This window comes from Serratia sp. Je.1.23.a (assembly GCF_051129805.1).
Lineage (GTDB): Bacteria > Pseudomonadota > Gammaproteobacteria > Enterobacterales > Enterobacteriaceae > Serratia > Serratia liquefaciens.
This window is the reverse complement of the sequence record NZ_JBCPSR010000001.1, coordinates 285,965-399,476: the sequence shown is the minus strand read 5'-3', so window position 1 is coordinate 399,476 and position 113,512 is coordinate 285,965. Positions and strand designations below refer to the sequence as shown.

108 protein-coding genes, 7 tRNA genes, 1 pseudogene and 1 riboswitch (1 of these 117 only partly in view) are annotated in these 113,512 nt (G+C 55.3%); of the genes and pseudogenes, 81 read left to right on the top strand and 35 right to left on the bottom strand.

Translation table 11 applies throughout. The features are described from left to right. The 4 genes from AAZT04_RS01975 to seqA form a co-directional block, all read right to left on the bottom strand. Nucleotides 1–14, bottom strand: partial view of a DUF3861 domain-containing protein gene (locus AAZT04_RS01975; RefSeq protein WP_020825652.1) — the 5' end (the start) only. 286 nt of this gene lie to the left of the window's left edge; 14 of the gene's 300 nt are visible here — the first part of the coding sequence; its start codon is at nt 12–14; its stop codon lies beyond the left edge, outside the window. Then, entirely contained in the window at nt 14–676 is a 663-nt protein-coding gene (locus AAZT04_RS01970; protein WP_048759473.1) for a PadR family transcriptional regulator, read from the bottom strand. The genes AAZT04_RS01975 and AAZT04_RS01970 overlap by 1 nt, the downstream gene beginning before the upstream one ends. Before the next feature lie 187 nt (nt 677–863). Next, nucleotides 864–2,507, bottom strand: coding sequence for a phosphoglucomutase (alpha-D-glucose-1,6-bisphosphate-dependent) (gene pgm / locus AAZT04_RS01965; protein WP_046375073.1), 1,644 nt, complete (start codon nt 2,505–2,507; stop codon nt 864–866). A gap of 77 nt (nt 2,508–2,584) precedes the next feature. Continuing rightward, a complete protein-coding gene (seqA, locus tag AAZT04_RS01960) occupies nt 2,585–3,124 on the bottom strand; it encodes a replication initiation negative regulator SeqA (protein ID WP_046374276.1) in 540 nt (179 codons plus the stop codon). A 309-nt stretch (nt 3,125–3,433) separates the two neighbouring features. Between seqA and ybfF the strand changes: the two genes are divergently transcribed. The 4 genes from ybfF (at nt 3,434) to fur (ending at nt 6,321) form a co-directional block, all read left to right on the top strand. Continuing rightward, on the top strand, nt 3,434–4,207 hold the full coding sequence (gene ybfF, locus AAZT04_RS01955) for an esterase (protein WP_115059629.1): 774 nt from the start codon (nt 3,434–3,436) through the stop codon (nt 4,205–4,207). Between the two features lie 291 nt (nt 4,208–4,498). After that, nucleotides 4,499–4,786, top strand: coding sequence for a LexA regulated protein (ybfE, locus tag AAZT04_RS01950; protein ID WP_004949692.1), 288 nt, complete (start codon nt 4,499–4,501; stop codon nt 4,784–4,786). Nucleotides 4,787–5,015: 229 nt separating this feature from the next. Next, the gene (gene fldA / locus AAZT04_RS01945; RefSeq protein WP_048759474.1) at nt 5,016–5,555 is read left to right on the top strand and encodes a flavodoxin FldA; all 540 of its coding nucleotides are present in this window, start codon (nt 5,016–5,018) and stop codon (nt 5,553–5,555) included. A gap of 319 nt (nt 5,556–5,874) precedes the next feature. Then, complete coding sequence (gene fur, locus AAZT04_RS01940) at nt 5,875–6,321, top strand: ferric iron uptake transcriptional regulator (RefSeq protein WP_020825646.1); 447 nt, start codon at nt 5,875–5,877, stop codon at nt 6,319–6,321. 339 nt (nt 6,322–6,660) lie between these two features. On the opposite strand, the gene AAZT04_RS01935 is transcribed toward fur, so the two are convergent. The 5 genes from AAZT04_RS01935 to nagE all read right to left on the bottom strand — a co-directional run bounded on the left by AAZT04_RS01935 (nt 6,661) and on the right by nagE (nt 15,617). Continuing rightward, a complete protein-coding gene (locus tag AAZT04_RS01935; protein ID WP_434678810.1) occupies nt 6,661–9,318 on the bottom strand; it encodes a beta-N-acetylhexosaminidase in 2,658 nt (885 codons plus the stop codon). Nucleotides 9,319–9,332: 14 nt separating this feature from the next. Then, nucleotides 9,333–9,659, bottom strand: a complete 327-nt coding sequence (chiQ, locus tag AAZT04_RS01930; RefSeq protein WP_020825644.1) for a ChiQ/YbfN family lipoprotein — start codon at nt 9,657–9,659, stop codon at nt 9,333–9,335. Nucleotides 9,660–9,772: 113 nt separating this feature from the next. Next, on the bottom strand, nt 9,773–11,176 hold the full coding sequence (gene chiP / locus AAZT04_RS01925) for a chitoporin ChiP (RefSeq protein WP_420283116.1): 1,404 nt from the start codon (nt 11,174–11,176) through the stop codon (nt 9,773–9,775). Nucleotides 11,177–11,754: 578 nt separating this feature from the next. Further along, nucleotides 11,755–13,419: a glutamine--tRNA ligase gene (glnS, locus tag AAZT04_RS01920; RefSeq protein ID WP_046374279.1), complete on the bottom strand. Its 1,665-nt coding sequence runs from the start codon at nt 13,417–13,419 to the stop codon at nt 11,755–11,757. Between the two features lie 251 nt (nt 13,420–13,670). Next, nucleotides 13,671–15,617 (bottom strand): PTS N-acetyl glucosamine transporter subunit IIABC, encoded by a 1,947-nt coding sequence (gene nagE, locus AAZT04_RS01915; protein WP_041414298.1) that lies wholly within the window; start codon nt 15,615–15,617, stop codon nt 13,671–13,673. 335 nt (nt 15,618–15,952) lie between these two features. Here nagE and nagB point away from each other — a divergent pair, with 335 nt between their 5' ends. From nagB to AAZT04_RS01855, 12 genes are all read left to right on the top strand, one after another. Continuing rightward, complete coding sequence (gene nagB / locus AAZT04_RS01910) at nt 15,953–16,753, top strand: glucosamine-6-phosphate deaminase (RefSeq protein ID WP_020825640.1); 801 nt, start codon at nt 15,953–15,955, stop codon at nt 16,751–16,753. A gap of 18 nt (nt 16,754–16,771) precedes the next feature. Then, on the top strand, nt 16,772–17,911 hold the full coding sequence (gene nagA / locus AAZT04_RS01905; protein ID WP_020825639.1) for an N-acetylglucosamine-6-phosphate deacetylase: 1,140 nt from the start codon (nt 16,772–16,774) through the stop codon (nt 17,909–17,911). Between the two features lie 27 nt (nt 17,912–17,938). Further along, nucleotides 17,939–19,159 carry a DNA-binding transcriptional regulator NagC gene (gene nagC, locus AAZT04_RS01900; protein WP_420283115.1) on the top strand — a complete coding sequence of 407 codons (1,221 nt, stop codon included), beginning with the start codon at nt 17,939–17,941 and terminating at the stop codon, nt 19,157–19,159. A gap of 67 nt (nt 19,160–19,226) precedes the next feature. Then, nucleotides 19,227–19,979 carry an HAD-IIA family hydrolase gene (locus tag AAZT04_RS01895; RefSeq protein WP_020825637.1) on the top strand — a complete coding sequence of 251 codons (753 nt, stop codon included), beginning with the start codon at nt 19,227–19,229 and terminating at the stop codon, nt 19,977–19,979. Between the two features lie 179 nt (nt 19,980–20,158). Then, nucleotides 20,159–21,613, top strand: a complete 1,455-nt coding sequence (locus tag AAZT04_RS01890; RefSeq protein ID WP_434678805.1) for a carbohydrate-binding protein — start codon at nt 20,159–20,161, stop codon at nt 21,611–21,613. A 404-nt stretch (nt 21,614–22,017) separates the two neighbouring features. Then, nucleotides 22,018–23,682: an asparagine synthase B gene (gene asnB / locus AAZT04_RS01885; protein ID WP_020825635.1), complete on the top strand. Its 1,665-nt coding sequence runs from the start codon at nt 22,018–22,020 to the stop codon at nt 23,680–23,682. A 221-nt stretch (nt 23,683–23,903) separates the two neighbouring features. Further along, nucleotides 23,904–23,980: transfer RNA gene (locus tag AAZT04_RS01880), tRNA-Met, on the top strand. A gap of 8 nt (nt 23,981–23,988) precedes the next feature. Then, nucleotides 23,989–24,073 (top strand) — tRNA-Leu (locus AAZT04_RS01875). Nucleotides 24,074–24,102: 29 nt separating this feature from the next. Beyond that, a tRNA-Gln gene (locus AAZT04_RS01870) sits at nt 24,103–24,177 on the top strand. 45 nt (nt 24,178–24,222) lie between these two features. Next, nucleotides 24,223–24,297, top strand: a tRNA-Gln gene (locus AAZT04_RS01865). Nucleotides 24,298–24,337: 40 nt separating this feature from the next. Next, a tRNA-Met gene (locus tag AAZT04_RS01860) sits at nt 24,338–24,414 on the top strand. Nucleotides 24,415–24,433: 19 nt separating this feature from the next. Beyond that, nucleotides 24,434–24,508, top strand: a tRNA-Gln gene (locus AAZT04_RS01855). Nucleotides 24,509–24,614: 106 nt separating this feature from the next. Here AAZT04_RS01855 and ubiF read toward each other — a convergent pair. Continuing rightward, the gene (gene ubiF / locus AAZT04_RS01850; RefSeq protein WP_434678803.1) at nt 24,615–25,796 is read right to left on the bottom strand and encodes a 3-demethoxyubiquinol 3-hydroxylase; all 1,182 of its coding nucleotides are present in this window, start codon (nt 25,794–25,796) and stop codon (nt 24,615–24,617) included. A 196-nt stretch (nt 25,797–25,992) separates the two neighbouring features. On the opposite strand from ubiF, the gene miaB reads away from it, so the two are divergent. From miaB to AAZT04_RS01790, 12 genes are all read left to right on the top strand, one after another. After that, on the top strand, nt 25,993–27,417 hold the full coding sequence (miaB, locus tag AAZT04_RS01845) for a tRNA (N6-isopentenyl adenosine(37)-C2)-methylthiotransferase MiaB (RefSeq protein WP_046374284.1): 1,425 nt from the start codon (nt 25,993–25,995) through the stop codon (nt 27,415–27,417). Nucleotides 27,418–27,549: 132 nt separating this feature from the next. Further along, nucleotides 27,550–27,885: a zinc ribbon domain-containing protein YjdM gene (locus AAZT04_RS01840; RefSeq protein WP_020825632.1), complete on the top strand. Its 336-nt coding sequence runs from the start codon at nt 27,550–27,552 to the stop codon at nt 27,883–27,885. Between the two features lie 215 nt (nt 27,886–28,100). Next, nucleotides 28,101–29,156 (top strand): PhoH family protein, encoded by a 1,056-nt coding sequence (locus tag AAZT04_RS01835; protein ID WP_046374285.1) that lies wholly within the window; start codon nt 28,101–28,103, stop codon nt 29,154–29,156. After that, a complete protein-coding gene (gene ybeY / locus AAZT04_RS01830; RefSeq protein WP_020825630.1) occupies nt 29,153–29,626 on the top strand; it encodes an rRNA maturation RNase YbeY in 474 nt (157 codons plus the stop codon). Before AAZT04_RS01835 ends, ybeY begins: the two co-directional genes overlap by 4 nt. Before the next feature lie 84 nt (nt 29,627–29,710). Then, nucleotides 29,711–30,589 (top strand): CNNM family magnesium/cobalt transport protein CorC, encoded by an 879-nt coding sequence (gene corC / locus AAZT04_RS01825; RefSeq protein ID WP_012005653.1) that lies wholly within the window; start codon nt 29,711–29,713, stop codon nt 30,587–30,589. A gap of 7 nt (nt 30,590–30,596) precedes the next feature. After that, nucleotides 30,597–32,126, top strand: a complete 1,530-nt coding sequence (gene lnt, locus AAZT04_RS01820) for an apolipoprotein N-acyltransferase (protein ID WP_434678800.1) — start codon at nt 30,597–30,599, stop codon at nt 32,124–32,126. Nucleotides 32,127–32,541: 415 nt separating this feature from the next. After that, nucleotides 32,542–33,438 (top strand): amino acid ABC transporter substrate-binding protein, encoded by an 897-nt coding sequence (locus AAZT04_RS01815; RefSeq protein ID WP_020825628.1) that lies wholly within the window; start codon nt 32,542–32,544, stop codon nt 33,436–33,438. Between the two features lie 211 nt (nt 33,439–33,649). Beyond that, entirely contained in the window at nt 33,650–34,390 is a 741-nt protein-coding gene (locus AAZT04_RS01810; RefSeq protein WP_017891917.1) for an amino acid ABC transporter permease, read from the top strand. After that, nucleotides 34,390–35,064, top strand: a complete 675-nt coding sequence (gltK, locus tag AAZT04_RS01805; RefSeq protein WP_020825627.1) for a glutamate/aspartate ABC transporter permease GltK — start codon at nt 34,390–34,392, stop codon at nt 35,062–35,064. Before AAZT04_RS01810 ends, gltK begins: the two co-directional genes overlap by 1 nt. After that, complete coding sequence (locus tag AAZT04_RS01800) at nt 35,064–35,789, top strand: amino acid ABC transporter ATP-binding protein (RefSeq protein WP_020825626.1); 726 nt, start codon at nt 35,064–35,066, stop codon at nt 35,787–35,789. Before gltK ends, AAZT04_RS01800 begins: the two co-directional genes overlap by 1 nt. 117 nt (nt 35,790–35,906) lie before the next feature. Beyond that, complete coding sequence (gene rihA, locus AAZT04_RS01795; RefSeq protein ID WP_129983900.1) at nt 35,907–36,839, top strand: pyrimidine-specific ribonucleoside hydrolase RihA; 933 nt, start codon at nt 35,907–35,909, stop codon at nt 36,837–36,839. A 146-nt stretch (nt 36,840–36,985) separates the two neighbouring features. Beyond that, nucleotides 36,986–37,678 (top strand): FMN-dependent NADH-azoreductase, encoded by a 693-nt coding sequence (locus AAZT04_RS01790; RefSeq protein ID WP_020825624.1) that lies wholly within the window; start codon nt 36,986–36,988, stop codon nt 37,676–37,678. Nucleotides 37,679–37,732: 54 nt separating this feature from the next. Here AAZT04_RS01790 and AAZT04_RS01785 read toward each other — a convergent pair whose 3' ends face one another. Continuing rightward, nucleotides 37,733–38,215 (bottom strand): zinc ribbon-containing protein, encoded by a 483-nt coding sequence (locus AAZT04_RS01785; RefSeq protein ID WP_020825623.1) that lies wholly within the window; start codon nt 38,213–38,215, stop codon nt 37,733–37,735. Nucleotides 38,216–38,680: 465 nt separating this feature from the next. On the opposite strand from AAZT04_RS01785, the gene leuS reads away from it, so the two are divergent. From leuS to lipA, 13 genes are all read left to right on the top strand, one after another. After that, complete coding sequence (gene leuS / locus AAZT04_RS01780) at nt 38,681–41,263, top strand: leucine--tRNA ligase (RefSeq protein ID WP_048759487.1); 2,583 nt, start codon at nt 38,681–38,683, stop codon at nt 41,261–41,263. 14 nt (nt 41,264–41,277) lie between these two features. Then, nucleotides 41,278–41,838 (top strand): LPS assembly lipoprotein LptE, encoded by a 561-nt coding sequence (gene lptE, locus AAZT04_RS01775; protein ID WP_046374290.1) that lies wholly within the window; start codon nt 41,278–41,280, stop codon nt 41,836–41,838. Further along, nucleotides 41,835–42,869 (top strand): DNA polymerase III subunit delta, encoded by a 1,035-nt coding sequence (holA, locus tag AAZT04_RS01770; RefSeq protein WP_020825620.1) that lies wholly within the window; start codon nt 41,835–41,837, stop codon nt 42,867–42,869. The genes lptE and holA overlap by 4 nt, the downstream gene beginning before the upstream one ends. Beyond that, a complete protein-coding gene (gene nadD / locus AAZT04_RS01765) occupies nt 42,859–43,521 on the top strand; it encodes a nicotinate-nucleotide adenylyltransferase (protein ID WP_046374291.1) in 663 nt (220 codons plus the stop codon). Before holA ends, nadD begins: the two co-directional genes overlap by 11 nt. Before the next feature lie 189 nt (nt 43,522–43,710). Beyond that, nucleotides 43,711–44,028 (top strand): ribosome silencing factor, encoded by a 318-nt coding sequence (rsfS, locus tag AAZT04_RS01760; RefSeq protein ID WP_020825618.1) that lies wholly within the window; start codon nt 43,711–43,713, stop codon nt 44,026–44,028. Nucleotides 44,029–44,031: 3 nt separating this feature from the next. Further along, nucleotides 44,032–44,502 (top strand): 23S rRNA (pseudouridine(1915)-N(3))-methyltransferase RlmH, encoded by a 471-nt coding sequence (rlmH, locus tag AAZT04_RS01755; protein WP_004949595.1) that lies wholly within the window; start codon nt 44,032–44,034, stop codon nt 44,500–44,502. 38 nt (nt 44,503–44,540) lie between these two features. Continuing rightward, complete coding sequence (mrdA, locus tag AAZT04_RS01750; protein ID WP_115059646.1) at nt 44,541–46,436, top strand: peptidoglycan DD-transpeptidase MrdA; 1,896 nt, start codon at nt 44,541–44,543, stop codon at nt 46,434–46,436. Nucleotides 46,437–46,444: 8 nt separating this feature from the next. Continuing rightward, nucleotides 46,445–47,557: a peptidoglycan glycosyltransferase MrdB gene (gene mrdB, locus AAZT04_RS01745; protein ID WP_020825616.1), complete on the top strand. Its 1,113-nt coding sequence runs from the start codon at nt 46,445–46,447 to the stop codon at nt 47,555–47,557. Between the two features lie 10 nt (nt 47,558–47,567). Continuing rightward, complete coding sequence (gene rlpA, locus AAZT04_RS01740) at nt 47,568–48,644, top strand: endolytic peptidoglycan transglycosylase RlpA (RefSeq protein ID WP_046374292.1); 1,077 nt, start codon at nt 47,568–47,570, stop codon at nt 48,642–48,644. Between the two features lie 177 nt (nt 48,645–48,821). Then, nucleotides 48,822–50,033 carry a D-alanyl-D-alanine carboxypeptidase DacA gene (gene dacA / locus AAZT04_RS01735; protein WP_020825614.1) on the top strand — a complete coding sequence of 404 codons (1,212 nt, stop codon included), beginning with the start codon at nt 48,822–48,824 and terminating at the stop codon, nt 50,031–50,033. A 111-nt stretch (nt 50,034–50,144) separates the two neighbouring features. Then, the gene (ybeD, locus tag AAZT04_RS01730; RefSeq protein ID WP_020825613.1) at nt 50,145–50,408 is read left to right on the top strand and encodes a DUF493 family protein YbeD; all 264 of its coding nucleotides are present in this window, start codon (nt 50,145–50,147) and stop codon (nt 50,406–50,408) included. 258 nt (nt 50,409–50,666) lie between these two features. Continuing rightward, complete coding sequence (gene lipB, locus AAZT04_RS01725) at nt 50,667–51,335, top strand: lipoyl(octanoyl) transferase LipB (RefSeq protein WP_020825612.1); 669 nt, start codon at nt 50,667–50,669, stop codon at nt 51,333–51,335. Then, nucleotides 51,328–52,293: a lipoyl synthase gene (lipA, locus tag AAZT04_RS01720; RefSeq protein ID WP_020825611.1), complete on the top strand. Its 966-nt coding sequence runs from the start codon at nt 51,328–51,330 to the stop codon at nt 52,291–52,293. The genes lipB and lipA overlap by 8 nt, the downstream gene beginning before the upstream one ends. A gap of 95 nt (nt 52,294–52,388) precedes the next feature. Here lipA and tatA read toward each other — a convergent pair whose 3' ends face one another. Further along, a complete protein-coding gene (gene tatA / locus AAZT04_RS01715) occupies nt 52,389–52,598 on the bottom strand; it encodes a Sec-independent protein translocase subunit TatA (RefSeq protein WP_020825610.1) in 210 nt (69 codons plus the stop codon). A 218-nt stretch (nt 52,599–52,816) separates the two neighbouring features. Between tatA and AAZT04_RS01710 the strand changes: the two genes are divergently transcribed. The 4 genes from AAZT04_RS01710 to AAZT04_RS01695 all read left to right on the top strand — a co-directional run bounded on the left by AAZT04_RS01710 (nt 52,817) and on the right by AAZT04_RS01695 (nt 56,591). Continuing rightward, complete coding sequence (locus AAZT04_RS01710; protein ID WP_115059648.1) at nt 52,817–53,878, top strand: diguanylate cyclase; 1,062 nt, start codon at nt 52,817–52,819, stop codon at nt 53,876–53,878. A 98-nt stretch (nt 53,879–53,976) separates the two neighbouring features. Then, a riboswitch (Fluoride riboswitch) is annotated at nt 53,977–54,039 on the top strand. Nucleotides 54,040–54,115: 76 nt separating this feature from the next. Beyond that, complete coding sequence (gene crcB, locus AAZT04_RS01705; protein WP_048759503.1) at nt 54,116–54,499, top strand: fluoride efflux transporter CrcB; 384 nt, start codon at nt 54,116–54,118, stop codon at nt 54,497–54,499. Between the two features lie 299 nt (nt 54,500–54,798). Beyond that, on the top strand, nt 54,799–55,395 hold the full coding sequence (locus AAZT04_RS01700; RefSeq protein WP_020825607.1) for a TetR/AcrR family transcriptional regulator: 597 nt from the start codon (nt 54,799–54,801) through the stop codon (nt 55,393–55,395). A 5-nt stretch (nt 55,396–55,400) separates the two neighbouring features. Next, nucleotides 55,401–56,591 (top strand): multidrug effflux MFS transporter, encoded by a 1,191-nt coding sequence (locus AAZT04_RS01695; protein ID WP_401525874.1) that lies wholly within the window; start codon nt 55,401–55,403, stop codon nt 56,589–56,591. A gap of 67 nt (nt 56,592–56,658) precedes the next feature. Here AAZT04_RS01695 and cspE read toward each other — a convergent pair whose 3' ends face one another. Then, nucleotides 56,659–56,868 carry a transcription antiterminator/RNA stability regulator CspE gene (gene cspE, locus AAZT04_RS01690; RefSeq protein ID WP_002210315.1) on the bottom strand — a complete coding sequence of 70 codons (210 nt, stop codon included), beginning with the start codon at nt 56,866–56,868 and terminating at the stop codon, nt 56,659–56,661. Nucleotides 56,869–57,214: 346 nt separating this feature from the next. Between cspE and AAZT04_RS01685 the strand changes: the two genes are divergently transcribed. The 6 genes from AAZT04_RS01685 (at nt 57,215) to AAZT04_RS01660 (ending at nt 63,162) form a co-directional block, all read left to right on the top strand. Further along, the gene (locus AAZT04_RS01685; protein WP_115059652.1) at nt 57,215–58,378 is read left to right on the top strand and encodes a M20 peptidase aminoacylase family protein; all 1,164 of its coding nucleotides are present in this window, start codon (nt 57,215–57,217) and stop codon (nt 58,376–58,378) included. A gap of 184 nt (nt 58,379–58,562) precedes the next feature. Continuing rightward, a complete protein-coding gene (locus AAZT04_RS01680) occupies nt 58,563–59,888 on the top strand; it encodes an LLM class flavin-dependent oxidoreductase (protein WP_020825604.1) in 1,326 nt (441 codons plus the stop codon). A gap of 29 nt (nt 59,889–59,917) precedes the next feature. Beyond that, the gene (locus AAZT04_RS01675; RefSeq protein WP_115059655.1) at nt 59,918–60,850 is read left to right on the top strand and encodes an ABC transporter substrate-binding protein; all 933 of its coding nucleotides are present in this window, start codon (nt 59,918–59,920) and stop codon (nt 60,848–60,850) included. Nucleotides 60,851–60,860: 10 nt separating this feature from the next. Then, nucleotides 60,861–61,388 (top strand): GNAT family N-acetyltransferase, encoded by a 528-nt coding sequence (locus tag AAZT04_RS01670; protein ID WP_129940040.1) that lies wholly within the window; start codon nt 60,861–60,863, stop codon nt 61,386–61,388. Nucleotides 61,389–61,437: 49 nt separating this feature from the next. Beyond that, on the top strand, nt 61,438–62,325 hold the full coding sequence (locus AAZT04_RS01665) for an amino acid ABC transporter permease (RefSeq protein WP_020825601.1): 888 nt from the start codon (nt 61,438–61,440) through the stop codon (nt 62,323–62,325). 9 nt (nt 62,326–62,334) lie between these two features. Then, entirely contained in the window at nt 62,335–63,162 is an 828-nt protein-coding gene (locus AAZT04_RS01660; protein ID WP_115059657.1) for an amino acid ABC transporter ATP-binding protein, read from the top strand. Between the two features lie 30 nt (nt 63,163–63,192). Here the strand turns inward: AAZT04_RS01660 and AAZT04_RS01655 are convergent, their stop codons facing one another. After that, nucleotides 63,193–63,702: a VOC family protein gene (locus tag AAZT04_RS01655; RefSeq protein ID WP_115059659.1), complete on the bottom strand. Its 510-nt coding sequence runs from the start codon at nt 63,700–63,702 to the stop codon at nt 63,193–63,195. A 166-nt stretch (nt 63,703–63,868) separates the two neighbouring features. Here AAZT04_RS01655 and AAZT04_RS01650 point away from each other — a divergent pair, with 166 nt between their 5' ends. Continuing rightward, complete coding sequence (locus tag AAZT04_RS01650) at nt 63,869–64,348, top strand: cold-shock protein (protein ID WP_041415242.1); 480 nt, start codon at nt 63,869–63,871, stop codon at nt 64,346–64,348. A gap of 87 nt (nt 64,349–64,435) precedes the next feature. After that, nucleotides 64,436–64,597, top strand: a complete 162-nt coding sequence (locus tag AAZT04_RS01645; protein ID WP_334648052.1) for a YnfU family zinc-binding protein — start codon at nt 64,436–64,438, stop codon at nt 64,595–64,597. A gap of 5 nt (nt 64,598–64,602) precedes the next feature. On the opposite strand, the gene AAZT04_RS01640 is transcribed toward AAZT04_RS01645, so the two are convergent. The 3 genes from AAZT04_RS01640 to AAZT04_RS01630 form a co-directional block, all read right to left on the bottom strand. After that, nucleotides 64,603–66,051: a GGDEF domain-containing protein gene (locus AAZT04_RS01640; protein WP_020825596.1), complete on the bottom strand. Its 1,449-nt coding sequence runs from the start codon at nt 66,049–66,051 to the stop codon at nt 64,603–64,605. Between the two features lie 661 nt (nt 66,052–66,712). Next, on the bottom strand, nt 66,713–67,264 hold the full coding sequence (locus tag AAZT04_RS01635) for a flavodoxin family protein (protein ID WP_020825595.1): 552 nt from the start codon (nt 67,262–67,264) through the stop codon (nt 66,713–66,715). Nucleotides 67,265–67,412: 148 nt separating this feature from the next. Continuing rightward, nucleotides 67,413–68,306, bottom strand: coding sequence for a LysR family transcriptional regulator (locus AAZT04_RS01630; protein ID WP_129940037.1), 894 nt, complete (start codon nt 68,304–68,306; stop codon nt 67,413–67,415). A 96-nt stretch (nt 68,307–68,402) separates the two neighbouring features. On the opposite strand from AAZT04_RS01630, the gene AAZT04_RS01625 reads away from it, so the two are divergent. Further along, a complete protein-coding gene (locus tag AAZT04_RS01625) occupies nt 68,403–69,464 on the top strand; it encodes an aldo/keto reductase (RefSeq protein ID WP_337047124.1) in 1,062 nt (353 codons plus the stop codon). A 315-nt stretch (nt 69,465–69,779) separates the two neighbouring features. Continuing rightward, nucleotides 69,780–69,941 carry a YnfU family zinc-binding protein gene (locus AAZT04_RS01620; RefSeq protein ID WP_216641657.1) on the top strand — a complete coding sequence of 54 codons (162 nt, stop codon included), beginning with the start codon at nt 69,780–69,782 and terminating at the stop codon, nt 69,939–69,941. Nucleotides 69,942–69,991: 50 nt separating this feature from the next. Here the strand turns inward: AAZT04_RS01620 and AAZT04_RS01615 are convergent, their stop codons facing one another. The 3 genes from AAZT04_RS01615 to AAZT04_RS01605 form a co-directional block, all read right to left on the bottom strand. Then, complete coding sequence (locus AAZT04_RS01615; RefSeq protein ID WP_129983892.1) at nt 69,992–71,356, bottom strand: MFS transporter; 1,365 nt, start codon at nt 71,354–71,356, stop codon at nt 69,992–69,994. Between the two features lie 72 nt (nt 71,357–71,428). Further along, on the bottom strand, nt 71,429–72,901 hold the full coding sequence (locus AAZT04_RS01610) for a 2-hydroxymuconic semialdehyde dehydrogenase (RefSeq protein ID WP_242507274.1): 1,473 nt from the start codon (nt 72,899–72,901) through the stop codon (nt 71,429–71,431). 150 nt (nt 72,902–73,051) lie between these two features. Continuing rightward, nucleotides 73,052–74,041 carry a LysR substrate-binding domain-containing protein gene (locus tag AAZT04_RS01605; protein ID WP_020825590.1) on the bottom strand — a complete coding sequence of 330 codons (990 nt, stop codon included), beginning with the start codon at nt 74,039–74,041 and terminating at the stop codon, nt 73,052–73,054. Nucleotides 74,042–74,338: 297 nt separating this feature from the next. Here AAZT04_RS01605 and AAZT04_RS01600 point away from each other — a divergent pair, with 297 nt between their 5' ends. Genes AAZT04_RS01600 through AAZT04_RS01570 form a run of 7 tightly spaced genes read left to right on the top strand, consistent with a single transcriptional unit; the run spans nt 74,339 to nt 79,886 of the window. Then, complete coding sequence (locus AAZT04_RS01600) at nt 74,339–75,109, top strand: 2-keto-4-pentenoate hydratase (RefSeq protein ID WP_129940960.1); 771 nt, start codon at nt 74,339–74,341, stop codon at nt 75,107–75,109. Next, complete coding sequence (locus AAZT04_RS01595) at nt 75,106–76,053, top strand: acetaldehyde dehydrogenase (acetylating) (RefSeq protein WP_149573880.1); 948 nt, start codon at nt 75,106–75,108, stop codon at nt 76,051–76,053. The genes AAZT04_RS01600 and AAZT04_RS01595 overlap by 4 nt, the downstream gene beginning before the upstream one ends. Beyond that, a complete protein-coding gene (dmpG, locus tag AAZT04_RS01590; RefSeq protein ID WP_046374306.1) occupies nt 76,050–77,087 on the top strand; it encodes a 4-hydroxy-2-oxovalerate aldolase in 1,038 nt (345 codons plus the stop codon). Before AAZT04_RS01595 ends, dmpG begins: the two co-directional genes overlap by 4 nt. Further along, nucleotides 77,084–77,866, top strand: coding sequence for a 2-keto-4-pentenoate hydratase (locus AAZT04_RS01585; RefSeq protein ID WP_115059672.1), 783 nt, complete (start codon nt 77,084–77,086; stop codon nt 77,864–77,866). The genes dmpG and AAZT04_RS01585 overlap by 4 nt, the downstream gene beginning before the upstream one ends. Beyond that, on the top strand, nt 77,863–78,282 hold the full coding sequence (locus AAZT04_RS01580) for a RidA family protein (protein ID WP_020825585.1): 420 nt from the start codon (nt 77,863–77,865) through the stop codon (nt 78,280–78,282). The genes AAZT04_RS01585 and AAZT04_RS01580 overlap by 4 nt, the downstream gene beginning before the upstream one ends. 39 nt (nt 78,283–78,321) lie before the next feature. Continuing rightward, nucleotides 78,322–78,894 (top strand): 3-hydroxyanthranilate 3,4-dioxygenase, encoded by a 573-nt coding sequence (locus AAZT04_RS01575; RefSeq protein ID WP_020825584.1) that lies wholly within the window; start codon nt 78,322–78,324, stop codon nt 78,892–78,894. After that, the gene (locus AAZT04_RS01570; RefSeq protein WP_020825583.1) at nt 78,891–79,886 is read left to right on the top strand and encodes an amidohydrolase family protein; all 996 of its coding nucleotides are present in this window, start codon (nt 78,891–78,893) and stop codon (nt 79,884–79,886) included. Before AAZT04_RS01575 ends, AAZT04_RS01570 begins: the two co-directional genes overlap by 4 nt. 62 nt (nt 79,887–79,948) lie before the next feature. Here the strand turns inward: AAZT04_RS01570 and AAZT04_RS01565 are convergent, their stop codons facing one another. Both AAZT04_RS01565 and AAZT04_RS01560 read right to left on the bottom strand, forming a co-directional pair. Further along, nucleotides 79,949–80,275 carry a gamma-glutamylcyclotransferase family protein gene (locus tag AAZT04_RS01565; protein WP_041414293.1) on the bottom strand — a complete coding sequence of 109 codons (327 nt, stop codon included), beginning with the start codon at nt 80,273–80,275 and terminating at the stop codon, nt 79,949–79,951. Between the two features lie 205 nt (nt 80,276–80,480). Next, a complete protein-coding gene (locus AAZT04_RS01560; protein WP_434678777.1) occupies nt 80,481–81,368 on the bottom strand; it encodes a LysR family transcriptional regulator in 888 nt (295 codons plus the stop codon). 96 nt (nt 81,369–81,464) lie between these two features. Between AAZT04_RS01560 and AAZT04_RS01555 the strand changes: the two genes are divergently transcribed. The 4 genes from AAZT04_RS01555 to AAZT04_RS01540 all read left to right on the top strand — a co-directional run bounded on the left by AAZT04_RS01555 (nt 81,465) and on the right by AAZT04_RS01540 (nt 85,008). Next, the gene (locus AAZT04_RS01555; RefSeq protein WP_149573877.1) at nt 81,465–82,400 is read left to right on the top strand and encodes an NADP-dependent oxidoreductase; all 936 of its coding nucleotides are present in this window, start codon (nt 81,465–81,467) and stop codon (nt 82,398–82,400) included. A 92-nt stretch (nt 82,401–82,492) separates the two neighbouring features. Further along, nucleotides 82,493–83,482, top strand: coding sequence for a zinc-dependent alcohol dehydrogenase family protein (locus AAZT04_RS01550; protein ID WP_434678774.1), 990 nt, complete (start codon nt 82,493–82,495; stop codon nt 83,480–83,482). 41 nt (nt 83,483–83,523) lie between these two features. Then, complete coding sequence (locus tag AAZT04_RS01545; RefSeq protein ID WP_149573875.1) at nt 83,524–84,387, top strand: SDR family NAD(P)-dependent oxidoreductase; 864 nt, start codon at nt 83,524–83,526, stop codon at nt 84,385–84,387. Between the two features lie 201 nt (nt 84,388–84,588). Then, complete coding sequence (locus tag AAZT04_RS01540; RefSeq protein ID WP_020825577.1) at nt 84,589–85,008, top strand: DoxX family protein; 420 nt, start codon at nt 84,589–84,591, stop codon at nt 85,006–85,008. Nucleotides 85,009–86,886: 1,878 nt separating this feature from the next. Here AAZT04_RS01540 and AAZT04_RS01535 read toward each other — a convergent pair. Then, on the bottom strand, nt 86,887–87,045 hold the full coding sequence (locus AAZT04_RS01535; protein WP_020825576.1) for a hypothetical protein: 159 nt from the start codon (nt 87,043–87,045) through the stop codon (nt 86,887–86,889). Between the two features lie 160 nt (nt 87,046–87,205). Here AAZT04_RS01535 and AAZT04_RS01530 point away from each other — a divergent pair. Next, nucleotides 87,206–87,639: pseudogene (locus tag AAZT04_RS01530) on the top strand (tyrosine-type recombinase/integrase); the annotation flags it as partial. Between the two features lie 24 nt (nt 87,640–87,663). On the opposite strand, the gene AAZT04_RS01525 reads toward AAZT04_RS01530, so the two are convergent. The 3 genes from AAZT04_RS01525 to AAZT04_RS01515 all read right to left on the bottom strand — a co-directional run bounded on the left by AAZT04_RS01525 (nt 87,664) and on the right by AAZT04_RS01515 (nt 88,388). Further along, nucleotides 87,664–87,740 (bottom strand) — tRNA-Arg (locus tag AAZT04_RS01525). Between the two features lie 145 nt (nt 87,741–87,885). Beyond that, entirely contained in the window at nt 87,886–88,182 is a 297-nt protein-coding gene (locus tag AAZT04_RS01520) for a hypothetical protein (protein WP_048759533.1), read from the bottom strand. Then, the gene (locus tag AAZT04_RS01515; protein ID WP_071888875.1) at nt 88,179–88,388 is read right to left on the bottom strand and encodes a hypothetical protein; all 210 of its coding nucleotides are present in this window, start codon (nt 88,386–88,388) and stop codon (nt 88,179–88,181) included. Before AAZT04_RS01515 ends, AAZT04_RS01520 begins: the two co-directional genes overlap by 4 nt. A 208-nt stretch (nt 88,389–88,596) precedes the next feature. On the opposite strand from AAZT04_RS01515, the gene folD reads away from it, so the two are divergent. Then, nucleotides 88,597–89,463: a bifunctional methylenetetrahydrofolate dehydrogenase/methenyltetrahydrofolate cyclohydrolase FolD gene (gene folD / locus AAZT04_RS01510; protein WP_020825565.1), complete on the top strand. Its 867-nt coding sequence runs from the start codon at nt 88,597–88,599 to the stop codon at nt 89,461–89,463. Nucleotides 89,464–89,473: 10 nt separating this feature from the next. Next, nucleotides 89,474–89,686, top strand: a complete 213-nt coding sequence (gene ybcJ, locus AAZT04_RS01505; protein ID WP_012005606.1) for a ribosome-associated protein YbcJ — start codon at nt 89,474–89,476, stop codon at nt 89,684–89,686. Nucleotides 89,687–89,754: 68 nt separating this feature from the next. On the opposite strand, the gene cysS is transcribed toward ybcJ, so the two are convergent. Next, entirely contained in the window at nt 89,755–91,140 is a 1,386-nt protein-coding gene (gene cysS / locus AAZT04_RS01500) for a cysteine--tRNA ligase (RefSeq protein ID WP_046374321.1), read from the bottom strand. Nucleotides 91,141–91,449: 309 nt separating this feature from the next. Here cysS and ppiB point away from each other — a divergent pair, with 309 nt between their 5' ends. The 4 genes from ppiB to purK all read left to right on the top strand — a co-directional run bounded on the left by ppiB (nt 91,450) and on the right by purK (nt 94,432). Continuing rightward, entirely contained in the window at nt 91,450–91,944 is a 495-nt protein-coding gene (gene ppiB, locus AAZT04_RS01495) for a peptidylprolyl isomerase B (RefSeq protein ID WP_434678770.1), read from the top strand. Nucleotides 91,945–91,954: 10 nt separating this feature from the next. Then, the gene (gene lpxH / locus AAZT04_RS01490) at nt 91,955–92,677 is read left to right on the top strand and encodes a UDP-2,3-diacylglucosamine diphosphatase (protein WP_020825562.1); all 723 of its coding nucleotides are present in this window, start codon (nt 91,955–91,957) and stop codon (nt 92,675–92,677) included. Nucleotides 92,678–92,843: 166 nt separating this feature from the next. After that, nucleotides 92,844–93,368, top strand: coding sequence for a 5-(carboxyamino)imidazole ribonucleotide mutase (gene purE / locus AAZT04_RS01485; protein ID WP_020825561.1), 525 nt, complete (start codon nt 92,844–92,846; stop codon nt 93,366–93,368). Next, on the top strand, nt 93,365–94,432 hold the full coding sequence (purK, locus tag AAZT04_RS01480) for a 5-(carboxyamino)imidazole ribonucleotide synthase (protein WP_261103691.1): 1,068 nt from the start codon (nt 93,365–93,367) through the stop codon (nt 94,430–94,432). Before purE ends, purK begins: the two co-directional genes overlap by 4 nt. A 65-nt stretch (nt 94,433–94,497) precedes the next feature. On the opposite strand, the gene galE is transcribed toward purK, so the two are convergent. The 4 genes from galE to ybbA form a co-directional block, all read right to left on the bottom strand. Next, nucleotides 94,498–95,514 (bottom strand): UDP-glucose 4-epimerase GalE, encoded by a 1,017-nt coding sequence (gene galE / locus AAZT04_RS01475; protein ID WP_046374324.1) that lies wholly within the window; start codon nt 95,512–95,514, stop codon nt 94,498–94,500. Between the two features lie 73 nt (nt 95,515–95,587). Then, nucleotides 95,588–96,994 (bottom strand): sugar porter family MFS transporter, encoded by a 1,407-nt coding sequence (locus AAZT04_RS01470; protein WP_020825558.1) that lies wholly within the window; start codon nt 96,992–96,994, stop codon nt 95,588–95,590. Between the two features lie 406 nt (nt 96,995–97,400). Next, nucleotides 97,401–99,833 (bottom strand): putative ABC transporter permease subunit YbbP, encoded by a 2,433-nt coding sequence (gene ybbP, locus AAZT04_RS01465; RefSeq protein WP_046374325.1) that lies wholly within the window; start codon nt 99,831–99,833, stop codon nt 97,401–97,403. Then, nucleotides 99,830–100,516: a putative ABC transporter ATP-binding protein YbbA gene (ybbA, locus tag AAZT04_RS01460; RefSeq protein WP_116691039.1), complete on the bottom strand. Its 687-nt coding sequence runs from the start codon at nt 100,514–100,516 to the stop codon at nt 99,830–99,832. The genes ybbP and ybbA overlap by 4 nt, the downstream gene beginning before the upstream one ends. Here ybbA and tesA point away from each other — a divergent pair. The 3 genes from tesA (at nt 100,487) to AAZT04_RS01445 (ending at nt 102,860) form a co-directional block, all read left to right on the top strand. Then, nucleotides 100,487–101,125, top strand: coding sequence for a multifunctional acyl-CoA thioesterase I/protease I/lysophospholipase L1 (gene tesA / locus AAZT04_RS01455; RefSeq protein WP_044548763.1), 639 nt, complete (start codon nt 100,487–100,489; stop codon nt 101,123–101,125). The genes ybbA and tesA overlap by 30 nt on opposite strands. 25 nt (nt 101,126–101,150) lie before the next feature. Continuing rightward, nucleotides 101,151–101,927 (top strand): SDR family oxidoreductase, encoded by a 777-nt coding sequence (locus AAZT04_RS01450; protein WP_046374326.1) that lies wholly within the window; start codon nt 101,151–101,153, stop codon nt 101,925–101,927. A gap of 78 nt (nt 101,928–102,005) precedes the next feature. Beyond that, nucleotides 102,006–102,860, top strand: a complete 855-nt coding sequence (locus AAZT04_RS01445; protein WP_041414284.1) for a co-chaperone YbbN — start codon at nt 102,006–102,008, stop codon at nt 102,858–102,860. Between the two features lie 271 nt (nt 102,861–103,131). Here AAZT04_RS01445 and cfa read toward each other — a convergent pair whose 3' ends face one another. Then, complete coding sequence (gene cfa / locus AAZT04_RS01440) at nt 103,132–104,283, bottom strand: cyclopropane fatty acyl phospholipid synthase (protein WP_262033194.1); 1,152 nt, start codon at nt 104,281–104,283, stop codon at nt 103,132–103,134. Between the two features lie 242 nt (nt 104,284–104,525). On the opposite strand from cfa, the gene AAZT04_RS01435 reads away from it, so the two are divergent. Further along, on the top strand, nt 104,526–105,431 hold the full coding sequence (locus AAZT04_RS01435; protein WP_020825551.1) for an SPFH domain-containing protein: 906 nt from the start codon (nt 104,526–104,528) through the stop codon (nt 105,429–105,431). Nucleotides 105,432–105,433: 2 nt separating this feature from the next. Further along, nucleotides 105,434–105,895 carry an NfeD family protein gene (locus AAZT04_RS01430; protein ID WP_020825550.1) on the top strand — a complete coding sequence of 154 codons (462 nt, stop codon included), beginning with the start codon at nt 105,434–105,436 and terminating at the stop codon, nt 105,893–105,895. Here AAZT04_RS01430 and cueR read toward each other — a convergent pair. Continuing rightward, nucleotides 105,892–106,293 (bottom strand): Cu(I)-responsive transcriptional regulator, encoded by a 402-nt coding sequence (gene cueR, locus AAZT04_RS01425; protein WP_020825549.1) that lies wholly within the window; start codon nt 106,291–106,293, stop codon nt 105,892–105,894. The genes AAZT04_RS01430 and cueR overlap by 4 nt on opposite strands. 107 nt (nt 106,294–106,400) lie before the next feature. On the opposite strand from cueR, the gene copA reads away from it, so the two are divergent. From copA to ybaK, 3 genes are all read left to right on the top strand, one after another. Then, nucleotides 106,401–109,121, top strand: a complete 2,721-nt coding sequence (gene copA / locus AAZT04_RS01420; protein WP_334648018.1) for a copper-exporting P-type ATPase CopA — start codon at nt 106,401–106,403, stop codon at nt 109,119–109,121. Between the two features lie 149 nt (nt 109,122–109,270). Next, nucleotides 109,271–110,074, top strand: coding sequence for a TraB/GumN family protein (locus tag AAZT04_RS01415; protein WP_115059820.1), 804 nt, complete (start codon nt 109,271–109,273; stop codon nt 110,072–110,074). A 225-nt stretch (nt 110,075–110,299) separates the two neighbouring features. Further along, on the top strand, nt 110,300–110,779 hold the full coding sequence (gene ybaK / locus AAZT04_RS01410) for a Cys-tRNA(Pro)/Cys-tRNA(Cys) deacylase YbaK (RefSeq protein WP_020825546.1): 480 nt from the start codon (nt 110,300–110,302) through the stop codon (nt 110,777–110,779). A gap of 47 nt (nt 110,780–110,826) precedes the next feature. Here the strand turns inward: ybaK and AAZT04_RS01405 are convergent, their stop codons facing one another. Together AAZT04_RS01405 and ushA are read right to left on the bottom strand one after the other, a co-directional pair. Further along, nucleotides 110,827–111,567, bottom strand: coding sequence for a methyltransferase family protein (locus tag AAZT04_RS01405; protein ID WP_197820167.1), 741 nt, complete (start codon nt 111,565–111,567; stop codon nt 110,827–110,829). Nucleotides 111,568–111,803: 236 nt separating this feature from the next. Further along, complete coding sequence (ushA, locus tag AAZT04_RS01400) at nt 111,804–113,456, bottom strand: bifunctional UDP-sugar hydrolase/5'-nucleotidase UshA (protein ID WP_020825544.1); 1,653 nt, start codon at nt 113,454–113,456, stop codon at nt 111,804–111,806. Between the last annotated feature and the right edge of the window lie 56 nt (nt 113,457–113,512).

Here is a 113,512-nt window from a genome sequence, read left to right as displayed (position 1 = left end):
CGGTGGCCAGGCATCAGTTGTTTTCCTTATCTGTATCTGTTGGAGCAATGTTCATTTCACTTTCAATTGCCGCCACCGCGGTGAGCAGCGCCGCATTGATGCGTTCGACCTGCTGTGGCGAAAGATCGGCGCGCATCACATTGCCACGCAACAAACTGCGCAGGCGGTTCATGGCGTCGGAGATGCCTTCCGCCAGATTGCCATGATGATGGTGGCCGCGACCGGCACCGGCCAAACGGGCCAGGATCACATCGACGACGGCCTGGTGTTTTTGTAATTCACTCTGGCCCAGCTCGGTGATCTGATAGCTTTTACGGCCGTTGCCGCTGGTGATCGGCTCGAGGAAATCCTGCTCTTCCAGCAGCGTCAGGGTCGGGTAAATCACCCCTGGGCTTGGCACATAGAGACCGGAAGACGCCTCGTCGATCGCCTTGATCAGTTCGTAACCGTGGCTCGGTTTACGCGCCACCAGCGCCAGCAGCACCAGCCGCAGATCGCCGTGTTCAAACATGCGGTGACGGCCGCCACGACCGCCGCGCCCTCCCCGACCATGCTCTTCACCATGGTCGCCGCCAAAATGATGGCGACCGCCACGACGACGATGGTGATGTTCGTGCCCTTCTTCGCTGTCATGGCGGCAGCCGTGACGACGGTGTAAATCTAAACGGTGAAACATAGTCTGTACCTCGCATTGGATAATCAGTTTACGAGGTGATTTAGATATATCTAAGTCACTTCGATATATCTAATCTAGATCGATATATCTAAATGCGCAAGAGGGGAAGAATGAAAAAGATATATCTAAATTGCAGGCATAAAAAAAGCGCTGTTTTTACAGCGCTTTTTTTCAAAGGAGAGAGGCCTTACTTGGCAGAAGCCAGCACTTCGCTGACGATTTCTACCGCTTCGTGCTCGATCTTTTCACGGTGCTCAGCACCGAGGAAGCTCTCACAGTAAATCTTGTAGGCTTCTTCGGTACCAGAAGGACGTGCCGCGAACCAGCCGTTGTCGGTCATCACTTTCAGGCCACCTATCGATGCGCCGTTGCCCGGTGCCGCCGTCAAACGTGCGGTAATAGGATCACCCGCCAGAGTATCGGCCTTGACCATTTCCGGTGACAGCTTGGACAACGCCGCTTTCTGCGCAGAAGTTGCCGGTGCCTGAATGCGGTTGTAGCTCGGGGCACCAAAACGCTTGGCCAGGTCTTCGTAGTGATGCTGCGGATTTTCTCCGGTCACTGCGGTGATTTCCGCCGCCAACAGGCACATGATGATACCGTCTTTATCAGTAGACCACGGGGTAGCATTGAAACGCAGGAACGAAGCCCCTGCGCTCTCTTCGCCGCCAAAGCCCAGGCTACCGTCATGCAGGCCATCAACGAACCATTTGAAGCCCACCGGCACTTCCACCAGCTTGCGGCCCAAATCAGCTACCACGCGGTCAATCATCGCGCTGGAAACCAGCGTCTTGCCTACCGCTACGTTAGCACTCCACTGTGGACGATGCTGGAACAGGTAGTTGATGGCAACCGCCAGATAATGGTTCGGGTTCATCAGCCCCGCAGGCGTAACTATGCCGTGGCGGTCGTAATCCGGATCGTTGGCAAACGCCAGGTCGAACTTGTCGCGCAGCGCTAGCAGGCCACCCATCGCCGGTTCTGAAGAGCAGTCCATACGGATCACACCGTCGTGGTCCAGGTGCATAAAGCGGAAAGTCTGATCGATAGCATCGTTCACCAGCGTCAGATCCAGCTTGTAATGCTCGGCGATACGCTGCCAGTAGGCGATGCCGGAACCGCCGAGCGGATCGACACCCAGCTTCAGGCCGGCACGCTGAATCGCAGGCATATCAACCACGTCCACCAGCCCTTCAACATATGGCTGCACCAGGTCCTGTGCATGCACACGGCCGCTGGCCCAGGCCTTATCCAGCGATTGACGCTGAACGCCTTTCAGCTGCAGAGACAGCAGTTCATTGGCGCGCTTTTCAATCACCGAGGTCAGGTTGGTGTCCGCCGGGCCGCCGTTGGTCGGGTTATATTTGATGCCGCCATCTTCAGGCGGATTGTGGGACGGGGTGATCACGATGCCGTCGGCCAATGCCCCACCGTTACGGTTGTGGCACAGGATGGCATGGGAGACCGCAGGCGTTGGCGTGAAGCCGTTATTTTCCTGCACGATCACATCAACGCCGTTGGCGCTCAGCACTTCCAGCACTGAAATGAAGGCAGGCTCCGACAGCGCATGGGTGTCTTTGCCCACGTAGCATGGACCGGTCACACCCTGCTGATGACGCACTTCGGCAATCGCCTGCGCGATAGCGAGAATGTGGGCTTCGTTAAAGCTGTGGCGCAGCGCACTGCCGCGATGGCCTGAAGTCCCGAACTTGACCGCGTGTGCGGCGTTGCCCGCTTCCGGTTGCAGTACGTAGTACTGCGACGTCAGCTGGGCTACGTTGATCAAATCGCTTTGCTGAGCCGGCTGCCCGGCACGTGGGTTATTCGCCATCGACATATCTCCCTAATCCCTGTCCTGCGGCCTGGCAATATGTCGCTCACGGCCACCATGACGGGCTGTTCGCTAAATTAGATAGTGCCGCAAACTTTTTCAGTCAGTTCCGTCGGGAACTGCATAGCCTGCATGATGTGTTCAACCATGCTGCGTTTGCGACCGGTATTGGTATTGGTGATCACCCAGTAAGGCGTGCCCGGAACGTGCTTTGGCTTGGTGTGCGTTCCGTTCGCCAACAGGGTTTGCTGATCGCCGGCAAAATAGGTACGGGTACGGCCATGCAACGCATCGGTGGCGCTGGCAAAGCCGGCCGCATCGAGGGTATACAGGGTGGAAAGTACCAGCATAAAACGGTTCACCGCTTTGCTCTGCTCGGCGTACTCATCCGACAACAACAGCTCACGCACGGCACGTACGCGATCGCGCGGACGCGACACGGCGACGATCTTATCCTGTTCGGCGCTCTGAGCGCTGGCAGCCGGTACGGCCCGCAATGGCTGGCCTGCGGTAAATTTCAACATACGGCGCAAAATATCGGACGCGCTCTCACCAATATGTTGCGTGTGGCTGGCAATATAGCGGTAGAGCTCTTCGTCGACTTCAATAGTTTTCATCTTTATCCAGTACTGTTTTTTTCTACTTAGAACCTGAAGCCAGATCCGGCATTCAAGCCATGGGATTATAAGGTTAAAAGCGCAGAGGCGAACATAACAATGTGCCCCAATGCGGCAAAAGCAGACTATTACCTATAGCCCACCGGACACCGGCGCTGCCAAACCTGCACCTTATCATGAAAAATCCACGTTTTATCCTATGGATTTTAAGTTGCAGCAAGTACAGCGAACAACGCTGCCGCTTGAAAGGCGACGGGTTTATTCATCGAGTGTTTTAATCATGATAACCTAATCTGAATCTCTCTCAGTATGAACTTCGCCATGAAATTACATTATCAACTGCTGGCCACCGAGTCCGATGCGCTGCCGGTGATCCTGATCCACGGGCTGTTTGGCAATTTGGACAACCTGGGCGTGCTGGCGCGCGACCTGAACCAGCAGCACAGCGTAGTTAAAGTCGATCTGCGCAACCACGGCCTGTCACCGCGTTCTGAGGTTATGACCTACCCAGAAATGGCGCAGGATCTGCTGACGTTGCTGAACGATTTGCAGTTGGAGAAGGTCATTGTCATTGGCCACTCGATGGGCGGCAAAGCGGCCATGGCGCTGACGGCAATCGCCCCGCAGCGCGTGGAGAAGCTGATCATCATTGACGTTGCGCCGGTAGACTATCAAACGCGCCGCCACGACGAAATTTTTGTCGCGTTGCAGGCGGTGAGCGCCGCGGGTATTACCCAACGCCAGCAGGCGGCGGAATTGATGCGCGGCTACCTGAAAGAGGAAGGCGTGATCCAGTTCCTGCTGAAATCTTTCCACCAGGGCGAATGGCGTTTCAATCTGCCGGTGCTGATCGAAGAGTACGAGAACATCACCGGCTGGCAGGAAGTGCCGGCCTGGCCTCACCCGACGCTATTTATCCGCGGCGGCCTGTCGCCTTACGTGCAAGACAGCTATCGCGAAGATATTGCCCGTCAATTCCCGCAGGCTCGCGCTCACGTCGTTGCCGGTACCGGACACTGGGTTCATGCGGAAAAACCGGAGGCGGTGTTGCGCGCCATTCACCGCTTTCTCGGTGAAGCCTGAGTCACGCCAGGCCCGACAAATGGGCCGTTTCTCTCCCAAAGTCACCATCTGATGAAAAAACGCGCTAAAGATAACGGCTTAGCGCGTTTTCGGCTCAGTTAAGCATTGTCGTCGCTCTACCTGCTGGGGTAATATGGCGCGCTATAATTTTGCCGCCGTGCCGAGCGTGTTCGCTAACGTCAGGCTGGGGTGAATTTGGGTTAGGGTTTATTGGCCCGAAGTGTGTTAACCGAACCGTCCGGAAGCGTGTAAGCGCTTTTTGATGCAAACTCCCTTGCAGTACCGCTACCTATGGCAAAAGAACAAACGGATCGCACGACGCTGGATCTGTTCGCAGATGAACGCCGTCCGGGGCGCCCGAAAACCAACCCGCTATCCCGAGATGAACAGCTTAGAATCAATAAGCGTAATCAGCTTCGACGCGATAAAGTCCGTGGCTTACGGCGTGTGGAACTGAAGATCAATGCGGATGCGGTGGACGCCCTGAACAAACTGGCGGAACAGCGTAATATCAGCCGCAGCGAGCTTATTGAGCAAATGCTGCTGGCACAACTGGCGGACGAGCAGCCAGAACATTGATCATTGCAGCCGCACATGCGGCGCGGCGTTAAGGATGACGCCCGATCAACACCGCTTTATTCCACCCGGCATCGCATTAAAGTGATAAATACCCGGGGTAAATTTCTGGCATGATACGCACTTACCGGTAAGAGATAACCTCTTGCCATGGCATCATTTTAATCGGTGTTATCGTAGTCAACGCTAACATCGTGAATGCAATTTATTGAATTTAAAGGTTATACGCGATATGGCTAATGTAGGCATTTTCTTTGGCAGCGACACTGGCAATACCGAAAACATTGCCAAGATGATCCAGAAAATTCTTCAGCAGCAGTTTGGTAAAGAGGTGGCTGAAATTCATGACATCGCCAAAAGCAGCAAAGAAGATCTGGAAGCTTTCGATATCCTGCTGCTCGGTATCCCAACCTGGTACTACGGCGAAGCGCAGTGCGACTGGGATGACTTCTTCCCAACGCTGGAAGAAATTGACTTCAACGGCAAGCTGGTTGCGCTGTTCGGCTGTGGCGATCAGGAAGACTACGCAGAGTATTTCTGTGATGCGATGGGTACCATTCGCGACATCATTGAACCGCGTGGCGCCGCGATCGTAGGCCACTGGCCAACCAAGGGTTACCACTTTGAAGCCTCCAAAGGCTTGGCTAACGACAGCCATTTCATCGGCCTGGCCATTGACGAAGATCGCCAACCTGAGCTGACCAACGAACGTGTTGAAGGCTGGGTAAAACAAATCGTCGAAGAGCTGAGCCTGGCCGAAATCGTCGGGTAACGCCAAAGGTTGAACAAAAGCCCTGCAAAGTGCATAGTGTGCCGGCAGGGCCATCATTGGCAGTACAAATTACTGCAATAGAAGCTACAGATTTGTAACTTCCCACACCATCAAGGTAGACTGAGTTTTCGGTTTATCCCATTCATCAAGACGTTGCATGTATAACATGCAATTGTGCAATTATAGCTTTGTTAACAACCGGCGGTTTCCATTTAGAGCAACCGGTTCTATAATGAGACGCAATTAACTCTTTGTGCCGACCGATGCCAAAGGCGAGAACGCCTCAACTTGATTAGCATAGTAACAGGACTGAATCCGCATGACTGACAACAACACCGCATTGAAGAAGGCCGGCTTAAAAGTCACGCTTCCGCGACTCAAAATCCTGGAAGTACTGCAAAATCCGGAATGCCATCACGTCAGTGCGGAAGATCTGTACAAAAAACTGATAGATATGGGCGAAGAAATTGGCCTGGCTACGGTTTACCGCGTACTGAACCAATTTGATGATGCCGGCATTGTGACCCGTCACAACTTCGAAGGCGGCAAGTCCGTGTTCGAATTGACCCAGCAACATCACCACGATCACCTGATTTGCCTGGATTGCGGCAAAGTGATCGAATTCAGCGATGAGTCTATCGAAGTGCGTCAGCGTGATATCGCCAAACAACACGGCATCAAGCTCACCAACCACAGCCTGTACCTGTACGGCCACTGTGAAACAGGTGACTGCCGCGAAGACGACACCCTGCACGACAAAAAATAATGTCCTAACCGGCATTGAGAACCGCCTTAACGGCGGTTTTTTTGTGCCTGCGATAATAGGATAAAAAATCCCCGGACAGGCCGGGGAAAGTTCACAGCGTTAAATACAACAATTGCAGCGGCACTTCTCTACAGCACTTCTCTCGCTTCCCACTTACACTCTCAGCACTACCCCACCCGCCGACACGCGGATGAGCAACAGAGTTTGGTTCGGTATTAACAGGTACCGGCAATCCCGGAAAAAACGCAACCGATAGTCGAATTCATGTCCGATTACGCCGGACGCTGCCCTGGTCGAGTAACAACGGCCCGCCTGCGAACAGGGGGCCGAGTTTCAGGTTTACACTTTCTCAGCGCGGCTATAACGCTTGCCGTCCGGGCTCACCGCGCGAATATGCACTTCGCCGCTAACCCCAGGCTTGGCCTTGGCATCGTAACGTTGCCATTGCTTGCCGCCGTCGGTGGAATATTCAATGCCCAGACCCGGCAGCGAAATATTGGCTTCCAGCTTGCCTCCCACCACTCGGGCGCCTGGCACCGGCAACCGGTAGTTCACACCACCTTTGTCCAGTTTTGCCAGCTCACGCTGACCGAGCAGGTTGGCAAAGCGCAGCCAATCGCGGTCCAGCTTCTTGGTATCGATGAAGTGGGTTTCGCCGCCTTTATACTCCCGGCCCGCCCGGTAATCCTGCTCCCACTCTGCCCGGTGCCATGCGCGCTCGGCCACCGACAGCGAACGAGGGAAGATCATGTACTCCATTTGCTCGTCGGTACGCTGGGTTTCGCTCCACATCTGCGCGGAAATACCGTAAGCCCCCGGCCAGGGCTTGTCGCTCTTGGCGGTAAAGTGATTACCATCGCGATCAACCGAGGTTTCGGCGTTTTGCGGCAGGTTGTTTGGCGCAAAGCTGAACATTTTCTGTTCATCGCTGAAACGCGTTCCCCAGTAGTAACCACGCTCGTCCGGGTTCACCTCATACGGGAAGTCCATGTAGACATAATCCGGGTTTGAAAGGATCAGTTCGTAGCCCTTGTTCGCCCAGTCGTTGGCACTGTCGAACCCGCCCCAATACAGCGTATCCCAGAAGTTAACCCCGACACGCTGGGTAGCAAAGGCCTTGGCGTTTTTGGCATCTTTCAGGCCATCCTGCCAGGCTTGCATTCTGTCGATCCCATGCGCTTTCACCAATTGGCTGACTTCTACTCCGAAGTAGCTTGGCAGGTGCTCCATATCGGCGACCTTGCCATCTTTGATCATCGCCTGGCAGACCTGAGATTTTGCCCATGGCTTGTCTTCTTTGCTCTGATCGATGATGCCTTTGCCGGCTTCCGGCTTGTTCACATCGGTATAACCAGCACCTAACCGGATGTTTTTCGCCTCGTCACCGCCAAAGTGCCAGGTACTCAGCGGCTGCCCGGCCTCTTTATGCATCTGGGCAATCTCGCCGATCACCTTGTCGACAAAACGTTTGGATGAATCCAGGCAAGGGTTGAGATAGCTTTGGCGGTTGAAGTACTGCACCGAGGTGGTGTTAGAGGTATCGGTTGGATCCACTAAACGGAACTCGTTGGCCTCTTGTTCTTTACCGGCGGCATGCAGTTTCTTATAGCGCGCTTCCATTGAGACCACCGCCGCACGGGCATGCGCCGGCATATCGATTTCCGGGATCACTTCAATCTGGCGCGCCTTGGCGTATTTGATAATGTCGATGTAATCCTGGCGAGAGAAGAAGCCGCCATAAACCTCCGGACCCTGGCCATACTGCGGCAACAGGCAGGTGGTTTCGCTCAAGTCGTGGCAACGCTGCCCACCGACTTCGGTCAGTTCCGGCAAGCCCGGTATGGCGATGCGCCAACCTTCGTCATCACTCAGATGGAAGTGGAATTTATTGAGCTTGTACGCCGCCATTTGGTCCAGCAAGCGCAACACCGCATCCTTCTGGTGGAAGTTACGTGCGACATCCAGGAAGATGCCACGATACTGGAAGCGTGGCGCATCTTTGGCCTCCAGCGTAGCAATTTTGGCGCTGCCTTCGGTAGGCACTAATGACAAGATGGACTGCAGGCCATAGAACACCCCGGTCTGATCGAAACCAATGACTCGCGCTTCCTGCTTGCCGATGATCAATTCATAAGCGCCTGGTACCGCCAACTCGCCTTTGAATTTTCCCGGTTGGATATCGGTTTTGATCGGATAACCGGCTGCGTTACTGGTTATTCCCAACAGCGCGAAACGCTGGGCTACGGCGTCCGCCGCCGGTTTGGACAATGCGCTCAGCTCCAATGCAACGCCTTTGCTCAGATCAACATCCTGCGCATGCACTTTAACCTGCAACGGCGTTGGCACTATCTGACCGCGTAACGACGCGGTGGGTAAGGTTTTTAGCTCGGCGTTTTTCGTAAAACGCGAGGCCGGCGTCATCAGGATGTTATTGTCGTCTTTGGTACGCTTCCACTGGTCGCCGGTAAAGGGCGCAACGAACTGGTTCAGGTCTTCGGTATCGGTATTGACCAGAATTTTAGGCTTGGCATCGCCCGAGGTGGCGTACCAGCGTGGCACGAAGTCGGTTTTAAACAGTTGCCAATATTCAGTGATAATCGGGATCTCTACCGTTTTCCCCGCAGGGAAGCCGGTAAATTTGTCGGTAGGTTCCAGCTTGTACAGATCACCGGTCAGGTGAGATATCTTGAACTGGTCGTTATCCACACGCAGGGTCTGACGGGCGCTATGGAAGTAAATCGCCCAGTCCTGACCTTTGATCTCCTGATTGTCGTTGGTCAGGCCGATCAGCACCTTGTTGCAAGCCGCCCAGTCGGCACCCAGCTTGCCGCAATCCAGACCGTTTTCGGCTGCCAGGTTATCGACCATTTTCAAATTCAGTTTCAACTGGCTCAGTTGATCCACCAGCGGCTGATTGGCCATCGCGTTCCCCACGCTGCCAAATAACCCAATGGTTGCCGTCAGTGCGGCAAGCGCGCTCAATTTGAATTTATTCATTTTTATCATCGTCCTTAATTGTTGTTATCGCGGATCTCTTTCCAAATCTGGCCACATTTGGCGTCATAGGCCTGGCCGTTACCGCTATGAACTGCCTGAATGCAGTTTTGATAATCCATCACCCGCACCGTTTCTTTCTCGGCGAACTGTTGATGCTGTTTCTCTTGTTTCAGTACGTTCAGCACTGCCTGGCATGACTGCAATTTTTCCGGTGAGCCCTCCGCGGTGTTGATACAGGCGCTGTAGGCCTGTTTCAATTTGGCATCTTCCGGCGGTGCCGCAGGCTGTACACAGGCGCTCAACGTGGCTACCGCAGCCAACATCATCATGATTTTTTTCATCGTGTTATTCCCGTTAAATGACCCCGGCGCTGCCGCCGGGGAATATACCCGCCATCTTTCAAGCCGCAGCGTCGTTATCTGCACCAGCTGCAACTCGAAAGCTCTAGGTATGTTTAGAAAATGGTGAATGGCGCGATAACCATGAATTTGACGTCTTTCTCGTCCTGGAAGATGTTGCCGTAACCCCCGCCCCAGCTTGGGATATTGGTGTGGTTGTCGTATTGGGTGTAGTGCAGTTTCAGCAGCGTGCCTTTGGCGCGGCCTTCCTGAATGGTGTACATGGCGTCCAGGCTCCAGGCGCTCTCTTTCAGACGCTGGCTCTGATCGTACATAGGGTTGGTGCTCGGTTTGGCGTCCCAGGCATAAACGTAAGAACCGCCCACCGCCATGCCCGGCAGGTTCCAGTTGCTCAGGTCATACATCACCCCGGCATAAACCGCTTTTTCGCCGTTGGCGTTAAAGTCGGAACGGTTATCCCACCACACGTCGAGACGGCCGTTAGAAGAAGCATAGGTTGGCGTCATACGCTGCAGGAAGTAGCCCTGGTTGCCTTCGGCCTTGACCATGGTCCCTTCCAGGCGCCAGTTGAACTGGCCAGTGGTGTAACCAAAGGTCAGCGCCTGCAGCCAGGCCAGGCCGTCGTAAATACTGTTCGGGTCGTTCTTGTCGTTAATGCGGTCTTCGGTGCCATAGAATTGGTAACTGGTGGTCAGCGGGTTGCCTACCAGATCGAATTTATAAGATGCCTTGGTGAAGTACTGATTCACATAGCCCTGGGCTTGGCCGAATGCCGCCTCCAGCACCAAATCGTTTTTGAAGTCGTATTTGGCACCCAGCGAGTGCAGATAGGAGACACCGGTTTTTTTATCGTTCTGGCGGAAGTCGTCCATCTCGATATGCCATGGCGCTTTATATTTATTGGTCCACATATAAGAGAAGCTCAACTCACCGGCATCGCCGTAGTCAAACTTGGCACCGGCCTCTGCCCCCTGATAGGTGCCGGGCATAAAGCTCCAATGCGGCGCCAACAGAGTTTGGCCACTTGGCTGGATATAACCGCCACGTGCCCAGACGGGACCATATTTGAATTTACCGGCGGCTTTATACAGGCTGATGCCGCCTTTGTCGCCGGAGTAGTCTTCATCGTAGGTACGGTTTTTGGAAGAGAACGCGATTTCATTCGGGTGGCCGCTGGCGCTGGATTCAGCCAGCTCGATGGCGGTAAAGGCGCCGACGTCCAGGCCGAACATGTCCCAGGCATAGCCCGAGGCAAAATCCAGGCTCAGGTTGGCCGTCGAATGCGACAAGTTGGTGGTGTATTTATTGTAATCGTCACTGGTCGGATTGAGATCTTTACGGTCACGCTCACGTTGCCAGTAATATACGCCGCCGGTCATCGTGGAATCATCGATAAATCCTGCGGCTTTCGCCTCAGGGGCCATGGCAACCCCTGTTCCCAACAGCGCACCCGCGACTGCGAGCGCCAGCGTTTTACGCTGAGCACCGTGCGTACCCATAATGAAATTCCTCTTTGACTTAACTTTAAAAGTTGCAGCCGCCCGTGTTCACCACTGCCCTGCACGACTGCCAATAAAAACCCAATCGGGTAAAAAAAATTGCTGACAGGGCTAAAACCCCACAGCACTTATTGCTACAGACAGACTATTTTTCGCGACGCGAATTATCAAATGAAATATCAGAGAAATTTGTCAAAGTATGACAAAGAGCACATATCGATGAGATTTTGTTACGCAGCTATGCAAGGAGATTGTCGAATAAAAAATTCAATAAAATCAGAATAAATAATGATATGAGGTCAATATAAGACGATTAATGGTTTCAGCCGAATCAAAAAAGTCAGCCAGAGGAAAAAATATGAGAGCGCTCTCCAGATGACATTAATTCGCATCACGAATATATAAGACAATGTTATATGATTGATGATTTATATCAAGAAATTACGGATACAACGGCCAGATAAAAATTTAAACATTGATTGAGCGAACTACATCGCAACAGGAAAGGTAAATAACGGCGACAGACATAAAAAAAGCGCAACCGAAGTTGCGCTCTTATTGCGTTAACCACTTATCACTCAGGCACCGATTTTAGCCCAGGTGTCGCGCAAACCAACGGTGCGGTTAAACACCAGATGCTCTGCCGAGGAGTAACGATTATCGGCGCAGAAATAGCCCTCACGCTCGAACTGATAGGCTTTTTCCGGCTGTGCAGTTGCCAGGCTTGGCTCCACAAAGCCGTGCTTGATTACCAGCGACTCAGGGTTAATGGTGGCAAGGAAGTCCTCTGCCGCTGCCGGATTTGGCACGTTGAACAGACGATCGTACACGCGAATTTCCGCCGGCAACGCGTGCTCGGCAGACACCCAGTGGATCACGCCTTTCACCTTACGGCCATCGGCAGGATCTTTGCTCAAGGTATCCGGATCGTAGCTGCAGAAGATAGTGGTGATCTCGCCTTCTGCGTCTTTCTCCACGCGTTCCGCTTTGATCACGTAGGCATTACGCAAACGCACTTCTTTCCCCAGCACCAGACGCTTGTATTGCTTGTTGGCTTCTTCGCGGAAGTCAGCACGGTCGATATAAACCTCGCGGCTGAACGGCACTTCACGGCTGCCCATTTCCGGCTTGTTCGGGTGATTAGGCATCGTCACCATTTCCACGCCGGAAGTCATATTTTCAATGACAATCTTAACCGGATCCAGCACCGCCATCGCACGCGGTGCGTTGTCGTTCAGCTCTTCACGGATGCAAGCTTCGAGCGCCACCATTTCAACGTTGTTATCCTGCTTGGTCACGCCGATACGCTGGCAGAATTCGCGGATGGATGCGGCGGTATAGCCACGACGACGCAGGCCGGAAACGGTCGGCATACGCGGGTCATCCCAACCTTCAACGATTTTCTCGGTCACCAACTGGTTCAGCTTACGCTTAGACATGATGGCGTATTCGAGATTAAGGCGTGAGAATTCGTACTGACGCGGATGACAAGGGATGGTGATGTTGTCCAATACCCAGTCATACAGACGACGGTTGTCCTGGAATTCCAGCGTACACAGCGAATGGGTGATCCCTTCCAACGCATCGGAAATGCAGTGGGTGAAATCGTACATCGGGTAGATGCACCATTTGTTGCCGGTCTGGTGGTGTTCCGCGAACTTGATGCGGTACAGCACAGGATCGCGCATCACGATAAACGGTGACGCCATGTCGATCTTGGCACGCAGGCAGGCGCTACCTTCGGCAAATTCGCCGTTGCGCATTTTTTCGAACAGCGCCAGGTTTTCTTCCACGCTGCGACCGCGGTACGGGCTGTCTTTGCCCGGCGAGGTCAGGCTGCCGCGATATTCGCGGATTTGCTCAGGCGACAGCTCGTCGACGTAGGCCAGCCCTTTGTTAATCAGCTCTACCGCATAGTGGTGCAGCTGATCGAAGTAATCTGAGGAGTAGCGGACGTTGCCGCTCCACTCAAAGCCCAGCCACTCCACGTCGTGTTTGATCGACTCAACGAACTCGATATCTTCTTTTACCGGGTTGGTGTCATCGAAACGCAGGTTGCACTGGCCCTGGTAATCTTTGGCGATGCCAAAGTTCAGGCAAATGGATTTAGCATGGCCGATATGCAGATAACCATTCGGCTCCGGCGGGAAACGGGTATGTACCGACGTATGTTTCCCTGAAGCCAGATCTTCATCGACGATCTGACGGATAAAATTGGTTGGGCGGGCTTCAGCCTCACTCATTTCACTATTCCTCAATGCAAAGCGCTACACATAACCGCCTATGATCCAACAAGCCACGCCCGGAAACAACCGTTTGTTTCACGAAAAATGCGGGGCGTTGCACCACGACAGATCACCGCACCACATCGGGGCAGCTTTCGTCACCTATCGCCCATAAAAAAGCGGGAAGAGATTGCTCTCTTCCCGCCAAAGGTAGGGTGCGTTCCGTCATGACTCGTTAAACACCCCGGGTACTACTCAGTTAAATCGGTTTACTTTTGGATCTCGAACAGTTTGGTCTGGCCTGCGACCACAGAACCGGTCGCCAGCGCCGACAGACCGGCGTAATCGTCAGCGTTGCTGACCACTACCGGGCTTATCATCGAGCGTGCGTTGGCGTTCAGGAAGTCCAGATCCAGTTCAAGGATTGGCTGGCCGGCTTTCACCTCAGCGCCCTCTTCAACCAGACGCTTGAAGCCCTGACCGTTCAATGCCACGGTGTCGATACCCATGTGCACCACAATCTCCGCACCCTTGTCCGTTTCCAGGCAGAAGGCGTGGTTGGTGTTGAAGATTTTCACGATGGTGCCGTCAGCCGGCGCCACGACGGTTTTATCGGTTGGGCGAATCGCCAGACCGTCACCTACCGCTTTGCTGGCAAAGGCTTCATCAGGAACCTGATCCAGCGCCACCACTTCACCGGTGACCGGAGCCACCAGCGACTCGAAGGCCACTTTCACCGCATTAGGCACCGCCTGTGCTTTTACTGCGGTCACACCGGCTGCCGGTGCCACTTCTGCCGCAGGAACCGGACCGGCTGCGATAACCGCACGCATACCGTCGGCAATGGCTTCCGCTTTAGAACCCACGATGACCTGAACGGTTTGCTTGTTCAGTTTCACCACGCCGGAGGCACCCAGACGTTTGCAGCTTGCATCAAGCACTTTCGAAGAATCTTTCACGCTCAGACGCAGACGGGTGATGCAAGCATCAATGCCGGTCAGGTTGTCTGAACCGCCGATGGCACCGATATAGCTGCGAGACAGCGCGCGCAAGCCTTCGTCGGTATTGCTGTTGGCTTCCGGTGCAACGATATCGTCAGACGCATCTTCACGACCCGGAGTTTTCAAGTTGAATGCACGGATAATGATGGAGAACAGTACGAAGTACACCGCGAAGGCGACCAGACCCATCACGACCAGCATCCAGACGTTTTTACTGGCGGCCGGCAGGTTGTACATCAACACATAGTCGATGGCGCCTGCAGAGAAGGAGAAGCCAGCGTGAATGCCCAGCAGGGTGGCTACAAACAGGCTGATACCGGTCAAAATAGCATGGACCAGATACAGCAGCGGAGCCAGGAACATGAACAGGAATTCAAGCGGCTCAGTCACACCGGTCAGGAACGCGGTCAGTGCCACAGACAGCAACATACCGCCAACCATTGGGCGACGCTCTTTCGGCGCAGCGAAATACATGGCCAGTGCCGCACCTGGCAAACCGAACATCATGATTGGGAAGAAGCCGGACATGAACATCCCGGCAGTGCCGTCGCCCGCGTAGAAGCGGTTGATGTCACCGTGGAAGATGGTGCCCGCGGCATTGGTGAATTCACCAATCTGGAACCAGGCGATGGTGTTCAATACCTGATGCAAGCCGGTTGGGATCAGCAGACGGTTAACGAAACCGAAGATGCCGGAACCCACAGCGCCCATGGACACAATCCATTCACCGCCAGCGTGGATGGCATTCTGAACCGGTGGCCAGATATAACCAAAGATCGCCGCAAGGATTAAACAGAAAAAGCCGGTTGCGATAGGAACGAAGCGTTTACCGCCGAAGAAGGAAAGGAACTCAGGCAGTTTGATGCCGGACCAGCGGTTATAAACCGCCCCGCCCACCAGACCGGTAATAATACCGGCCAGCACGCCCATATTGATCGCCGGGTTGATGGTGACCATCGCTTTGGTCAGGATGAAGTAACCTACCGCACCCGCCAGTGCCGCTGAACCAGCATTGTCTTTCGACCAGGTTGCTGCCACACCGATAGCGAAGATCAACGCCAAATTATCAAAGATTGATCCACCGGCCTGTGCGATGAACGAAATATTGAGTAAGTCGGGCTGGCCGAAGCGGAGCAAAAGCGCCGCCACGGGCAGTACTGCGATTGGCAGTTGCAACGACCTGCCCAATCTTTGGAAAAAGCCGAGTATGTTCACCTTAATATTCCCCCTAATGCCCTTTTATGGGCTTTATCATATTTTACGCTAGCGCCATCACACACTGCGATTAACTCTGGACGAACGACAACAAAGTGGAGTGTAAAAAAATTATTTCGTATCGCAAATTAAAACCTCCTTTTTTGTGATTTATATCACCAAAAAGCAGTCTTAAGCTGCCACATTGCTAGCCATCACACAAAACTTATTTTATCATTAAAAAAATCATCGAACCTGACGCATCACGTGAGAATCATAAACCTGGGTTAGGCTTAAGACTCTCGTTCAGGCACGAACCAGTATAGCTTTAGTTTACTTACCCCAAGAGGTGTTAGATGAGACTTATCCCACTGAAAGATACTGCACAAGTCGGCAAATGGGCCGCACGCCATATCGTCCAGCGCATCAACGCATTCAAGCCTACTGCGGAGCGTCCGTTTGTGCTCGGCCTGCCAACCGGCGGTACTCCGCTGGAAGCGTACAAACATCTGATTGCGATGCACAAAGCAGGTGAAGTAAGCTTTAAGCATGTGGTGACTTTCAACATGGATGAATACGTTGGCCTGCCGCAGGAACACCCGGAAAGCTATCATACCTTCATGTACCGTAATTTCTTTGATCACGTTGATATCCCACGCGAAAATATCAACCTACTGAATGGTAATGCACCGGACGTTGACGCCGAGTGCCGCCAGTACGAAGCGAAAATCAAATCCTACGGCAAGATCAACCTGTTCATGGGTGGCGTTGGCATCGACGGTCATATCGCGTTTAACGAGCCGGCTTCATCTCTGGCCTCGCGCACTCGCATCAAAACCCTGACCGAAGATACCCGCATCGCCAACTCCCGCTTCTTTGGCGGCGACGTTAGCCTGGTACCGAAGTTTGCACTGACCGTGGGCGTGGGCACGCTGCTCGACGCTGAGGAAGTGATGATTCTGGTGACCGGCCACGCCAAGGCTCAGGCGCTGGAAGCCGCTGTGGAAGGCAACATCAACCACATGTGGACCATCAGTTGCCTGCAGTTGCATGCCAAAGCCGTTGTGGTGTGCGATGAGCCATCCACCATGGAGCTGAAAGTCAAAACCGTTAAGTATTTCCGCGAATTAGAAGCGGAAAGCGTGAAGAGTCTTTAATTCCTGCAGGGGGCTACGATGTTCGCTTTAACCCACGGCCGTATTTTTACCGGCCACGACGTACTTGACGACCATGCAGTGGTAATCGCTGATGGGCTGATTGAACGAGTTTGCCCGCTGGCTGAACTGCCGGCCGGCATTGAAACGCGCGATCTGGGTGGCGCTATCCTGGCCCCCGGTTTGATCGACGTGCAGCTTAACGGCTGCGGCGGCGTGCAATTTAACGATTCGCTGGACGCCATTTCGGAAGAGACGCTGGAAATTATGCAGCGTGCCAACGAAAAATCCGGCTGCACCAGCTATCTGCCGACGCTGATCACCAGCAGCGACGAATTTATGAAGCACAGCATCGAAGTGATGCGCGCTTATCTGAAAAAACACCAGAATCAGGCGTTGGGTCTGCACCTTGAAGGGCCGTACCTTAGCCCGTTGAAAAAAGGCACCCATAACCCGGCGTTTATCCGCAAGCCAACCAGCGAGATGATCGACTACCTGTGCGCGAATGCCGATGTGATCACCAAGGTGACGCTGGCACCGGAAATGGTAGAGCCGCACTTTATCAAGCAACTGACCGACGCCGGCATCGTGGTGTCCGCCGGTCACTCGAATGCGACTTACGAACAGGCCCGCACCGGTTTTGCTGCCGGCATCACTTTCGCCACGCACCTGTATAACGCCATGCCGTATATCACCGGGCGCGAACCGGGGCTGATGGGGGCAATTTTCGACACGCCTGAAGTCTACACCGGCATTATCGCCGACGGCCATCACGTGGCCTGGGCGAGTATCCGTAACGCCAAACGCATGAAAGGTGATAAATTGGTGCTGGTCACTGACGCCACCGCCCCGGCGGGTGCCGATATTGACCAATTTATTTTTGCCGGTAAAACAATATACTATCGCGATGGGCTGTGCGTGGACGAGAACGGCACCCTGAGCGGCTCTGCGCTGACCATGATTGACGCGTTGAAAAACAGCGTTGAACACGTCGGCATCGCGTTGGATGAAGCGCTGCGTATGGCGACACTCTATCCGGCGCGTGCTATCGGCGTGGACGATCGTTTAGGCACGATCGAAGCCGGTAAGGTGGCAAACCTGACCGCGTTTACCCGCGACTTTAGCATCACCAAAACGCTCGTTAACGGTAACGAGGTTTAATTTCATGAACAGCGAGTAAAATTATTGATGAGTACTGGCGGACAGGCACAGATAGGGAACGTTGACTTAGTCAAACAACTCAACGGCGCGGCAGTTTACCGCCTGATCGACCAACAGGGTCCGATCTCGCGCATTCAAATAGCCGAACTGAGCCAGCTAGCGCCCGCCAGCGTCACTAAAATTACTCGCCAGCTGTTGGAGCGCGGGCTGATCAAAGAAGTCGATCAGCAAGCCTCCACCGGCGGCCGCCGCGCCATTTCCATTGTCTCCGAAACCCGGCATTTCCACACCGTGGCCGTTCGCCTCGGGCGTCACGATGCCACCATCACCCTGTACGACATGAGCGGAAAATCGCTCGGTGAAGAGCACTATCCGCTGCCGGAAAGGACCCAGGAAACACTGGAAAATGCGTTGTTCACCGCCATTGCGCAATTTATCGAAGACTACCAGCGCAAGCTGCGCGAACTGATCGCCATCTCGGTGATCCTGCCAGGTCTGGTTGACCCGGCGCTCGGTGTGGTGCGCTATATGCCGCACATCAGCGTCAGCAACTGGCCGCTGGTAGACAACCTGCAGCAACGTTTTAACGTCACCAGCTTTGTCGGCCATGACATCCGCAGCCTGGCTTTGGCCGAGCACTATTTTGGCGCCACACGCGACTGCGAAGACTCCATTCTGGTGCGTCTGCACCGCGGCACCGGTGCCGGCATTATCGTCAACGGTCAGATTTTCCTGGGTAATAACGGCAACGTCGGCGAAATCGGCCATATTCAAATCGACCCGCTGGGCGAACGCTGCCACTGCGGCAACTTCGGCTGTCTGGAAACCGTCGCTGCCAATGCCGCGATTGAACACCGCGTACGCCAGTTACTGACTCAGGGCTACCCGAGCAAACTGACACTCGACGACTGCAGCATCTCCGCCATCTGCAAGGCCGCCAACCGCGGCGATCTGCTGGCCAGCGAAGTGATCGAACACGTCGGCCGCTACCTCGGCAAAGCCGTGGCCATTGCCATTAACCTGTTTAATCCGCAGAAAGTGGTGATCGCCGGTGAAATTACCGAGGCGGAAAAAGTGCTGCTGCCGGCAATCCAAAGCTGCATCAATACTCAGGTGCTGAAGGACTTCCGCAAGAACCTGCCGGTGGTCACCTCCGAACTCAATCATCGCTCGGCGATCGGGGCTTTCGCCCTGGCCAAGCGAGCAATGCTCAACGGCGTGCTATTGCAGCGATTGCTGGAAAGCTGATCCGCCGCCTAAGGCAGGTGTGTTATCTTCGCGTTTTGCCTGCCGCCAATCATGAGAAACAGCAACAATGACAATCAAAAACGTTATATGTGATATCGACGGCGTGCTGCTGCATGACAACACGCCAGTTCCCGGCGCCGATCTTTTCCTGGCGCGGATTCAGGAACAGGGCATGCCGCTGGTGGTGCTGACCAACTACCCGTCGCAGACGGCGCAGGATCTGGCGAACCGCTTCTCCGCCGCCGGGCTTGAAGTCCCGGAAAGCGCGTTTTATACCTCCGCCATGGCCACCGCCGATTTCCTGCGCCGTCAGGAAGGCAAAAAGGCCTACGTGGTGGGCGAAGGCGCGCTGATCCATGAATTGTATAAAGCCGGTTTCACCATTACCGACATCAACCCGGACTTCGTGATTGTCGGGGAAACCCGCTCCTACAACTGGGACATGATGCATAAGGCCGCCTACTTCGTGAATAACGGCGCGCGCTTTATCGCGACCAACCCGGATACTCACGGCCATGGCTTTGTGCCTGCCTGCGGCGCGCTGTGCGCCCCGATCGAGAAAATCACCGGCCGCAAGCCATTCTACGTCGGCAAACCCAGCCCGTGGATCATCCGCGCCGCGCTCAACAAAATGCAGGCGCATTCGGAAGAAACGGTGATCGTCGGCGACAACCTGCGTACCGATATCCTGGCGGGCTTCCAGGCCGGTCTGGAAACCGTGCTGGTGTTGTCCGGCGTCTCGACGTTGAACGACGTGGAAACCATGCCGTTCCGCCCGAGCTACATCTTCCCTTCCGTTGCCGATATCAATATTTTCTAATCGCTGAGGTGGCCATCGCGGCCACCCTTATTTTCGCGCCAATTTGAATTTAATTTATTATTGTCGCGAAAAGGTTTCACCCCGCCCTCGTTAAAAATCCGCACTATGTATTTACGCCCCGTCAATAACCCCAATTGACGGCGTGTGGAATTAATCTTACCTAAAATAACGAGGTTACTATGAGCTCCGATAACATTATCAATGCACAAGTTGCAGATGACGCAGCCGCCATGCCGGATATGTCCAATAAAAAAATCATGATGGGTTTTTGGCACAACTGGGCCGCCGGCGCCAGTGACGGTTATCAGCAGGGCCAATTCGCCAATATGAACCTGACCGACATCCCGGCCGAATATAACGTGGTGGCCGTAGCCTTTATGAAGGGCGTAGGTATCCCAACCTTCAAACCTTACAACCTGTCCGATGCCGAGTTCCGTCGCCAGGTCGGCGTATTGAACAGCCAGGGCCGCGCGGTACTGATTTCTCTGGGCGGCGCCGACGCGCATATCGAATTGAAAACCGGCGACGAAGACAAACTGAGCAATGAAATTATCCGCCTGGTGGAAACCTACGGTTTTGACGGTCTGGATATCGATCTGGAACAGGCGGCTATCGGTGCAGCCAATAATAAAACCGTTTTGCCTGCCGCACTGAAAAAAGTAAAAGCGCATTATGCCTCCGAAGGTAAAAACTTTATTGTCAGCATGGCGCCAGAATTCCCTTATTTGCGGACTAATGGGACTTACCTGGATTATATTACCGCTCTCGAAGGGTTTTATGACTTTATTGCACCGCAATATTATAACCAGGGCGGTGACGGTATTTGGGTCGATGAAGCCAATGGCGGCAAAGGCGCCTGGATCACCCAGAATAATGACGCGATGAAAGAAGACTTTCTGTATTACCTGACCGAAAGCCTGGTTACCGGCACCCGCGGCTACACCAAAATCCCGGCATCCAAATTTGTGATCGGTTTACCTACCAACAATGATGCCGCCGCCACCGGTTATGTGGTCGACAAACAGGCGGTCTATAACGCTTTCGCGCGCCTTGACGCCAAAAACTTGTCGATCAAGGGCCTGATGACCTGGTCGGTGAACTGGGACAATGGCAAGAGTAAGGCTGGCGTGGCCTATAACTGGGAATTCAAAACTCGTTATGCCGCGCTTATTCAGGGAGGAGTCACCCCGCCGCCGGGAAAGCCTGAAGCGCCTACCGCGCTGAACGCCAGTGCGATTACCGCAACGTCGCTGACGTTGAACTGGGCTGCGGCAAGCAGCGTCAAACCGATTAGCCATTATACGGTTTACCGTAACGGCAGCGCCATTGGCCAAACCGGTGGCCTGTCGCTGCAAGACAGCGGCCTGACGGCTGCCACACAGTACAGCTATTTTGTCACCGCCACCGACAACCAAGGCAATACGTCGCTGCCAAGCAGTGCGCTGGCAGTTAAAACCTCGGACGGCGGTACGCCTCCCGATCCGGGCGTGGCCGAGTGGCAGAACAACCACAGCTATAAGGCCGGTGACGTGGTGACGTATAAAGGCAAGAAATACACCTGCCTGCAGGCGCACACCTCCAATGCGGGATGGACGCCGGATGTGGCCTTCACCCTGTGGCAGTTGATCGCCTGATAGTCGGCAATGAGTTGCCGGTAAAATTACCCGGCAACTCATCCATTGATTGAAAAAATGAATATTCATCAATTTTTATATCATTTAACTGAAAATCCGCTAATTTTCGACCTCCCCCAAACAACTATTTTTCGGCGCAGCGCTAAAACGCTTGCATCCCCTGCCGGTTTTGACGCATTTTCATAAACACAACGCAGCAAAACCGCGCCATCGTTGATGCAGCGGCCATGCTGCCTATAACAGCAAATACAACATCACAGTCTATGCCCAAAATAATTCGAGTTGCTTGTCGGCGGCAACTGAGCGAAGCCCCAGGAGCTTACTCAAGGGGTGAGTGAAGGCAGCCAACACCCAAGCCACTTGAAGTATGACAGGTATAAAAAAGTCGTTAGGAGAGTCGGTATATGTGTTCTATTTTCGGTGTGCTCGATCTAAAGTCCGATCCCGTTGAATTGCGTAAGAAAGCGCTGGAGCTGTCCCGTCTGATGCGCCACCGCGGCCCAGATTGGTCCGGTGTTTACGCCAGCGATAAAGCCATCCTGGTGCATGAGCGCCTGTCGATTGTCGACGTCAACAATGGTGCCCAACCGCTGTACAACGCTGCGCACACCCACGTTCTGGCCGTTAACGGCGAGATCTACAACCATCAGGCGCTGCGCCAGCAGTTTAGCGATCGCTACCAATTCCAGACCGGCTCCGACTGTGAAGTGATTCTGGCGCTGTACCAGGAGAAAGGCCCTGACTTCCTCGACGAACTGCAAGGGATGTTCGCCTTCGCGCTGTACGATTCAGAGAAAGACGCTTACCTGATTGGCCGCGACCATCTGGGCATTATCCCGCTGTACATGGGCCATGACGAATTCGGCAACCTGTATGTCGCCTCTGAAATGAAAGCGTTGGTGCCGGTTTGCCGCACCATTAAAGAATTCCCGGCGGGCAGCTACCTGTGGAGCCAGGACGGCGAGATCCGCGAATATTATCAACGTGACTGGTTCGATTACGACAACGTTAAAGACAACGTGACCGACGCCAATGCCCTGCGCAACGCGCTGGAAGACTCGGTGAAAAGCCACCTGATGTCCGACGTACCCTATGGCGTCCTGCTGTCCGGCGGCCTGGATTCCTCGGTGATCTCCGCCATTACCAAAAAGTACGCGGCACGCCGTGTCGAAGATCAAGAGCGCAGCGAAGCCTGGTGGCCACAGCTGCACTCCTTCGCCGTGGGTCTGGAGGGTTCACCGGATCTGCGCGCCGCGCAGGAAGTGGCAAATCACCTGGGCACCGTGCACCATGAGATCCACTTCACCGTACAGGAAGGTCTGGACGCCATTCGCGACGTGATTTATCACATCGAAACCTATGACGTTACCACCATTCGCGCTTCCACCCCGATGTACCTGATGTCACGCAAGATCAAGGCGATGGGCATCAAGATGGTGCTGTCTGGCGAAGGCGCGGACGAAGTGTTCGGCGGCTACCTGTACTTCCATAAAGCGCCGGATGCCCGTGAGTTCCACGACGAAACCGTACGTAAACTGTTAGCACTGCATATGTTTGACTGCGCGCGCGCCAACAAGGCGATGTCCGCCTGGGGTGTGGAAGCCCGTGTGCCCTTCCTGGATAAAAAATTCCTCGACGTGGCTATGCGCATCAACCCTAAGGACAAAATGTGCGGCAATGGCAAAATGGAAAAACATATCCTGCGCGAATGTTTTGAATCCTATCTGCCGGCCAGCGTCGCCTGGCGCCAGAAAGAGCAGTTCTCCGACGGTGTGGGTTACAGCTGGATTGACACGCTGAAAGAGGTCGCTGCCAAGCAGATCAGCGATCAACAGCTCGAAACCGCACGTTTCCGTTTCCCGTACAACACGCCGAGCTCCAAAGAAGGCTACCTGTATCGCGAAATTTTCGAAGAGCTGTTCCCGCTGCCAAGCGCGGCAGAATGCGTGCCTGGCGGCCCGTCAGTGGCCTGCTCCTCAGCCAAAGCCATCGAATGGGACGAGTCATTCAAGAAAATGGACGATCCTTCTGGTCGTGCAGTCGGCGTTCACCAGTCCGCCTACAAATAATCACGCCGGGTTTTTCTCCCCAAGGCGGGCCTCCGGGCCCGCCTTTTTGCTGATGTTTTCAACCATTAATTGCCTGAACTGATGCTTTTATCGCCATACTGTTCACAACCCAGACAAACGACACATCCAGCCGCTTTTTCGGGAAAAAACTTGTTGACGCAAAACGGCCATATACGCATAATGCGCCCCGCAACGCCGATGAAGGTTGCGCGAAAAAAGATGGCTACGTAGCTCAGCTGGTTAGAGCACATCACTCATAATGATGGGGTCACAGGTTCAAATCCCGTCGTAGCCACCATCTTTTTTGCGGGAGTGGCGAAATTGGTAGACGCACTAGATTTAGGTTCTAGCGCCGCAAGGTGTGCGAGTTCAAGTCTCGCCTCCCGCACCATTTCTTTTCATCGAGTTGCAGGCAACAGGTGGGGTATCGCCAAGCGGTAAGGCACCGGTTTTTGATACCGGCATTCCCTGGTTCGAATCCAGGTACCCCAGCCATCTTTTTTAGGATGGGGATGTTGCAAAAAAAGTTAAACGTGTTGATGGGGTATCGCCAAGCGGTAAGGCACTGGTTTTTGATACCAGCATTCCCTGGTTCGAATCCAGGTACCCCAGCCATACCAATGCTGTTGACTTTTAAAGTAAAATATCGAAAAATGGCTACGTAGCTCAGCTGGTTAGAGCACATCACTCATAATGATGGGGTCACAGGTTCAAATCCCGTCGTAGCCACCATATTTTACTGTTACACCATTGGGGTGTCGCCAAGCGGTAAGGCTCTGGTTTCTGATACCAGCATACCCAGGTTCGAATCCTGGCACCCCAGCCACATTTAGAAAAGCCCGCTTCGGCGGGCTTTTTGCTATCTGAAATTTGGCGAGACCGAATGAATAAGGGCGCGACATTGAACTGCGCCCTTGCAGGATAAGGGCTGCCTACAGCCCCAGCGCGTATTTCAGCGCATGTTCCTTCAACTTGCCCGCCCGCTGGGCCGCCATCAACGCAATATTGCGCGCCACGCAAAGCGGCGACAAATTATTGCTGAAAGCGGTATAAAACAGATCCATACCACTTTGCATCAGCAAGTTATCGGTGCGACGGCGACGCTGATAACGCATCAGCACCGCTTCGCTGCTCCAGTCTTCACCCAACTCGCGTGCATCACACAAAACCGCCAGCAAAGCTTCTACGTCACGATACCCCAGGTTTACTCCCTGCCCGGCTAACGGGTTGATGGTATGTGCCGCGTCACCGAGCAACACCAACCCCGGCAACACATAGCGTTGCGCATGGCGGCGCGCTAACGGGAAAGATCCGGCCGCATGCACCTTCACTTCCCCTAAGCGGGCAGGAAAGGCTTTGGCGATCTCTTTCTCAAGCTGCGCTGGCGGCATCGCCTGCAGCTGGCGGATGCGCTGCGGGCTGTCGTACCACACCAGCGAGGCCCATTGATCATACAACGGCAGGAAAGCCCGGGGACCGGAAGGGAAAAACTGCTGCCAGGTCGTATCTTGCTGCGGCTCGCCGGTATCGACGGTGATCAGCATGCAGGACTGGCGGTACTGCCAGCCGCTGGTGCCGATAGCGGCCAAATTGCGCACCTGCGAGTTGGCTCCATCGGCCCCCACGACCAAACGCGCTTGTAGCGTCTGTGAAGAGTCCAGCGTCACTTGCCAGTGTTCGTCATTCCGCTGCAGCGAACGCAGCCTGGCGGGGCAATAGAGCGTCAGATTTTCGCACTGCTCCAGCTGTTGCCAGAGCGCCAGTTGCAAAATACGGTTTTCTACCATAAAACCCAGCTCCGGCAGGCCGAGCGAGGCGGCGTCAAACGCTACCCGTGAAGAGGCCCACTCCCAGGTTTCCAATCGGCGGTAAGGCGCCGAGCGCATCGCTTGCACCGCCGGCCAGGCGCCGAGTTGTTTCAGCAACCCCACCGAGGTGCAGCCGATGGCGGAAATACGCAGTTCCGGCGGGCTTTGCGCATCGAACGCCTGCGGCGCCTGATGTTCCAGCAAGGCCACCGACCAACCGGCCTGCGCCAGCCCCAATGCGGCGGCCGCGCCGACCATCCCGCCGCCTACCACCACGGCGTCATACCGTTTTTGAGATACGTTCATATTGGCTATGTTTTCTTAGTGAATTATCGCCATTCCCACCGGCATGGCGTTTGGCTCCAGTGTAACGGATTTTTAATTTGGCTTCAGGTCGCATGGTGTTTTCCCCGCGCTGGTCACAACGGCGTCAAATGTTTACAATAAGCGCCCTGCATGTCGCGTATCGCAACTTTCGTCCGCACTGAGTAATGGCAAGTCAATGACCAAAAAACTACATATCAAAACCTGGGGCTGCCAGATGAATGAATATGATTCATCGAAAATGGCGGACTTACTGGGAAGCACACACGGTTACCAATGGACCGACAACGCTGAAGAAGCGGACGTGCTGCTGCTGAATACCTGCTCGATCCGCGAGAAAGCGCAGGAAAAAGTTTTCGCCATGTTAGGGCGTTGGAAACTGCTGAAAGAAAAGAACCCGGCGCTGATCATCGGCGTCGGTGGCTGCGTGGCCTCACAGGAAGGCGAACACATTCGCAGCCGCGCGCCCTGCGTCGACGTCGTGTTCGGGCCGCAGACCCTGCACCGCCTGCCGGAAATGCTCAACCACGTGCAGGGCACCCGCAGCCCCATCGTCGACATCAGCTTTCCGGAAATCGAAAAATTCGATCGTCTGCCGGAACCGCGTGCCGAAGGCCCTACCGCCTTCGTCTCCATCATGGAAGGCTGCAACAAGTACTGTACCTTCTGCGTGGTGCCTTATACCCGCGGTGAAGAAGTCAGCCGCCCAAGCGATGACGTCCTGTTTGAAGTCGCCCAACTGGCGGCGCAGGGCGTACGCGAAGTCAACCTGCTCGGCCAGAACGTCAACGCCTATCGCGGCGCGACTTACGACGGCGAAATTTGCTCGTTTGCCGAACTGCTGCGCCTGGTGGCGGCCATCGACGGTATCGACCGCATCCGTTTCACCACCAGCCATCCGATTGAATTCACCGACGATATCATCGCGGTTTATGAAGACACGCCGGAGCTGGTGAGCTTCCTGCATCTGCCGGTACAAAGCGGCTCAGACCGTATACTGACCATGATGAAGCGCGCGCATACCGCGTTGGAATACAAAGCGATCATTCGCAAGCTGCGCAAGGCGCGGCCGGACATCCAGCTCAGCTCCGATTTTATTATCGGCTTCCCGGGTGAAACCCAGGCCGATTTCGAACAGACCATGAATCTGATTGCCGAGATCAACTTTGATACCAGCTTCAGCTTTATCTACTCGTCTCGCCCTGGCACACCGGCGGCCGATATGGTCGATGACGTCAGCGAAGACGAAAAGAAACAGCGTCTGTATATCCTGCAGGATCGCATCAACCAGCAGGTGCTGCAGTTCAGCCGCCGGATGCTCGGAACCGTACAGCGTATTTTGGTGGAAGGCACTTCCCGCAAAAGCGTGATGGAGCTGGCGGGCCGGACAGCCTGCAACCGCGTGGTGAACTTTGAAGGCACGCCGGATATGATCGGTCAGTTCGTTGATGTGGAAATCACCGAGGTTTTGACCAACACACTGCGTGGCGCAGTGGTACGTACCGAACAGCAGATGGACCTGCGCGTGCATGAATCCCCGCAGTCAGTCATCGCCCGAACCCGAAAAGAGAACGCGCTGGGCGTCGGCATTTATCAGCCCTGACGCCCTCTCCGCAGTGCTGTAAGCCGTGGCGCCCGACGCCACGTCAGCGATTATCCTTATGACTTATCAGCCGGGTCTTCATGCCCGGCCATTTTCTTTTTTTTTATTTTTTTGATTAAGAGGCGACATAACATGCAACTCCCACACTGCCCAAAGTGCAACTCTGAATACACCTACCAGGATAACAACCTGTTTATCTGCCCTGAGTGCGCCCACGAGTGGAGCGACAGCGCGCCGGCGGACGACAGCGATACGCTGATTGTCAAAGACGCCAACGGCAACCTGCTGGCCGACGGCGACGCCGTGACCGTAGTGAAAGACCTCAAGGTCAAAGGCAGCTCTTCCATGCTGAAAATCGGCACCAAAGTGAAGAACATCCGCCTGGTGGAAGGCGACCACAACATCGACTGCAAGATCGATGGCTTTGGCCCGATGAAGCTGAAATCCGAATTCGTGAAAAAGAACTGATCGCCAGCCCTGAATCTCCCAAGCATTACGCGGCTGTTTTGGCCGCGTTTTTCCTCCTTCGGCCCTTGAATTTTGCCGCCGACGCACAGATAGATCATGGGTAAACTTGCGCCAGTGCGGCGCACCATGAATAATTCAAGGTAGAGAGTTCAGGCTTGGCCCTGGACGCGCGTACCGAAAACCAACCAGGCCCGATATGAGCCTTGAGGAATAGTTTGAACGTCGCAACACAAGAAATTTTGTTAGAGCCGGCAGACAATAAGCGATTGCTCAGCCTGTGCGGCCCGTTTGATGACAATATCAAACAACTCGAACGCCGGTTGGGCATTGAGATCAACCGCCGTGACAACCGTTTCAAGCTGGTCGGCAAGAACCCGTGCGTGGTTGCCGCCGCCGATATCTTGCGCCATCTGTATGTGGACACCGCCCCCATTCGCGGCGTGATCCCGGATATCGACCCGGAGCAGATCCATTTAGCGATCAAAGAAAGCCGGGTACTGGAACAGGTTGCCGACAGCGTGCCGGATTACGGCAAGGCGGTGACCATCAAAACCAAACGCGGCATGGTGAAACCGCGCACGCCGAATCAGGCGCAATACATTGCCAATATTCTCGATCACGACATCACCTTCGGCATCGGCCCGGCCGGTACCGGCAAGACCTATCTGGCGGTCGCCGCTGCGGTGGACGCATTGGAACGCCAGGAGATCCGCCGCATTCTGCTGACCCGTCCAGCGGTTGAAGCCGGTGAAAAACTGGGCTTCCTGCCGGGGGACCTGAGCCAGAAGGTCGATCCTTACCTGCGCCCGCTGTATGACGCCCTGTTCGAAATGCTGGGCTTTGAGCGCGTGGAGAAGCTGATCGAACGTAACGTGATAGAAGTCGCTCCGCTGGCCTATATGCGCGGCCGTACGTTGAACGACGCGTTTATCATCCTCGACGAGAGCCAGAACACCACCATCGAACAGATGAAGATGTTCCTGACGCGTATTGGCTTCAACTCCAAGGCGGTCATCACCGGTGACGTGACGCAGATAGACCTGCCGCGCAACCAAAAATCCGGCCTGCGCCACGCGGTGGAAGTGCTGTCTGACGTCGAAGAACTGAGCTTCAATTTCTTCCATAGCGAAGACGTGGTACGCCATCCGGTGGTGGCCCGCGTGGTCATCGCTTATGAAGCCTGGGAAGCCGCCGAACAAAAACGCAAAGATGCGATTGCCGAACAACGTAAACGCGAGGCGAGCATCGCCTCCGAGCAGGAGACACCATGAGTCAGGTGATTTTGGATCTGCAGATTGCCTGTGCAGACAGCAACGGCCTGCCGGATGAAGCCACCTTCCAGCGCTGGCTGGAAGGCGTGCTGCCGCAGTTTCAGGAGGAGGCCGAGGTCACCATTCGCCTGGTGGATGAAGCGGAAAGTAACGAGTTGAACCTGACCTATCGCGGCAAGGACAAACCGACCAACGTGCTGTCTTTCCCGTTCGAAGCTCCCCCGGGTATCGAGCTACCGCTGCTGGGCGATCTGATCATCTGCCGTCAGGTGGTTGAACAGGAAGCCGTCGAGCAAGAGAAGGCGCTGGAGGCCCACTGGGCGCATATGGTTGTCCATGGCAGCCTTCATCTGCTAGGGTATGACCACATCGAAGACGATGAAGCCGAAGAAATGGAGTCTTTGGAAACCGAAATCATGCACGGACTGGGTTACCCGGACCCGTACCTGGCGGAAAAAGACCCCCTCTGACGTCAGCTGATTTCCCCGCAGCCCCCGTATGGGGCTGCCGCTGACTCCCCTAACTCTGACATGAGTGATATTAACTAAAACGCCATGAGCGACGACCATTCACAAAGCAATGACAGCCCCAGTCCCAAGAAGGGGTTCTTTACTCTTATCCTTAACCAGCTGTTCCACGGCGAACCCAAAAACCGTGGCGATCTGGTAGAGCTGATCCGTGATTCCGAGCAAAACGACCTGATCGATCCCGATACCCGAGACATGCTGGAAGGCGTGATGGATATCGCCGAGCAGCGCGTGCGCGATATCATGATCCCGCGCTCCCAGATGGTGACGCTCAAGCGTAACCAAACGCTGGAAGAGTGCCTGGACGTGATCATTGAATCCGCCCACTCGCGCTTCCCGGTGATCAGCGAAGATAAAGATCACATCGAAGGCATTCTGATGGCCAAGGATCTGCTGCCGTTTATGCGCGCGGAATCCGAGGAATTCAGCATCGACAAGGTGCTGCGCACCGCCGTGGTGGTGCCTGAAAGCAAGCGAGTAGACCGGATGCTGAAGGAGTTCCGCTCCCAGCGTTATCACATGGCGATTGTCATTGACGAGTTCGGTGGCGTGTCCGGCCTGGTCACCATCGAAGATATTCTGGAACTGATTGTCGGCGAAATCGAAGACGAATATGACGACGAAGACGATCTGGATATCCGCCAGCTCAGCCGCCATATGTATACCGTGCGAGCGCTGGCGCCGATTGAAGACTTCAACGAAGCCTTCGGCACCCACTTCAGCGACGACGAGGTCGACACCATCGGCGGCCTGGTGATGCAGGCCTTCGGTCACCTGCCTGCACGCGGGGAAACCATTGAAATCGAAGGTTACCTATTTAAAGTTGCGATGGCGGACAGTCGACGTATCATCCAGGTTCATGTAAAAATTCCGGACGATTCTCCGCAACCGAAACTGGAAGAATAAATCAAACATGGCTAAAGCCTCTTTCCTTGAACGCCAGTGGGTTCGCGCCCTGCAGGCGCTGTTGACCGGCGCCAGCGGCACGCTGGCGTTTTCTCCTTACGATATCTGGCCGGCGGCCCTTGTCTCTCTGTTCGGCCTGTTGGCCGTAACCCTGAACCGCACCACCAAACAGTCTGCCTTGCTCGGTTTTTGCTGGGGTTTCGGTCTGTTCGGGACGGGAATCAACTGGGTTTACGTCAGCATTGCCGACTTCGGCGGCATGCCTTTCTCCATCAACATTTTCCTGGTCGTGCTGCTGGCGGCTTACCTGTCGCTGTATACCGGGCTGTTCGCCGGGTTACTGGCACGTCTGTGGCCGACCACCAGTTGGTACCGTTTAGCGATTGCCGCGCCCGTATTGTGGCAAGTCACCGAGTTTTTACGTGGCTGGGTGCTGACCGGTTTCCCCTGGCTGCAATTTGGCTACAGCCAGATTAACGGCCCGCTGAAAGGCGTGGCGCCGTTGCTCGGGGTAGATACCATCACCTTTGTGCTGATGGCGATCGCCGGGCTGTTGGTGTACGCCGTGAATCAACGCCGGATCGCCGCGGCAGGGGTTGCCATCGCACTGCTGTTGCTGCCGTGGCCGTTGCGCCAGCTGCACTGGTTTACCCCGCAACCGGACAAGGCGGTCAACGTCGCGATGGTGCAGGGCAATATCGCTCAGTCGATGAAGTGGGATCCGAAAGCGTTGGTCAGCACCTTGCAAACCTATTTGGACGAAACGCGTCCTTATATGGGCAAAACGCCGATCATCATCTGGCCGGAGTCTGCCATTCCGGATTACGAAGCCAGCCAGAACGGCTTCCTGACCATGATGGATGACCTGATGCGCGCCAAAAACAGCAGCCTGATCACCGGTATTGTTGATGTGCGTGCTACGCCGCAGGGCCAGCAAATCTACAACAGCGCCATCGTGCTGGGCGAGCCGACGCCGTACGTTTATCCGGCCAAGGACCGCTATAACAAGCACCATCTGGTGCCGTTTGGCGAGTTTGTACCGCTGGAAACGCTGCTGCGCCCGCTGGCACCGTTCTTCGATTTACCGATGTCTTCATTCAGTCGTGGCGACTACGTCCAGCCACAGCTCAGCGTGAAAGGCTATAACCTGACGGCGGCGATCTGTTATGAGATTGTTCTCGGCCAGCAGGTTCGCGACAACTTCCGGCCGGACACCAACTTCCTGCTGACCATCTCCAACGATGCCTGGTTCGGCCATTCCATCGGCCCATGGCAGCACTTCCAGATGGCACGCATGCGTGCTCTGGAGCTGGGTCGCCCTCTGTTGCGCAGCACCAATAACGGCGTCACCGCCGCGGTAGACGCCAACGGTGAGGTGATCGCAGAGATCCCTCAGTTCACCCGCAAGGTGCTGGAGGTGAAAGTCACACCAACCACCGGCATAACGCCTTATGCCCGTTTTGGCGCCACGCCATTGTGGATAATCACCCTGCTGCTTGGCGGCCTGGCGTTGATCCTCGGCCTGCGCCGTAAATAAGCCCCCGGGGCGCTGCCCGTCAGCGCCCCGTTTCCCTCATCCACCTTGCAGCTTTCCACGCCGTACTCTCCCACGCGGCTAGCATAAAGCATCGCCAAATCAATGCTTCTGGCACACTCCTTGCTTTAATTACGCTGTTATAGAGAGCCGATTTACTTTTACTGACGTTTTGTCGCACCTGTGCACAACTCAAGAGCATGACCGGCACCACAAAGGTGCATTGGGGTTTTGTTGCATTAATTTGGTGCGCGTGGCGTCTCAAAAAAAGAAACATTTTAGTTTCAATCCATTCACAATCGGCTATTTTCTAACGGTTATGTGTTCTAAGACTATCTTTATACTTGAGCAATAAATCTCCATTTAGAATCTGATGCTCTTTGAATTTGAGCCACCACAACAGCAAAGGAGTTGGACCATGCAAATGCGTAAATTGGCGTTATCGTTACTGCTGATCGGTATGGCAGGTAACGTAGCCCATGCGGAAGAACTGACCGGTACGCTGAAGAAAATCAAAGACAACGGCGTGATCGTTGTCGGCCACCGCGAATCGTCAGTGCCGTTCTCCTACTACGACAACCAGCAAAAAGTTGTGGGTTACTCCCAGGACTACTCCAACCAAATCGTTGAAGCGGTTAAGAAAAAATTGAACGCTCCTGATCTGCAGGTCAAAATGCTGCCGATCACCTCACAGAACCGTATCCCGCTGCTGCAAAACGGCACCTTTGACTTCGAATGCGGCTCGACCACCAACAACCTCGAACGCCAAAAACAGGCGGCCTTCTCCGATACCATCTTCGTGGTCGGTACCCGTCTGCTGGTGAAAAAAGGCTCTGACGTCAAAGACTTCAAGGATCTGGCGGGCAAACCTGTCGTGGTGACCTCAGGCACCACCTCTGAAGTGCTGCTCAATAAACTGAACGACAGCGGCAAGATGAACATGCGCATCATCAGCGCCAAAGACCACGGCGACTCCTTCCGTACCCTGGAAAGCGGTCGTGCAGTAGCCTTTATGATGGATGACGCCCTGCTGGCGGGTGAACGCGCGAAAGCGAAGAAGCCGGACCAATGGGAAATTCTGGGCACACCGCAGTCGAAAGAAGCCTACGGCTGTATGCTGCGTAAAGACGATCCTGAGTTCAAGAAACTGGTCGATGACACCATCGCTCAGGCTCAAACTTCAGGCGAAGCAACAAAATGGTTTGATAAGTGGTTCAAACAGCCTATTCCACCGAAGAACCTCAACATGAACTTCGAACTGTCCGACGACATGAAGCAACTGTTCAAAGAGCCTAACGATAAAGCATTGAACTAATAGAACAAGAGCTGGGGCGGCCGCCAGGCCAAACCAGCCCTGTTGATGGCTGGGACAGACAGGAATACGGGAGGCCGTTCCCCTCCCGTATTTTTCCCATAACGCATTACCGATGCCCGCACACATAAGTCAGCCCGACTGGCCGCGGCGCCCTCGGCGTTGAATAGTCATCAATCTTTAGGCGCTCTGCGCCCGCTTAACGGAGTTTGTTATGTCAATAGATTGGAACTGGGGTATCTTCCTGCAGCAGGCCCCGTTTGGGAATACCACCTACCTCGGCTGGATTTGGTCCGGCTTTCAGGTCACGGTAGCCCTCTCCGTCTGTGCATGGATTATCGCTTTCTTTGTCGGTTCGCTATTCGGTATTTTGCGTACCGTGCCCAACCGCTTTCTTTCCACCCTCGGTACCTGTTACGTCGAACTGTTCCGTAATGTGCCGCTGATCGTCCAATTCTTTACCTGGTATCTGGTGATCCCGGAACTGCTGCCGGCGAATATCGGCATGTGGTTCAAAACCGAACTCGATCCTAACGTGCAATTCTTTGTTTCCTCGATGCTGTGCCTCGGGCTGTTTACCGCCGCTCGCGTCTGCGAGCAGGTACGTGCTGCCATTCAGTCACTGCCGCGCGGTCAAAGAGCGGCCGGGTTGGCGATGGGCCTGACGCTGCCGCAAACCTACCGCTACGTGCTGTTGCCGAATGCCTACCGGGTGATTGTGCCGCCGATGACCTCGGAAATGCTCAACCTGGTCAAAAACTCCGCCATCGCTTCCACTATCGGGTTGGTCGACATGGCTGCCCAGGCCGGCAAACTGCTGGACTACTCTGCGCACGCCTATGAATCCTTTACCGCGATTACGCTGGCCTATATCGCCATCAACGCCGTGATCATGCTGTTTATGCGGTTGGTAGAGAGAAAAGTGCAGTTGCCCGGCAACTTGGGGAGTAAATAATGTACGAATTTGACTGGGCATCGATTGTCCCAAGTTTCCCTTATCTGCTGCAGGGCCTGTTGATCACGCTGAAGATCACCGTGACCGCCATCGTCGTCGGTATTCTGTGGGGAACCGTTCTGGCGGTAATGCGCTTGTCGCCCATCAAACCGATCAGCTGGTTCGCTGCCGTTTACGTCAACCTGTTCCGCTCCGTCCCGCTGGTGATGGTGCTGCTGTGGTTCTATCTGGTGGTTCCAAGCTTATTACAACAGGTTCTAGGGCTGTCGCCGAAAACCGATATTCGCCTGATCTCGGCTATGGTAGCCTTTTCCCTGTTTGAAGCGGCTTATTACTCGGAAATTATCCGCGCCGGTATCATCAGCATCTCCCGCGGCCAGTCCTCCGCCGCGCTGGCACTGGGCATGACCCAATGGCAGTCAATGAAGCTGGTGATCCTGCCGCAGGCGTTCCGCGCCATGGTGCCGCTGCTGCTGACCCAGGGCATCGTACTGTTCCAGGATACCTCCCTGGTGTACGTACTGAGCCTGGCTGACTTCTTCCGTACCGCCTCGACCATTGGCGAGCGCGACGGCACCCAGGTTGAAATGATCCTGTTTGCCGGCTTTGTCTACTTTGTTATCAGTCTCGCCGCCTCGGCGCTGGTAAGCTATTTGAAGAAAAGGACTGTTTGATGATATCCCTGAAAAATGTTTCTAAGTGGTACGGTCACTTTCAGGTTCTGACCGATTGCACCACCGAAGTAAAAAAAGGCGAGGTGGTGGTGGTCTGCGGTCCTTCAGGCTCGGGCAAGTCTACCCTGATCAAAACCGTCAACGGTCTGGAGCCGATCCAGCAGGGCAATATCCTGGTGAACGGTACTCCGGTCAACGACAAGAAAACCAATCTGGCGCAGCTGCGTTCCAAGGTCGGTATGGTATTCCAGCACTTCGAGCTTTTCCCGCACCTGTCGATCATCGATAACCTGACGCTGGCGCAGGTGAAAGTGCTCAAACGCGACAAAGACGCCTCGCGCGAGAAAGGCCTGAAACTGCTGGAGCGCGTCGGCCTGACCGCACACGCCAACAAGTTCCCCGGCCAGCTTTCCGGCGGCCAGCAGCAACGCGTGGCTATCGCCCGAGCGCTGTGCATGGATCCTATCGCCATGCTGTTCGATGAGCCCACTTCGGCGCTCGATCCGGAAATGATCAACGAAGTGCTGGACGTTATGGTCGAACTGGCCAATGAAGGCATGACCATGATGGTGGTAACCCACGAGATGGGCTTTGCCCGTAAAGTGGCGAACCGGGTGATCTTTATGGATGAAGGCAAAATCGTCGAAGACCGTAATAAAGACGACTTCTTCAACAATCCGGAGTCCGAACGGGCGAAGGACTTCCTGGCGAAAATCCTGCACTGATGCCTCGCCTGCGCCCCGCCCGGGGCGCAGTTTCATTCCCTCTTTCCGGCACTAAAAGCACTTGTTTCTCTCCGATTTTGATCCGATGCTCATTGGATAACAAATAAGGAGATAAACATGCCCCGCCCTATCATTATCGATTGCGACCCTGGTCTGGACGATGCCATTGCCCTTGCCATGGCGCTGAGTTCACCAGAATTGGACGTAAAGGCCATTACCACCTCCGCCGGTAACCAGACGCCGGAAAAAACCCTGCACAATGCGCTGGGTCTGTTGACGTTGATGAAGCGTGAAGACATTCCCGTCGCTGCCGGTGCTGCCGCGCCGTTGATGCGAGACCTGGTGATTGCCGACTACGTTCACGGCAAAACCGGCATGGGCAATACCCATCTGCCAACGCCCGCCATCCAGCCGGTGGCGCAAACTGCCGTAGAGCTGATCGCCAGCCTGCTACGCAGCAGTCCGCAGCCGATCACGCTGGTGGTCACCGGCCCCATGACCAATATCGCCCTGCTGCTGGCCCAACACCCAGAGCTGAAAGGCAACATTGAACGCATCGTGTTTATGGGGGGAGGTATGAATGCCGGCAACACCACCCCGGTGGCAGAGTTCAACATCTATGTCGATCCCGAAGCCGCCGAAATGGTGCTGAAATCCGGCGTACCGCTGACCATGGCCGGGCTGAACGTGACTCACCAGGCGCTGGTGCTGCCACAGGATATCGAACGCATCCGTCAGATAAACAACCCGGTGGCGCAGGCGGTGGCCGAAATGCTCGACTTCTACCTGCCGCTGTACCTTAGCCATCCGCGTGGGCTGCCCGGTGCCGCGATGCACGACCCCTGCACCATCGCCTGGCTGCTGGCACCACAGCTGTTTGACAGTATCGAACGCTGGGTCGGCGTGGAAACCAAAGGGGAATATACCCTCGGCATGACCGTGGTGGATACCTTCGGCCAGAACAGCAAGCCGGCCAACGTTGAAGTGCTGACCGATATCGATCGCGAAGGCTTTATCGATCTGTTGGCCGAGCGCGTAGCCCGCTATTGACCACCGGGCGGGAAACTGCCCTAATATTCAATATTTTTGATTTAACTCAGCGAATTTTTACGCTATCACTGGGCCAGGCTTGCCTCTAAGATGCTGTTAAACGCACAGCATCGCTGATACCTTAGACCAAGCCTGGAGATAGCCCAATGAGTCGTATACTGGTCCTGAAATCAAGTATCCTGGGTGATTACTCCCAGTCTGGAAAATTAGTCGATTTTTTTGTTCAACAGTGGCATGAAGCACACCCCAATGACAGCTTTACGGTTCGCGATTTAGCCAACCCGACACTGCCGGAGCTGGATGGTGAAGTGATTGGCGGGTTTAGCGCCGGTGACAAACCTTTAACACCGCATCAGCAAAAGACGCTGGCACTTTCCGATGAGCTGATCGCCGAGCTGAAATCGCACGACACCATTATCATCAGCGCGCCGATGTACAACTTCAACATCCCGACGCAGTTGAAAATCTATTTCGACCTGGTGGCGCGCGCTGGCCAAACCTTCCGCTACACCTCTGAAGGCTCTGAAGGTCTGGTCACCGGCAAGAAAGCGATTGTGATCTCCAGCCGCGGCGGTATCCACGCGGATACGCCAACCGATCTGATCACGCCGTACCTGAAGCTGTTCCTGGCGTTTATCGGCATTACCGACGTCGAGTTCGTGCTGGCGGAAGGCTTTGCTTACGGCCCTGAAGCAGCAGAAAAAGCCGCTCAGGAAAGCCGGGTTGCGGTGGCACAGAAAGTGCCGGCCAAAATCGACACAGCCCCGCAGGCTGAAGTGGCTACGGCCTCGGCTGGCGGAAGCTTTCTTGGCAACCTGATGAAAAAACTGTTTGGCTAAGAGCAGCGCCTGCCCTGACCTTTTCCAGCGGAGAGGCCAGGGCGCGTAGCAAGCTTAAGGTTCGAAAGGCCGACGCTGGAACTGGTCATGACCGCATTTCGGGCACAGCGGCAGCACTTCCGGCGTGTAAAACGCCAAATGATGGTGGCATTTTTCGCACACCAGATTACCCAGCCCGACAACCTCACCGCTGTGGTAAACGCCATGGTGGCTGACGTCCTTGAACACCTCGCGCCATTCCAACTGAGTTTTGTCGGTAATATCCGCCAGCTCCTGCCACAGGCTTTCCTTGATAACCCGCATGAAAACGCTGTCGGTGAACTCGTCCCGGCTCTCCTGATAACTGCGAGCGAACTCTTCCAGATCGCGCCGTACCGCCTGTGTAACCTGCTCAACTTCGTCGCGCGTCAGTTCACCCGCTTCGTTTAGCCGTTTTTCTGCGCTCGCGACCAGCGAGTCAATATCACGCTCGCCATTTTTCAGGCGTTCTGTCAGAGATGCCACCAATTCGCGGTAGTACTGAGCAACCTTGTTCATAATCTCTCCTCGATGAACTTACGTGACTGGGCCTACCTCCCATACCCTATAGCTTTCGAGTTGCAGCTAAGCGCCCAGCTCGCTCATGCCCAGGCGCTTACTTTAGTAAGTCACTGGGGTGAGCGACAAATCTGTCGGGAACAGATTTGAACGCTGCTTGCAGCGGCCCTGAAAGGGCAAGGACCCATGGATGGGTCTTGTAAGCAGGTAACAACGCTGCAGCTTGAAAGATGACGGGTATAAACTATCCCTTATCATTTTAGCCGTAAATTGCTGATGTCACTTGGCAAGACATGGTTTCCTCAAGATGTGAGTCTTGTCATGGCCGGTATTTTTTAAATACGTCGAGTCGGGCGCTTGGTGTTGTTGCCGGGAGGTCTTATCAGCTATGCTATGCGGATCTATAAGTACTCAACAGAATGCTACGGATGTAGCTGTTTTACACCTACAGGACCACCAGCCGCCATGCAAGAGCAATACCGTCCAGAAGACATAGAATCGAACGTACAGCTTCACTGGGAAGAGAAGCAAACTTTCAAAGTTACCGAAGATGCGAGCAAGGAAAAGTATTACTGCCTATCCATGCTGCCGTACCCATCAGGCCGTCTGCACATGGGGCACGTTCGTAACTACACTATCGGCGACGTGATCTCGCGCTACCAGCGCATGCTAGGTAAAAACGTGCTACAGCCCATCGGCTGGGATGCGTTCGGCCTGCCGGCGGAAGGCGCTGCGGTTAAAAACAACACCGCACCGGCTCCGTGGACCTACGACAATATCGAATACATGAAGAACCAGCTGAAACTGCTGGGCTTCGGCTATGACTGGGATCGCGAGATCGCCACCTGCGATCCGGACTACTACCGTTGGGAACAGTGGTTCTTCACCAAGCTGTACGAAAAAGGCCTGGTCTACAAGAAGACTTCCGCGGTGAACTGGTGCCCACACGATCTGACCGTGCTGGCCAACGAGCAGGTGATCGACGGCTGCTGCTGGCGCTGCGACACCAAGGTTGAGCGTAAAGAGATCCCACAGTGGTTTATCAAAATCACCGACTACGCCGATCAGCTGCTCAACGATCTGGACACGCTGGAAAGCTGGCCAGAACAGGTGAAAACCATGCAGCGCAACTGGATTGGCCGTTCCGAAGGGGTGGATATCACCTTTGACGTAGCGGGCAGCGACGAAAAGCTGACGGTTTACACCACCCGTCCTGACACCTTTATGGGCGCGACCTACGTGGCCGTAGCCGCAGGTCACCCATTGGCGCAGCAAGGCGCGGTGAACAACCCGGCGCTGGCTGAATTTATCGAAGAGTGCCGTAACACCAAAGTAGCCGAAGCCGAAATGGCGACGATGGAGAAAAAGGGCATGCCGACCGGCCTGTTCGCCATCCATCCGCTGTCCGGCGAGCAAGTGCCAATTTGGGTCGCCAACTTTGTGCTGATGGAATACGGTACCGGCGCGGTGATGGCGGTTCCGGCTCACGATCAGCGCGACTGGGAATTCGCCACCAAATACGGCCTGCCAATCAAACCGGTCGTTCTGGCCCTCGACGGCAGCCAACCGGATGTACAAGCCGAAGCGATGACCGAGAAAGGCACGCTGTTCAACTCCGGCGAGTTTGACGGCCTGGATCACCAAGACGGTTTCAACGCCATTGCCGACAAACTGGTCGCCAAAGGCGTTGGTCAGCGCAAGGTTAACTACCGTCTGCGCGACTGGGGCGTTTCCCGCCAACGTTATTGGGGCGCACCAATCCCGATGGTCACGCTGGAAGACGGTACCGTGATGCCAACTCCAGAAGACCAGCTGCCGGTGATCCTGCCGGAAGACGTGGTGATGGATGGCATTACCAGCCCGATCAAAGCCGATCCTGAGTGGGCGAAAACCACCGTTAACGGCCAACCGGCGCTGCGCGAAACCGACACCTTCGACACCTTTATGGAGTCGTCCTGGTACTACGCGCGCTATACCTGCCCGCAGTACGACCAGGGGATGCTGGATCCAGCCGCTGCCAACTACTGGCTGCCGGTCGATCAGTATGTCGGCGGCATCGAACACGCCATCATGCACCTGATGTATTTCCGCTTCTTCCACAAGCTGCTGCGTGACGCTGGCCTGGTCGACTCCGACGAGCCGGCAAAACGCCTGCTGTGCCAGGGCATGGTGCTGGCAGACGCCTTCTATTACACCGGCAACAGCGGCGAACGCGTCTGGGTTTCCCCGGTCGACGCCAACGTTGAACGTGATGACAAAGGCCGCATTATCAAAGCCACCGATCCACAAGGTCGTGAACTGGTCTATGCTGGCATGAGCAAAATGTCGAAGTCGAAAAACAACGGCATCGACCCGCAGGTGATGGTTGAGAAATACGGCGCAGATACCGTCCGTCTGTTCATGATGTTTGCTTCACCGGCAGAAATGACGCTGGAATGGCAGGAATCCGGCGTAGAAGGGGCAAACCGCTTCCTGAAACGCGTGTGGAAACTGGCCTACGAACACCTGGAAAAAGGCGCCGTTCAGCCGCTGAACGTGGCAACGCTGAGCGAAGATCAGAAAGCGCTGCGCCGCGATCTGCACAAAACCATTGCCAAAGTGACCGACGATATCGGCCGTCGTCAGACCTTCAACACCGCGATTGCCGCCGTGATGGAACTGATGAACAAGCTGGCCCGTGCACCGCAAGAGAGCGAGCAAGATCGCGCCCTGCTGCAGGAAGCGCTGTTGGCAGTCGTTCGCATGCTGTATCCGTTCACTCCGCACGTGTGCTTCTCACTGTGGCAGGCGCTGGGCGGTGAAGGCGATGTGGATACCGCAGCCTGGCCGCAAGCCGACGAGCAGGCTATGGTCGAAGACTCCAAGCTGGTGGTGGTGCAGGTCAACGGTAAGGTTCGCGCTAAAATCACCGTGGCTGCCGATGCAACCGAAGAGCAGGTACGTGCGCGTGCCGCTGAGGAGCATCTGGTCGCTAAATATCTGGACGGGGTCACGGTTCGTAAAGTGATCTATGTTCCGGGCAAATTGCTTAACCTGGTTGTGGGTTAACACAAGGAGGCGTTGTGCGACATCGTATTCTGACGTTGTTGCTGGGGTTGGCGGTGCTGGTCACCGCCGGCTGCGGTTTTCACCTGCGTGGTACCACGCAGGTCCCTTCGGAAATGAAGACACTGCTGCTGGACAGCTCGGACCCTTATGGTCCGCTGACCCGCGCGGTGCGTGAGCAGTTACGTCTCAGCGACGTGACCATCGTCAAGGATGCCAAGCGTAAGGATCTCCCTTCCCTGCGCATCATTGGCGCCACGGAGAGCCAGGATACCGCCTCTATCTTCCAGGACGGTAAAACCGCTGAGTACCAAATGGTACTAACCGTTCAGGCACAGGTGCTGATCCCGGGTCACGATCTGTATCCGCTAAACGTAAAAGTTTTCCGTTCGTTCTTCGATAACCCGTTGACCGCACTGGCAAAAGATTCCGAACAGGAAATTATTCGCCAGGAAATGCGCGAGCAGGCCGCCCAACAGCTGGTACGTAAGCTGCTGACGGTGCACGCTGCGGAAGAAGAAACCCAACAGAAAGCCGCTGCCGCCGGTGAAAAAGCGGCCAGTCGCGTAGATCAATGATTCGTATTTACCCTGAACAACTTGCCGCGCAGCTCCGAGAGGGGCTGCGCGCTTGTTATTTATTGACTGGCAACGAGCCGCTGCTGCTGCAGGAAAGCCAGGATCTGATCCGCCACGCGGCCCAAGAGCAGCAGTTCACCGAGCATTACAGCATTTCGCTCGACGCCCATACCGATTGGGATGCCATCTTCAGCATCTGTCAGGCCATGAGCCTGTTCGCCAGCCGTCAGACGCTGCTGCTGATCTTCCCTGAGAACGGGCCGACGGCACCGATCGGCGAACAGCTGATCAAACTGGCCGCACTGCTGCATGACGACATTTTGCTGATGCTGCGTGGGCCACGCCTGACCAAAGCGCAAGAAAACAGTGCCTGGTTCAAGGCGCTCAGCCCGCACGGCGCTTACGTCAGTTGCCAGACGCCGGAACAGGCGCAGCTCCCCCGCTGGGTCGCCCAACGTGCCAAAACCCTGAAGCTGGAACTGGACGACGCAGCAAATCAATTGCTGTGTTACTGCTACGAAGGCAACCTGCTGGCGCTGTCGCAGGCGCTGGAGCGACTGTCGTTGCTGCATCCGGATGGCAAACTCACGCTGCCGCGCGTTGAACTGGCCGTGAACGATGCCGCCCACTTCACGCCATTCCACTGGCTGGACGCCCTGTTGGCCGGAAAAAGCAAACGCGCCTGGCATATCCTGCAGCAGATGCAGCAGGAAGATGTCGAGCCGGTGATCCTGCTGCGAACCCTGCAACGGGAACTGCTGCAGTTGCTCAACCTGCAACGCCGCATGGCGACAGTGCCTTTGCGTACGCTATTCGATCAATACAAGGTTTGGCAAAACCGCCGTAACCTGGTAACCCAGGCACTGCAACGGCTGTCCGGCACCCAGCTGCGGCAAGCGGTTCATCTGCTCGCGCAGATAGAAATCACCCTAAAGCAGGATTACGGCCAGTCGGTCTGGTCTGAATTGGAAACCCTGTCGATGCTGCTGTGCGGCAAACCTCTGGCCACGAGTTTTTCAGATGTCCACTAATCCGCAAGGCACTCCCGTTCTGCACGCCCTGTTTGGCGGCACCTTCGACCCTATCCATTACGGCCATCTGCGGCCGGTGGAAGCGCTGGCCGCAGAGGTTGGTCTGAACCGGGTCACGCTGCTGCCGAACCATGTTCCGCCGCACCGCCCTCAGCCCGAAGCGAACGCTCAGCAACGGTTGAAAATGGTGGAATTGGCCATTGCCGATAACCCGCTGTTTGCGGTTGACGATCGTGAACTGCATCGCACCACCCCTTCCTATACCATCGAGACGCTGGAAGCCATTCGTAAAGAACGTGGCGCCGCCTTGCCTCTGGCGTTTATCATTGGCCAGGACTCGCTGTTGACGCTGCACAAATGGCACCGCTGGCAGTCGCTGCTGGATACCTGTCATCTGCTGGTGCTCGCTCGCCCTGGTTACAACGATTTCATGGATACGCCTGAGCTACAGCAGTGGCTGGAGCAACATCAGGTGAGCGATCCCGCCCAGCTCAGCCGGCATCCTCACGGATTTATTTATCTGGCCGATACGCCACAGCTGGAGATTTCGGCCACGGAAATTCGTCAGCGTCGCCATCAGGGACTCAACTGTGACGACCTGTTGCCGCGTTCAGTACAGCGCTATATCGAGTTACAGGGTTTATATCGCTAGCAACAGCCGCGTGATATACTGCGCCGCTATTTTTCAGGTATTCGCTGAAAACCCCGGAATCCTTAGCTGGCCGGGCAGTCACCAGCTGGCTTTCAGCGGCATCCTGCCGACTTATCATTGATTCAGGCCGCAAAACGGGCAAGTTGCCCGCCGCAGTCGAATGAACAGAACACACCCGAGGGGGAACCTTTGCAAGGTAAAGCGCTCCAAGATTTCGTCATCGATAAAATTGATGACCTGAAAGGCCAAGACATTATCGCTCTGGATGTACAAGACAAATCCAGCATCACCGATTGCATGATCATCTGCACCGGGACCTCTACCCGTCACGTGATGTCGATCGCCAACCACCTGGTGCAGGAAGCCCGCACCGCCGGTATGGAACTGTTCGGCATGAAAGGCCAGGAAGCCTCCGACTGGATCGTTGTCGACCTGGGTGACGTGATCGTTCACGTGATGCAGGAAGAGAGCCGTCAGTTGTACGAGCTGGAAAAACTCTGGAGCTAAGCGGTGAAACTGCAACTGGTAGCCGTCGGCACTAAAATGCCAGACTGGGTGCAGACCGGCTTTATGGATTATCTGCACCGCTTTCCGAAAGATATGCCGTTTGAGCTGACCGAAATCCCGGCGGGCAAGCGCGGCAAGAATGCCGATATCAAACGCATTCTGGAAAAGGAAGGCGAGCAGATGCTGGCTGCGGTAGGCAAAGGCAATCGCATTGTCACGCTGGATATTCCCGGTACGCCGTGGGAAACGCCGCAGTTGGCGCAACAACTCGAACGCTGGAAGCAGGACGGCCGCAACGTCAGCCTGCTGATTGGCGGCCCGGAAGGGCTGGCCCCGGCGTGTAAGGCCGCCGCCGAACAGAGTTGGTCGCTCTCACCGTTGACATTACCGCATCCTTTAGTGCGCGTGCTGGTGGCCGAAAGCCTCTATCGCGCCTGGAGCATTACAACAAATCATCCTTACCACCGGGAATAACCGGTGGTAATAGTGACAGAGTGAAATAAAGCAGCGGGATGAAAATAGAACGTAACCCTTTTCGCGACTATACGGCCGAATCCGCCCTGTTTGTACGCCGCGCCCTGGTGGCGTTCTTGGTCATCCTGGTGCTGACCGGCACCCTCATCGCCAATCTGTATAACCTGCAAATCGTCCGCTTTGAGGATTACCGCACCCGCTCCAACGAAAACCGCATCAAACTGGTGCCGATCGCGCCCAGCCGCGGCATTATTTACGATCGCAACGGCACTCCGCTGGCGCTCAACCGCACCATCTACCAACTGGAGTTGATGCCGGAAAAGGTCGATGACCTGAAAGCCACGCTACAGGCGCTGCGTTCGGTGGTCGATTTGACCGATGATGACATCACCAACTTCGAAAAAGAGCGCAAGCGCTCGCGCCGTTTCGTCTCTATCCCGGTGAAAACCGCCCTGAGTGAAGTGCAGGTGGCGCGTTTTGCGGTTAACCAGTTCCGCTTCCCCGGCGTAGAGGTCAAAGGCTACCAGCGTCGCTATTACCCTTATGGTTCCGCCCTGACCCATGTGATCGGCTACGTGTCGAAGATCAACGACCGTGACGTCGAACGCCTGGATAAAGACGGCAAGCTGGCCAACTACGCTGCGACGCACGACATCGGCAAGCTGGGCATCGAACGCTATTACGAAGAAACCCTGCATGGCAAAACCGGCTACGAAGAGGTTGAAGTCAACAACCGTGGCCGGGTGATCCGCCAATTGCATGAGCAACCGCCTTCCGCCGGCAAAGACGTCTATCTGACGCTGGATCTCAACCTGCAGCGCTATATCGAGCAGTTGCTGGTGGGCAGCCGTGCGGCAGTGGTGGTGAGCGATCCGCGCACCGGCGGCATTCTGGCTATGGTGTCCAACCCCAGCTATGACCCGAACCTGTTCGTCGACGGCATCTCCAGCAAGGATTACCAAGGGCTGCTCAACGATCCGAACCGGCCGCTGATCAACCGTGCCACGCAAGGGCTCTACCCACCCGCCTCCACGGTGAAGCCGTATATTTCCGTTTCGGCGCTCAGCGCCGGGGTGATCACCAAGAACACCGTCGTCTTCGATCCCGGCTGGTGGCAATTGCCCGGCTCGGAAAAACGCTTCCGCGACTGGAAAAAATGGGGCCACGGCCGCCTGAACGTCACCAAAGCGTTGGAAGAGTCCGCGGATACCTTCTTCTATCAGGTCGCTTACGACATGGGCATCGATCGCCTGTCAACCTGGCTGACCAAGTTCGGTTACGGCGAATATACCGGCATCGATCTGTCAGAAGAGCGTTCCGGCCTGATGCCGACTCGTGACTGGAAATTCAAGCGCTATAAAAAACCCTGGTATCAGGGGGACACCATTCCGGTAGGTATCGGCCAGGGTTATTGGACGGCGACGCCGATCCAGATGGCCAAGGCGCTGACCACCCTGATTAACGACGGCAACGTCAAAACGCCGCACCTGCTGCAGAGCACCCGTATCAATGGCGTGCTGGTGCCTTTCCAGCAGGAAGAGAGCACGCAGATCGGCGATATTCATTCCGGCTTCTGGGAAATTGCCAAAGACGGCATGTATGGCGTGGCCAACCGCCCAAATGGGACGGCACGCAAGTACTTTGCAGGTACGCCATACAAAGCCGCGGCGAAATCGGGGACCGCACAGGTATTCGGTTACGAAACCTATAACGCCCACAAACTCGCAGAGCACCTGCGTGACCACAAACTGATGACGGCCTTCGCTCCCTTCGATAATCCGACGGTTTCGGTCGCCATCATTCTGGAAAACGGCGGTGCCGGTCCAGCGGTCGGGACGATCACTCGTCAGATCCTCGACCATATCTTGCTGGGCGACAACAATACGCAATTACCGGACGCGGCTCCGCTGCCGCCTGGTGTAGAAGGTGATTAAGGTAGAACATGACTGAAAGCCAACAAAAAGCGTCGATCTGGACCAAAATCCATATCGATCCCACATTCCTGCTGTTAATTCTGGCCCTGCTGGTCTACAGCGCTTTCGTGATGTGGAGCGCCAGCGGCCAGGACATCGGCATGATGGAGCGAAAGATCGGCCAGATTGTCATGGGGTTGATCGTCATGGCCGTCATGGCGCAAATCCCGCCGCGGGTCTATGAAAGCTGGGCACCGTATCTGTATATTTTCTGCGTGATACTGCTGATTTTGGTGGATGCTTTCGGCCAGATCAGTAAAGGCGCCCAGCGCTGGCTGGATCTCGGCTTCGTGCGTTTCCAGCCGTCCGAGATCGCCAAGATCGCGGTACCGCTGATGGTAGCCCGCTTTATGAACCGCGACGTCTGCCCCCCTTCGCTGAAGAATACGGCGATTGCGCTGGTACTGATTTTCCTGCCTACGCTGCTGGTTGCAGCACAGCCGGATTTGGGCACCTCGATTCTGATCGCCGCCTCCGGCCTGTTCGTGCTATTCCTGTCCGGCATGAGCTGGAAGCTGATCGCCGTAGCCGCCGTGCTGCTGGCGGCCTTTATCCCGGTGCTGTGGTTCTTCCTGATGCACGGCTATCAGCGCGACCGCGTTATGATGCTGCTCGATCCGGAAACCGACCCCCTTGGCGCCGGCTACCATATTATTCAGTCGAAAATTGCCATCGGCTCAGGCGGTCTGTCCGGTAAAGGCTGGCTGCATGGCACTCAGTCACAACTGGAATTTCTGCCGGAACGCCACACCGACTTTATCTTTGCGGTGCTGGCCGAGGAGCTGGGGCTGGTCGGAGTACTGGTGCTGCTGGCGCTATACCTGCTGGTGATCATCCGCGGTTTGATGATCGCCGCCAAGGCGCAAACCACCTTCGGCCGAGTGATGGTCGGTGGGCTGATGCTGATTTTGTTCGTTTATGTGTTTGTTAACATTGGTATGGTCAGTGGTATTTTACCGGTAGTTGGCGTACCTTTGCCTCTGGTCAGTTACGGGGGTTCGGCGCTGATTGTGCTTATGGCTGGGTTCGGCATTATCATGTCGATCCACACGCATCGGAAAATGATGTCTAAAAGTTTATAAGAGGTGAGTAATGCGTAAGGAATGGCTTTGGGTCGGCGTAGTCGCGGTATTGCTTTCCGCCTGTACCGCCCCGACCACGGAACAGCAAGCGCCGCCGCAGCAGCCGTATAACGGACCGGTGGTGGAAATCGGTGGCGTAGAGCCTCAATATGAACCCTATAACCCTAATAACCTGCAGGATTATAAGGTTAATGGCGACACTTACCGCATTGTAAAAGATCCTCAGAACTTCTCGCAGACCGGTCTGGCCAGTTCCTATGGCGAAGAAGCCAGGGGGAATACCACCGCGCTGGGGGAACAGTTTGATCCTAACGGCCTGACCGCCGCACACCCGACGCTGCCGATCCCAAGCTACGTACGCGTGACCAACCTGGCCAACGGTCGCCAACTGGTAGTGCGTGTTAACGATCGCGGGCCTTACACCAAAGGTCGCATCATTGATTTGTCGCGAGCCGTCGCCGATCGTCTGAACCTGTCCAACAACACCAAGGTCAAGGTTGATTTCATCAACGTTGCCCCGGATGGCACCCTCAGTGGCCCTGGCACCATCGGCACTACCGTCGCCAAACAAAGCTATGCCCTGCCCGCTCGCCCGGATCTGGGCTCCAGCAGCATGGGAACTCCCATCCAACAGGACGTCCCAGTAGCCAGCGGTGCCGCCGTGCGCCCGATTGACAACAGCAGCCTGAACACCGGCGACGCGGCTCCGGCAAGCAGCGCCGGCAATAGCCGCAGCGGCTTCCTCGGCGCGCCAAGCGCCGTACCGGCAGGCGTGTTGGAAGGCTCAGAGCCTGAACCCGCCGCCATTGCCGCACCGGTCGCCGCGACCGCAGCCGTTGCAGCAAGCAGTGCCTCTTCAACAGGCGGCTATGTGGTGCAGGTCGGCGCGCTGAGCAGTGCCGAGCGCGCGCAAAGCTGGCAGCAAAGCCTGAGCCAAAAATTCGGCGTACCGGGTAAAGTTGCCGCCAACGGCAGCGTCTACCGCGTACAGCTCGGCCCGTTCAGCGATCGTCAGCAAGCAGCTCAGCTGCAGCAGCGCCTGGCCACTGAAGCGCAGCAACAATCTTTTGTCACTGCCGCACCCTAAACATAGACCGGCGGGCAATCGCGACCGATAAGCTGATTTTTAGCTGAAACATTTTCTTTCAGCAAAAGCTTGTAAAGCGTGATAAGTCAGAGGATTGACTAATGCCTGCCAGGATCTCATCTGTTATAGTGTGGCTCGTTTTTTAACTTTACCCTCATGGATGTTGTAGTCTCGATCATGAAACAAGTAACTTCTTTTCGCTTAATCAAGAGCATAGCGCTCGGCACCGTTATCGCGATGAGTGCAACCACCGTTGCGCATGCCGATGACGTTAATATCAAGACCATGATCCCAGGCGTGCCGCAGATCGATGCGGAATCCTACGTCCTGATTGATTACAATTCCGGTAAAGTTTTGGCGGAAATGAACGCCGATGCGCGCCGTGACCCTGCCAGCCTGACAAAAATGATGACCAGCTACGTCATCGGTCAAGCGCTGAAAGCAGGCAAAATCGGCCAGGAAGATCTGGTGACCGTAGGTCAAGACGCCTGGGCAACCGGCAACCCGGTATTCAAAGGCTCTTCCCTGATGTTCCTCAAGCCTGGCGACCGCGTACCGGTCTCCAAGCTGACCCGCGGCATCAACCTGCAGTCAGGTAACGACGCCTGTGTGGCCATGGCCGACTACGTGGCCGGCAGCCAGGACGCATTCGTTAACCTGATGAACACCTACGTCAGCAAGCTGGGCCTGCAGAACACCCACTTCCAAACGGTACACGGCCTGGACGCACAGGGTCAGTACAGCTCCGCACGCGATATGGCGTTGATCGGCCAGGCGCTGATCCGCGACGTGCCGGACGAATACGCGATTTATAAAGAAAAAGAGTTCACCTTCAACAATATCCGCCAGATGAACCGTAACGGTCTGCTGTGGGATACCAGCCTGAACGTGGACGGCATCAAAACCGGCCATACCGACGCCGCGGGTTATAACCTGGTGGCTTCTGCGACCGAAGGCCAGATGCGTCTGATCTCCGCAGTGCTGGGCGGTCGTACTTACAAGGGCCGCGAAACCGAGAGCAAGAAACTGCTGACCTGGGGCTTCCGCTTCTTCGAAACCGTTGCGCCACTGAAAGTAGGCAAAGAGTTTGCGTCTGAGCCAGTCTGGTTCGGTGATGCAGATCGCGTTGAGTTGGGCGTAGACAAAGACGTTTACCTGACCATCCCACGCGGCCGCATGAAAGATCTTAAAGCCAGCTACGTGCTGAACACCCCGGAAATTCATGCGCCACTGGCTAAAAACCAGGTTGTCGGCAGCATCAACTTCCAGCTGGACGGTAAAACCATCGACCAGCGTCCGCTGGTAGTGATGAACGAAGTGAAAGAAGGCGGTTTCTTCAGCCGTATCGTCGATTACATCAAACTGATGTTCCACCACTGGTTCGGTTAACAGTTGAAATGGGCAAAATTGCCCCCATATACTGATTAACATTAACTCCCGCTCCGGCGGGAGTTATAATTTATAGACTCGCTATATCGATAGCCGCACTCTGGAGCGCACATGAAAACTAAACTGAACGAACTGCTCGAATTCCCTTGCTCATTTACCTACAAGGTAATGGGCCTGGCACAACCCGAGCTGGTAGACCAGGTGGTTGAAGTGGTGCAGCGCCACGCTCCTGGGGACTATAACCCGCAGGTTAAACCTAGCAGCAAAGGCAATTACCACTCCGTGTCCATCACCATCAATGCCACCCATATTGACCAGGTGGAAACATTATATGATGAGTTGGGCAACCTTGAAATTGTCCGCATGGTGCTGTAATTCCAGCACAATCCTCTGCTTTTCAACCCGGGCCAGAGCATCCTCTGCCCGGGTTGCGTATTTTGGGTCAGCTATCCCAAAATGATTGGAGCTGCATCAAGGCGGCAAGCGGCCGAATCCCGCTGAGCTTACTTAAGTAAGTGATTCGGGTGAGAAAGCGTGGCCAACACAGAGGCAGCTTCAAGCATGAAGGGTATAAATGCTGGTCGCGGGCCAGAGCGCCCGGTATAATGGCTTTACCACTTCTGTAACCTGACGATGACTCTTTTGCAACCAGACAAGATCATTTTGCGTCAGCTGGGGTTGCAGCCCTACGAGCCTGTATCCCAAGCCATGCACAACTTCACCGATCGCCGAACCGAAGCCACGCCCGATGAGCTGTGGTTGGTTCAGCATCAGCCCGTATTTACTCAGGGCCAGGCCGGTAAAGCGGAGCATCTGTTAATGCCGGGTGACATTCCGGTGATCCAGAGCGATCGCGGTGGCCAGGTAACCTACCACGGGCCGGGGCAACAGGTGATGTACGTGATGGTCGATCTGAAACGCAGCAAGGTTGGCGTTCGCCAACTGGTCACGGCTATCGAAGATACCGTTATTAATACCCTCGCCCACTTTCACATTGAATCGCGTGCCCGTCCGGATGCGCCCGGTGTTTACGTGGGAGAGCAAAAGATCTGTTCGTTGGGTTTGCGGATCCGCAAAGGCAGTTCATTCCACGGCCTGGCCCTGAATGTGGCCATGGATCTCACCCCTTTCCAGCGTATCAACCCTTGCGGTTACGCCGGCATGCAGATGGCGCAGGTCAGCGCGCTGGCGCCCGGCGTCGGCATAGAAGACGTACACCCCGTCCTGGTACAGGAATTTGTTCATTTACTCGGCTACCCGAAGGTCGAGCTTCGTAACTGGAACCTGCACGATTATGAGTAAACCAATTCAGATGGAACGCGGCGTCAAATACCGCGATGCAGACAAAATGGCGTTGATCCCGATTAAAACGGTGGTCACCGAACGGCAGGAGCTGTTGCGTAAACCCGAGTGGATGAAAATCAAACTCCCTGCCGACTCTACGCGCATTCAGGGCATTAAAGCCGCAATGCGTAAAAACGGTCTGCATTCGGTGTGCGAAGAAGCTTCCTGCCCGAACCTGTCTGAGTGTTTCAACCACGGCACCGCGACCTTTATGATCCTGGGCGCAATCTGTACTCGTCGTTGCCCGTTCTGCGACGTAGCCCACGGTCGTCCGGTAGCCCCGGATGCCAACGAGCCGGAGAAACTGGCTCAGACCATCGCCGATATGGGCCTGCGCTATGTGGTGATCACCTCGGTTGACCGCGACGACCTGCGTGACGGCGGTGCCCAGCACTTTGCCGACTGCATCGCTGCCATCCGCGCGAAAAACCCGACCATCAAGATTGAAACCCTGGTGCCTGACTTCCGCGGCCGTATGGATCGCGCACTGGAAATTCTGACCGAAACGCCGCCGGATGTGTTTAACCACAATCTGGAAAACGTGCCACGTGTTTATCGCCAGGTGCGTCCGGGCGCTAACTACGAGTGGTCACTGAAGCTGCTGGAGCGGTTCAAGGAAGCGCATCCGCATATCCCAACCAAGTCTGGCCTGATGGTCGGCCTGGGGGAAACCAATGCGGAAATCGTTGAGGTAATGCGCGATCTGCGTCGCCATGGCGTCACCATGTTGACCTTGGGCCAGTATTTGCAGCCAAGCCGTCATCACCTGCCGGTACAGCGTTACGTCAGCCCGGCCGAATTCGATGAAATGAAAGAAGAAGCGATGGCAATGGGCTTTACCCATGCAGCCTGCGGTCCGTTTGTTCGTTCCTCCTACCATGCCGATTTGCAGGCAAAAGGGATGGAAGTGAAGTAATCGCAGCAATGATTTGTTACGTTTCCCCCTGCGGAAACGGCAAAAAACGGATGTCCTCGCGGCATCCGTTTTTTATTGCCTGGCAGAAAGCGTGATTAAACGTCTTTCTTTTCGACGCTCTGCGGGTTGGCCTGGCTTTCTGCCGTGTTGGCCGGCGGTGGGGTGGTATCGTCGCCCACGGCCTTTTTAAAGCCCTTCAGCGCCGCACCTAAATCCGCGCCCAACGTGCGCAGTTTGCTGGTACCGAACAGCAAGATGATCAACACCGCAATCACCAGAAGTTTGGTAATACTGATCCCTTCCATACTCACCTTCTTATTCATATAGCGCTGCGAATGCAGCGAGAAAACAAACCTTGCCTGCGGGTATTTACCTACTTTCTCCGGAGCAAGACAACAGCAACATGTAACAGAGTGAGATCCCCACCACGGCTCAATTTTATCCGCACCGGGCATTAATCAGACTATTCTGAGTTTAGAAGCCGCGTGGTACGCTGTCACCCTGCTCATCATGGAGTTGCCGGATGTACAAGCCATCAGTCATAGATACCCGAAAATCCGGCCTTAGCTTTGCCAGACGCACCTATCTGCCGCGCATCGTCGGCCTGGGCATAGGTTCTCTGTGCGTATTTTCAGTTTTCTACACCCAAAACACCGCCCCATTGTTGTGGGTCCTGCTGATTTTGCACGGCTTTATCTGGCCACACCTCGCCTATCAATGGGCACGACGTTCCTCCCAGCCGTTCAAGGCCGAAATCCGTAACCTGCTGATCGATTCGTTTTTCGGCGGCCTGTGGGTGGCGATGATGGCCTTCAACGCCTTGCCGTCGGTGGTAATCTTATCGATGATGGGAATGAACAACATAGCCGCTGCGGGTAAGCCGCTGTTCTTCAAAGGCCTGGCGGCACAGTTGGCCGGCGCTCTGACGATCGGCGCCCTGATGGGCTTTCCCTTTCAACCGGAAAGTACGGCGTCGCAGGTCTACCTGTGCCTGCCAATGATCTACCTCTATCCGATCCTGCTGGGGTTAGTCACCTACCGCACCGCCAAACGGCTGGCGGAAAAGAAACAGGAGCTGCTGCGCATCAGCATGCGTGACGGCCTTACCGGGTTGTACAACCGCCGCCACTGGGAGCATTTGCTGCATCATCAATTTGACAGCTGTCGCCGTTATCAGCACACCGCAACCCTGATTCTGATGGATATCGATCGCTTTAAAACCATCAACGACACCTTCGGCCATGCGTTGGGGGACGAAGCGCTGGCGGTGCTGGCGGAAGAACTGTTAATTGGTCTGCGCGCCGTAGATATTGTCGGACGCTACGGCGGCGACGAATTTGGCGCAGTGCTGCCCAACACCAGCGCCGAGCAGGCCAGCATTGCGTTATTGCGCATTCAGGAACGGCTCAATGAGGTCATTTTTCGCGAAGCCCCGCAACTGCGGCTCAACATCAGCGCCGGCATTGCGGATTATCACGGCGAGATGAGCGGCTATCTGGACTGGTTGAAAGCCGCAGACAATGCGTTGTACCGCGCCAAGAACAACGGCCGCAATCGCCTGGAGCTGGCCGTACCCGGCCATTGACGCCCAGAGTGACGACTTCCGCTTTTTCTGTCACTTTTGCTACTACAAAACGGGCTGCGCTGGGTGTAACATCCCCTATGCACAGCCAAACAGCCGTGCCGAACAACGGAGATGACATTCCTCCATAACCGCCCTCACAGGCTGATGATGTCTACGTAACCTCTCAGAGGGGTGCGTAGCGTTACGCCTGAACCTTTCTGAGTTTTATTTCCCCTTGAATGAAAGGTAGTTTCGACCATGTTGAGTTCTTTACTGGCAGTTTTTATTGGCGGCGGTCTCGGCAGCGTGCTGCGCTGGGCCATAAGCATGAAGATGAACCCGCTAAACGCACACATCCCGCTGGGTACGCTGGCGGTGAACCTGCTGGGCGGTTTTATCATCGGCCTGGCTATGGCGATATTCACCCGGATGACACACCTGGATCCGACCTGGAAACTGCTGATCACCACCGGTTTTTGCGGCGGCCTGACCACCTTTTCCACCTTTTCTCTGGAAGTGGTGTATTTGCTGCAGGATGGTCGTTTCGCCTGGGCGTTGGGCAATATGCTGCTCAACCTGGCGGGATCGCTGGCGATGACCCTGTTGGCGTTTATGCTGGTCATCTGGGTCAACGGGCAATAAGTGATTTCGTTGCCTTAATGTTTCCTTAATCTCCCGTGCGCATAATCTCATCCAGTCACCCCAACTGGATGAGAAACTCAGATGCCAAGCCTGCCAAGAACCGTCACTGAAGTTGCCGCAACCCTGCTGTGCCTGCTGGTTGTTGTCGCCTTTATCAAGGTTTATCTGTTCGCCTAAACCGCAGCGCTTCCCCACCTTTACCCTTGCCCTATTGCCTATTGCCGTTGTTGCATTACAATTGAGAATGAACGTTCACACCCAGAAGGTGAACAACACATTTCTTGGCAAAGGATCGGGACATGATATCCACCAGCGACAGCAAGCAGGCTAAAGTGCAGGCCCGCCGCGATCAGATTGTCGACGCCGCAAAACTCTGCTTTCGCCAGCACGGTTTCCACGCCGCCAGCATGGCGGAAATCGCGCATGCCTCGCAGTTGAGCGTTGGCCAGATCTACCGCTACTTCGACAATAAAGACGCCATCATCGAAGAGATCGTCAACCGCATCATCGCCAGTAAAATGCGCCGCCTGGAAGATCTCGGCGACCATATCAACCTGATCGCCGGCACTCTGGCGGCACGCAGCCTGTTTCAGCAGCCGGGCGAAACTGAAACCGATCACATGCTGATGCTGGAAGTGACCGCTGAAGCCACCCGTAACCCGACGGTGGCGAAAATGCTCAGCGATGCGGAAACGCGCTTGTTTCATCATGTTTGCCAAAGCCTGCGTCGGCTCTACCCATATTTCAGCGAGCAGGAAATTGCCGCCAGGGTGGAATTTATTGCCGTATTAAGCGAAGGCACCGGCTATCGCATACTCACCACACAAAAAGCCGACGTCAGCTTGCTGAACGGCTTATACCAACAAGCTATCTCTCACCTGTTCAGGAAACCTTAATCCTTATGACCAGACCATTAGCCAGACAACGTCTGGTGTACGCGCTCGTGCTTGGCCTGCTCGCCTCACTGGGGCCGCTGTGCATCGATCTCTACCTGCCCGCCCTGCCGGAGATGGCCGGAGAGCTGAATACCTCTACCGCCACGGCACAGCTCAGCCTGACCGCCGGCCTGCTGGGGTTAGGCGTCGGCCAGCTGATTTTCGGCCCTTACAGCGACAAGCTCGGCCGCATGCGTCCGCTGCTGGTATCGTTAGCGCTGCTGCTGTTCGCGTCACTGTGGTGCGCGTTGGTGCCGAATATCGACCAGTTGCTGATTGCCCGCCTGTTGCAAGGGCTGGCCGGTGCCGGTGGTGCAGTCATTTCGCGCGCTATAGCCCGCGATCTCTATTCCGGGCATGAACTGACACGCTTCTTCGCCCTGCTGATGTTGGTTAACGGCCTGGCACCGATCGTTGCGCCAGTGCTGGGGGGAGCCATGCTGCAGTTCATGGACTGGCGAGGAATTTTCGGCGTGCTGGCAGGTATCGCCGTGCTGCTGTTTACGCTAGCCAGTTTGAAGCTCAGCGAGTCACTGCCCGCGGAACGTCGCAGCCAGGGCGGGATTTTGGCGATGTTGCAGTCGCTGGGCGGCTTGCTGACCCAACGCCAATTTATGGGCCTGTGCCTGACGCAAGGTTTCGTCATGGCCGGGATGTTCGCCTACATCGGCGCCTCTCCTTTCGTGCTGCAACAGATTTACGGCCTCAGCCCGCAGATGTTCAGCCTGTGCTTCGCCATCAACGGCGTCGGGCTGATTATTTCGGCGCAAATCTCCAGTCGCCTGAGCATACATTGGGGAGAAAGAAAGGTGCTGAAAGGCGGCTTAACGCTGGCTGCGATTTCCTCGCTGCTGCTGTTGCTGGCTGCCAGCCTGCACGCCCCGCTGGTGCTATTGCTGGTGCCGCTGTTCTTCTCGGTAGCGGTGATCGGCATCGTGGGCCCTACGGCGTCATCTTTGGCGATGCAAAGCCAAGGGGACAAAGCCGGCAGCGCCTCCGCATTGATTGGCGTGAGCATGTTTGCTCTGGGTGCCTGCAGCGTACCGCTTACCGGCCTGGGCGGCACCTCCAGCGTGTCGATGGCGCTAACCATCGTCGGCTGTTATGCCATCGCCATCCTGCTGTTTAAGCTGCTGGTACGTAAACCGCAGGGGTAAATCGTCGTAAAAAGGCAATAAAAAACCCGCTCTGAGAGCGGGTTTTAAGAATTTCGGCTACTGTAGCTTAGATAGCGATAACGTTAGCAGCAGATGGCCCTTTGGCACCGTTCGTGATTTCAAATTCTACACGCTGGCCTTCAGCAAGAGTTTTGAAACCATTGCTAGCGATGGCAGAGAAGTGAACGAAAACGTCCTTGCTACCATCTTCCGGAGTAATGAAGCCGAAGCCTTTGGATTCATTAAACCACTTAACGCTACCTTTAATCTTAGACATCAAACTTACCTTTAACGTGAATGTAAGACACAAAACGTGTGTCCAGTACAGTACAGCAATTAGACGGGATTTTGTCCACAACCTGGATCACATAAAAACGATAAAAAGTGAAAAAATCCGTCTCCGCCGCTGTAAACCGCCTACCCCCTTGGCCATTGCCGCCACGGGCAGTCCAATCCTCTCTAAACCCCAGCGAACAGCGGTCGAACGCCTGTTTGATGGGACGTCAACGCGTATTGACGGCGTGATGCAGACACAATCGCTATGAAATATAACCATATAGTCTTTTTGCTTCCGGCCGCGCTGCACTAGGGTTAAAACTTGTTAACCACTGTGAGCCAAGACTATGACCAGCCAACTGGCCGAAAAAATCATCGCCTATCGCCGTGAACTGCATCAGAACCCTGAGCTGTCCAACCATGAGTTTGCCACGACCGCCCGCCTCACCCGTTGGCTGGAAGAGGCCGGCATCCGTATTTTGCCGCTCGGGCTGAAGACTGGCGTAGTGGCCGAAATCGGCAGTGGCAAGGGGCCGATCATTGCGCTGCGTGGCGATATAGACGCCTTGCCAATCGAAGAAATTTCCGGCGTGCCGTTCAGCTCGCAAAACAGCGGCGTGATGCACGCCTGCGGACATGATTTTCACACGTCGGTCATGCTCGGCGCCGCGCACTTGTTGAAAGCGCGTGAGGCGACTCTGCCCGGTACGGTGCGTATTTTCTTCCAGCCAGCAGAAGAAACCTTTAACGGTGCCCAACACCTGATCGACGCCGGTGCGCTGGATAACGTGGCGGCAGTGTTCGGTTTGCACAATGCCCCCGAATTGCCGACCGGCACCTTTGCCACTCGAGCAGGCCCGTTTTACGCCAACGTCGATCGTTTCCAAATTCTGATCACCGGCAAGGGCGCGCACGCTGCCAAGCCGGAGCAAGGGGTCGACACCATCGTCACCGCCAGCCAGATCGTTACCGCATTGCAAACCCTGCCAAGCCGCAGCTTCAGTTCGCTGGAATCCCTGGTGGTAAGCGTCACGCGTATCGAGGGCGGCAATACCTGGAACGTTCTGCCGCAGACCGTAGAGCTGGAGGGCACGGTGCGCACCCACAGTGATGCGGTTCGCCGTCAGGTACCGGATAAAATCCGCCAGGTGATTAACGGCGTGGCCGCATCGCTTGGCGCAGAAGCAGAATTGCGCTGGCAGGCCGGGCCACCGGCGGTCATCAACGACCCACGCTGGGCAGCGTTCAGCAAAACCGTCGCGGCCGAAGCGGGTTACCGGGTGGAAGAAGCCGAGTTACAAATGGGTGGCGAAGACTTCGCGCTTTATCTGCATCATGTCCCGGGCGTGTTCGTCAGCATCGGTTCGGCAAGCGAGTTCGGCCTGCACCATCCACGTTTCAATCCGGATGAACAGGCGATTTTCCCCGCTTCGCAATATTTCGAACTGTTGGCGGAGCGCACGCTGCAACAATTAACCACGGTGCCGGAAAAAGCCACCAGCAACGTGTAAACCTGTCTGGTTATTATTTCGCGGCGTAGAGTATTCTGCGCTGCGATTTATTATTTCCCTCACCGTTATATTTGCTATTTTCAACATTTGAATATGCTGTTTTGTTGTTTTACATCCTGATGACGCTAATCAATAGTGGAGCTCTAAAGAGAGCGCCACACCGGCATTTAACAGGGTGAAAGCAATGAGCAACAGTGCGAATAATCAACGGCAATTGCGTCTTGGCGCCATTTTGCATGGCGCGTCGGGAAATATGTCTGCCTGGCGGCATCCGGATGCCACCGCCGACGCCAGTATTAATCTCGATTTTAATATTGCCACGGCGAAAAAAGCCGAACAGGGTAAATTGGATTTCGTGTTTGTTGCCGACGGCTTATATATCAATGAGAAGTCCATCCCGCACTTTCTCAATCGTTTTGAACCGCTAACCCTGCTTGCCGCCCTGTCCGCAGCGACCGACAAAATCGGCCTGGTGGGCACATTATCCACCTCCTACAGCGATCCCTTTACCGTGGCTCGCCAGTTCGCCAGCCTCGATCACCTGAGCAAAGGCCGGGCGGGCTGGAACGTTGTCACCTCGCCACTGGAAGGATCCGCGAAAAATTTCTCGCGCGCCGAACATCCGGAACACAGCCTGCGTTACCGCATTGCCAGCGAATACCTCGACGTAACCAAAGGGCTGTGGGACTCGTGGGAAGCCGACGCCTTCGTGCGCAACAAGCAGAGCGGCGAATTTTTCAGTGCCGGAAAACTGCATACCCTAAACCATCAGGGAGAGTTCTTCTCTGTTCAGGGGCCACTGAATATTGGCCGTACGCCGCAGGGCCGTCCGATCCTGTTCCAGGCGGGCGCTTCGGAAGACGGCAAGCAATTGGCGGCCAAACACGCCGATGCCATCTTCACTCATCATGAATCGCAACAACAGGCGCAAGCATTTTATCAGGACGTCAAAAAACAGTTGGTGGAACAAGGGCGCGAACCGGATGACCTGCGGATCTTCCAGGGCGTCAGCGTGATCGTCGGTGACGATAATGAAGACGTGGAGCGTCAGTATTGGGAAACCGCGCGCCTGGTCAGCATCGAAAATGCGCTCAATTATCTGGGCCGCTACTTTGAGCATTATGACTTTTCGCGTCACCCGCTGGATGAACCCTTCCCAGACATTGGCGACCTGGGGCAAAACAGCTTTCGCAGCACCACCGACGCCATCAAACGCAACGCCCGTGAGCGCAATCTGACGCTGCGTGAAGTGGCGCTGGAGGCGGCCTCACCACGTCCGGTATTCGGCGGTACGCCGGAAGCGGTGGCCGACGGCCTGCAAAACTGGTTCGACACCCAGGCCGCCGACGGTTTCATCATCAGCGGCGGTACGCCAAATTCATTCAGCCACTTTGTCGACCGCGTAGTGCCCATTTTGCAACAACGCGGCCTGTTCCGCAGTGATTACAACGGCGACACGCTGCGCGATCACCTTGGCCTGAAGCAGCCACTGAACCAATTTACCCAATAACAATAATATTATTTTCAGGGATAGCTGCTATGCGAAATACCTTTACCGTCACCGCCGTTGCCGCACTCCTGGCTTCGTTAAGCCTGGCCGGCACGGCGCTGGCAGCCGGCACCGGCATCGATTTAAAAGCCAATGAAACCCGCATTCATGTGGCTAAAAACCCGCAGGCGATCGCCAAACTGCCGCAAGGTTTCCATTTCGTGCAACCGGGCAAGTTCACCGTGGCGATTGCCGCGCTCAATACCCCGCCGCTGGCGCTGTTCGCCTCGGACAATAAAACGTTGATTGGCAGCGAATCCGACATCGCACAGTTGGTCGCCGACAGTCTGGGCCTGGAACTGAACGTGGTGCAAACCTCGTGGGAAGACTGGCCGCTGGGCGTCGCCTCTGGCAAATACGACGCCGCCATCACCAACGTCACCGTGACCAAAGAGCGTAAGACACGCTTTGATTTCGCCACCTATCGCATCGATTCCCTCGGCTTCTACGTGAAATCGAACGGCAAGATCACTTCGATTAAAGAGGCCAAAGACATCGCCGGGTTGAAGATCATCGTCGGCTCAGGCACTAACCAGGAAGCCATTCTGCTGGACTGGGACAAACAGAACCAACAACAAGGGCTGAAACCGCTGCAGCCTGTCTACGTCACCGATGATGCCGCCGCCACACTGGCTCTCCAGTCCGGCCGCGCCGACGCTTATTTCGGTCCCAATGTGATGGGTGCCTACAAGGCTGCGCTCAATGGCCGTACCAAACTGGCGGGCACGGTAGACGGCGGCTGGCCAAAAGTGGCACACATTGCCGTCACCACCAAAAAAGGCAATGGCCTGGTGTACGCAGTGAACGAAGCGCTGAACGGGGTGATCCAGGGGGGGCAATACGATCAGGTATTGAATCGTTGGGGTGAGAGCGTCGAACGCATTCCGCACTCGGAGATCAACCCACAGGGCTTGGGCGATTAGGAGCATACAGATGGCAAATGACGTTTTTATCCAAACGCTGCCGGACGATCCGCTGATCGAACCGGTGATCGCAGGGTTGTTCGACGAGTACCGCCGACGCTACGGCAACTATTTTGGTGACCAGGAGCAGGAAACGCTGGATCTGTACGCCCCACCGCAGGGTGCCTTTATCGTGCTGCTGCGGGCCGGAGAGCCCATCGCCATGGGGGCTTTCAAACGCTACGATCCGCAAACTGCCGAGCTCAAGCGTATCTGGACCCGAACAGACCTGCGCCGACAGGGGCTGGCGCAGCGGGTATTGCAACAGTTGGAAACGCTGGCGCTGGAACAGGGTTATCGTCAACTCTACCTAACCACCGGCTTTCGCCAGCCGGAGGCCGTGGGCCTGTATTTGAGCAACGGCTATCAGCCACAGTTCGATCCCAACGTCGACAGTGAGGTCTACAGCCGCCCACCCTACGACGGCCGACTGCCATTTCGCAAAAGCCTGACAACAGCGGACGCACTCTGTTGCGCGCCGGAAAGGAAGATTGCCTAGGGGGCAGCCCCCTTCTTGACCCTTTTTTATCTGTTTCAGGAGATCTGCAATGTCCAAACAAGAAGTGTTAAAAGTGGTTCCCGCACGCTACCCGCTACGGCTGGTGGGCGCGCTGTTTTCAGTCTTTATTCTGGCGGCCATCGTCCAGTCGGTGGCGGCTAACGAACGTTGGGAATGGGGCGTATTCGCCGAGTGGTTCTTTGCACCGGCGGTGTTGTCGGGGTTGGGGCAGACCTTGCTGCTGACGCTGCTTGGCACCCTGTTCAGCATCATCTTCGGCACCCTGCTGGCGCTGGCGCGGCTGTCACGCTCTTATCTGCTGGCCTCGCTGGCGTGGGGGTATATCTGGCTGTTCCGCTCACTGCCGCTGATTCTGGTGCTGATTATTTTGTATAACTTTTCATACCTGTACGATGCGATTTCGTTAGGTATTCCCTTTACTTCGGTGGTGTTCGCCAGCTATCCGACCATCGATATTCTCAGCCAGTTCTCCGTGGCGGTGCTGGGGCTGACGCTGGTGCAATCGGCCTATACCGCAGAAATCATCCGCGGTGGCATTCTCGGCGTGGAATACGGCCAGCATGAGGCCGCGGCGGCGCTTGGTCTGCCGGGTTATCGGCGCACCTTTCGTATCATTCTGCCGCAGGCGCTGCGCTCCATCGTTCCGACCGGTTTTAACGAAATCATCAGCCTGGCGAAAGGCACTTCCATCGTTTACGTATTGGCACTGCCTGAGCTGTTTTACACCATTCAGGTGATCTATAACCGCACTCAGCAGGTGATCCCACTGCTGATGGTCGCCACGATTTGGTACCTGTTCATCACCACCGCACTGTCGGTCATTCAGTATTACATTGAGCGCTATTTCGCCCGGGGCGCGGTCCGCGAACTGCCGCCAACGCCATGGCAGAAACTGGCCGGCTGGTTAAAACGTTAGGAGGATCCCATGTCCGAAGCCATTGATTATTATGCCCTGCGCGAAGCGCCGGTGCGCAACATTGTCCCGGTACCGGCCCGCGGCCTGATTGAGATCAGCAACGTGAGCAAATATTTCGGCAAGCATAAAGCGCTGGACGACGTCAGCCTGACGCTGCAGCCGGGAACCGTCACGGTCATTCTTGGTCCCTCAGGTTCCGGCAAGTCCACCCTGCTGCGGGCCATCAATCATCTCGAGCGCGTCGACGAAGGCTTTATCCGTATCGACGGCGACTACGTCGGCTACCGACGCAAGGGTGACAAGCTGTATGAGCTGAAAGAAAACGCCATTCTTAAGCAGCGCATCAACGTTGGCTACGTGTTCCAGAACTTCAACCTGTTCCCTCACCTGACGGTTCTGGAAAACATCGTTGAAGCGCCGGTGGTACATAAGATTTACTCGCGAACCCAGGCCAAAGAGGTCGCTTATCAACTGTTGGATACCGTCGGCCTGCGGCACAAGGCGGATGCCTACCCGCGTCACCTGTCCGGTGGTCAGCAACAGCGTATCGCCATTGCTCGTGCTCTGGCGCTGAATCCAAAGGTGATTTTGTTCGATGAACCGACTTCGGCGCTGGATCCTGAACTGGTTGGTGAAGTGTTGGACGTCATCAAAGGACTGGCGGATCTGGGAGTTACGCTGGTGGTGGTAACCCATGAAATTGGCTTTGCGCGCGAAGCGGCGGATCAGATTGTCTTTATGGTCGATGGGCAAATCGTCGAACAGGGGAATGCGCGACAGGTACTGAACCATCCGCAGCATCACCGCACCGTCAACTTTCTCAATAAGGTTCTGTAACTGCAGGGCGCCCAACGGCGCCCCGTTCTATCATGCCTGCGCGAAACGGCGTTTTTCGGCGACGAAATCCAGCGGTTTGATGCCGCGCTGGTTGCGATCTTCTTCTGTCTGCAACGCCGACGGAATAAACCAGGTCACTTCAAACAACAGCCCATCCGGATCGTGACCGTAAATGCTCTTGTGCACGCCATGGTCTTCCTCCAGCCCAAGAATGCCCCGCTGCGCCAATTGATCGCGAATGCGCTCCAGTTCTTCCAGGCTATCGACTTCCCAGGCCAGATGATACAACCCGGCCGGAGGTTCGTTTTCCGCCGGCGGCTCGCCGTTGGCGCGAAAAACACCGGCCCGCTGCTGCCCCAGGTTCTTGCTGAACAGCGCCAAATCGTGATCATTATCCGAATCGGCCGCCTGGGTAAACACCGCTTTATCGGGGCTGCCTGAAGGTTTGAGCTTGAATCCCAGCACCTGATGATAAAAGTCAGCACTTTGCTGCACGTCACTGACATACAACACCGCGTGGTTAAGCCGTTTAATTCCCATCGATTTTCCCTTTCAGAAATGAATAAAGTCAGGCTGAAAATAGCATGCGGCCACCACGCGGCTAAATGCCGTTATCGCATTATCAAATGCCGGGCACGCAATCTGTCACTGCAAGGCATTCCGCGCTATCATAAGCACTGTATTGAACGACTTTATGAGAATGATGATGAACGGCAAGATAACGACTTTTTTTGAAGACAAAGGCTTCGGCTTTATTACCGATGAGAACGGGGAAAATCGTTATTTTCACGTGATTAAAGTGCAAAACCCGGAGCTGATTAAGAAAAACGCGGCGGTGACTTTCGAACCGACCAACAACACCAAAGGCCCGTCGGCATTTGCGGTCAAGGTGCTGGCGTCGAGCAAGTACATCATCATCGCCAACGAAAGAATCAAAATCACCAGCATCAAATCCTTCAATACTTTCACCAAGGAAGTGCCGGTGAAAGCGGACGTGGATAAAGAAAATACCGTGCTGTCGGTTGGCCTGCTGATGAACCGCATCCGCCCGCAGTCTGAGGACGCGTCCCAGACCATGCAAACGCTGCGCATGCTGACCATCACCACCTTCCAGAACGACACCCATACCTTCTCCGAGCACGAGATCGACATGGACGAAACGCTGAAAGTGCTTAAAAGCCTGTAATCCCTTTCCAGGCGTATAAAAAACATTCAAAGCAATTTGATATCACCTGTGTTAGCGTGGGTTTTCACCTGACACAGGCCATTTATTATGTCTGATACCAGCAGTGTTAAAGGTTTAATCAACCGCTCAACCCAAATCGCCTGCCCGAAATGCGCCTATGTGACGACTCAAAAGTGCTCGATGCTGCGGCAAAAAGTCATGCTGATCTGCCCAAACTGCGGCACCGAGTTTGAACCCAAGCAGAACTGACGCCTTTATTTAAACAGAATGTGGTCCACGCTGTTGCCACTGATCACATTAAACGACTCCACCCTGTTACGCCCCTGCGACTTGGCGCGATAAAGCGCGATATCTGCCATATTCATCAGCTGTTCCAGCGATTTCACCTCATTCATCGCCAGATTGGCGACGCCAACGCTGATAGTGATTTTTAGCGGAACCTTGCCACCAGGATACAACTCGGTTTTTTGCACCAATTGCCGTAAATGCTCCGCCAACGCCACACCCTGTGCCGCCAGCGCGCGCGGCAACATAATGGCAAACTCTTCTCCACCCAAGCGACCAAACAGTTGATCGTGGCGCAGCTCGCGCCTAATGATATGGGCGAACGAAGCCAATACCTGATCGCCGGCCAAATGGCCGTGGGTATCATTGATCTGTTTAAAGTGATCAATATCGATCAACAGCAGCGACACCGCTTCTTTCGATTTATATTTGTGCTCCAGCATTTCACCGGCCTTACGCGTCAGTGCATTACGCGCCAAGACGCCAGTAAGGAAATCATGATTGGCACTGTGTTCCAGGCGCCGCAGCAACTTACGGTTAACCGCGATTGAGCTGGAAAGGATCAGCGGCCCCATGACTAACATGGCAATGCCCAGACGGGCTGACATCAGCGTATCGAGGTAGGCATTATGATTGTTCGGCGTTTCATACAGCATCAGGTTAGCCGAAATGCTGCTGATCTCGGTCATGCCGGTTAGCAATGTCAGCAGCGTCACGGTGAACAACTGATAGCGGACCGCGCACCACAGCAACGCAGGGATCGGAAAAGCAATCGCCCCCGGCCCGCCGATATACACGCTAAATACCAGTGAAAACAGCAGCGCCAATAGCGGCATACTGGCACGCAGCTGCCAATTGATCTGTAGGCGCAGCAGTTGTTTCAGCCGTGGGGCGGCCAGCAATACCGGCAGCAACAGCAGGTTGGTCGAGAACTGTTCGCTGAACCACGCCAGCCAGGCGATAATCGCCGTGTTGTTGTACAGGCTGTCATTGCGCAGTATCGACAGTGTCGATGCCACTGCCGCACCGCTCAGGCTGGCAGTAAACATATAGAGGATCGCCTGAGGTTTGCCCATCCGGCGCTGCGACTGCGGCAACAGCAGCATCACACCGTAACCGGTAGCAATCAGGGACATATTGCAGGCATTCAACCACAGCGCCAGCGACAGGCTTTCACCGTTGGTCAAATCGGCGGCGATCATCCCCAGATAGGTGATCAACCACCCCGCAGGGCTGGCATAGGCGGGCTTGCGTAATAATAGACCGAGTAAAATCGCATTCACCGGCCAAAACAGAGAAAGCGAACCTATTGGACGTGTAAAAATACCCAGCAGGGAAAGTAAATAGGCCAGCAGAAAAAGCGTGATCAACTGGATAGCGACCGGCAACCCCTGTTTGGCGTTTATTCTGGCGTTCATCGCCTTACCCATATATTTATAATAACCAGAGCAATACTATGCATATTCCCTCGCCCGACATGATGAGGAGGACATAACAATCAGAGTTAAACTTAAAAAATACAGGCAGATCAGTAACAAAGATACATTCATTTTTAATTAACGGAATGCTCTTAACGCCACCGCTCACCGGTATCCTTCAATGCGAAACGGATTTTCGCCCGCCAGAAAATAATGTTCAAGGTTATCTAACAGCATAGCGTAAACCACCAGCCATCAGCACAGCGACAAAACCATAATAATAAGATGGGTATTTTAAGCGCAGCTCAAGCCGTGCTGTCGGTTATTATTTTCCAGCAAGTCGTAACTCTGTGCATTCATAAAAAAAGCCCGCGCAATGCGGGCTCGCTTGAAGAGCAGCTAATTGACAGTTACGACACGATCATTGCATGACCCTGTTGCCGCTCATTGTATCGCCGGAAGCTTAAGCCCACCTTAGCAACAAAAAACCCGGCCTAGGAACCGGGAATATTTGTACGAAATGCAGTGTTAGCCCAAGCAGGCTAATAACGCACACTAATTTACGCCCCAATTGTGTAGAAAAAATGAGCGCCCCAAAGCGTGCGTATGAATAAAAGCGTACCTGGCTAATCTCTCCCCTGCGCGTGCAAAGGGATAATGCTTAAGCCAATTTGGCGGCAAATGCCGCAACGCGCTGGCCGTACAGCGTAGCCGTTTCCAGATCGCCCGACAGCATTTCATCCACGCCGGCGTCTGCTGGGGTCTGCACCAGCAGCCCAACGGACCCGCCGAGGTTGTTCACATCGGTACGTTGCGCCGCCTTGGTATTGGCAGGCATCAGCCCCAGACTGACCCACAGACCACCATGCTGAGAGGCCAGCGTTTGCAGCGCGATCAGCGTCACCTGCTTGTCGCCGTTCAGGCTGGCGCTGTTAGTGAAGCCACCAAAAACCTTGTCCTGCCATTTGCGGGTAAACCAGGCTTTTGAACTGGCATCGGCGAATTTTTTGAATTGCCAGGACGGGCCCCCCATATAGGTCGGCGAACCAAAGATAATGGCATCCGCCTCATCCAGTTTTTGCCAGGCTTCATCGCTGATATTGCCTTCCTGATCGATAGCGATCAGTTCAGCTTCGGCACCTTGCGCAACCACGTTTGCCAAACGTTCGGTGTGGCCGTAGCCGGAGTGAAAAATTACCACTGTCTTCGCCATTAGAAACTCCCTGATCGTTGTATAAGGATGCCGATGGCACCCGGGGATACTCTGATCCAATCTAATCAACTGTCTCCAGGGTGAATACCAAATTTATCTGACAGAGTTATTCAAAAAAACCGGATACTCGTCAGCTCACCACCACCAGCTAGCCCTGCTGCCGGGCGAAGTCAATAAACACACGCAGCGGCCGCGGCATTTGCCGATTAGCGGGATAATAAAGGTAAAATCCGGGGAAAGGCGGCGTCCAGCCCGTGAGCAACGAAAGCAACCGGCCGTCCCTCAGGGCCTCAGCCACCTGGCTCTCGAACAAGTAGGCAATCCCCAGCCCATCCATAGCAGCACGCACCAGAACCTGCGCTTCATCCACGATCAAGGGCCCCTCCACTGCAATCTCCAGCTTTTCGCCACCGCGCTCGAACTCCCAGCGATAGAGACTGCCGTTGGTCGGCCAGCGAGTATTTAGGCAACGATGCTGCCGTAGCGCCTCCGGCGTCTGTGGTACGCCGTAACGAGCCAGATATGTCGGCGAGGCGACCACGCACATGCGTTGCTCGCCTCCCAGCGCAACCGCCACCATGTCTTTTTCCAGCCGCTCATGTAAACGTACGCCCGCGTCGAAACCGGCGGCAACAATATCCACCAGCCGATCGTCCACGCTTAGATCCACCACAATATCGGGATAATGTGCATTGAACGGCGCTAACAACGGGGCCAGATAATAAATCGCCGCCAAACCGGACGCGTTAAGGCGTAGCGTCCCCGCCGGTTGTAAACGCAGCGCAGCCGTCTGGGTGACGGCGGCCTCAATCTCCGCCAATGCTGGCGAAAGGCGCGCTAACAGCTGCTCCCCCGCTTGGGTGAGGGCCAGGCTGCGAGTGGTACGATTCAACAGCCGAACACCAAGCCGGGTCTCCAGATTACGCTGAGTCTGGCTGAGTGCGGAAGCGGACATACCCAGTTGCGCTGCGGCACGGGCAAAACCGCCATGTTCCACAATGGCAGCAAAAGCGCGCAGCTCTGCAAAGTCACTTCCTCTCATTATGCCTCCTGCGCTTAATAATTCATGAAGATTATAGCGTATTCAGTCAGAGTATCGCGGGGCCTATTCTGGGGAAAAACCACAGAGGAATGCACGATGCATACATCACTGGCCCTAAACCACTACCGTCTACTGGGCCGTTCCGGCCTGCGCGTCTCGCCGCTGGCACTCGGCACCATGACCTTCGGCACCGACTGGGGCTGGGGGGCGGAACAGGCGGAGGCCCGCCGTTTGTTTGACGTTTACGTCGAGCGCGGCGGCAATTTCATCGATACCGCCAACCGCTACACCGAAGGCAGCGCCGAGCGTTTTGTCGGGGAGTTCGCCGCCAGACGCCGCGATCGGTTGGTAATCGCCACCAAATACACGCTGCCCATGCAACCTGATAATCCCAACTCCGGTGGCAACCATCGCAAGAGTATGGTGCGCTCAGTGGAAGACAGCCTGCAGCGCCTGAATACCGATTATATCGACCTGCTGTATCTGCACGCCTGGGACTTCACTACTCCGGTAGAAGAGATCATGCGCGCCATGGATGACCTGGTGCGCGCCGGCAAGGTGCTGTACCTGGCCGTTTCGGATCTCCCCGCCTGGCAGGCCGCCAGAATGCAGACGCTGGCGGATTTACGTGGCTGGTCACCGCTGATTGGCCTGCAGATCGAATACAGCCTGCTGGAACGCACCGTAGAGCGTGAGCTGATCCCGATGGCACAGGAAATGGGCCTCGGTGTGATCCCTTGGTCACCGCTGTCCGGCGGTATCTTGAGCGGTAAATACAGCCGACGTGATTTGCAGCCCATGGGGGAAGAGAACGGGACAAGACGCGCAATGGTACGCAATAAGGGTATGCTGACCGAACGCAATCTTGTGATTGCCGAACAGGTACAGGCGCTGGCCGACGAATCCGGCTTCAGCGCTTCGCAAGTGGCCCTGGCCTGGACGCTGCGTAACCCGGCGGTGACCGCCCCCATTATTGGCGCACGTACGCTGGCGCAATTGGAAGATAATCTGGGGGCATTAGACGTCCGGCTCACAGAAGAGCAATGGCAACGGCTGGAAACTGCCAGTGCCATCGAGCTCGGTTTCCCCCATGATTTTCTGGCGTTGCAGGCCACGCGCGACATTATGTTTGGCGGGCAAATGATTGAGCGCAGGTAAAAAAAATCCCGCACAAGGCGGGATAAACTTAACAGGGATGGGGTAATACACTACAGGGAATGGATAACACACAACATCATCGGGTAGCTGTTAAATTACCAGCCACAATGTATAGAACTGTCATGCCTGCGTAAGGTTGCTCCGACAGATGTAACCTCGGATGGAAATGTGACATTTTTACTGCGGCGCCGCTTGTTCATCGGCGCCAAAGTCCCGGCACCGCCCTCGCAGAAATGATTAATAAACAATCAATAAAGGGCTATTAACCCCGAGCAATGCTAAACTGAGGCTCCTTACATCTACCCGGTGAAAGATATGTCTATCTTTGATGCCCTTAAGATGTTCAGCGACTCATCAGTAAAAGTGACCTGCCCGAAATGCGCTCACGTATCTGAACAAAACAGTCGCAAAATGCGTAAAAACATCACCATGATCTGCCCTAAATGCGGGCACTATTTCCTTCCTGACGACAAGTAACGCCTTTCTCTTTCTCTGCTGCAGTGTCAAACGCAAACGCAAGCGTAACGTCACTGTTTATCCGGCAAGCGAGCCAACAGCAGTTCTCGCCGCCGTCCGCTGAAATACTTCAGCATCAGCGCCAGGCAAACCAACCAGGCAGGGATCAGCAACAGGCTAAAAATGGCCGCGGCGGGATACTGGTAACGCAGCAGTTCCGCACCGGCGAGCACGCCGAATATAGCGCCAAAACGCCCTACCCCATACATGCTGCCCACCCCGGTGGCGCGGCAACTGGTGGGATAATAGGAAGCAGACAGTGACGCCAGCGCAGACTGCCCGCCACCGGAAGCAAATCCCATAAAGAACACCAGTGAACCTAACAGCAGTGTATGAGTGACGTTACCAACCGCCAGGCCCACGCCATAGGCCAATACCCCGGCGGCCAGATAGGTCAGCGCCAGGACCTTATTGGGTTCACGGCGATCCATCACCCAACCTATCACTATTGACCCCACCCCACCGCCTAACGGGAACAGCGCACTGATATGGGAAAATTGCAGCACCGACAACCCCGCCTCTTTTAGCAGCAGCGGCATCCAGCTAACGATCATGTAAAACACCAGCATGCTCATAAAACAGCTCAGCCACAGCAACCCTGTGACGGTGCGATGCGGAGAAGTCAGAATGGCACGGATAGCGGAATGTCCGTCGGCTATTTTTTCCGCAATGACGAAGTGCTCAGCCCGCTCGGTCCCTTCCTTCTTTATGCGCTGTAAAACGGCGCGAATACGGGCGCTGGGATAGCCCTTAAGTACCATATAACGCACCGATTCGGGCAATAACCAAGGTAAGGCTACGCACAGCAGGATAGGCACCACGCCCCCTACCACCAACACTGAACGCCAGCCAAATGAAGGGATAAGGTAACCGGCCAGCAGGCCACCGACGGCCGCACCCAACGGGAAACCACACAGCATGGCACTGACAATCATGGTGCGCCGTTTGCTGGGGCAGTATTCGGACAGCAGCGTGATGCTATTGGGCATCGCAGCCCCTAACCCTAATCCGGTAATAAAACGCAGCAGGGTCAATGATCCTATCGAAGTTGACCAGGCGGTTGCCAGACTGAACACCCCAAACAACAATACGGAATAGATCACCGCCGGTTTGCGGCCCACCCTGTCTGCCAGCGGCCCGGACAGCAGCGAACCAAACGCCAGGCCAAACAACGCCGCGCTCATGGCGGGCCCCAGTTCGGCTTTCTGCACTCCCCATTCGTCCAGCAGTGAAGGGGCCACGTAGGCAATCGCAGCCATGTCGTAACCGTCCATGAAAATCACCAAAAAACACAGCAGCAACAGTAGCCATTGGAACGGGGAAAATCGCGATTGATCGATAAAGGCTTCAATATCCAGAGATGCACCATGAGACATGAGGTCAGGCTCCTGTCAGCGAAGAGGGGGGACTCTGCGGGCTGCCACGGGCTGGCGGCAGCCGGTGAGCGATTATAGTTTTATGCAGACATTGCTGATTTCAGAGTAAAAGTCCAAAGAGTGACGCCCGCCCTCGCGCCCCATGCCGGACAGTTTGCTGCCGCCAAACGGGGTGCGTAGATCGCGGGCATACCAGCTGTTAACCCAGACGATGCCGGTATGAACACGCCGAGCCAGGCGATGCGCCCGCCCGACCTGACTGGTCCATAACGCGCAGGCCAGACCATATTGGCTGTCGTTGACCCGCGCCAGCACTTCCTCTTCGTTATCGAAAGGCGATATGTGACATACCGGTCCAAAAATCTCTTCGCGCACGCAGCGTGCGTCGTCGCCCAGGCCGGTCCAAATGGTTGGGCGGATCCAGGAGCCGTTATCGCGCTCGTCACCGAATACCGGTACCTCACCGCCGGTGATCAGGGTGGCTCCTTCGCTACGCGCCAGCGCGAAATAGGAAAGCACTTTATCCCGGTGCTTTTGTGACACCAGCGGACCGAGATCCACGCCCTCCTCATCGGGATAACCTATTTTCAAGGCTTCGGCCCGTTCTTTTAATGCCGCGACGAAACGATCGAAGATCGGGCGCTCGACATAAACCCGTTCAGAGCACAAACACACTTGCCCAGTGTTGAAAAATGAGGAGCGTGCTACGCCAGCGACCGCCGCCTCAAAGTCAGCATCGGCAAACACCACCGCGGCATTTTTCCCGCCCAATTCGAAAGAGACTTCTTTTACGCCATCCGCCACCGCTTTCATGATGGCGCTGCCCGTACGAGATTCGCCGGTAAAGGAAACGGCGGCAATCTCCGGCTGGCGGGTAAGATATTCCCCCGCAGAACCCGGTCCGAAACCGTGGATCAGATTAAATACCCCGGCAGGCAAACCGGCCTCATGCATCACTTGCGCCAGCAGCGTTGCCGAAGAGGGGGTTTCTTCCGACGGTTTGCACACCACGGTGTTACCCATGGCCAACGCTGGCCCGAGTTTCCAGGTCAGCAGCAGCAGCGGCAAATTCCAGGGAGAAATTACGGCCACCACCCCTAGCGGTTTGCGGACCGTATAGTTGAACAGCAGGCCACCATCGGCCTGTGGCGTTTCGCAGCATTCATTGACCGAGGTTGCAGCCAGATCGGCGAAGGTACGGAAGTTGGCAATGGCGCGGGGAACGTCCAGCGTACGCGCCAGACTCTCGGGGCGTCCAGTGTCCGCCACTTCTGCCGCGACAAATTCGTCAAAACGGGCTTCGATACCCTCGGCCACCCGGTGCAATAGCGCCACACGTTCCGGCACGCTCAGTTGCCCCCAGGGCCCGGAGAGTGCGGCATGGGCGGCCTTGACCGCTGCCGCTACCTGCGCTTCCCCCGCTTCGGCAACTCGCGAAACGAGGTGTCCATCAACGGGGCTGATATTGTCGAACTGCCGGATCCCATCGACAAACTGGCCGTCGATATACAAGGGTAAATCCGGCGCGGATTGATAAATTGCCACGGCACTGTTCCTCCTGAGTCACAAAGCGGCACGAAGAAACCTGCCATTGGCGTCTGAAAGCAACGCCGTTGGAGAGGAGCTTCGACCGGGTATCGTTACGCAGTGTAGGGAGCCGTAGAAATAAGGTGAAAATGAATAAAGCGGGCTTTGCTATGCCGTTTGGTTATAGCCAGGCAACGCATTGTCTTCCTGAACCGCCAATTTCAGGCATTCAATCAGTTGCCTGCTCGCCGGCGTCAAAGGCTTATCTTCACGGATGGAAAACCCGACCTCGGTGGAAGGGCCCACGTCGCCAAGCGGCAGTTGGAACAGCAGACCGGCCGCAATAAAGCGCCGCGCCGCGGCGGTCGGCATCAGGCCAAGGAATGAAGAATCCACCAGCAGGTTGACGTTGGTCAGCAGCGACAATGACTCCACGATATTTTCAGGGGCCGGCAGCCCGGACTCCTTGAAGAATTGATCGGCCACACGCCGGGCCGGCGAGTCGAGCGGCGGCAGGATCCACGGCCATGACGCAAGGTGTTGAAGGTTAAGATTGGCTTCTTGCACCAGCGGATGGCGGCTGCCGGCCACCACGCAAAGGCTGTTGCAATATAATGCCCGGTGACTCAGCGCCATGCGTGCAGTCAGAGGCGCATCGGGCTCGGGCAAACGCCCTACCACCACATCCAGCTCACCGGTTGCTAATGCAGGAAATAAGTAATCCTGCGGCCCTTCCCGTACGGTGACCAGAATTTTGGGTGCTCGCTCTTTCAGCAACAAGATGGCGCGCGGCAACAAACGGGCGCTGGCCGAGATCTGCGTTCCCACCACAACATGGCCGGTAACGCCGCCCTTGAAGGTGTTCAGCTCATCGGTCAGGTAGCGCAGCTCGGCAATCACCGATTTAACCCGCTCTCCCAGCAAGACACCACAGTCCGTTGGGGTCACGCCCCGATTATTACGATCGAACAGGAGGGTATCCAGCTGTTGTTCCAGTTCACGGATCGCTTTGGTCACGGCGGGCTGGGTCAGATTCAGCTCCCGAGCAGCACGCGCAATCGACTGATTGCGTAATACCCGGTCAAAAATCAGCAGTGGACGCAGCTTGAGCCGGTTCAGGATCATATCGCTAACGTTAAAAGGGGAACGTTCATTCATTGTCGTTTACTCCCAAAAATCGTCTGGCCCAGGCACCAAGTCTGGCGACTATGGCATAACTTTAAGGAATAGCAAAAGCCACTTTATTCATTTTTCGCTTATTGGCCAGCTGATTAGACTGCCCTGTATCCACTCTCGCCGGCTGGCTGAATCGTGGTCGCCAACGCTCTCTTTCTTCAAGGGCATGACTCACGACAATACCCAGCCGCAGGGAAAACGGCCACGTTCACGCGTGGCGCATAACAGGAGAGTCATGTGTCAAATTCACTGAAGCCTGAACACCATGAAGCGGCCAAAATGCTCAGGCAGGCCGCCGAGAGTGGCCACCCCTGCGCGCCGGTTCGCCACCTGGTGGGTTCACAGGATATCGATGCCGCCTATGCCATACAGCGGGTCAATAACCAAGAGCGGATCCAAAAGGGACACCGACCGGTGGGCAGCAAAATCGGGCTGACGTCGGCGGCGGTACAGCGCCAACTGGGGGTCAATCAACCGGATTTCGGCCAGCTGTTCGCCGACATGGCGCTGTGTGACGGTGAAGAGATTGCCGCCGGTCGGCTGATTCAGCCCAAGGTGGAAGCCGAGATCGCCTTGGTACTTGAACGGGATCTGCCCCATGAAAAAAACACGCTCGCCGACCTGATCCGCGCTACCGCCTATCTGCTGCCCGCTCTCGAAGTGGTTGATAGCCGCATCGCCGGCTGGGATATCTCGCTGGCGGACACCATTGCCGATAACGCCTCCTGCGGTCTGTTCGTGCTGGGTAATCGCCCGGTGCTGTTGAAGGACGTCGATCTGCTGGGCTGCGGCATGGTGCTGGAGCGGGCTGGCGAACCGGTTTCGGTGGGTGCCGGAGCGGCCTGTCTGGGCAATCCGCTGCTTGCCGCCTTGTGGTTGGCGGACACGCTGGCGCAACGCGGCAACGCATTGCGAGCCGGCGATATCATCCTCACTGGCGCATTGGGGCCGATGGTAGCGGCCTGCGCTGGGGATGTGTTTAGCGCCCGCATTGAGGGCCTCGGTCAGGTCAGCGGCCGCTTCGCCCCTGCCGCAGGAGGTGATCAATGAGCAACTCAGCGCAAATTGCCGCTGCAATCATCGGTTCGGGCAACATCGGCACCGATCTGATGATTAAGATCCTGCGCCACGGTCAGCACCTGAAAATGGCTGCGATGGTCGGAATCGATCCTGCCTCCGACGGCCTGGCCCGTGCGAATCGGCTGGGCGTGGCGACGACGTCCGAAGGCATTGATGGCCTGCTCGCGCTGCCCGATTTCAGCGAAATCAAAGTGGTTTTTGACGCCACTTCGGCCGGGGCGCACGCGCACCACAATAAGTTGTTGCAACAGTACGGTGTACGGGTAATCGACCTGACTCCGGCAGCCATCGGCCCCTACATAGTGCCGGTAGTCAACCTGGCAACTCAGGGCGACGCCCCCAATCTGAATATGGTCACCTGCGGCGGACAAGCCACCATTCCGATGGTGGCCGCCGTCGCCGCCGTCACCGATGTTTACTATGCCGAGATCGTCGCGTCGGTCTCCAGCCGTTCTGCCGGGCCCGGCACTCGCGCAAACATCGACGAATTTACCGAAACCACCGCGCTGGCACTGCAAAGCGTAGGCGGCGCAAGGCGCGGCAAGGCCATCATTATCCTCAACCCGGCCGAACCGCCCTTGATGATGCGCGATACCGTTTTCTGCCTGACGCCACCGAGCGATCGGCAAGCAATCACCGAAGCGGTGGTTGCCATGGTCGCCAAAGTGCAAGAGTACGTTCCCGGCTATCGGCTCAAGCAGGAAGTCCAGTTTGAAACCATCGCCCCGGCCGATGCGCACCTTTACCCGGATCTGGGGCCGCAGGGTGGCCTGAAAGTCTCCATCTTCCTGGAGGTCGAAGGGGCCGCTCACTATTTACCGGCCTACGCCGGCAACCTCGACATCATGACGTCAGCCGCACTGGCCTGCGGTGAGCATATCGCAAGGCGTTTGCTGCAAGGTCAGGGAGCATGAAGATGAAAAAACTCTATATCTCCGACGTCACTCTGCGTGACGGTTCCCACGCGGTACGCCACCGTTACTCGCTGCCACAGGTCAGACAAATCGCCACCGCGTTGGATCGCGCTGGGGTCGACTCGATCGAAGTGGCCCACGGTGATGGGCTATCCGGCTCCAGCTTCAACTACGGCTTCGGCGCGCACAGCGACGTCGAGTGGATTGCCGCTGCCGCAGAGTCGGTCAGCCATGCCCGGATCGCGACGCTGCTGTTGCCGGGTATCGGTACCGTTCACGATTTGCGTAATGCCTATGATGCCGGCGCACGGGTAGTGCGCGTCGCCACTCACTGCATCGAAGCGGATATTTCGCGCCAACACATTAGCTATGCGCGTGAGCTGGGGATGGATACCGTCGGTTTTCTGATGATGTCCCACATGGCTGAACCCAAACATCTGGCACAGCAGGCGAAACTGATGGAGTCCTACGGGGCCACCTGCGTGTACGTGGTCGATTCTGGCGGCGCCATGCTGATGCAGGATATCCGCGATCGCTTCCGTGCTCTGCGCGAGGTGCTCGATGAAAACACGGAAATTGGCATGCACGCTCACCATAATTTAGCGCTTGGGGTCGCCAACTCGATTGTCGCAGTGGAGGAAGGCTGTCAGCGGGTCGACGCTTCGCTGGCCGGTCAGGGCGCCGGTGCCGGCAATGCGCCGCTTGAGGTCTTTATCGCCACCGCCGAACGTTTGGGCTGGAACCACGGTTGCGACCTGCTGCAACTGATGGACGCGGCAGACGATCTGGTGCGTCCATTGCAGGATCGTCCGGTACGCGTCGATCGAGAGAGCCTGTCGCTGGGGTATGCCGGCGTCTACTCCAGTTTTCTGCGCCATGCCGAAAAGGCGGCGGAACAGTATCAACTTAAAACCGCCGATATCTTATTGGAGGTCGGCCGTCGGCGAATGGTCGGCGGCCAGGAAGATATGATCGTTGACGTCGCCCTGGATTTGCTGGCCCAGCGAAACAGGCTTCAGGAGAACATTGCATGAGCAAAATCATGGATCTTACCGCACTGGCCACTCAGCTAGACCAGGCCACACTCAGCCAGCAAGCCACCGCACAGTTAACCGGACAGCTGGCTCTGGATCTTCCCAAGGCCTATCGAATTCAGGCTGAAGGGATCCGGCTGCGCGAGCAGCGTGGAGAGCGTCGCGTCGGCCTGAAGCTGGGTTTCACCAGCCGCGCCAAAATGCAGCAGATGGGCGTTGACCATCTTATTTGGGGAGAACTGACCGATGCCATGCAGATTGAAGAAGGAGGAACACTGGATCTGCGCGAGTTGATCCACCCGCGCGTGGAACCTGAACTCTGTTTTATCACCGGCAAAGAGATCAATGGCCCGCTGTCCCTGGCCGAAGCCGGCCGGGTGCTTGAAGGGGTATGCCCTGCGCTGGAGATTATCGATTCCCGTTACCGCGATTTCCGCTTCACCCTTGAGGACGTGATTGCCGACAACTGCTCATCCGCCAAATTCGTCGTGGGGGCCTTGCAGAACCCGCAGCGCGCCATCGATAACCTTGGTGTGGTGATGAACTTTCATGGGCGTCCGGTGCAGGTTGGCAGCACCGCAGCTATTCTTGGGCATCCATTGCGTGCACTGATACAGATCGCCAGCCTGCTGCATCAACAAGAACGTGTACTGCCTGCCGGTTCGGTGATCCTCGCTGGCGCGGCAACCGCAGCAGAAACTTTACGCCCCGGGCTACATGTCAGCGTCGATATTTCCGGCTTTGGGCGAACGGCATTTCATACCGAGGGCCAGCTATGACTAACCAGGCTGTGGTTGTTAAGGGAAAAGCCGCCCCGCGCGGACGTTTTCCACACGTGAAACGGGCGGGCGACTTTCTGTTTGTCTCCGGCACCAGTGCCAGATTGCCGGACAACAGTATTGCCGGGGCCGAAGCCGATGCCATGGGTGCAACCCGCCTGGCTATCGACGTTCAGACTCGCGCGGTGCTCGATAATATTCGCGACATCCTGCGCAGTGTCGGAGCCGACCTGAATGATGTTGTCGAGATCAGCGCTTTTCTCGTCAATATGAACGATTTTGCTGGCTATAACGCGGTTTATGCCGACTATTTTGACTACGACGGCCCAACCCGCACCACCGTGGCGGTGCATCAACTGCCCCACCCGCACTTGTTAATTGAAATCAAGGCCATCGCCTATAAGCCCCAAAAATAACCTGTGCATATCCTCTGCCCTACGAATCGGAGAATAACAATGTCTAACTTCAAATATGGATTTCCGCTCAACTTCAATACTTGGCTAGACAGTAACGCGCATCGGCTCAAGCCCCCGGTCAATAACCAACAGATCTGGCAGGACAGCGATTACATGGTCACCGTCGTCGGCGGGCCGAACCAGCGCACCGATTTTCACGATAACCCGGTAGAGGAGTTCTTCTACCAGTTTAAAGGGAATGCCTATCTGAACATCTGGGATGACGGCCGTTACGACCGCATCGACCTGCGTGAAGGGGACATTTTCCTGATGGCACCCCATGTGCTTCATTCTCCTCAACGCCCGGAAGAGGGCAGCCTTTGCCTGGTGCTGGAACGGATGCGCCCGGAAAATGAGCCGGACGCCATACAGTGGTCATGCGCGGCCTGCGGCAACCTGATCAAAAGATATGAAATGAACCTCAAGAGCATCGTGGCGGATCTCCCCCCGGTTTATGAACAATTTTATGCAACCAGCGATGAAGAACGCCGCTGCAGCCAGTGCGGCGAGATCCACCCAAGCCGCGATGCACAAACCTGGCATCGCACACTGAAGGCAACAGAAAACCGATGAAAATAGATATCCACTCGCATTTTTTCCCTAAAATCAGCCAACAAGAGGCTGCCAGGCTGGATGTTGAGCGGGCTCCCTGGTTGGCAACCCACGGGCGCGAAGGCCAGATCATGCTCAATGATAAGCCTTTCCGGCCGGTCTATGACGCCCTGTGGGATGCCGAACGCCGCCTGGAACAGCTGGATGAACAGCAGATCGATATTCAGATCATGTGCGCCACGCCGGTCATGTTTGCCTATGACGTCGCTCTCGATCGCGCCCTGCCCTGGGTCCAATTGATGAACGATCGGGCGCTGGAGATGGCGTCTGCCAACCCGCGACGGCTGAAGGTGCTGGCGCAGGTTCCCCTGCAGGACAGCGAAGCCGCCTGCCGCGAAGCCAGCCGGGCAAAAGAGTGTGGTCATATTGGCGTGCAAATAGGTAATCACGTGGGGGCAAAGGATCTGGATCATGAATCGCTGATCGTCTTTCTGACCCACTGCGCCCACGAGGGTATCCCGGTGCTGGTACATCCCTGGGATATGATGGGCGGCGCGGAGCGTATGAAGAAATGGATGCTGCCCTGGCTGGTGGCAATGCCGGCGGAAACGCAATTGGCGATCCTCTCTTTGATCCTCTCAGGCGCCTTCGAACGCTTGCCGCGCAGCCTGAAACTCTGCTTTGCCCACGGGGGCGGCAGCTTTGCTTACCTGATGGGGAGGGTCGATAACGCCTGGGAGCAGCGCGATATCGTGCGTGAAGATTGCCCGCATAAACCGTCAAGCTATCTGGATCGCTTCTCCGTCGACTCCGCGGTGTTCGATCCACGGGCGCTAGAGCTTCTGGTGGATACCCTGGGTGCGGAACGGGTCATGCTGGGCTCCGATGCTCCCTTCCCGCTGGGGGAACAACAGATCGGCCATTTGGTCAGCAGCTCTGCCTTGCCGGAGAAAAGTAAGCGTCAGATTTTGGGTGAGAACGCGCAGTCGTTTTTCTGTTTGCCGAACCGGTAATCGCCGCATTTCGGGAACGAGATGGCTCGTTCCCGAGCTAAATATTAGCAACGGCAGCGGCGTTATTGCTTCAGCATGTAGATAAACGAATCGACGACGTCGCCACTTGCCGTAGTCACACTGACGGCCACCCGCTCATACCCTTCTCCCTCAAATTCATCGAGAGTTTGCCAGTGGGCGGCAAGATTGTCGGAACGAAACAGAAAACCCTGAACCCGGCTGCCGCTGTTATCCAGCACGATGCCCGGATAGCCCATTTCGGCGCCCCACCCTGCATTCAGCAGCGTTCCTCCCACACTGCCCTCTTCCCAACTCCCGCCGATACTTTCCATGATGTGCGCGTTTGGCCGCCCTGGCCCTAACGTCCCGTAAACAAACAAACTCAACATGTTATGTCCTGCATTCTGATGATTTGCTACAGAAACTAGCACAGCGTCGGCAGCCAACATAGTCGTTAGCCGGGTAATTAAATGGATTTTCGAGCCAGGGACTGGAGGACAGCGTTGCAGGCGGTTCAATGGCTGCTTGCACGCTTAAGTGCAGCCATCATTCACAGCTTACCCGACAGGATCGCCGGTTTTGTTTTTCGCACCGTTAATGATGAATACTGCTTTCCTGTGAAAATGTTTCCTTCAATAAATCAATAAAGGCTCTTAATCTTCCGGTGACATAGCGTCTACTCGGATAGAGGCACCATAAAATCAGCTCTGGCTGTTCACTTACCCCCAGGTGAAGCAACCTGCCGGCTTTGATGTCATCGGCGACCAAAGCTTCCGGTAGCAGTGCGGAACCGACTCCCGAAATGAGGGTGGAACGGGTGATAAACGGAGAGGAGATATATAACTCCGTGTTCACATTGAAATGTCGTGGTTCCCCCTCCAAAACGGTACTAATTTGATTCGGTTTCCAGTGCGTTCCAATACTGATGAGAGGAAGTTCTGTGAGCGGGTCTCCCAAAGCCAGTTGTTCCCTATATTGCGGTGACGCAACAAATATTAATGTCTCTTTGAATATTTTTATACCTATCATCTCTTCATCCGCCATCGGATTTACACGAATAACGGCATCGAAACCTTCTCGAATAGGATCAACCAATCTGCTGTCAGCAATAAGTTCAAGTTCGACCAAGGGGTAAAGCTCTCTATAACGAGCAGCCAGTTTACCCAAGGTATCAAATGCAATAACGGGAGGAACGCTAATCCGTAATTTTCCTGAGGGGCTACCGGTCTGTTCCATCATGTCAGTTTTGATGTCGTTGAGCTCGTTAACCAAAGGCTTTATCCGTTCGAATAGCAGGGTTCCTTCGGCGGTCAAGGTGAAACCGGTATTCGTACGTTCAAACAAGCGCGTTTGCAGTTCATCTTCCAACTGACGGATCCGCCGTGAAATAGAGGCTTTAGGCGTCATCGTTGCGCGACTTGCCGCGCTGAAGCTGCCGTGTGTAATCACACTTATGAAGTCCTGCAATGCATTCATATTCATGAGCTGTCTCATTTTTGGTCCGCGGCGTCCATAATTTAGCATCTTATTAATTATTATTGGTACGGATATAGTGAAAAAATAGCTTAGGAGATCAACATGAATCAGCAATTAGCAGCAGTTATGTATAGTTATGGCGCTGAGGGCACGATCAAAATTCAGCCCATCAACAGGCCCCAAGTCTCACCGGGCAAGGTCATTGTGGAGATCGTCGCCGCAGGGGTTAATCCATTAGACTGGAAACTGCGTGATGGCCTGCTTAAGCATATATTCCCATTAACTTTTCCCTGTATTTTGGGTGGCGAGTTCGCAGGAAAGATTGTTGAAGTGGGGGCTGGCGTCACCACCTTCAACGTCGGCGATCGCGTGATAGGGAAGCCTGTGAACCGCGGGGCATTTGCCGAAACGATAGAAATTGAGCCGGAACTGTTAATCCCCATTCCCGATGATCTGGACGAAACCGTCGCAGCAACCCTGCCGGTTGCCGGCTCGACGGCGTGGACGGGGTTATTTGATATCGGGGAATTAACGGCTGGGCAAACCGTATTGATCCAGGGTGCGGCTGGCGGAGTAGGCTCTTTGGCTATTCCTTTGGCTCATCGCGCAGGGGCAAAGGTCATCGCTACGGCTTCGCAAAAAAACAGAGATTATGTCAAGTCATTGGGTGCCACAGATGTCGTTGACTATAACGACGCTCATGCCTTATCGATGATAAAGGGAGTTGACCTCGTTCTTGACTTGGTCGGTGGAGGTTCCCTGGAAGCACTCTGGAACACTCTGGCGCCAAACGGTCGAATTGTAAGTTCAGTTGCCGTTGATATCGCAGAAAAAACACCTGACAGCCAACCAGGAAAAGGGACATTTTTTCAAATGAAATTTGACCCTGCCAAATTGAATTCTATTGCGAAAGAGATTGCCAAAGGTGAGATTCCCTTCACGCCTCCGCGAGTATTTTATTTAAAGGATACTTCGTTAGCGCTGGACTCCGTCAAGAGCGGAGGATACCGGGGGAAAACCGTGATACGCATGAAATAATGGAACAGGCATAAAATTACACTTATTTTTGTGTCAAAAACTCCAGTCATAAATTCGTATTAGTTTACGTGTTTTATATAAAGGGGAACAAAATGGCGCGGGTTATCCAGTTTGATCGTGTCGGTGAACCAGATGTATTAAAAATTGTGGACGTGGCTCTCCCTGCCTTAGCCGCCGATGAAGTCAGTATTAAGGTGAAAGCTATCGGTTTAAATCGGGCGGAGGCGCTACTGCGTCGCGGTAAGTATGCATTTCCTCCGGTATTTCCGCAGCGAATGGGCTATGAAGCGGCCGGGATTATCGAGGCCGTTGGTGCACAAGTGCAAGGCCTTATCCCTGGCGACGCGGTGAGTGTTATCCCTTCACTGGCTATGGATCGGTGGCCCACCTATGGTGAAACTATTCACTACCCAGCCCGTTACGTGGTTAAGCATCCGGAAAATTTATCCTGGGAGCAAGCGGCCTCGGCGTGGATGCAGTACATCACGGCATATGGGGCACTGGTTGACGTTGCAGAAGTGACCTCTGACGACTATGTCATGGTCACTGCCGCTTCCAGTAGTGTTGGTATCGCCGCGATTCAAATTGCCAACATGCTTGGCGCTCGGGTGATAGCAACCTCAAGAACCGAATCCAAACGCCAGGCGTTACTCGATATCGGTGCATCATGGGTTGTCACTTCCCAGGGTGAGAAAAGCGTAGCTGAAGTTAAAGAAATCACCGGCGATAGGCCGCCGCGAGTTATCTTCGATTGTATTGGGGGGGAAGGTGTGCCCACGCTATGCGAGATCTTGGCGCCCGGAGGCACGCTGATAGAGTACGGCAATCTGAGCGGTGAAAACACCCCTTTCCCGGCAAGTTTGGCGATCCCGAAAGGCCTGACGATCAGGGGATTTGCTTACAGCGAAATTGTAGGAAATGCGGCGCGCCTCGCCAACGCTAAAACCTTTATTTTGGCGGCGCTTAGTCGTGGTGAATTAAAGCCGGTTATAGCGAAATCCTTTGTGTTTGATCAGATAGTTGCGGCACATCAATATCTAGAAGCGAACGCCCAGCTAGGCAAAATTGTTGTCACCGTTTAAGCGAAGATGAAGGCCCTGGCCCTTGTCATCAGGAGCAAATAATGCAAACAGAAAAAGATGTCATCGCCGTTATTACAGGATCAAGCAAGGGAATAGGTAAGGGAATAGCAAAGGAACTGGGACGGCAAGGTGCGATTGTCTATGTTACGGGTCGTGACCAGGAGTCAGTCGAAAAGGTGGTCAGTGAAATAACCCACGCGGGGGGGCAAGGAGTAGCGGTTGTTTGCGATATGTCTGACGATGCACAGATAGCACGCCTATTTAAACAGGTGGAGCAGAAGCACGGTTATCTCAATATCCTCGTCAATAATGCCACCACGCTTAACAGCCAAATGGGAGTGAAACCCTTTTGGGAAGCCACCATCCATCTTGCCGATATACTGGATGTTGGTTTACGTTCTCATCATGTTGCGACTTGGCATGCGGCGCGCTTGCTGCTTGCCGGTGGGCGCGGATTAATCGTCAACGTATCTTTCTATGCCGATGCGAAAGTACATGATCCAGCCTATTACGCTTCAAAGGCAGGCCTGGATAAATTGGCCGCTTCCTACGCCGAGCACTTCGCCCCCTTTAACGTTTCCGCCGTATCCCTATGGCCAGGTTTCGTAGCCACAGAGACGATGGTTGAGCTTGCCAACTCAGACCCGAAAACGCGCGCGCTCCGTGACACATTAGGATTTGAGAGCCCTGAATTCTGTGGACGCGTGGTTTGGGCGCTATTTAGCGACCCTAACTTAAAGGCCTTATCCGGCAGTACATTACTGACGGCTGAAGTGGGTGAGCATTATAATATAATCGATAACAATGGGCATATACCAAAATCCTTACGTCAATTATATGGTAACCCTCCCGCTGAGCACGATATCATGAATAAGCAGGCGAGCACTGAGAATAAGAAGATGTGAGCGTAATGCGGGGGGATAATAACGTCGTTAGCATGCTGCTTAAGCACTCTTTATTTTTATTCAGGCCACAACTATTACTCCCCCAGCCCAGGGTTTAGCCACCACCATCAGCGAGCCATTGAATACGCGGCCCGGTGTGTAATTACAAACTGGCCGTTGATTTTTAATGTGTATATTATTTAATATTTTGAGGAAGCGTTAATGTCTATAAAAGGCAAAATTGACAATATCATCGACAACAAATTATTCTTCGGTTTAGTGTCAGTTTTAATGAGAGTACTTCTTTCATCTGTATTCATTATTGCTGGAATAGGTAAAATTTCGGCTTATAACGCGACAGCTGAGTATATGGCGTCGATGGGCGTACCAGCAATATTATTGCCTTTGGTGATATTAACCGAGCTAGGCGGCGGTGTGGCTCTTTTACTGGGCTTTCAGACGAGGATTGTCGCCATTCTGTTCTTCGGATTCTGTATCATCTCAGGACTGATTTTTCACAGTGGTCCCGACCTACAAAGTCAGTTGATGCTGATGAAAAACATCACGATGTCCGGTGGTTTTATCGCCCTGTTTCTCTTAGGGGCTGGCGGGTTTAGTCTGGATAATAGAAAAAACCCTTAGTCAGTATTCTCCGGCAAACCGCAGGCAAGCGTCTGAATGCACTAACACATCATGAGCCGCTCAGGGGGCCATTATAGATTCATTTTCTGTGGGTCGTATTGGCTAGCGTTTGTGCGAGAAGTCTAGTGGACTGAACACTTGCAGCAAGGTTCATGCTGCCAAGGCTGGTGCTCAGAGGGTAGCAAATCTGGCCGCGCGATAGTTGTCGCTCTCAACGACACCTATCGCGCAATTCTGCTGCGACAGGTTGGCAATCATCATATATGGTTATTTGTACATAAAGCTCCGGTGAAAAATACAGCAACGTATTACGCCGTTCCGTTCGTAACCGACCACTAACCACCACTGAACAACGGCTCAACTATCGCTGAAGAATTATCGTTGCCCCCAATCACGCACCTTGTTCATAGAAATCTGGCCGATATATGGAGTAAGCTGATGGCCTTAAATAAACTGCAGTGGCGGATATGGCCCTTTCATGGCTTTCATCCTTTTATTTTTTTCCATGAATTGCTCCCATTTAAAAACCCGCCGTAGCGGGTTCTGTTATTTATTATGGTTGGCTTCTGCCATTTTCTGATAAATCGGCTCGGATCCTATTGATAGCATTATACTCACCTCTAGGTAGTCCAATGTGCCACACGCTCAAGAAAGTATTCATGCAGATCTCTAGGCTGCTCTCTCTCCACCTAATAGCTATCACTGGCTGGTTAATACGCTCTTTGTTCGCTAAACCTGGCGCCGTAAGATCCAGGTTCACCTTGTCTATATTCTTCTTTTGGTTAATTTCCGAGATTGTATGACATAGGATCCTACGATTGAGCAGGATTATACGTCAGCATTGTCGATGACACGCACTGAATGTCCCTGCAATACCATCAAGCTAATCGCAGAACGTCGTCCAAATGCAAGTAATTGTTTATGCTAAATTTAAACGCTAAATCAAGTCTTTTCCCAAAATCATCTTTAACTTATAAGTCGCCGAACAAATGTATACAGGGATGAACTTATTTTTTATTTTTAAACACGAAGCCCCTTCCCCACCAAATGAAAGAGTGATCAACCCTGCCGATGCAAGAGATAGAGCTAACCTATAATCCTCTTCTGTTTTCACTTCATAGTTATTAGAGCTCTTTAGTTCACAAACAATGCATCCCACGACCCCCTCCTTACAGAAGCTAATTATTCATATTCGTATAATTCATATTGGCAAGTGCAGAGAAATCATATTGCAATTTAATAGAACGCTCTTTTCAATGTGTGCGATTCTCACACCATTGGATCAGACTGGATACTGGGTTGGTGAGATTGATAAAGCTGGTATCAATTCCAACGTATAACTGCCGATATTACCCTGATATCACCTTGCAACGCTGATTGTTCGTAAGGCTGAATAGTGATTCAGGGAGCAGAAAGACGATTGGCGCTGGCGACGTTTATATCCGTTCCACTCATTCATCAGGGATGCGCTCAGCAGCGCATTTATTGTTTTTGATCGCATCCTGATTTCCGCTGATAGATTTCACTCTCCTGATGTAATGGCTGCTCTCTCTGCTGATGTTTTGCCATGATTGCGCAATTTCGGGTGTCTTCCGTGTGCAAGATGGTGATCGGTCCTGACTGCTGCACAAGCATATTTCCCTGCTCGGCGTTTTGTTACCAAGCAAGTTCCCGCCGGTGAGAAAGCTGCGAGAATGTCACTGATGTCATCCCAGCTATGGTAACCATTTGGCATTTCCATAACTTCCCCTCCCGGGACTCTGCCCCGATGCAGGGTGATAGAAATGAAAAAGGCCGCTTATGCGGCCTTGAATTATGTTTTGGGAAATTTTATGCATTCTTCCTTCATTTGCACGCAGCCCCCTGACTCTGGGTTGCTTACAGCCCAATCGGATTCTGAAGAACCAACGCCTGCACAACTGTCAGCAAATTACCTTGCTTGGTGCTTTCCAGTTGGAGTTTCACTGCTGTTTCGCGGCTTACACCAAATGCCTCGGCCAAGATTTTAGCGTCAAAACCAGAAAAGATATTATTCATGTTGAGCCTCACTAGGATTAGTTAATAAACTATGTTTGATAATTCATTGTTAACTTGCATTTTTAAGTTAAACAAACCCTAGTCTTCCTACCATTTAGATGAGTTGTGCCCTCTCTGATACAAAAACAAGATCATAATGCCATGACAATAGGGTTCCGCCCCAGACGTAAACGAGTCGATGAAAACCATTGGTACAGCTCCTAATGATACTGCTTACAAACGTGCGGGATCAGATTGGTCGCTACTAGGGGTATGTTTTTGTACATATTACAGCACGCAAACGTCCTGACGGAGGTATGGCACCAGCAAATGCGCGTTGACGATAACTCAGCATGGAATACAGGTAAGCAGCGGACTGGAATAACTGATTTTCGATTTCATGACCTTCGCCATACATGGGCAAGCTGGTTAGTTCAGGCAGGGGTACCACTCTCAGCGCTACAAGAAATGGGGGGTTGGGAGAGCATAGAAATGGTTCAGCGTAACGCGCATTTGGCACTCAATCATTTAACTGAACATGTGAGGCAGATCGATGCGATTTTTGGAGGCTTAGTCCCAAAACTGTCCCATATTGAAATTGAGAAGCTTGGGTGATGGCTGTAAGTCATTGTTTCTTAATGGTACGCCCTACAGGGCTCGAACCTGTGACCTACGGCTTAGAAGGCCGTTGCTCTATCCAACTGAGCTAAGGGCGCATTGGGATGCGGCAACCGGGAGTTGCGGGTTGGATTATACGGTCAGAGATCATTGAGTCAATGCCTTTTCATGACGTTACGTCAGCAGCTGTGCTTTATGATGAATTTTCAGCCATTGCGGTCGCCACGCAGCAAGTTAACGACCTCACTTTCCTCGGGTTAAGTCCGGCAACAGGCTGCTGTTACGCTGTACCAGGCCGGCATCAGCCTGTTCTGGCATACGATCCGACTGTTGCTGTTCTGCCGGACGCTGTAGGCAAACGCGAGCCGAGCGCACCATCGCGTTGATGTTTCCCCAATCGGCATGCTGAGCCGCCAACAGGTTGCAAGCCGCTGATAACGGCTGCAATAAGGCTGCGCTAACCGGTGCGGCATTTAACGAAGCCTGCGCCATTGGCCCCCATACCAGCAGCATAAAACCCATCCCTTTGATGTTTCTCATGCACGCAACCTCCGGCACAATGCGCCCAGGCGCGTTCTCCATGAAGGCGGCGTTTTGTGTGCGGCAAGCTGATGCAGGGCAATCAGCTGCGCAACGTCAGCCGGATGCAAGGACGAATCGAATACCGTTTCCCCCACGTGTCTTGGTTGGCATGCCTGGCTATCAGCAGGCAGGTGTAAAAAGTGCAACCGGGTAATGAGCATCATGATTTTGACTCCCGTCCTCAGTGTGAATAGCCACAGCTTACGCAGCGAGCGGTAAAAAAGGCGTAGAGGATCCTGTCGTTGGCATAAAAAAAGCGTAAATCACACCTGGCAAACACCGCCGATCGCGATTCAGCGCCTGACAGCGCGCTTCGCTTCTGACAAAATAGCGTCATCCCCCGCTTTTCTTAATTGATGGATTTCCTCACTGATGTCAGCAAAGATTATTGATGGTAAAACGATTGCGCAGCAGGTTAGAAACGAAGTGGCTGAGCAAGTTAAACAACGTCTGGCCGCCGGAAAACGCGCTCCGGGCCTGGCTGTCGTATTGGTTGGCGAGAACCCCGCCTCACAGATTTACGTCGCCAGCAAGCGCCGCGCCTGTGATGAAGTGGGCTTCCTCTCCCGCTCTTACGATCTGCCTGCCACCACCAGTGAGGCTGAACTGCTGGCGCTGATCGATCGGCTAAACGCCGACGGCGAGATCGACGGCATTTTAGTGCAGCTACCGCTGCCGGCCGGTATCGACAACGTCAAAGTGCTGGAACGTATTCATCCGGATAAAGATGTCGACGGTTTCCATCCGTACAACGTTGGCCGCCTGTGCCAACGTGCGCCAAAACTGCGCCCTTGCACCCCACGCGGTATCGTCACCCTGCTTGAGCGTTACAACATCGATACCTATGGCCTGAATGCCGTCGTGGTTGGCGCGTCCAATATCGTTGGCCGCCCAATGAGCATGGAGCTGCTGCTGGCCGGGTGCACCACCACCGTAACCCACCGTTTCACCAAGAACCTGCGCCACCACGTTGAAAACGCCGATCTGCTGGTCGTGGCGGTCGGCAAACCGGGCTTTATTCCGGGCGACTGGATAAAACCTGGCGCTATCGTGGTGGACGTCGGCATTAACCGTCTGGAAAGTGGTAAAGTGGTCGGCGACGTGGATTTTGACGCCGCAAGCGAACGCGCCGCCTACATAACTCCGGTTCCGGGTGGCGTGGGTCCAATGACCGTTGCTACACTGATCCAAAATACCTTGCAGGCCTGCGAGGAATATCACGACGTTCAACCTAAATAAGTAAGGCAGTATGGAAACTTTTAATCTGGATAATCACCCGCACGTCGAACTGTGCGACCTGCTCAAATTCCAGGGCTGGTGTGAAAGCGGCGGTGCCGCCAAAGAAGTCATCGCCGATGGGCAGGTGAAAGTGAACGGCAAAGTCGAAACGCGCAAACGCTGCAAAATCGTTGCCGATCAGGTCGTGGAGTTTAACGGCGGTAAGGTTGTAGTTAAGCCGTAATCCCCGCTCCATAGAAAAAGGCGCTGAAGATTAACTCAGCGCCTTTTTTGTTTGTAGCCTAAAGCGGATTACTTACGGCGCCAGGTGGTTCCCTGCGGGCCATCTTCCAGCACGATGTTCATCTCATTCAAGCGATCGCGCGCGGCATCCGCCAACGCCCAATCTTTGGCTTTACGCGCATCGTTGCGCTGCTTGATCAAGGCTTCGATCTCCGCCACTTCACCATCATCGACCTGTGCGCCGCTCTGCAGGAACTGTTCAGGTTCCTGCTGCAGCAGACCGAGCACCTTCGCCAGCTTGCGCAGTTCTGCAGCCATGCCGTTCGCCGCCGTCATGTCTTCAGCTTTCAGACGGTTAACCTCACGCGCCAAATCAAACAGCGCCGAGTAAGCTTCCGGCGTGTTGAAGTCGTCGTCCATGGCTTCACGGAAACGGGCTTCAAACACGTCGCCGCCGGCCGGTTGGGCGTTGGCATCTGTGCCACGCAGCGCAGTGTACAGGCGTTCCAGAGCGGTACGGGCCTGCTTCAGATTCTCTTCGCTGTAGTTCAACTGGCTGCGATAGTGGCCGGACATCAGGAAGTAACGCACGGTTTCAGCGTCGTAGTAACCCAGCACGTCGCGAATAGTGAAGAAGTTATCCAGGGATTTCGACATTTTTTCTTTGTCGATCATCACCATGCCGGAGTGCATCCAGTAATTGACGTACGGGCCGTCGTGGGCGCAGCTCGACTGGGCAATTTCGTTCTCGTGGTGCGGGAACATCAGATCGGAACCGCCACCGTGGATATCAAAATGGGTGCCAAGCTGCTTGCAGTTCATGGCAGAACATTCAATGTGCCAACCCGGACGCCCTGCGCCCCAAGGCGACGCCCAGCTCGGTTCGCCCGGCTTGGACATCTTCCACAGCACGAAGTCCATCGGGTTGCGTTTCACGTCGTCGATTTCTACGCGCGCACCGGCCTGCAGCTGATCCAGATCCTGGCGTGACAGCAAACCGTATTGCGGATCGCTGTCGATGGAGAACATCACGTCGCCGTTGCTGGCCACATATGCGTGATCGCGATCGATCAGGCGCTGGGTGATCTCAATGATCTCGGCGATATGCTGGGTCGCACGCGGTTCAATGTCCGGTCGTTCGATCAGCAGAGAATCGAAGTCGGCGTGCATCTCCGCCAGCATGCGTGCGGTCAGTTGATCGCAGCTTTCGCCATTTTCAGTCGCGCGGCGGATAATTTTGTCGTCAACGTCGGTAACGTTACGCACATAGTTCAGCGAGTAGCCGAGATAGCGCAGATAACGTGCCACCACGTCGAAAGCAACGAAGGTACGCCCATGTCCGATATGACACAGGTCATAGATGGTTACCCCGCACACGTACATGCCCACTTTACCGGCATGAATGGGTTTAAATTCCTCTTTTTGACGACTCAGGGTATTAAAAATCTTTAGCATCGGGACATTCCGTGGTGTGCGTGATAACAAAAATGATAACCAGGGTTAAGGTTGTTCACCCAGCAGCGTATTGAAACCCGAAGCCTGATCTAATGCAAGGTTAAGGCCGCGCTTTGCTGAGCTCAGAGGTGGAAAACGGTGATAAATCAGCGATTGCCACAGATGTTATAATATAACAAATTGCGATTTACCACAGCCTGAGCGCGGTTTAGCCGCTGCTGACTCATTACAGGAGATATGTTATAACGGCGGTCTGATAGTTCACTCGCTCCATGTGACATCTCACTTCATCTTGTTAGGACTAAAACTATGGTTACTTTCCACACTAATCACGGCGACATCGTTATCAACACCTTCGCGGACAAAGCACCGGTTACCGTTGAAAACTTCCTGAACTACTGCCGTGACGGTTTCTACAACAACACCATTTTCCACCGTGTTATCAATGGCTTCATGATTCAGGGCGGCGGTTTTGAGCCGGGTATGAGCCAGAAAGACACCAAAGCCACCATCAAGAACGAAGCCAACAACGGTCTGAAAAACACCATCGGTACCCTGGCAATGGCGCGTACTAACGATCCACAGTCCGCGACCGCACAGTTCTTCATCAACGTAGCAGACAACGACTTCCTGAACTTCCGCGGCGAAAACGCCCAGGGTTGGGGCTACTGCGTGTTTGCTGAAGTGGTTGAAGGCATGGACGTGGTTAACAAGATCAAAGCCGTGAAAACTGGCCGCAGCGGCATGCACCAGGACGTACCGGTAGAAGACGTGATCGTCACCAGCGTTACCGTCAGCGAGTAATCGCAGCTGAATGAACACGCTGTTCATTGCAGATCTGCACTTAAGCGCACAGGAACCGGCAATTACTGCCGGTTTTCTGCGTTTTTTGCGGCAAGATGCCATACACGCCGAAGCCCTGTACATACTCGGCGATCTGTTCGAAGCCTGGATCGGCGATGACGATCCCGAACCGCTGCATGCTGAAATCGCCGCGGCGCTGAAAACGCTGCAACAGGCGGGCGTGCCCTGCTACTTTATCCACGGCAACCGTGATTTTCTGGTGGGCAAGCGCTTTGCTCGTGCCAGCGGCATGCAACTGCTGCCGGAAGAAAAGGTGCTGGACCTGTATGGCCGCAAAATCCTGATCCTGCACGGTGACACGCTGTGTACCGACGATCGGGCCTACCAACAGTTCCGCCGAAAAGTACACAACCCACTGATTCAAAAATTGTTCCTGGCAATGCCTTTACGCTGGCGCCTTAAGATCGCCGCTAAAATGCGTGCCCGCAGCCGGCAAAGCAACCAATACAAATCGGACGCCATCATGGACGTCAACCCGCAGGCGGTTGAGCAAACCATGCTGAACCACCAGGTTCACTGGATGATCCATGGCCACACGCATCGTCCGGCCGTGCATGAGCTGACGCTGAGCAACGGCAAAGCTCACCGTTTAGTGCTGGGTGCCTGGCATGAAGAAGGCTCGATGATCAAAGTCAGCGCCGACGCCGTCGAACTGATCCAATTCCCTTTCTAAGCTTCTGACTTCACGCGCGGGTATAAAAATTCGCGCTTTTGACGATCAAAACCGGCGACGCAACCGTTTTCCTTGCCGTTCGCTCATGGTATGCTCTACGCCCTCATTCGGCCTCCCGCCGCAGGCAATCGGCCGTCGTTTGTACAATTACAGGAGCCTTACACCCATGGGAGCCAACGCCGCTTCAGCCACTCACGCTGAGGTTAAAATCGCAATTGTAATGGGATCGAAAAGTGACTGGGCCACCATGCAGTTTGCGGCAGAAGTCCTGACCTCACTCGACGTCCCGTTCCATGTCGAAGTCGTTTCCGCTCATCGCACGCCAGACAAGCTGTTCAGCTTTGCCGAACAGGCAAGCGCCAAGGGTATTGACGTGATCATTGCCGGTGCGGGCGGTGCTGCGCACCTGCCGGGTATGCTGGCGGCGAAAACCCTGGTGCCGGTGCTGGGTGTGCCGGTGCAAAGCGCTGCCTTGAGCGGCGTGGACAGCCTGTATTCCATCGTGCAAATGCCGCGCGGTATTCCGGTGGGCACCCTGGCGATCGGCAAGGCCGGCGCCGCCAATGCTGCACTGCTGGCAGCGCAAATTCTGGCGTTGCATGACGCTGAGTTGGCGCAACGCCTGGCCGATTGGCGTCAGGCGCAGACTGACGAGGTGCTGAATAACCCGGACCCGCGGGAGGAAGCATGAAGCCGGTTTGCGTACTGGGTAACGGTCAATTGGGGCGTATGCTGCGCCAGGCCGGTGAGCCGCTGGGGATCGCCGTCTATCCGGTTGGCCTCGACGCCGAGCCGGAAGCGGTACCTTATCAAAACAGCGTGATCACCGCCGAAATCGAGCGTTGGCCGGAAACCGCGCTGACGCGTGAGCTGGCGACCCACAACAGCTTCGTTAACCGCGATATTTTCCCCCGTCTGGCGGACCGCCTGACGCAAAAACAGTTACTCGATCAGCTCGGCCTGGCCACTGCCCCCTGGCAGTTGCTGACCGACGTCGCCGAGTGGCCGCAGGTTTTCGCGACCCTGGGCGAACTGGCTATCGTTAAACGTCGCGTCGGCGGTTACGACGGCCGGGGTCAGTGGCGTCTGCGCCCAGGTCAGGAAGCCGAACTGCCGGCCGATGCCTATGGCGAATGCATCGTCGAACAGGGGATTAACTTCTCCGGCGAGGTCTCATTGGTCGGCGCACGCGGACACGACGGTAAATCGGTGTTCTATCCGCTGACCCATAACCTGCATGAAGAAGGCATTCTACGCACCAGCGTGGCGTTGCCGCAGCCCAATCCTGCGCTGCAACAGCAAGCTGAACAGATGCTGACGGCGATCCTTGATGAACTGAACTACGTCGGCGTCATGGCGATGGAGTGTTTTATCGTTGGCGATCGTCTGTTGATTAACGAACTGGCGCCTCGGGTCCATAACAGCGGCCACTGGACGCAAAACGGCGCATCTATCAGCCAGTTCGAACTGCACCTGCGTGCCATTCTCGCCCTGCCGCTGCCGAAGCCGGTCGTGAGCACCCCGTCGGTGATGGTCAACCTGATCGGTACCGCGGTAAATCAGCAGTGGCTGGCGTTACCGCTGGTGCATCTGCACTGGTACGAGAAAGAGGTGCGCGAGGGCCGCAAGGTTGGGCATCTCAACCTGAACGATCCCGACGCCGGTGCGTTGCAAGAGGCATTGCAGGCTTTGGCGCCGCTGTTACCGGCCGAATACCAAAGCGGTTTGGCCTGGGCGCAGCAAAAGCTGGCTTAAGCGTTACGCCGCACTAAAAACAAAGGGTTCAGCAAGCTGAACCCTTTTTTACTGTCGATGAAAAACTATTGGCGGTAGCCCTGCGGGTTTTTACTTTGCCAGTTCCAGGTATCACGCATCATCAGATCAAGGCCGCGTTGCACTTGCCAGCCCAGCTCCTGTTTCGCCAGGCTGGCATCGGCCCAGAAGGCAGGCAGATCGCCCGCACGGCGCGGTAAAATCTGATAGGGAATGGTTACCCCCGAGGCTTTCTCAAACGCCTGCACCATTTCCAACACCGAATACCCTACCCCCGAGCCCAAATTATAGGCTTTGAAACCGGCGATCTGTTTTAAGTGGTCCATCGCCGCCAGGTGGCCCTGAGCAACATCCATCACGTGAATGTAATCACGCACGCCGGTGCCGTCTTTGGTCGGGTAATCGCCGCCGAACACGCTCAGGCTTTCACGCTGGCCAATAGCGACCTGCGCGATATACGGCAGCAGGTTATTGGGAATGCCGCTGGGATCTTCACCAATCAGCCCCGACTCATGGGCGCCTACCGGGTTGAAGTAGCGTAGCGCGATAATCGAAAATGCCGGTTCGGCCTTGGCAAAATCCTGCAGGATCTGCTCCACCATCCATTTTGAGGTACCGTAAGGGCTGGTAGTGCCGCCAATCGGCATATCCTCGCGATAAGGCACCGGCGCATTTTCACCGTACACCGTGGCGGAGGAGCTAAAGATAAACCGGTGAACGCCGGCCTGACGCATCGCTTCCAGCAGTACCAACGTGCCCGTCACGTTGTTTTGATAATACTCCAGGGGTTTCTGGGTCGACTCCCCTACCGCCTTCAGACCGGCGAAGTGGATCACCGAAGCAATCTGCTGCTCGTTAAAGATCCGCTGCAAGCAGCCTGCGTCCTGTATATCACCCCGATAGAACTTTGCGGCTTTGCCCGTCAGCTGCGCTACGCGTCGCAAGGACTCTTCGGACGCATTGACCAAATTGTCCAGCACCACCACATCTTCACCCCGTTCCAGCAGCGCCAATACGGTGTGCGAACCAATGTATCCGGCACCGCCGGTCACCAAAATCGCCATAATATCCTCCTGTCGTCAGCATCTGGCGTTAACGCCAGATGCCTGAACGAATATCCTATGCCCAGCCTGTCGGCTAGCGCGAACCAATATTGCGTAACGGTTTACCGGCCATCAGATTGCGTTCGATATGCTCCAGCGAGATATTTTTGGTTTCCGGAATCAACGCCAGCGTGATGAAGATAAATACCAGGTTAAGCGCTGCGTACACCCAGAAAGTGTGCGCGCTACCCAGCGAATTGAGCATGGTCAGGAACGTCGCCCCGACGATCATGTTGGCAATCCAGTTGGTGGCGGTAGAACAGGTTATGCCAAAATCGCGGCCTTTCAGCGGCTGGATCTCTGAACACAGCACCCAAATCAGCGGGCCGGCGCTCATGGCAAAACCGACAATAAACATCAGCAGCATGATGATGGCAAAGTATTGCTCGGCCGGCGAGGTCATGCCCACATTCATCATGGTCCCCAGCGCGCCCATGCCCACCGCCATGACGACAAAGCCCAGCGTCAGCGTCGGTTTGCGCCCCCAGCGGTCAACCAACCCGATGGCAATAAAGGTCGCCAGCACGTTAACCAGGCCGACAATCACCGTCCCCCACATCTGCTGTGCGGTACTGGCAAAGCCCGCCAGGCCAAAAATTTTCGGTGCGTAGTACATGATGACGTTCATCCCGGTGAACTGTTGCATCACCTGCAGCAGAACGCCAAGAAACACGGCACGGCGGAAGTTTTTATTGTCTTTAAACAGCGCCCAGCCGCTCTGTTTCAGCTTAAGGCTTTCGCGAATTTCATTCAGTTCGTGCTGCGCCTGAGCGCTGGTGTCACGCAGCTTTTCCAATACCTGGCGCGCCTGCTCATGGCGATTGCGCGAAGCCAGCCAGCGCGGGCTATCCGGCAAGAAGAACACGCCGATCAACAGCAATACCGCAGGGATGGTGATCACGCCCAGCATCCAGCGCCAGGCGCCGGTATAGCTGAATGCGGTATCCGACAGGTAGGCCGCCAGAATGCCGATGGTAATCATCAACTGATACATCGAGATCATGCTGCCGCGAATTTTCTCCGGGGCAATTTCAGACAGATAAATCGGCGCGGTATAAGAAGCCACCCCCACCGCCAGCCCAAGCAGCACGCGAGAAATCAGCAAGATTTCCACGTTGGGAGCCGCGGCTGAGCACAGTGAACCAACGACAAACAACACGGCGCCAATCATCAGGCTGTATTTACGCCCGATACGGAAGTTCATCCAGCCACTCCCCACGGCGCCGACCGCCGCCCCAAACATCATTGAGCTGACCACCCACTCCTGCTGGGAGCTGGTGATGTTAAACGAGTCGGTGATAAACGGCAGAGCACCTGCAATAACCCCGATGTCCAGACCGAATAGCAGCCCAGCCAATGCGGCCAGAAAACAGACGAAAAAAGTCATCCCTGCATTGCTCTGACTCTTTTCAGCCGCCGACACTTTGACGGTAGTACTCATACAGCCTCCAAACGATAACGTGCTTAAGTTGCCCGTATGATAGGAGGCAATTCGCCAGAGAGAAGTGAGTGCGATCACATTAGTGGAAACGATTACATTTATTATTTGTTTAGATAAAAACAGAAACACAACCTTAAAACCAACACTCACCACTGATTTTAAAGGCTAAACATAAGCATTCATGCCCTAATATGGCGATGGCAGCAATATCATTTTACCTTAGCCGCTCCCAATAAATTGAGTAACTCGAAGGCAGAGTGTAACCGATTTCACGCAGAGTTCGGCCAAGAGGATGGCCGACAGATAGAGGCAGGGATTGAAAGCGGTAGTGTTAACGAGAAACGGGTCGTGCGGAGAGTAACGTCGACCGGCCCCTGACAATGGGCCGGTCGATAACCTGAAGGAACTAGCCGTCGTAGCTGCGGAACAGCGCCTGACCACGTAGCAAACGCACGCCCAGCCAACCGCCACACAGCGACAGCAACAGCGCGCTGAGCAACGGCAGTGCCCACCACAGCACCGGTGTCGGTGCCCACGGGAAGTCAAACACCTGGCTTTGCAACAGCCACAGTGCCGCCTCAGCGCCCACCGCAGCGGCGATGCCCGCCACCAGCCCCAGCAGGGCAAATTCACACCACAGCGTACTGCGCAACAGACGCTTGCCTGCGCCCAGCGTGCGATACACCACCAACTCCTGACGTCGTTGACGCATCCCCACCTGCACCTGGGCCATCAGCAACAGGCCGCCACACAACACCACCAGCACCACCATCACTTCCAGTGCGCGGCTGACCTGCTGCAGCACGCCGCCCACCTGTTTGAGGATCGAGCCGATATCCAACAGGCTGAGCGTCGGGAACTGACGGTTGAGCTGGGTTAACATCTGGCCGTCCCCGTCATAGCGGAAACTGGTGAGCCAGGTTTGCGGCTGACCGTCCAGCGCACCCGGCGGGAAGATAAAGTAAAAGTTCGGCTTCAGACTTTCCCAATCCACCTGCCGCAGGCTGGTCACCTTGGCGCTGAACGACTGGGTATCGCCACTGAAGGTCAGCGTATCGCCCAGCTTGATCTTGAGCCGCCCGGCAATACCCTGATCCATCGACACTTCGCCGGTCTTAGGCGGCCAACTGCCCGCCAGCAAAGGATTGTGCGCCGGCAAATCCGCCAGCCAGGTCAGGTTCAGTTCGCGATTCACCGCTTCACCGCCAGGATCGTCCTCGTGCACCCGTTCGGTCGCCACCTGCTGGTTAATCTCGGTCAGGCGAACACGGACAATCGGATAGTAGGTCTCAGGTGCAATTTGATGCTGTTGCAGGAAAGTCTTCACCTGCGGCACCTGCGCTTCGGTCAGGTTCAACAGGAAGTAGTTTGGGCTGTCCGGCGGCAGTTGTTGTTGCCAGCGTTCGAGCAGATCGCCACGCAACACCAGCAATAACGCCAACAGCATAAACGACAGCGAAAAGGCCGCCAGTTGGCTCACCGTCACCCAAGGCTGATGCAACAGACGGTTGACCGCAAGACGCAGCGCCAGGTTTTTAAGCGTAATACGGCGCAGCAGCAGCAGGCTGCCCCAACCGATAGCGCCCAACAGCAAGGCCAGCACCAGAATACCGGCCAGGATCGACCACAGCAGCGTGCTGGCGCCCATCAGCGCGGTCAGCAACGCTACCACAATCACCGCCGTCACCGGCAGGAAGTAGCGCAGCGGCCAGACGTTAGCCACCACATCGCGGCGCAGCACCCGCAGCGGCTGAGTCGCCAACAGCTGCCGGTATGGCCGCAGCCCCACCAGCAGCGAAATCATCAGCAACGCGCCGATCGCCCACAGCCACGGCCAGGTCCCGGCGGCAGGCAGCTCCCCCGGCAACACCGGAGCCAGCAGACGGATCAACACCGCCTCAAATCCCAACCCGATAATCCCCCCGCATACCGCAGCCAGCAGGATCACCGCCAGCCACTGGCCGACAATCAGCTTACGCAACGCACTACGACCGGCACCCAGCGTTTTCAGCACCGCGATCAGATCGTAACGACTGCGGCAATAGTGGCTCATCGCCACCGCTACGGCGGCAATCGACAGCAGCAAAGTCAGCAATGCGGACAACAGCAAGAACTGCTGCGAACGCTGCAGCGATTTGCCTAATGCGCTGCCGGATTCCTGCAGTCCGAACCAGCGCTGATCCGGGCCGAGCTGCGGCGTCAGGCGATCTTCGTAACGCTGAATATCCTGCGCAGCTCCGGCAAACATATAACGGTAGGTCAGGCGACTGCCTGGCTGCACAGCCCCGGTTTTATCCACATCCGCCAGATTGATCATGATACGCGGCGCGGTCTGGAACGGGTTAAAGCCGGAATCCGGCTCCTGAATGATTTCACCGGCAATACGCAGTTGGGTGTCGCCCACGTCCAACGTATCCCCCACCTTTACGTTCAACAGCGCCAGCAAACGCGGTGCGACCAATACGCTGCCCGGCGTCAGCTTGGCATTAGCCGGACGGGTCTCCAGCTTGCCGTACAGCGGATAGGCCAGATCGGTGGCCTTCACGTCCGCCAACTGCGGCCGGTCTCCGGCGTAGGTCATGGTGGTGAACGACAGCTGCCGGCTGACCTTCAGCCCCTGCTGCTGCGCATCCAGCAGCCAGCCTTCTGGTACCGGCCGGGCGCTGCGCAGCACACGATCACCGGCGATAAAATCGCGGCTCTGTTGGCTCAGGCCCTTGTCCATACGATCGCTGATGCTGCCCAATGCCAGTACGCAGGCCATCGACAGCGTCAGCGCCAGCCAAACGATCAGCAGCGACGGCGAGCGCCACTCACGCCAGAACCAGCGCCAGATCATGCTTCCTCCCACAGCTTGCCTTCGCGCAGGCGCAGCCGCCGCTGGCAGCGCGCCGCCAGGGTTTCATCATGGGTGACCAGGATTAAGGTGGTGGAGAAATCGCGGTTGAGTGAAAACAGTAAATCGGCGATGCGCTCGCCGGTCTGGCGATCGAGATTGCCGGTCGGCTCATCGGCGAACAGCACCCGTGGCCGCCCGCTAAACGCCCGCGCCAGCGCCACCCGCTGCTGTTCGCCACCGGAGAGCTGCGCCGGCAAATGATCAAGGCGCTTGCCCAAACCCAACTGTTCCAACAGTTGCATCGCCTGCTCACGGCTCTGGCGGTCACTTTCACCGCGCAGCAGCGCCGGCAACTGCACGTTTTCCAGCGCATTGAGCGTCGGTACCAGCATAAATGATTGAAAGACAAAGCCGACATTTTTGGCACGCAGCGCGGCGCGGCCCTCTTCGTCCAGCGCGGTCAGCGATTCGCCCAACAAATGCACCTCCCCTTCGCTGCCGTCGTCCAGCCCGGCGAGGATCCCCAGCAGCGTTGACTTGCCCGAACCGGACTCGCCAATCAGGGCAATTGTCTGCGCGGGTTTGACAACCAGCTCGACTCCGGTAAGGATGGAGAGCTGATGCTCACCCTGACCAACGTGTTTACTAAGATGATGAACTTCAAGAACGTTTTCCGCTGGCATCTTCCCTTCCTTTTGCTGTTGGGATTATTCAGTTTACGCGCTGTCGCCGCCGATACCCTGTTGATTTTAGGCGACAGTTTAAGCGCCGGTTATCGCTTGCCGGTGGCGCAGGCCTGGCCGACGCTGTTGGCCGATCAATGGCAGAAAAAGCCGGGCGATCCGCAACTGGTCAACGCCAGTATCAGCGGCGACACCGCTGCACAGGGGCTGGCCCGCCTGCCCGAATTGCTAAAACAGCACCAGCCGCGCTGGGTGCTGATTGAATTGGGCGCCAACGATGGTCTGCGAGGTTTCCCGGCACAGGACCTGCAGCGCGATCTCGGCCAAATCATCACCTTGGTACAGCAGGCCGGCGCACAGCCGCTGCTGATGCAGATCCGCATCCCGCCCAACTATGGCCGCCGTTATACCGAGGCCTTCAGCGCGGTTTACCCTCAGTTGGCCAAACAGTTCAACATTCCGCTGCTGCCGTTCTATATGGAACAGGTGGTGGTAAAAGCGGAATGGATGCAGGATGACGGATTGCATCCCAATAAGGATGCCCAACCGTTTATCGCCACCTGGATGGCGGAACGTCTGGAACCTCTAGTAAAACATGAGTCTAACTAAATAGCGTTGTACACTAGGTAAAGTTATGCAAAAAGCAGTGTTGATAACCGGCTGTTCCAGCGGGATTGGATTGATTGCAGCACAGGATCTGCGTAACCGTGGCTACCGCGTGCTGGCCGCCTGCCGCAAACCGCAGGACGTGGAAAACATGCGCCAGCTTGGGCTGGAAGGCATTGAGCTGGATCTGGACGACAGCGACAGCGTCGAACGTGCCGCCGCACAGGTGATCGAACTGACCGGCAATCGGCTGTACGGCCTGTTCAACAACGGCGGCTTTGGCGTTTATGGGCCGCTGAGCAGCATTTCGCGCCAGCAGCTGGAACGCCAATTCGCCACCAACCTGTTTGGCACCCATCAGTTAACCCAGTTGCTGTTGCCGGCGATGCTGCCGCACGGCGAGGGGCGCATTATTCAGACCAGTTCGGTGATGGGGCTGGTTTCCAGCGCCGGACGCGGTGCCTATGCCGCCAGCAAGTTTGCGCTGGAAGCCTGGTCCGATGCTCTGCGTATGGAGCTGCACGGTACCGGCATTCAGGTCAGCCTGATTGAGCCCGGCCCCATCTCCACCCACTTTACCCAGAACGTCAATCAGGCGCAGAGCGACAAACCGGTGCATAACCCCGGTATTGCCAAGCGCCTGACGCTGCCGCCGGAAGCCATTTTGCCCAAATTGCGCCACGCGCTGGAAAGTCCAAGGGCTAAACTGCGTTACCCGGTGACCCTGCTGGCGCACGCGCTCAGCGTATTGCGTCGCATCCTGCCCGGCCGCTGCCTGGACTGGCTGCTGCGCAGCAACGGTTAATTGGGTCGGCGGGGTTGAAGAACGCCACTCCGCCCCCATTTAAAAGCCAATGGCTCCGCAAGATCAGAGAGAAAATACATGCTAGCTCAAGCTGTTGTTGATATTAACGAAACTAACCTGCACCAGACGCTGGAACAGTCAATGTCCCTGCCGGTGGTGTTCTACTTCTGGTCGGATCGCAGCCAACACTGTCTGCAGCTCACCCCGATACTGGACAAACTGGCGGCGGAATATGCCGGTCAGTTCGTGCTGGCAAAAGTGGATTGCGACGCCGAACAGGCTATCGCGGCCCAGTTTGGCCTGCGTTCTTTGCCGACGGTGTACCTGTTCAAAGACGGCCAACCGGTCGACGGATTCCAGGGCCCGCAGCCGGAAGAGATGATCCGCGAATTCCTGCAGCGTTTCCTGCCCAAAGAAGAAGATTTGAAGCTGGCGCAGGCGACTGAATTGCTGGCCGAAGGTAATGCCACTGAGGCGTTACCGCTGTTGAAAGACGCCTGGCAAGCCAGCCAGCAACGCAGCGATATTGGCCTGACACTGGCAGAAACCCAGATAGCGCTGAACCGCACTGAAGATGCCGAAACCGTGCTGGCGACCATTCCGCTGCAGGATCGTGATACCCGCTATCAGGGTCTGGTGGCGCAGATTGAGCTGCTGAAGCAGGCTGCCGACACGCCGGAAATTCAACAGTTGCAACAGCAGGTGGAACAGCAACCGGAGAACGTCGATTTAGCCGTGCAGCTGGCGCTGCAACTGCATCAGGTCGGGCGCAATGAAGAAGCGCTGGAGCTGCTGATGGGGCATCTGAAGAAAGATCTCGCCGCCGCCAATGGCAACGCGCGCAAGACGCTGATGGATATTCTGGCCGCGTTGGGCACCGGCGACGCATTAGCAGCTAAGTACCGCCGTCAGTTGTATTCATTACTGTATTAATACCCGTCATACTTGAAGCTGCATCTGTGTTGGCTGCGTTTGCTCACCCCAGTCACTTACTTAAGTAAGCTCCTGGGGACTTACAAACTTGCCGCCGTGATGCAACTCCAATTATTTAGGGTATGGCCTTAGTTATTTGGGACAGATCCCCAATGGATTTCCCGCCACATCTAGGCGGCAAACGCGAGAAGCCCTGGGAGCTTAGATAACTAAGTGACCAGAGCTCGAGCGTGCAGCCAACAACGATGTGGCTGGAAAGACGAAGGGGATATCAGCGGTACACCCGCACCCCGCCGTCCACGCCTTTCGGGCTGAACAACACCTGCCATAGCTGAATATCCCGTGCACGGAACGCGCCGGCGCAGGCATTCAGGTAATAGGTGAACATCCGCTCGAACCGCTCGGAATACTCTTCGGCCAGCTGCGGCCACGCCCGTTTGAAATTTTCATACCAGGCCATCAGCGTTCGATCGTAATCGGCGCCGATATTGTGCCAATCCTCCATCACAAAACGTCCTTCGCTGGCCTCGGAAATATGCCGTACCGATGGCAGGCAGCCGTTGGGGAAAATGTATTTGTCTACCCAGGCGTCAACGTGCAGATTGGTTTGGTTAGCACCTATGGTGTGCAGCAGGAACAGCCCATCGGGCTTGAGGTTGCGCGCCGCCACGCGAAAATACGTGTCGTAGTTCTTCGGCCCCACGTGTTCGAACATGCCGACGGAGACAATGCGGTCAAACTGACGGTCAAGATCGCGATAATCCTGCAGTTGTATCTCTACGTCCAATCCCTGACAGCGTTCCTGCGCCAGCTTTTGCTGCTCGGCGGAAATCGTCACGCCATACACGGACACGCCGTAGTTTTCTGCCGCATATTGAGCCAATCCGCCCCAGCCACAGCCGATGTCCAGCAGTGACATACCGGGTTTCAGCTGCAACTTCTCGCAGATCATTTTCAACTTGGCCTGCTGCGCCTGCTCCAGCGTGTCAGCGTCTTTCCAATAGCCGCAGGAATATTGCATATAGGGATCGAGCATCGCGCGGAACAGATCGTTACCGATATCGTAATGCTCCTTACCCACCTGCCAGGCGCGTTTACGCGACTGACGGTTAAACAGCCGGGCATAGGCGATGCGCGCAATGTCGCTCAGGTTTTTAGGCAAGCGCTCATCGACGCCCGCCTGCAGAATGCGGGTAAATAGCACATCCAGTCGCTCACAGTCCCACCAGCCATCCATGTAGCTTTCGCCGAACCCGAGCGATCCCTCCTGCAAAATGCGTTTAAACAACGCCGGATTATGTACCTTGATATCGCAGGCGCGGTTGCCGTTGATGGCCACATCGGCAGAGGACAACAATTCCTCCACAATGCGATACCAACGATCTTTTTTCGGGGCGAGTTCATCAACACTGATTGAGTCCATAACAATCCTTGGCGCTAGATGTCATTTCAAAAAGCATAGTCGCAAATATAAATGACAAATATTTGAAGTGAAAAACGGCAATGCTTTTTACTCTAGCCAAGGCGGACAACGTCATGAAATGAATTAAAATTATTGGAAACATGCCAATTTGGAATGTTAATGGCACAACGCCCCTGATTTATTAGTCTTTGCACGGTAGCTGGCGTAATATTCGTTTACATATGTCCGACAGGAGGTTTGCCATGTTTACCCTTATTCCCATCGTGATTGTCGTCGCGCTAATCATCGTATTTGCCGGCGTCAAAATTGTTCCGCAGGGGTTCCAATGGACGGTGGAACGCTTCGGCCGCTACACCAAAACGCTGATGCCAGGTTTAAACCTGGTGGTGCCCTTTATGGACCGCATCGGCAGAAAAATCAATATGATGGAACAGGTACTGGATATTCCATCTCAGGAAATCATCTCGCGCGATAACGCCAATGTGGCCATCGATGCGGTGTGTTTTATCCAGGTGGTGGATCCGGCCCGTGCCGCTTATGAGGTCAGCAACCTGGAACTGGCGATCGTCAACCTGACCATGACCAACTTCCGTACCGTGCTCGGTTCAATGGAGCTGGACGAAATTCTCTCGCAGCGTGACAGCATCAACAGTCGCCTGCTGCACATTGTCGATGAGGCCACCAACCCCTGGGGTATTAAAATCACCCGTATCGAGATCCGTGACGTACGTCCACCGGCAGAGTTAATCTCGGCAATGAACGCCCAGATGAAGGCCGAGCGAACCAAGCGTGCGGATATTCTGGAGGCCGAAGGCGTACGTCAGGCTGCTATCCTGCGTGCCGAAGGCGACAAACAGTCGCAAATCCTCAAGGCGGAAGGTGAGCGTCAGTCTGCGTTCCTGCAGGCGGAAGCCCGTGAACGTGCCGCGGAAGCCGAAGCCCGTGCGACTCAACTGGTTTCCGATGCTATCGCCAGCGGCAATATCCAGGCGGTGAACTACTTTGTGGCACAGAAATACACCGATGCGCTGCAGAAAATCGGCTCAGCCAACAACAGTAAAGTCATCATGATGCCGCTGGATGCCAGCAGCCTGCTCGGTTCAATTGGTGGCATTGCCGAGCTGTTGAAAGACACCAAAGGCAAATAATCATGCTCGAACAAATTGCAGCAAACCCGCACTGGTTCTGGCTCTCCCTTGGCGGGCTGCTGCTGGCGGCCGAAATGCTCGGCGCCAGCGGCTACCTGCTATGGAGCGGCGTATCCGCGGTGGTGGTCGGCGCGATCGTCTGGCTGTTGCCGCAGTTGGCCTGGGAATGGCAGGGGGTGATTTTTGCCGTGCTGACCGTGGTGGTGGCCTACCTGTGGTGGTATTGGCTGCGCCAACGTCCGGCGGCGGCCTCCAGCGGTTCGCAGGTACTGAACCAGCGCAACCGCCAGTTGATTGGCACCCGCGCCACGCTGACGGAACCCATGCACAACGGCATGGGGCGCATTAACATCGGCGACAGCAGTTGGCGTGCGCAGGCCAGTGACGATCTGGCGGTGGGCACCGAGGTGGAAGTGATCGCCGTCGAAGGCATAACGCTGGTGATCCGCGCCGTTATTCGTTAATGGTTGTGGCAACACCCTGCCAGGTTATTAATGATCGGGCACTCTGCCCCGTCATCCCCCGGGCACTGATCCGCCAGCGCCAGTAAACGCTGGCGCATCTCACCCAACTCGGCGATGTGCTTTTCAATGTCCGCCACTTTTTGCAGGGTGCGTGCTTTCACATCGGCGCTGTGACGGGCCGGATCGTTGAACAACGCCACCAGTTCGCCGCATTCGTCTAGGTTAAACCCCACCTGCCGCGCCTGACGCAGCAACGTCAGCTCCTCAATGTGCTTCGGGCTGTAGCTGCGGTAGCCGTTATCGGTGCGGATCGGCGCGGTAACCAGCCCTTTCTCTTCATAGAAGCGGATTGCCTTGCTGGTTAAACCGGTTTTTTTCGCCACGTCGCTGATATTCATTTATCCCCCTTGACCTTCCCCTTGCTGGAAGGTTTAGACTCCATTCTTAGTGAAAATAGGCTAAGCGGTCAACCTTTAAACACCGCACCTGAGCGAGGAATCGAATCATGTCACAAACCACAGTGCTGGCATTGCAGGGACTGACCTGCATGAACTGCGCGCAGCGGGTGAAAAAAGCCCTGGAAAGCCGCGAAGATGTCGAACAGGCAGAGGTCAATGTCCACTATGCCAAAGTCACTGGCGAGGCGCCGAGCCAGGCGCTGATTGACAGCGTAGTCGCTGCCGGCTATCAGGCCGCCGTGGCGCAACAGCCGGATACCGAGCTGCAGTTGAACGGTCTGAGCTGCATGCACTGCGCTGCCAGCACCCGCAAAGCGCTGGAAGCGGTGCCGGGGGTGATTGCCGCCGACGTCAGTATCGACAGCGCCAAGGTTTACGGTGACGCCGCTTCCGAGGCGTTGATCGCCGCAGTTGAAGACGCGGGTTATCACGCCAGCCTTGCCGGAGCCGCTACCTCCCCAAAAACTGAGCCGTTGACTGAATCAGTCCCTGTATTGCCGGAAACCCAGGCAACGGCCTCGTCTCCCCTTCCGGCAACCTCTAATGGCGATGATGATGACAGCGTGCAGCTTTTGCTCAGTGGCATGAGCTGCGCCAGCTGCGTCAGTAAAGTGCAAAATGCACTACAAAGCGTATCCGGTGTAGATCAGGCGCGCGTCAATCTGGCGGAACGCAGCGCGCTGATCACCGGCAGCGCCGATCCGCAAGCGCTGGTCGCGGCGGTCGAGAAAGCCGGTTACGGCGCAGAAATGATCCAGGACGAAACCGAACGCCGCGAGCGCCAACAGCAAACTGCGCAAGCCAATATGAAGCGTTTTCGCTGGCAAGCCGCGCTTGGCCTGGCGCTGGGTATCCCCTTGATGGCCTGGGGGCTGTTTGGTGGCAGCATGTCACTGACGCCGGAAACTCAGCGTCCGTGGCTGCTGGTCGGCCTGCTCACGCTGGCGGTGATGGTGTTCGCTGGCGGGCATTTCTATCGTAATGCCTGGCGCGCGCTGATGAACGGCAGCGCCACCATGGACACCCTGGTCGCACTGGGCACCGGTGCCGCCTGGCTTTACTCAATCAGCGTCAACCTGTGGCCGGATTTCTTCCCGATGGCGGCGCGGCATCTGTACTACGAAGCCAGCGCAATGATCATCGGTCTGATAAACCTGGGCCATGCGTTGGAACAACGCGCTCGCCAGCGCTCATCGCAGGCGCTGGAACGGCTGTTGGATCTGACGCCGCCGACGGCGCGCCTGGTGACCGACGATGGCGAGAAAAGCATCCCGTTGGCGCAGGTGCAGCTCGGCATGACGCTGCGGCTGACGACCGGCGATCGTATTCCGGTAGACGGTGAGATAATTCAGGGTGAAGTCTGGCTGGATGAAGCAATGCTGACCGGCGAGGCGGTGCCGCAACAAAAAAGCGTGGGTGATACCGTACATGCCGGGACGGTGGTTGATGACGGCAGTGTGCTATTCCGTGCCGGCGCTATCGGCAGCAAAACCACCCTGGCACGCATCATCAAGCTGGTGCGCCAGGCGCAGAGCAGTAAGCCTGAGATCGGTAAGCTGGCGGATCGCATTTCTGCGGTATTCGTCCCGACGGTAGTGGCTATCGCCCTGTTCAGCGCCGCAATCTGGTATTTCTTCGGCCCGCAACCGCAGCTGGTTTATACGCTGGTGATTGCCACCACGGTCTTGATCATCGCCTGCCCTTGCGCACTGGGTTTGGCGACGCCGATGTCGATCATCTCCGGAGTGGGCCGCGCCGCCGAATTTGGCGTGTTGGTACGTGATGCCGATGCCTTGCAGCAGGCAAGCCAACTCGACACCCTGGTGTTTGATAAAACCGGCACCCTGACCGAAGGTCAGCCGCGGGTGGTAGAAATCCTCACGTTTAACCAGGTGAGCGAGCAGCAGGCACTGAGCTGGGCTGCCGCATTGGAACAGGGCGCCAGCCACCCGCTGGCTCGTGCCATCGTTGATCACGCCGAAGGACAAGCGCTGCCGCAGGTTGAGCAGTTCCGTACCCTGCGCGGTGCCGGCGTTAGCGGCGAAGTGGACGGCATGAAGTTGCTGCTGGGCAATGCTGCGTTATTACAACAGCATCAGGTGGCCACCGCCGAGCTGGACACACAGATGCAGCAACAGGCAGAGCGCGGCATTACGCCGGTGCTGCTGGCCGTCGAGGGTAAGCCGGCCGCGCTGTTCGCCATCCGTGATCCGCTGCGCGGCGACAGCGTTGAAGCGCTACAGCGCTTGCACCGTCAGGGCTATCAGTTGGTGATGTTAACCGGCGACAACCCGGTGACCGCCAACGCCATTGCCAAAGAGGCCGGTATCGACCGGGTGATTGCCGGCGTGTTGCCGGAGGGCAAAGCCGAAGCGATCAAACAGCTGCAGGCGCAGGGTCACCGCGTAGCCATGATCGGCGACGGTATCAACGACGCGCCGGCGCTGGCGCAGGCCGATGTCGGCATTGCCATGGGAGGCGGCAGCGATATCGCCATTGAGACTGCCGCCATCACTCTGATGCGCCACAGCCTGAACGGCGTCGCCGACGCGCTTGAGCTGTCTAAAGCTACATTGCGCAATATGAAGCAGAACCTGCTGGGAGCCTTTGTTTACAACACGCTCGGCATCCCGATTGCCGCCGGGGTACTGTATCCGTTAACCGGCACCCTGCTCAGTCCGGTGGTGGCGGGCGCGGCTATGGCGCTGTCCTCTATTACCGTGGTCAGTAACGCCAACCGACTGCTGCGTTTTAAACCCAAACGCTAAATACCCAAGGGGCGCAAATAGTGCGCCCCTTTTTCTTTGGGATAATTCCTTCACTCTTCAGGCTTTCTTGTCCGGCGGATAGCGTTTAGCATGGGGAATCCTCACCTTGCCAAGCCAAGGGTGAACACGCTATTCAGGAGCCACGCTGTATGGGTCAACTGTTACGCCGAATCGCCGCCTTTCTCGGCCTGATATCCCCGATGACTTACGCCTACCCGGCGCTGGATATTCGGCTGCCCGGCGATCGTCAGTTCCATCTGGTGGGCAGCATTCATATGGGCACGGTGGATATGTCGCCGCTGCCGGCCAAGCTGGCAGCTCGCCTCAAACAGGCAGATGCCCTGATTGTTGAAGCCGACATCACCGGTTCCGCCTCGCCCTTTGACCACATCGAACAGCAACCGGAGCTTGAACAGCGGCTCTCAGAGTCAGAATTTCAGCAATTGCTGACGCTGTGCCAGGAGCTGGGTGCCGACGCCGACAGTTTTTCCACCCTGCCCGGCTGGCAGGTAGCGTTGATGATGCAAGCCCGTCAGGCTCAGCGATTGGGATTACGCGCCGAATACGGCGTGGATTATCAACTGTTGCAGGCGGCCAGAGACCAGCATAAAAAGGTGATTGAGCTGGAAGGGGCGGAACACCAGATGAGTATGCTCGAACAGTTACCGGAGGGAGGAATAGCGCTGCTGCGCGACACGCTGGAGCACTGGCACACTAACGCGCGCTTGCTGCAAACCATGGTGAGTTGGTGGCTAGACGCAAAACCCAGCGGTATGCTCGAAACCCTGCCCGCCACATTCAGCGCCGATTTGTACGACGTGTTGATGCACCAACGAAATCGCGACTGGCAACAAAAGCTGGAGGCGTTACCGCCAGGAAATTACGTGGTGGCGGTAGGCGCACTGCATCTGTATGGCGAGGATAATCTGCCGGCGATGCTGCAGGCGCAGTAAAAAAGTGGCCAATATCGCTACTGGCCAGTCAAAGAGGAATTTCTTGTATTTTAGTTATACGCATAGCAACCGTGTTAACGGTTACAACAGACAGGGTAGCAACCCAGTGAACATCTTGGCAACCCGCTTTACGCGGCTGCCACTCAGGTTGCTGTTACCGTTATATTTTTGTAATTTTGTTGCATCCGTTTGCAACCTCCCGCTTAACGGGGAAGAGGAAAACACATGACGCCCGCAGTGATCCTGCTTGAGAAACAAAAAGTCGCTTTTACCCTTCATCCTTATCATCACGACAGTGCTGAAACCAACTTCGGCGATGAAGCAGTGAAAAAATTGGGACTGGATGCAGACCGCGTCTATAAAACGTTACTGGTGGCGCTGAACGGCGACGCCAAACATCTGGCAGTGGCGGTCACACCGGTAGCTACACAGTTGGATCTGAAAAAGGTCGCTCGTGCGCTCGGCGCCAAAAAGGCAGAGATGGCCGATCCGCTACTGGCGCAGCGCGTGACGGGTTATCTGGTCGGCGGCATCAGCCCGCTGGGGCAAAAAAAGCGGCTGCCAACGGTGATCGACAGCCCGGCACAGCAGTTCGCCACCATTTATGTCTCCGGCGGTAAACGCGGGCTGGACATCGAACTGGCGGCGCAAGATCTTTGCCGGCTGTTGGCCGGCAGCTTCGCCGATATCGCCAAGCGCGACTAGAAGCCTGATGACGCGGCCGCAGTCCCAACGTCGGCCGCGGGATCTGATTACTCCGTCGGCTTATTCCGTATCCCCATTCGCGGTAACAACATGGGAACATGTCGGCAATACCGCTGATAATCCGCCCCTAAAGATTTAAGCAGGCTACGTTCTTCGAAATAAACACCCACCAAAATATATAATGTCATACCTGAATTAAATAATAGACGCCCAGCGGTCATCTCTGGCGTGAACCAAAATGCCAGTAACATTCCCGTCATCATGGGATGCCGCGTCAACCGGTAAAATCCTCTTACCTGAAATGGCAAATCGGTATATTGGCGTTCTCTCCATTGCAGCCAGGATTGTCGCAAGCCAAATAAGTCGGTGTGGCTGATCATGCAGGTTGACGCAAAGACCACGAGCCACCCTAGCGCACTAATACCGTTAAGCCCCCATGCGGCAACACTGTCTGGCGGTAACCGCCACAAGACGCCCGGCAGTGGTTGCCACACAAGCGCCAGTAGCGCCAACGACGCACCGGCAATTAACACATAGGAGCTTCTTTCCAATGCCGGAGACAGCGCCAAACGGGCCTTGAACCTCTCATGGGCCATAACGGAATGCACCAAGCCAAACAGCAAAAGCAAAACGATATTCACCAGCCAGGGCCATACGTCGGTATCCTCCCTAACGGCGACCATATTTCTCAGCCCCCAGCCGTTAAGTAATAAAATAAGCAAAACAAAGCCAACCAACCCTAAAAAATAGCCGACGACGCCATATAAAAGCACTGCTGTCCTGTACATTTCATTTCCTCTTCAATCACGATTATTTCGCTGATCTTTATTCCCTGGAAAAATTATGATTTAAGAAAGATAAAATCATTAACCCTAAAGGTATAGACAAAGAAAATAGAAATACAATTATGCAAGACAGGGAAAGCAATATTGAAATTAATAATATTAGAATTCTTTTATACTAGAAGTGTGGTAATGCGGGGAAAATCGACGGCGGCTTTTAACCGGTAAAAGCCGCCATAATATTATTGATAAACGATCTCGCCTTTAGGCTCATAAGCCGCTGCGTCCAGCGGTGAGTGCTTCTCGATGTATTGCTTCAAGACTTCGGCATCGATAAACCCGGTGTTGACGTAGCTTGGCAGGGTATCCAGCTTCGGATAACCGTCGCCGCCCAACGCATTGAAGTTCAACGTGGCCATACGGTAGGTTTTGTCCGCCTGCAGCGGTTCCCCCTTGATCTTGACGTTGCTGACGCCCTGACCGTCCGCTGTTAGGCTAACGTTGGCAAACTGCGCATAGGCCCCGGAATCTACCTTCATGTTGGCGACTACAGCCAGGTATTTTTCCACGTCGCTGCCTTTCATCTCGACGTAGACCAGCGTATTGCCGAATGGCTGCACTTTCAGCACGTTTTTATAGGTGATATCGCCGCCTTCAATCGAGTCACGCACCCCGCCACCGCTCATCACCGCAAAATCAGCCTCGGCACGTTCCATCTGCGCTGCCAACAAGACGCGTGACAGGTTGGTCTGTACAAAGCGCACTTTGCTGCGGTCGCCTTCCAGCTTGCCGTTGACGCTGCCAATCTTGACGTCCAACTGCGCCTTACCTTTTTCCTGGAACGGCGTCAGCAGCTTCATCATGGAAGGATCTTCTGCGATCTGTTGGGTGTAAAACACGCGCTCACTGGTGCCGTCGGCTTTCTCCACCTTCTTCTTCAGGTTGACCGGGATCAGTTGGTAATGCACCAGCTTCAGCTCACCGTTACGGAACTGGAAATCGGCGCGGCCCACGTACTTGCCCCACTCATGCGCCTGCACAATCCAGGTGCCGTTCTGACGATCCGGCGCGCACGGTGTACCCGGCACATAATCCACCTGCTTGTGGTTCTCGCCCGCCATACAGACCGGATCCTGCGAATGACCACCAACGATCATGTCCAGATAGCCGGCAGGCAGGCTGCGCGCCATCTCAACATCGCCCGGCGCGTTGGAGCCATGGTTGCCGTCATCGTAATGGCCCATGTGCGTTGCGGCGATAATCACGTCCGGCTTTTCGTCCTTACGCAATTGCTCCACTACCTGTTTGGCTTCCTGTGCAGGCACACGGAACTCGATGTCGGTAAAATATTCCGGGTTGCCAATCTTGGCCGTGTCATCCGTCGTCAGGCCGATGACCGCAATCTTGATCCCCTGCTTGTCAAATAAGGCATAGGGCTTGAACAGACGCTGCTGGGTGCTTTTTTGATAAATATTGGCCGACAGCAAGGGGAAGGTCGCCCACTTTTCCTGCTGACGCAGCACGCTGAGCGGGTTGTCGAATTCATGGTTGCCGATCGCCATTGCGTCGTAACCCACCAGATTCATGCCGCGGAAGTCCGGTTCGGCATCTTGCAGATCGGATTCCGGCACGCCGGTGTTGATATCACCGCCCGACAGCAGCAACAGACTGCCCCCCTGCGCCGCGACTTCCTGACGGATGCTGTCTACCAAGGTTTTCTGTGCACCCAAGCCATATTCGCCATGATCGTTCTGCCAGAAATGGCCGTGGTGATCGTTGGTGTGCAAAATGGTGATGTCGTAGGTCTTATCCTTTTCCCAGGCGCTGGCGGCTCCCGACAGGAAAGTCAGGGATACAGCCAAAGCGCATGCGGTGGTTTTTAACGAAAAGCGCATGGCAGAACTCCATATGATCATTAACGGCTTTTTTGAGGTGACCGAAATTGTAACGC

What these genes read in the sequence shown, in the direction of transcription:
- AAZT04_RS01625 (WP_337047124.1), top strand. Translation starts at nt 68,403, where the DNA reads ATGCATACATCACTGGCCCTAAACCACTACCGTCTACTGGGCCGTTCC.
- gltK (WP_020825627.1), top strand. Translation starts at nt 34,390, where the DNA reads ATGTACGAATTTGACTGGGCATCGATTGTCCCAAGTTTCCCTTATCTG.
- nagA (WP_020825639.1), top strand. Translation starts at nt 16,772, where the DNA reads ATGTTCGCTTTAACCCACGGCCGTATTTTTACCGGCCACGACGTACTT.
- AAZT04_RS01550 (WP_434678774.1), top strand. Translation starts at nt 82,493, where the DNA reads ATGGCGCGGGTTATCCAGTTTGATCGTGTCGGTGAACCAGATGTATTA.
- fur (WP_020825646.1), top strand. Translation starts at nt 5,875, where the DNA reads ATGACTGACAACAACACCGCATTGAAGAAGGCCGGCTTAAAAGTCACG.
- AAZT04_RS01935 (WP_434678810.1), bottom strand. Translation starts at nt 9,318, where the DNA reads ATGAATAAATTCAAATTGAGCGCGCTTGCCGCACTGACGGCAACCATT.
- AAZT04_RS01815 (WP_020825628.1), top strand. Translation starts at nt 32,542, where the DNA reads ATGCAAATGCGTAAATTGGCGTTATCGTTACTGCTGATCGGTATGGCA.
- AAZT04_RS01635 (WP_020825595.1), bottom strand. Translation starts at nt 67,264, where the DNA reads ATGGCGAAGACAGTGGTAATTTTTCACTCCGGCTACGGCCACACCGAA.
- AAZT04_RS01785 (WP_020825623.1), bottom strand. Translation starts at nt 38,215, where the DNA reads ATGAACAAGGTTGCTCAGTACTACCGCGAATTGGTGGCATCTCTGACA.
- AAZT04_RS01565 (WP_041414293.1), bottom strand. Translation starts at nt 80,275, where the DNA reads ATGTTGAGTTTGTTTGTTTACGGGACGTTAGGGCCAGGGCGGCCAAAC.
- galE (WP_046374324.1), bottom strand. Translation starts at nt 95,514, where the DNA reads ATGGCGATTTTGGTGACCGGCGGTGCCGGATACATTGGTTCGCACACC.
- AAZT04_RS01580 (WP_020825585.1), top strand. Translation starts at nt 77,863, where the DNA reads ATGACTAACCAGGCTGTGGTTGTTAAGGGAAAAGCCGCCCCGCGCGGA.
- purE (WP_020825561.1), top strand. Translation starts at nt 92,844, where the DNA reads ATGGGAGCCAACGCCGCTTCAGCCACTCACGCTGAGGTTAAAATCGCA.
- AAZT04_RS01800 (WP_020825626.1), top strand. Translation starts at nt 35,064, where the DNA reads ATGATATCCCTGAAAAATGTTTCTAAGTGGTACGGTCACTTTCAGGTT.
- AAZT04_RS01570 (WP_020825583.1), top strand. Translation starts at nt 78,891, where the DNA reads ATGAAAATAGATATCCACTCGCATTTTTTCCCTAAAATCAGCCAACAA.
- AAZT04_RS01890 (WP_434678805.1), top strand. Translation starts at nt 20,159, where the DNA reads ATGAGCTCCGATAACATTATCAATGCACAAGTTGCAGATGACGCAGCC.
- AAZT04_RS01630 (WP_129940037.1), bottom strand. Translation starts at nt 68,306, where the DNA reads ATGAGAGGAAGTGACTTTGCAGAGCTGCGCGCTTTTGCTGCCATTGTG.
- chiP (WP_420283116.1), bottom strand. Translation starts at nt 11,176, where the DNA reads ATGGGTACGCACGGTGCTCAGCGTAAAACGCTGGCGCTCGCAGTCGCG.
- AAZT04_RS01555 (WP_149573877.1), top strand. Translation starts at nt 81,465, where the DNA reads ATGAATCAGCAATTAGCAGCAGTTATGTATAGTTATGGCGCTGAGGGC.
- cysS (WP_046374321.1), bottom strand. Translation starts at nt 91,140, where the DNA reads ATGCTAAAGATTTTTAATACCCTGAGTCGTCAAAAAGAGGAATTTAAA.
- AAZT04_RS01810 (WP_017891917.1), top strand. Translation starts at nt 33,650, where the DNA reads ATGTCAATAGATTGGAACTGGGGTATCTTCCTGCAGCAGGCCCCGTTT.
- crcB (WP_048759503.1), top strand. Translation starts at nt 54,116, where the DNA reads ATGTTGAGTTCTTTACTGGCAGTTTTTATTGGCGGCGGTCTCGGCAGC.
- AAZT04_RS01615 (WP_129983892.1), bottom strand. Translation starts at nt 71,356, where the DNA reads ATGTCTCATGGTGCATCTCTGGATATTGAAGCCTTTATCGATCAATCG.
- rlpA (WP_046374292.1), top strand. Translation starts at nt 47,568, where the DNA reads ATGCGTAAGGAATGGCTTTGGGTCGGCGTAGTCGCGGTATTGCTTTCC.
- AAZT04_RS01695 (WP_401525874.1), top strand. Translation starts at nt 55,401, where the DNA reads ATGACCAGACCATTAGCCAGACAACGTCTGGTGTACGCGCTCGTGCTT.
- lpxH (WP_020825562.1), top strand. Translation starts at nt 91,955, where the DNA reads ATGAACACGCTGTTCATTGCAGATCTGCACTTAAGCGCACAGGAACCG.
- chiQ (WP_020825644.1), bottom strand. Translation starts at nt 9,659, where the DNA reads ATGAAAAAAATCATGATGATGTTGGCTGCGGTAGCCACGTTGAGCGCC.
- AAZT04_RS01520 (WP_048759533.1), bottom strand. Translation starts at nt 88,182, where the DNA reads ATGAGAAACATCAAAGGGATGGGTTTTATGCTGCTGGTATGGGGGCCA.
- AAZT04_RS01670 (WP_129940040.1), top strand. Translation starts at nt 60,861, where the DNA reads ATGGCAAATGACGTTTTTATCCAAACGCTGCCGGACGATCCGCTGATC.
- copA (WP_334648018.1), top strand. Translation starts at nt 106,401, where the DNA reads ATGTCACAAACCACAGTGCTGGCATTGCAGGGACTGACCTGCATGAAC.
- asnB (WP_020825635.1), top strand. Translation starts at nt 22,018, where the DNA reads ATGTGTTCTATTTTCGGTGTGCTCGATCTAAAGTCCGATCCCGTTGAA.
- AAZT04_RS01540 (WP_020825577.1), top strand. Translation starts at nt 84,589, where the DNA reads ATGTCTATAAAAGGCAAAATTGACAATATCATCGACAACAAATTATTC.
- fldA (WP_048759474.1), top strand. Translation starts at nt 5,016, where the DNA reads ATGGCTAATGTAGGCATTTTCTTTGGCAGCGACACTGGCAATACCGAA.
- nagB (WP_020825640.1), top strand. Translation starts at nt 15,953, where the DNA reads ATGAGACTTATCCCACTGAAAGATACTGCACAAGTCGGCAAATGGGCC.
- AAZT04_RS01445 (WP_041414284.1), top strand. Translation starts at nt 102,006, where the DNA reads ATGCTAGCTCAAGCTGTTGTTGATATTAACGAAACTAACCTGCACCAG.
- AAZT04_RS01665 (WP_020825601.1), top strand. Translation starts at nt 61,438, where the DNA reads ATGTCCAAACAAGAAGTGTTAAAAGTGGTTCCCGCACGCTACCCGCTA.
- AAZT04_RS01605 (WP_020825590.1), bottom strand. Translation starts at nt 74,041, where the DNA reads ATGAATGAACGTTCCCCTTTTAACGTTAGCGATATGATCCTGAACCGG.
- AAZT04_RS01515 (WP_071888875.1), bottom strand. Translation starts at nt 88,388, where the DNA reads ATGATGCTCATTACCCGGTTGCACTTTTTACACCTGCCTGCTGATAGC.
- cspE (WP_002210315.1), bottom strand. Translation starts at nt 56,868, where the DNA reads ATGTCTAAGATTAAAGGTAGCGTTAAGTGGTTTAATGAATCCAAAGGC.
- ybaK (WP_020825546.1), top strand. Translation starts at nt 110,300, where the DNA reads ATGACGCCCGCAGTGATCCTGCTTGAGAAACAAAAAGTCGCTTTTACC.
- AAZT04_RS01660 (WP_115059657.1), top strand. Translation starts at nt 62,335, where the DNA reads ATGTCCGAAGCCATTGATTATTATGCCCTGCGCGAAGCGCCGGTGCGC.
- holA (WP_020825620.1), top strand. Translation starts at nt 41,835, where the DNA reads ATGATTCGTATTTACCCTGAACAACTTGCCGCGCAGCTCCGAGAGGGG.
- AAZT04_RS01675 (WP_115059655.1), top strand. Translation starts at nt 59,918, where the DNA reads ATGCGAAATACCTTTACCGTCACCGCCGTTGCCGCACTCCTGGCTTCG.
- AAZT04_RS01710 (WP_115059648.1), top strand. Translation starts at nt 52,817, where the DNA reads ATGTACAAGCCATCAGTCATAGATACCCGAAAATCCGGCCTTAGCTTT.
- purK (WP_261103691.1), top strand. Translation starts at nt 93,365, where the DNA reads ATGAAGCCGGTTTGCGTACTGGGTAACGGTCAATTGGGGCGTATGCTG.
- AAZT04_RS01680 (WP_020825604.1), top strand. Translation starts at nt 58,563, where the DNA reads ATGAGCAACAGTGCGAATAATCAACGGCAATTGCGTCTTGGCGCCATT.
- lnt (WP_434678800.1), top strand. Translation starts at nt 30,597, where the DNA reads ATGGCTAAAGCCTCTTTCCTTGAACGCCAGTGGGTTCGCGCCCTGCAG.
- ybeY (WP_020825630.1), top strand. Translation starts at nt 29,153, where the DNA reads ATGAGTCAGGTGATTTTGGATCTGCAGATTGCCTGTGCAGACAGCAAC.
- mrdA (WP_115059646.1), top strand. Translation starts at nt 44,541, where the DNA reads ATGAAAATAGAACGTAACCCTTTTCGCGACTATACGGCCGAATCCGCC.
- nadD (WP_046374291.1), top strand. Translation starts at nt 42,859, where the DNA reads ATGTCCACTAATCCGCAAGGCACTCCCGTTCTGCACGCCCTGTTTGGC.
- ybfE (WP_004949692.1), top strand. Translation starts at nt 4,499, where the DNA reads ATGGCAAAAGAACAAACGGATCGCACGACGCTGGATCTGTTCGCAGAT.
- cfa (WP_262033194.1), bottom strand. Translation starts at nt 104,283, where the DNA reads ATGGACTCAATCAGTGTTGATGAACTCGCCCCGAAAAAAGATCGTTGG.
- AAZT04_RS01470 (WP_020825558.1), bottom strand. Translation starts at nt 96,994, where the DNA reads ATGAGTACTACCGTCAAAGTGTCGGCGGCTGAAAAGAGTCAGAGCAAT.
- ybbA (WP_116691039.1), bottom strand. Translation starts at nt 100,516, where the DNA reads ATGCCAGCGGAAAACGTTCTTGAAGTTCATCATCTTAGTAAACACGTT.
- AAZT04_RS01650 (WP_041415242.1), top strand. Translation starts at nt 63,869, where the DNA reads ATGAACGGCAAGATAACGACTTTTTTTGAAGACAAAGGCTTCGGCTTT.
- pgm (WP_046375073.1), bottom strand. Translation starts at nt 2,507, where the DNA reads ATGGCGAATAACCCACGTGCCGGGCAGCCGGCTCAGCAAAGCGATTTG.
- rihA (WP_129983900.1), top strand. Translation starts at nt 35,907, where the DNA reads ATGCCCCGCCCTATCATTATCGATTGCGACCCTGGTCTGGACGATGCC.
- ubiF (WP_434678803.1), bottom strand. Translation starts at nt 25,796, where the DNA reads ATGAACGTATCTCAAAAACGGTATGACGCCGTGGTGGTAGGCGGCGGG.
- AAZT04_RS01700 (WP_020825607.1), top strand. Translation starts at nt 54,799, where the DNA reads ATGATATCCACCAGCGACAGCAAGCAGGCTAAAGTGCAGGCCCGCCGC.
- AAZT04_RS01640 (WP_020825596.1), bottom strand. Translation starts at nt 66,051, where the DNA reads ATGAACGCCAGAATAAACGCCAAACAGGGGTTGCCGGTCGCTATCCAG.
- AAZT04_RS01970 (WP_048759473.1), bottom strand. Translation starts at nt 676, where the DNA reads ATGTTTCACCGTTTAGATTTACACCGTCGTCACGGCTGCCGCCATGAC.
- AAZT04_RS01560 (WP_434678777.1), bottom strand. Translation starts at nt 81,368, where the DNA reads ATGAATATGAATGCATTGCAGGACTTCATAAGTGTGATTACACACGGC.
- AAZT04_RS01685 (WP_115059652.1), top strand. Translation starts at nt 57,215, where the DNA reads ATGACCAGCCAACTGGCCGAAAAAATCATCGCCTATCGCCGTGAACTG.
- AAZT04_RS01840 (WP_020825632.1), top strand. Translation starts at nt 27,550, where the DNA reads ATGCAACTCCCACACTGCCCAAAGTGCAACTCTGAATACACCTACCAG.
- lipA (WP_020825611.1), top strand. Translation starts at nt 51,328, where the DNA reads ATGAGTAAACCAATTCAGATGGAACGCGGCGTCAAATACCGCGATGCA.
- AAZT04_RS01435 (WP_020825551.1), top strand. Translation starts at nt 104,526, where the DNA reads ATGTTTACCCTTATTCCCATCGTGATTGTCGTCGCGCTAATCATCGTA.
- corC (WP_012005653.1), top strand. Translation starts at nt 29,711, where the DNA reads ATGAGCGACGACCATTCACAAAGCAATGACAGCCCCAGTCCCAAGAAG.
- seqA (WP_046374276.1), bottom strand. Translation starts at nt 3,124, where the DNA reads ATGAAAACTATTGAAGTCGACGAAGAGCTCTACCGCTATATTGCCAGC.
- dacA (WP_020825614.1), top strand. Translation starts at nt 48,822, where the DNA reads ATGAAACAAGTAACTTCTTTTCGCTTAATCAAGAGCATAGCGCTCGGC.
- AAZT04_RS01620 (WP_216641657.1), top strand. Translation starts at nt 69,780, where the DNA reads ATGTCTATCTTTGATGCCCTTAAGATGTTCAGCGACTCATCAGTAAAA.
- AAZT04_RS01645 (WP_334648052.1), top strand. Translation starts at nt 64,436, where the DNA reads ATGTCTGATACCAGCAGTGTTAAAGGTTTAATCAACCGCTCAACCCAA.
- AAZT04_RS01585 (WP_115059672.1), top strand. Translation starts at nt 77,084, where the DNA reads ATGAGCAAAATCATGGATCTTACCGCACTGGCCACTCAGCTAGACCAG.
- AAZT04_RS01790 (WP_020825624.1), top strand. Translation starts at nt 36,986, where the DNA reads ATGAGTCGTATACTGGTCCTGAAATCAAGTATCCTGGGTGATTACTCC.
- ppiB (WP_434678770.1), top strand. Translation starts at nt 91,450, where the DNA reads ATGGTTACTTTCCACACTAATCACGGCGACATCGTTATCAACACCTTC.
- mrdB (WP_020825616.1), top strand. Translation starts at nt 46,445, where the DNA reads ATGACTGAAAGCCAACAAAAAGCGTCGATCTGGACCAAAATCCATATC.
- AAZT04_RS01415 (WP_115059820.1), top strand. Translation starts at nt 109,271, where the DNA reads ATGGGTCAACTGTTACGCCGAATCGCCGCCTTTCTCGGCCTGATATCC.
- AAZT04_RS01450 (WP_046374326.1), top strand. Translation starts at nt 101,151, where the DNA reads ATGCAAAAAGCAGTGTTGATAACCGGCTGTTCCAGCGGGATTGGATTG.
- leuS (WP_048759487.1), top strand. Translation starts at nt 38,681, where the DNA reads ATGCAAGAGCAATACCGTCCAGAAGACATAGAATCGAACGTACAGCTT.
- AAZT04_RS01535 (WP_020825576.1), bottom strand. Translation starts at nt 87,045, where the DNA reads ATGAATAATATCTTTTCTGGTTTTGACGCTAAAATCTTGGCCGAGGCA.
- AAZT04_RS01430 (WP_020825550.1), top strand. Translation starts at nt 105,434, where the DNA reads ATGCTCGAACAAATTGCAGCAAACCCGCACTGGTTCTGGCTCTCCCTT.
- dmpG (WP_046374306.1), top strand. Translation starts at nt 76,050, where the DNA reads ATGAAGATGAAAAAACTCTATATCTCCGACGTCACTCTGCGTGACGGT.
- ybbP (WP_046374325.1), bottom strand. Translation starts at nt 99,833, where the DNA reads ATGATCTGGCGCTGGTTCTGGCGTGAGTGGCGCTCGCCGTCGCTGCTG.
- ybfF (WP_115059629.1), top strand. Translation starts at nt 3,434, where the DNA reads ATGAACTTCGCCATGAAATTACATTATCAACTGCTGGCCACCGAGTCC.
- nagC (WP_420283115.1), top strand. Translation starts at nt 17,939, where the DNA reads ATGAGTACTGGCGGACAGGCACAGATAGGGAACGTTGACTTAGTCAAA.
- AAZT04_RS01575 (WP_020825584.1), top strand. Translation starts at nt 78,322, where the DNA reads ATGTCTAACTTCAAATATGGATTTCCGCTCAACTTCAATACTTGGCTA.
- glnS (WP_046374279.1), bottom strand. Translation starts at nt 13,419, where the DNA reads ATGAGTGAGGCTGAAGCCCGCCCAACCAATTTTATCCGTCAGATCGTC.
- folD (WP_020825565.1), top strand. Translation starts at nt 88,597, where the DNA reads ATGTCAGCAAAGATTATTGATGGTAAAACGATTGCGCAGCAGGTTAGA.
- AAZT04_RS01405 (WP_197820167.1), bottom strand. Translation starts at nt 111,567, where the DNA reads ATGTACAGGACAGCAGTGCTTTTATATGGCGTCGTCGGCTATTTTTTA.
- AAZT04_RS01545 (WP_149573875.1), top strand. Translation starts at nt 83,524, where the DNA reads ATGCAAACAGAAAAAGATGTCATCGCCGTTATTACAGGATCAAGCAAG.
- AAZT04_RS01655 (WP_115059659.1), bottom strand. Translation starts at nt 63,702, where the DNA reads ATGGGAATTAAACGGCTTAACCACGCGGTGTTGTATGTCAGTGACGTG.
- AAZT04_RS01895 (WP_020825637.1), top strand. Translation starts at nt 19,227, where the DNA reads ATGACAATCAAAAACGTTATATGTGATATCGACGGCGTGCTGCTGCAT.
- ybcJ (WP_012005606.1), top strand. Translation starts at nt 89,474, where the DNA reads ATGGAAACTTTTAATCTGGATAATCACCCGCACGTCGAACTGTGCGAC.
- lipB (WP_020825612.1), top strand. Translation starts at nt 50,667, where the DNA reads ATGACTCTTTTGCAACCAGACAAGATCATTTTGCGTCAGCTGGGGTTG.
- tesA (WP_044548763.1), top strand. Translation starts at nt 100,487, where the DNA reads ATGAACTTCAAGAACGTTTTCCGCTGGCATCTTCCCTTCCTTTTGCTG.
- ybeD (WP_020825613.1), top strand. Translation starts at nt 50,145, where the DNA reads ATGAAAACTAAACTGAACGAACTGCTCGAATTCCCTTGCTCATTTACC.
- tatA (WP_020825610.1), bottom strand. Translation starts at nt 52,598, where the DNA reads ATGGAAGGGATCAGTATTACCAAACTTCTGGTGATTGCGGTGTTGATC.
- AAZT04_RS01600 (WP_129940960.1), top strand. Translation starts at nt 74,339, where the DNA reads ATGCTCAGGCAGGCCGCCGAGAGTGGCCACCCCTGCGCGCCGGTTCGC.
- miaB (WP_046374284.1), top strand. Translation starts at nt 25,993, where the DNA reads ATGACCAAAAAACTACATATCAAAACCTGGGGCTGCCAGATGAATGAA.
- ushA (WP_020825544.1), bottom strand. Translation starts at nt 113,456, where the DNA reads ATGCGCTTTTCGTTAAAAACCACCGCATGCGCTTTGGCTGTATCCCTG.
- cueR (WP_020825549.1), bottom strand. Translation starts at nt 106,293, where the DNA reads ATGAATATCAGCGACGTGGCGAAAAAAACCGGTTTAACCAGCAAGGCA.
- AAZT04_RS01595 (WP_149573880.1), top strand. Translation starts at nt 75,106, where the DNA reads ATGAGCAACTCAGCGCAAATTGCCGCTGCAATCATCGGTTCGGGCAAC.